Consider the following 112,038-nt stretch of genomic DNA (forward strand, 5'->3'; position numbering starts at 1 on the left):
TCGGGTACATCCCACCCGCAGAGGCTGAGGCAAACTACTACCGGCAACTCGCCAGTCAGACTGCCTTGACGGAAGCCTGACTTAACCCAACGGGCCTCCATGAAACCCGGGGCGCTTCAAATTGGCTCAGGACCGCTCCGCTGACGTAACTTGCGATCTGAAGGTCACGAGGCCGAATGGAACCGAGTCCTTGAACCAGCGCGACGTGCCATGTTTCAGAGGGCGGATTGCGGGAGATCCATTCAACATGTACTTGTCTGGCCCAGTGATTGGCTTCATAGGGGAACCAGGAGATCCGGCCGGGACGTGGGCTGTAGAGGTGCAACTGAAAGACAACCTTCGAAAGGTTGTCTTGCCACTCAAGACATCGTTCGACTTGGAGTAGCTTGGTGGCGCTTATGAACAACGCAAGTTTCAGGCTGCCTGGGTCGTGCGCAACGGCGATGGCTAACTTGTCGCTCGAGCCGACTCGCGTCGGCAAGCCGCCGCTCGCGGCTCAGCTTCAACGTTAGCCGTCATGCAAGCACCGCTACCCGTCGATCGCCTAGTTGAAGAATGGCTCTTATGGGCGACCTGGCAGCGTGACCCACAGAACCATGGTAGGCACAACGATGACCTGATCGGATTCGATGAGTTCGATTGGGTTGTGCGAAAGCACCCTGAACACGCATGGCAGTCCATCGTAGCGACCGTGTCGGATCCGAGAGCCGAGCCATTTCTTGGAGTTTTGGCTGCAGGCCCAATGGAAGATCTGCTTGGCTATCACGGCCCATCGTTTATCGAACGAGTCGAAGTGGAGGCTCGCCGGAACCCACAGTTCGCGTGGATGCTTGGCGGTGTTTGGCAGTGTCAAATGTCGGACGAAATCTGGGCGCGCGTGCAGAAGGTCTGGGATCGTCGCGGGTGGGATGGAATTCCGAAATGACGGCTAACCGGTCGCTCGAGTGGACCGCAACCGGCTGGCCGCACTCCGCTCAGCAGTTGATCATCGCTTCGCGCGGCCAGCTGGTTCCGGCCCCTAAGCTTCAACTACAAGGGCTTCCCCGTCCGTCAAGCAAAAGCTACCCCTCAGGCCCGCACAGCGGGCCTGTTTGTTTTGTACTGCGGTTCAAGCAACCACTTGGTTTCGGCCCAGGCGGTGGTGAGGACAAGAGGTGCGGACTGGTCAAACTACAAACGGTCATTCGTGTGGCGTGTTGATGGCCACGGACCCTGATGAAGGACGCACGCGGGGGACCCATTCGTTAGCCGGCAAACCATTGGCCGCCCTTGAGTTAAACGGTCACTCCCCGCGCAGGTCCAAACCTGTTGTCATCAACGCCTGCCGTCACGCGGCGGTCGAATTCGGTGCTCCTGGTGCTGTGGGTTTGATTGATGCCGAACGCTGGCTTCAGGCTGGCATGGCGAAGGCCTCGCCCTTGCGCAGCACCGCCCAGGCCATGCGCGCGTTCTTCGCCGCAATGGCCACCACAGCCTTCCAATAGCCGCGTCTCTCTGCCAGGGCTACGGCCCATTTGCTGACGCTGTCGGTCTTGTTCTTGGCCGCAGCCAACAGGGCGCGAGCACCCAGCACTAACAAGCTGCGCAGGTAGGCATCACCGGCCTTGGTAATACGGCCCAACCGGGTCTTGCCTCCTGAGCTGTATTGGCCCGGTGCCAGACCCAGCCACGCAGCGAACTGCCGGCCGCAATCAAAGTCATGCCCGTTGCCGATCATCGCCAGCAAGCAGGTGGCGGTGGTTTCGCCAACGCCGCTGAGCTGCATCAGGCGCTTGGCCCGCTCGTCATCCCTCGCCATCGCCTTGATGTGCTGGTCGTACTGCGCGACGCGTTCATCGAGCCGCGTGACCTCGCTGAGCAGATCACCGATCACGGTGTTGGCGTAGCCAGGCAAATCTTCCAGGCACTCGCAGGCTTTGCGACGCACAGTGGCCGCCTTCAGTGGCAGCACGATGCCGAACTCACTGAGCAGGCCGCGGATGCGGTTGAGGGTGGCCGTGCGCTGCTCGACGAACCCTTGTCGGGCCCGGTGGACCATCAGTCGAGATTGCTGCTCCAGGCTCTTGGCCGGCACGAACCGCATGTGGGGCCGCTGCACGGCTTCGCAGATCGCAGCAGCATCCGCTGCATCGTTCTTTCCCCGCTTGCCGCTCATGCGGTAAGGCGTGACGAACTTCGGCGCGATCAGCCGCACGGTGTGCCCCAGCGCTTCAAACTGCCTGGCCCAGTGATGCGCGCCTGAGCAAGCCTCCATGCCGATCACGCACGGCGGTAATGCTGCAATCAACTCGCCCAGTTTGTCGCGCGCCACATTGGGTTTGACGAGCTCGGGTTTGCCGGCCTCGTTGATACCGTGCACTGCAAAAACGTTCTTGGCGAGATCGATGCCAACGGTCAGAATCGTCATGGACTTCCCCTTCCGAATGAGTTGATGAGAGATCGCACCCCCCATCGTGGCACTCAGTTGCCGTTTGCCGCATCGCGGCTAGTTCGGGACGGGGAAGTCCCTTTCATTCGTTGAGGCTGTGCAAAAACCTGCCCTGATGCGGTAAGCCCGACTGGTGGGATCCGGCAGGCGACGAGAACATTGCGGGCATCGCTGAGCCACGAGGACCGCTGATGCCGCGCTACAAGCCTGTTGACCGCAGCCCCCGATTTCTTCCGGTGGTGTTGGCCGAGCAGATTCAGCCCGGCACGTTCGAGTTTGCGCTGGACCACTTGGTGGACAACGAACTTGACCTGAGCATGCTGGACGCGAGGTTCCGCAACGACGAAGTCGGCGCGAGTGCCTACGACCCACGGGTCATGCTCAAGATTGTTCTGCTGGCTTACAGCCGTGGTTTGGTGAGCAGCCGCAGCATTGCGCATGCCTGTCTGCATCACGTTCAGTTCATGGCCATCAGCGGCGACAGCCAACCCAGCTACACGCACATCGCCAAGTTCGTGCGCGAGTTGAAGGATCAGATCCAGCCGCTGTTCGTACAGGTGCTGATGACGTGTGACCGCCTGGGCTTGATCGGGCGGCAGATGTTTGCCATCGACGGTGTGAAGCTGCCCTGCAATGCCAGCAAGGAGCGCAGCGGCACGATGGATGAGCTGGCGCATCGCGCCGCACGGCTGGACAAGGCCGCTGACAAGATCCTCGCCCTGCATCAAGCGCAGGATGCAGGTGGCGAGAGCCCGACAGCGTTGGACGCCGCGCGCCAGGCCCGCATCGACGAGTTGCGTCGAGAGGCTCGCGCCACTCGCGCCTTCGTTGCGGGACGCAAGCCACGGCTGAGTGAGCGGGGTCAGGAGCTCAAGAGCAACATCACTGATCCCGACAGCGCCAAGATGGCGACCGGCAAGGGCGTGATTCAGGGCTACGCGGCACAGGCCGCGGTGGACAGCGCACACCAGGTCATCGTGGCCGCCGAGGTGACGGGCTCCGGCTCGGAGCAGAACATGTTGCTGCCGATGATCGAGGCGGCGGCTCCGGTGCGGGCCGCTCACACGCTGATCACCGCAGACGCCGGCTACCACTCCAGCGAGAACGTCAACGCCCTGTGCGAGGCAGGTATCCCTGCACTGTTGGCAGACAACCAGATGCGCCAGCGCGACGAGCGCTACGCCGAGCAGGCCAGACACAAAGCCAAGGCAGAGGTACTGCACGACAAGCGCAAGCCGGCAGCCAGCCCGAACCCGAAGGTCAAGGGGTACTTCAGCGTGGCCGACTTCGTATTTGACGGCGCAAACACCTGCACCTGCCCGGCCGGCTGCACGCTGCGCAGCAGCGGCGCGCTGTACAACGCAGGGCGCTATCAGCGACAGGAGTTCAAGGCACGGGCCAGCGACTGCCAGGCCTGCGCACTGCGGCCGCAGTGCATCCGCAAGCCAGAGACAGCGCAGCGCAAGATCGCCGTGCATCTGCGCATGCCAGATGACCCGAACGAGCCCATCCACCGCATGCGCGCGACCATCGACAGCGCACACGGCCGTCAGCTTTACAGCCAGCGTATCGCCACCGTGGAGCCAGTGTTCGGCAACCTGCGGCACAACAAGCGACTGAGCAGGTTCACGGTTCGGGGCAAGGACAAGGTCGGCACGCAGTGGCGCTTGTTCTGCCTGGTGCACAACATCGAGAAGGTCGCCAACCGGGGCGTTTGGGCGTGAATCAGAGGGACAAGTGCCATCCCTCGCAGATCACGTTGGCAAGGCTGAAAATTCGATCAGAATGGATCAATCGGCTCGGATCAATCAGCCCGGTTTCGCAATGAAGAATCCATCTTCCTCACCATTCAACCGTCACTGCGCAGCACCCGAAAATCGGGTTATTGCCCAGCGTCGTTAGGCCGCACGCAGATGGTCCTCGGCGAACTGGCGCCCGCTCTCCGCAAGGTGTCGTCAGACCCGGCGGTTCTTGGCCTCATTGAGTTGCTCGAAGAGTGGCCAGAGAACTCCAGTACCGCTGAAGATCTGCGTCAATCCGTGGAGAGGTACATCGGCAACACCTGGATCGCCAGCCCCCAGGAGCACGAGACCGTGTACTCGCTCTGGTCGGCATTTCGAGACCACTGCATCGTGGGTCGTAGCGGCATGACTCTGAATGAGCGCCTGTACTGTTTCAATTTGCTTGCTGCCTGGGATGGCGCCTCCAATGAGCAGGTCCGCGTTCTGCTCCGACAAAAGGTCGATTTCCCAAGTCCGTCTTCGTCATGAACCACGCTTCTAGGCCAAGCATGTCGAACGCGGTGGCAACGCGAGTCCGGCCTAACCAGTCGCGCGAGTGGACCTGCGCCAGCTGGCCGCGCTTCGCTCGGCAGTTGATCATCGCTGCGCGCGGCCAGTTGGCATCGGCCCCGCAGCTCAAAAGTTAGGTTGCTCCAGGAATGCCGTTCTTCAGGGTACTGCTCGAAGGCAACGGCCTTTGCATTGAGTCGTCCGATGAGGCGCCATCAATCGCAGGCTTCTTCACAACCAAGGTTGTCTGGGCCAATGCGCCGGAAATCGCTGGCCTCATCGCAATCGAGGTGGTGTCGCGGGAGTGGAGCGCCCAGCCTTACGCGTCGCAGCCTGGAGCCAAGTCTCTGTCTCTCGTTGCTGCCGAGTGCCATCAACTTGGGTTCGTCCGTGGGGTGCTTGAGCGGCCTTCTGGGTTTACCTTCTTTGCCGCCGAAGCATGAACGAGCAACCTAAACATTCGCTCGAGCCGACTGACGTCGGCCAGTCGCCGCTCGCGGCTCAGCTTCAACGTTAGACCGCACAAATGCTCTCGCACAATCTCGGACAAGCATTTCTTAATCGGGATGTCATCCCGGGGGTCTTTTTCTTCCACAACGACTTTGTTCGCGTGGTCGCTGGCCCGTATAAGGGCGGTGCAGGCTCACTCGTCACGGTCCTGCAGGTCAAGCCGGAGCCGCACTATCTCCTTGAGCTCGAATCCGGATATGACGTTGAAGTTGCGCAGTCAGAGATCGAGAATGCCGACGTCTAACCTTCCGCTCGCTTGAGCCTCCACCAGCTGGCCGCGCTACGATCGGCAGTTGATCGTCGCTGCGCGTGGCCAGTCGGTTTCGGCCCCTTAGCTTCAACCTTAGCCACATCACAAGGCGCACCTCAATGACTCGAACATTGCTGACAGCCGTCTTCGTGGCGTCATCGCTGCTTGCCACGACGGCCCTCGCGCAGTCTGGCAGTTCGCAGACCTACAAGCTGAAGCAGGATGCACCCTCCACAGGCACGTCCATCGTCAGGACGCTTGTGACATCTTCGCTTCCGCTCGACAGACCCTATGCTGAGCTCAGCGAGGAACACAAGGCCAGCTTGCGTTCCTTGTACGTGGACATGCCCCGAGATGACCAGCCACCGTTCCCTCTCAAAGGGCTTGGCGTTCTGTACGACAACATCCGCAAGGGTGCAGGCGCATTCCGCGCGACTGGCCAACTCTCACTGCTGGTCCTGGTGGGAGCCGACGGTGAAGCCAGTCAGGTTGAAATCCTGCTGGCCCCAGACCCGGATTTTGGTCGCTTCGCCGCCTCCATCGCCATGCTCACCAAGTACAAACCGGGCGTTTGCTCGGGCCAACCATGTGCGATGGAGTTCCCGGTGCGCGGGGAGTTCGGCAAGAGGTAGCACGCGCCCTCGCAGGCAGAAAAGCTCAAACACCAGGTTCCATGAATGCGCCTCCAGCCCTTGCTGGATGGCTGGCTCACTGCACACGTGGGCGTGTTGTGCCGGAAGGCTCACCCGAGTAGGCCGAAGCAGGCAGGGGTGAAGAGCGGCGCCCCCCCTAACACCTTGGTTTGAGCGCAGCGCCGCCGGCAGTCCACCTCGTCCGCGTGCTGCCCTGGTTTATCCTGCACCGCGCGCGCTTGGCCGTCTGCCGTAGTCGCCCGCTTGCCTCGAACCTCAGGCCGCACATGCAATCCACCGCCGCACCAGTCACCACGCTACGGGAGATCACCGCTGACACCGTACGCGCAGTGATGAAGCTTGCCGTCACCGAACATCAAACCCGGTTCGTGGCACCGAACGCCTGGTCACTTGGGCAGGCGCTGTTTGCGCCCGACGCCTGGTTCAGGGCCATCTACCTCGGGGATGAGCCGGTCGGCTTCGTCATGCTCTCCGACCAGTCGTTGCTCGACCAGGTACCCGAGAGCCCCGAAGTGGAGGTGTGGCGGCTCATGGTCGACGCCAGGCATCAGCGCAAGGGCATCGGCCGTGCAGCGATGCTGCAGGTCATCGAGCATGTCCGCAGCAAGGGCCTGTTCAAGAAGCTCTCCATCTCGTATGTGCCGGATGAGGGGGGCCCTGAGGCGCTCTACCTGTCGCTGGGTTTCAAGCCAACAGGCGAGGTGGACGAGGGCGAGGTTGTCATGGAGTTGGCTCTTGATGCGGCCTGACGTGTTGTTCAACCGTGGCGCCGACGGCATGCCATCAGCCCCATGCAGCAGGTCGGATGTTGCCCGCTCAGCGCGACGTTGAGCGCGACGTTGATTGCAAAGGAGACACCCATGCACTTGTCAGTTCTTGCGCTTCAAGGCTTGCTTCAGGCAGCAACAGCGATGCCGACCAAAGTGGTGGACGTCGCAACGGATCGGATGGCATCTGACGCCGTTTGCATCTGGGCTTGGCGGGTTGATGAAGAGAGAACTCTTCAACAAGTCCGAACCGGCGTCGATCGAGCGACTGAGTTGCCAGGCTTGAGGGTCAGTTGCCTCGTCTTTGCACCGAATCTGGAGCTGCTTCAAGTGGCAAGGGTCGCTGCGATTCGAAGCCCGGTCGTCGTCCGTGATGACCAGCGAGTTCTGATCCACAGTGATCCGTTGGACAGCGGTCTTCTCCTGAACCTCTTTCTCGCGGCAAGGATGCAGCCTTGTCCGTGCCTCAGTTTTGTGTTGAGTGCGAGTGCGGCATAACCCGTCGGTCGAGCGGGCCTGTAGCTGCTGGGGCAGCTGGTTCCGGCCTCCCCATTTCAAAGTCAGACGTCAAACAATGACCAATCGCCATCGACGGCTCGTGATGACGCGCTTCGTGCCCGCCGCTGTGTTGTCGCTCCTCAACCTGTCCGCGAAGGGCGAAGTCGCCAAGGGCGCCGACAGATTGCCCACGCCGCTTTCGCCCATGGGCGATCTGGGTCTTGTGCATGAACTGCTTGTCGTCATTGCCAGAACGAGAAGCTTCAACGAGGTCACAAGGCACCTGGATGAACACGCCACTCGACCCCGGCGGACTGAATTGGCTGATTGGGGCGCTGCCTACCAGATTCAGCAAGGTGCTGTCTCGGAGATCCTGATCCGCAGCGAGCGCTCCGCGCCGGGTCAACGAAGAGCGGATTCCAATCGAGTGGTCGCGATCGAGGCCATCTTCCAGCCCAACAAAGTTCGCCTCAGTGATCTCGAAGTCAAGTTCGGCCATTGGTACCGTGACCCGCCCGACGGGCAGAAGGTGTCGCTGGCGTCGGCGTACTTCAATGCAAAGCTGATCGACCCCAAAGCCAGCTACTTTCTTCTGGCGACCACCGGGGCTGCTTACGAAGAGGCTCTCTCGGCGTCCGAGCATGCACAGACGCTGGCTGCGACCTGGTCTGACGACCGATACTCGTCAAGAGGCAGGCCTTGGTAGCGCATGGGTTTTTCGCATGGACGACTGGCCCTACGCTCAGCGCCGAATCTGATTTTTCGCAGCATGTATCGGCACGAGCCCAGAGGCAACATGCGTTGCTCGCCAAGTCAAACGTCAGTCGTCACAGGGTGGTCTGCCGCCTGAAGGGTCGCTCGAGCATTCCTCTGCCAAGCGGCGCATTTCGCCCGACCAGCGAAACTCTCATCAGCATTCAGAACCTCAGCATGACCCATTCAATCGGCAAACTCACCAGCTTCCTCATCGCCCTTGCGTCGCTGTGTTCGGCACCTGAAGCGTTGGGTGCAGAGGTTTACAAGTGGGTCGACAAAGACGGCCGGGTGCATTACTCCGAACGCAAGCCTGCGGAAGCCAACGAGAAGGCCGTCGACTTGAAGGTCTCGACCCCACCGCCGCAAGCTGTTCGACCGGGGGCGACAACTTCGAGCATTCCCGCGGCGACATTTGGTGCGTCGCCAGGCACCAAGGGCAGGGAAGAGCCGAGAGAGCGCGCTTCGAGCCGTCCCGCCAAATCTTTGTCCGGCGGCCGGAGTGATGACAGCAATGAGTCCAAGTGCAACCTGGCCCGCGACGTGCTCAGCGGTGCGGTCAGGCATGGCAATGGCGCATCGACGGATGCCTACGATCGGCAGGTCGCGGAGAACGATGTTCGTCTGTTCTGCAAGTGAGACTGAAGCCTGGCGCTCCAGTCGGCCGCACAGCTCAAACCTCAGGCACCAGACATGAAGCCCCGCAATCGTTCAATTGCGTTGGTGCGCACACGCGGTGGGCCTTTCAATCGTCGGGCCTCATGAAGCACGCTGTTGCAGCCCTGGCTGCCTTGCTCCTCCACCCATCGATCAGCGGTGCAGACGACAGCTGGCGGATCACGACGCGCGGATACGGCCCGATTCGTGCTGGCATGACACCGGCCGAAGCCGCCCGACTGATGGGCACACGCCTGAAGACGTTCGAGGACAGGCCCATGGATGCGTTTTGCGATGACCTGATTCCGGAGAAGGGGTTCGAGGGCGTGAGCCTGATGGTCCAGAACGGCAGGATCACGCGACTCGTGATTTCGAAGCCAACTGTCCGGACGCTCTCCGGCATCCAGGTTGGAGACTCGACGGACCGACTCAAACAGGTGTTCGGTTCACGGCTCGAGATACAGCCGCACAAGTACGATGACGACGGCTTCTACTACTTCGTCTGGGAACAGGGGAAGCGCTTTGGCGTGAAGTTCGAGATCGGTGGGAACCGCGTCACGGAAATCTACGCTGGGGATGAGAGCATCCGGTACGTGGAAGGGTGCTCTTGATCCTCCGAGGGCGCACGCGTGGCTCCAATGCCGTGCTCCCCCCTCAGAGGCAGCCCCGACCCTCACCGCCGCAATTGAAAACGAGGAACACCAATGCCCGCAGATACGGATCCCGAGTTCTATAGCCGCGCCGACGCGCACATCAACCTGTCCAATGGCCAGATTTCAAAGAGCACTCGCGGCAAGGTGAGCGCATCCATGCTCTTCGGCACGAGCAGATTCAATGCGTGGCTGAGCGCAACTGGCTTCGACAGCGCCGAGGAGATGAGACAGGGCCGCGAGGACACGATCAAGTTCTTCGTTGCAGAGTACGAAAAGATGCTGGCCGAAAATCTGGACGACTACATCCAGAACTTCGACAGGTACATGAAGCCCGCGAAATAACGATGGGTGCGACTGGCGTGACCTTGCATTTGGCAAGCGTCGACGCCTTTGAATACATCCATCTCGCTTGCTTTGCCCGTTCGCCTCCATGTGCTCGCATCAAATCCCGCTCGCGGGTTTTACGAGAGACTGGATTCACCGTGACGCGGTCGACAGCCGCAGTGAACTACATGGACTACACGCCGCAGACGCGCTCCCGCGCTGCCTGAGCCCGCGCCTGCCCCGCCGCAGCCTGCCGGTAGACGACAATCACCGCCTCGACGGCCCCTGGTCGGCCCGGCAGTCTGTGCCTGGCTACAGCTGGTGCCGTCAGACCGCTCATGACCAACGCTCAATACACGACCCTGCCGCAGTGGCCCAACGCCTATCCGGCCAGCGGCGCCACTGCCACGCTGAAACTCCTCAACGAGGATTTCATCGTGACCGAACTGCCGCTGCAACTGCCCTCCGGTGAGGGCGAACACATCTGGCTGGACATCGAGAAGAACGGTGCCAATACCGCCTTCGTCGCCCAGCAACTGGCCGCTGCTGCCGGCGTGGACGAGCGCGACGTGGGCTATGCCGGTCTGAAGGACCGCTACGCCATCACCCGCCAGTGGTTCAGCATTTACTTGCCGAAGGGCGAGACGCCCGACCTGACCCAGCTGCAGCACCCGGAGTTCAAGGTGCTGAGCCAGAGCCGCCATGTGAAGAAGCTGCGCCCGGGTGATCTGCTGGGCAACCACTTCCGCATCGTGTTGCGTGAGGTGACGGGCGATCGCGACGCCATCGAGGCCAATCTCAAGGCCGTGGCGGCACATGGTGTGCCCAACTACTTCGGTGCCCAGCGTTTCGGCCATGACGGCGGCAACGTCGAGCAGGGCCGGGCCATGCTGGCGCGTGAGATCCGTGTGCGCAATCCGAAGAAGAAGGGCATCTACCTGTCTGCGGTGCGCTCCTTCATCTTCAATGAAGTGCTGGCGCTGCGCATGCAGCAAGGGCTCTGGGTCAAGACCCTGCCCGGCGACGTGATGGACGAGGTTGGCCGCCCCACCGGGCCGCTGTGGGGCCGTGGCCGGGTGAGCACCACTGAAGACGCGCAGGCGCTGGAAAACGGCGTGGCCGAACGCAACGCCGTGCTGTGCGACGGCATGGAGCACGCGGGCCTCGACCAGCAGCGCCGCTCGCTGGTGGCGAGCCCGCAAGACATGTCCTGGGAATGGCTGCAAGCCGACCAGCTGGTGATCACGTTCGCGCTGCCCGCCGGGAATTACGCGACGTCGCTGCTGAACGAAATTCTCCACACCACCGAGCCTGACCGCTACACCGAGAGCGAGCCTGCGCCTGTTGAATGACGCTGTGCTCGCCCTAAAGCCGCGGTGCTGACGCGGCTGGCGGCTCGGCCTCGATCACATTGCTGGCCGAGGCCTGCAGCATCTGTCCGTGTCGCTCATGGGCGGTTTGCGTCAGCTCGGTGATGAGGCTGGCCTCGGGCAGGTTGTGCCAGTACTTGCGCGGCATTTCCTTGCGCATCATGTTGAGCTTCAGCCGGGCCGGGTTGAAGGTGTTGCGGTAGTAGGCCAGCCACAGCGCCTCGCCGGCGTCGGCATCGGGCGCATCCGCCTTGCTGGCGCCCGGGCTGATCTGCAATTGGCGGTCTTGCCAGTGCAGGCAGCAGCGCGGCGTGAGGATGGCCCAGTCCATGTTGCTAAAGCGGCGTGAGAAGAAGCCGGCCATGGCCTCGACGATGTGGTGTTCGGGCTCGAACCAGGCCATGTGCACGATGCGGCTCAGGCGAGCTTCTTCATCTACCCAGGCAGTCACGGGCCGGAAGCGCACAAACGCCTTCATCTTGTGCTGGTCACGGCCCACCTGTCGGGCCATCTGGTTCAGGCGCTGCCGGTCGGGGTCGAGTGCGTCGTGGCGCAATCCGGGTTCACGCTGCAGACGCCACAACAGGCGATAGGCGAGGGCGTAGCGCTCGGGGTCCGAGTGGCGGCAGGCCATCTGCAGCAGCTCCGCCACCCAGGCGGGCACACGGATGGGCGGGGCGGTGTGGCTCACGGCGGTTGGGCTGGTCTCGGGTGGCTCGTTGGCTGAGCCTGCGCCTGCGCCCGTGTCGTGTTCGTCAGCAGCAAACAGGTCACCACTGAGCGCATCGGCGCCCGCAGCCTCACCACGCACCTGCCAGCGCACGGCGCCCGGTGGGCAACCGGCGGCCAGCAAGGCCCGGGCCGCCAGCTTGAAGCCCGCCAGGTCGGTCGGGCCGGCCAGCTCGATGTGGCGGTCTGCCGCGTTCTCGCTCATGGGCCGATGAGGGCGGGCTGCACCGGCTGGGCCAGTGGCAGCGGGGCAGCGGCTACCACGGGGGCCGCAACAGCACCCTGGGCCGGTAGGCCACCAAACATGTCTGCGAACAGATCACCTTGTACCGGCACCTCCGGCCGCAGCGCACGGGCCACCGCGCGGTTGTCTCCCGGCGTGGTGGGCACGTGGTCTTGCAGCTGCACAAAGGGCAGCACCTTGGCTTCGGGCACCTTCAGCGCGCGCAGGTCAGCCCGGCGCAGGCGTCGCACGCGCCGGCTGCTGAGGATGCGCTGCACGGAGGTGACGCCCAGGCCCGGCACACGCAGCAGCCGTTCCTTCGGCGCGCGGTTCAGGTCGACCGGGAAAAACTCTGGGTGGCCCAGCGCCCATGCCAGTTTGGGGTCCACGTCCAGCGCCAGTTGGCCGTCCTGCGACGGCGGCACGATCTCGTCGTGGGTGAAGCCGTAGAAGCGCATCAGCCAGTCGGCCTGGTAGAGCCGGTGTTCGCGCACCAGCGGCGGCGCCTTCAGCGGCAGGGCGCCGGCGGCATCAGGGATCGGGCTGAAGGCCGAGTAATACACGCGCTTGAGGCGGTAGTCGCCATACAGGCTGGCGCTGGTGGCCAGGATGGTGCTGTCGGTGGTGGCATCAGCGCCCACGATCATCTGCGTGCTCTGGCCGCCCGGCGCAAAGCGCGGCGGCTTGGCCCGGCGGGTGCCCGACACCGGCAGCGCGATCGGGGTGGCGCGCGCTTCCTTGGCTTCGGCAATGTGCACCGACAAGCGGCCCATGCTGCGCTGGATGGCGTCGACGTCCTTCTCGGGCGCGAGCGCCTTCAGGCCTTCGGGCGTGGGCAGCTCGATGTTGATGCTCAGGCGGTCGGCATACAGGCCGGCCCGGGCCAGCAGCTCAGGGCTGGCATCGGGGATGGTCTTCAGGTGGATGTAGCCGCGGAAGTCGTGTTCCTCACGCAGCACCCGGGCCACCTCCACCACGCGCTCCATCGTGTAGTCGGGGCTCTGGATGATGCCGGAGCTGAGGAACAGGCCTTCGATGCAGTTGCGCCGATAAAAATCGAGCGTCAGGTTCACCACTTCCTGCACCGTGAACCGGGCCCGCGGCACGTTCGAGCTGATGCGGTTGATGCAGTAGAGGCAGTCGTAGACGCAGTAGTTCGTCAGCAGGATTTTCAGCAGCGAGATGCAGCGGCCATCCGGCGTGTAGCTGTGGCAGATGCCCGCGCCGTCGGTGGAGCCGATGCCGCGGCCGCCCTTTGAATCGCGGCTGTTGGTGCCGCTGGACGCGCACGACGCGTCGTATTTGGCCGCATCGGCCAGCACCCCCAACTTGCGAATCAACTCCATCACGCCACCTGCAAAACTGTATGTTCATTCAGTTCATGGGCACTGACAAGCCGTGCATCATCTTCAGGGGTAAAGCGCGTCAATTTGGCAACAGGTGGCCATTCGTGAGAAATGACCTTCAGCCGCGACCGCCCGCAGCCGAATACGCATGACGACAGAGCCATTCCGCTCTCCATGCCCACCGGAAAGAACAATGCAGTACTTTCTTCGACAGATGTCCATCCGCTGGCGGCTTGCTGCCCTGGCGGGGCTGGCCGTGATGGCCGTGATCGTGTGCACCAGCCTCACGGTCTGGTTGGGCAATCGGCTGACGGACGTGAGTCAACGGGTTTTCGTTTCCAAGGACGTGGTGGCCGACATCCTGCCGCCGCCGCTGTACCTGGTGGAAATGCGCCTGGTGGTGTCGCGGCTGGTGGAGGGCACGTTGACGCCCGAAGCCGCCGACGCCGAGGTGCAGCGCCTGGCCAAGGAATACCAGGACCGCGTCGACTACTGGCGCGCCAACCCCCCGGGCGAGTTGCAAGCCACCTTGCTGGGTGAGCAACACCAGCAGGGCGAAAAGTTCATCGCCGCGGCCCGTGCCGCCACCGCCCAGGCGCGCTCTGGCGGGGTCGATGCCGTGAAGGGCTCCCTCGCCGACATGCACCGTCTGTATGAGGCGCACCGCGCCGGCGTGGACGCCACCGTGAAAGCCGGCACCCAGCGTGCCGGAGAAGACATGGCCTTGTTCGATGCGGTGGTGGCTGCGGCCCGGTGGCAAGCAGCCGCCAGTGCGCTGGTGGTGTCGCTGGTGATGGTGTGGCTGATCGTGGCGGTGAGCCGCAGCATCTGCCGGCCATTGGCCCGCTCCGTGAAGGCCCTGAAGCGGGTGGCTGAGGGTGACCTGAGCGCGTCCGAGCCGCCGCGCGGCAACGACGAGCTGGCCGCGTTGGCCGGCACCATCGCTCACATGATCAACAGTTTGTCGAAGCTGGTGACCGACGTGCGCTCACATGCCAATGGCGTGGCCGTGGCCAGTGACCAGATCGCCCAGGGCAACCAGGACCTGGCCTCGCGCACTGAGAACCAGAGTGCCGCGCTGCAGCAAACCTCCAACACCATGGGTGAGCTGGGCAGTGCCGCCAACCAGAACGCCGACCATGCCGCCACCGCCAACCAGCTGGCCGTGGATGCCGCCAGCCTGGCTGTGAAGGGCGGTGACGTGGTGGGCGCGGTGGTGGGCACGATGCAGGAGATCAATACCTCGTCGCGCAAGATCAGCGACATCATCGGCGTGATCGACGGCATTGCCTTCCAGACCAACATCCTGGCCCTGAACGCGGCAGTGGAAGCCGCCCGCGCCGGCGAGCAAGGCCGCGGCTTTGCCGTGGTCGCGTCCGAGGTGCGCAGCCTGGCCGGGCGCAGTGCATCGGCCGCTCGGGAGATCAAGACCCTGATCACCGCCAGCGTCGAGCGGGTGGACCATGGCACGCGCCAGGTCGACGACGCCGGCCGTGCGATGCAGGACATCGTGGCGGCCATCCAGCGCGTCAGCCACATCATCAGCGAGATCAACCACGCCAGCATCGAGCAGCGCACCGGCGTGTCGGTCGTGGGCCGTGCGGTGGAGCACCTCGACCAGACCACGCACCAGAACGCCTCGCTGGTGGATGAAGCTGCCGCGGCGGCCGGGAGCCTGCGCGATCAGGCGCAGGCGCTCGTGAACGTGGTGTCGCGGTTCAACCTGCCGCAGCACGCCTGAAGTCCCGCGGCGTCTGGCCGGTGCGTTGCCGGAACTGCCGGTTGAAGTGCGACAGGGTGTCGAAGCCGCACTCGCGGGCGATCAAGGCCACTGGCCGCTCGCTCAGCCGCAGCCGCAACCCGGCCTCGCTGCAGCGCACGTCGTTGATGTAAGCCGTGAAGCCCTTGCCGACCTCGCGGCGGAAGAAGCGGCTGAACGCGGCGGGTGTGACATGCACCAGCGCCGCCGCGTCGTCCACGGTCAGCGGTTGATCGAGGTGGCGATGGATCCAGTCGATCACCCGATCGACGCGGCCGGGCTCGGCGCTGCGGCTGCCAGCTGCGCGCGGCGCCACGGCAGCAGCAATGGGTACCAGGCAGTGCGGGTGCTGCAGCAGCAGGCCCAGCACGGTGAACAGGTCGGCCAGGCGCAGCAGGTCAGAGTGCTGCGGCATGCGGCGCAGCACGGGCACCAGCGCGTCGCGTGCGGCGCCCTCAATGCGCAGACCTTGCGCCGCGCGTGCCACCAGCGGCCCGAGCGCGGCCAACTCCGGCAGGCCCGTTTGCTCGATCAGCTCTGGTGCGAACTGCAGCACGGTGACCTGGTGCGGCTCGCCGGCCCGCTCGGCTGCGCTGACCCAGGTGTGCGGCACGTCCGGCCCCAGCAGCACCAGATCGCCTGATTCAAACGGGGCCACGTCATTGCCCACGAAGCGCAGGCCCGTGCCTTGCTCGATCCACGTCAGCTCCATCTGCCGATGGCTGTGGTGCTGTGCCTGAAAGGCCCCGAGTGTCAGCCGCATGAAGCGGAAGCTCTGGTGGGCGTGGGTGACATGCTCCTTCTTCACTCTCATGCACCGATTCTGGCGCCTTGAGGGTCATAAAACAGTCAGTACTGGTGCTGAGACGCCCACATCGCCGCGGTGGGCGTCGAGATACTGCAGCGTGAGCCTGAATCACCTCCGCCATGACACCGACCTTATCCCGCACCCTTTTTCACGCCACGCGCCAGCCGTTGCGCACAGCCCTGCATGCGCTGGGAGCCACGTTGATGATCCTCACCTCCGCCACCCTGTCAGCCACCGCCGCTGAAACGCCCGTCGTGGCCAGCGCGCCTCTGCCCAACGTGGCAGTGGGCCGCCTGGAGCGGCTGGCCAACTTCCCCTCGAAGTTCGTGGATGCCCGCCATGTGGATGTGTGGCTGCCAGCGGGTTACCGGGCCGACCGGCCGCATGCCGTGCTCTACATGCACGATGGCCAGATGCTGTTCGATGCCCGCACCACCTGGAACAGGCAAGCCTGGAACGTGCACGAGGCGGTGCAGCGGCTCATCAACGACGGCCGCTTGACCGACACCATCGTGGTGGGTGTGTGGAACAACGGCCCGTACCGCCACAGTGAGTACTTCCCGCAGAAATTCCTGCCGCTGATGCCTGCAGCGCGGCGTGAGCAGCACGTGGCACAAAGCCTGAAAGGCAAGCCGCAGAGCGATGCTTATCTGCGCTTTCTGGTGGAAGAGCTGAAGCCGGCCATCGATGCGCGCTACGCCACGCGGCGCGACGCGGCCAGCACCGTGCTGATGGGCTCGAGCATGGGCGGGCTGATCTCGGTCTACGCGATGAACGAATACCCGCAGGTGTTTGGCGGCGCGGCCGGCTTGTCGACGCATTGGGTGGGCATGCACAAGGCCAATGCCGCCATTCCACTGGCCGCCTTCAACTACCTGCGCGACCACCTGGCAGACCCCGCCACCCACCGCCTCTATCAAGACCACGGCACCACCGAGCTCGATGCGCTGTATGCGCCCTACCAATCGGTGGTGGACGACCTGGCGCGTGAGCGCGGCTATGTGGACGGCGTGAACTTCGATACCCGCGTGTTTGCAGGCACCGGCCACAACGAAAAGGCCTGGGCCGACCGGCTTGAAACGCCGCTGTTGTTCCTGCTGGGCAAGCGCTGAGCTCGTGCCTCACCAGGCCACCGTTCTTCTTGATCAAGGATGCCCATGCGATTCATGTCTTGCTTGACGCTGCTGGCGCTGGGGGCGTTGACGGGGGTGAGCGCCAGCACGTCCGCAAAGACATCCACAACCGCGCCCACAACAGCGCCCACAACAGCGCCCACAACGTCAGCGCCCTTCGTCTCCACCCAACCCGCCGCGCGGGTTGAGCATTGGCAGAAGCGCCAGGCCGCCATCGAGCAGCAGATGCAGGATGGCCCGGCCATGGCGGCCACCCGGCTGGTGTTCGTGGGGGACTCCATCACCGATTTCTGGTTGCTGGACGATGACCCCTGGGTGCCCGGCCGGAAGTTCGGGCAGCAGGTGTGGAACGCCACGTTTGGCAGCCAGGCGCAGCCGGCCAACCGCGCCTTCAACATCGGCATCTCGGGCGACCGGATCGAGCATGTGCTGCACCGGCTGCAGCCCCGCGCACAGGGCGGGCGCGGCCAACTTGATGCGCCCGGGCTGAAGCCACAGTTCATCGTGCTGATGCTGGGCATCAACAACTCCTGGGCGGCCGAGAGCCCGGTGGTGCCGAGCATCGTGATGGGGGTGCGCGAGGTGCTGCGCAGCGTGCACCAGCGGCAGCCGCAAGCGCGCATCGTGCTGCAGTCATTGCTGCCCACCAGTGAGCCGGCGCGGCAGGCTGATGTGGTGCTGCCGGTGAATGCACAGTTGATGGCGATGGCCGCGTCGCCCGAGTTCGCGCCGTACACCGTGTACCTCGATCTGCAGCCTGGGTTTGTGGACGCCCAGGGCCGTCAACTCGGTGGTTTGTTCACCGACGGCCTGCACCCCAATCTGGCGGGCTACACCGTATGGCGCGACCAACTGCTGCCTTTCCTTGACCGCCAGCGGGTTGAGCGCCGGCCTTGAGCGACGCGGCTCACACGAGACGCGTCGCGAGGCAGGTGCGATCTGCGCAGCGCTCAGGGAAGCTTGACCACGCTGGGCACCACCACGAGGCTGGTGCGCGTGCCGCGCGCAGCGTCTACGTTCTCGATCAAGCCGGGTTCGTCCAGGGGCATCAACATCACCGGTCGTGAGACGACCGCCAGCGGGCGCCCCTCCCACATCACCGCATCGATGCGCACCCGGCCGGGCGCCACCACGTGCGCGGTCAGGTCCAGTGCCATGGGGGGATTGGCGTCACTGCCGTCACCGGGGTGGTCGAGGTGCATGGTTTGGCCGTCGCGGCCGGCCAGCGCCAGTTGCAGGCGGTTGACCCGCTCGCCAACTTGCTGAGAGATCACCAGGCTGAGCTTCAGCTCCGGGCCTGCCGGGTTCGACAGCGAGGCCGCCTGGCTCGTCCAGCACAGGCCCGCACAGGCGGCCAGGCCAGCGGCCATCAGGGATTTGCGGGTGCGGCTGGAGGCCGGGGTGTGTTTCAGCATGGCAATCCTGTCGACGAGGGGATGTGCGCTGGCCCAGCGGCTGGCCACCGGCGCGGTGTGGGTAGGGAGGTGATGCGCCGCCAGCAGCGCCTGAACGTACACGGGCAGGCGCTCTGGCATGGCGCCTACAACGGCCTGGTCGCAGGCCAGTTCCTGATCGGCCTGCAGGCGGCGCGCCGCCCACCAGGCCAGCGGGTTCCACCAGTGCATGGCCAGCAGCACGGCGCTGATGAGGTTCCACAGGTTGTCCAGGCGTGCCTGGTGCACGGCTTCATGTACCAGGATCAGCTCGCGCTCCTCGCGACTGAAGCGGCTGTCGAAGTCAGCGGGCAGTGCCAGCCGCGGCCGCAGCAGGCCGATCAGTGCCGGGCTGCTGCCTGCCGGCAAGGTTGTCCCCAGCCTTGCCACTCGCCATTGCCGCAACGCCTGCACCAGCAGCGCCGTGGCCGTGCCAACCAGCCACACCAGCATCCACCACCGGTGGTGTTGGGCATCGTCCGCCGGTAAAGGGGCCTGCGGCAGGCCATCCTGGCCGGCCAGGCTGGCGAGTGGACCGAGTACATCGACACTGAACCGGGTCACCACTGCGTTGGCCGGTTGCGGCAGGAGCGGCGTCAACAGCATCGCGGGCACCAGCCACCAGGCGGCATAAGTGAAACCGGGGCCTTGCCGCAGCAGCATTGGCCGTGCAGCGCGCAGCAGGATGATGGCGATGCTCAGCAGCAGTGCCTGGCGAAGTGCCAGGGTCCAGAGTGCGTCAATCATGGCCTTGCTCCTTCAGCAGCGCCTTCAGGGCCGCCACATCGGCCTTCGACAACTTGCGCTGCGAGGCGAACTGGGCGACCAGCGGCGCCAGCCCGCCGCCAAACAGGCGGTCGATCAGCGAGATGCTCTGGCTGCCGAGCCATGCCTGGCGCTCGACCAGAGGCGAGTAGAGAAAGCGGCGGCCGTCGCGTTCAGCTGAAACTGCCCCCTTCTGCAGCAGCCGGTTCAGCAGCGTCTTCACGGTGCTGGGTTGCCAGCCCTGGCTGGCACCGAGCGTGGCGGCCAGGTCTTCCGCAGCTTGCGGAGCGGACTGCCAGAGCTGCTCCATCACATGGCTCTCGGCGTCGCTGATGGGAGGGAGTGTTTTCATGATTGATTACATGTGTAGACGGTTTATTGTTTACGTCCGTAATCGCTTCTGTCAAGTCGGTTGATGCGAGGGTTTGCATCAAGGGGTCACGAGTGCGCAGAGAATGCTTCCACCAGATCTGAGCTGAGGAGTGATCGATGGAGTTGAAGTCTGTGCGCCCGGCTGCGCGTCGGTGGTCGGCCTGCTTGCTGGGTGTCATGGCCGCATCGGCACAGGCGGTGACGGGTGTAGACGCCGCCGCACTCTGCGTGCAGGAGGCCGATGCCGCCCTGCGCCTCGCCTGCTATGACCGCCTTCATGGGCGAGACGCCGCAGCGAGTGCCCCGGCGACGGCCTCGGCCATGATCACCGCCTCATCGGCACCAACTGCTTCAAGCGCCATCACCGCGCCGTTGGTAGTCGGCAAGGCACCGGTGCCGCAAGACACGCACCTCTCGCAGCGCTGGGACCTGGCTGGGCAATCGTCCACCTTGTTTGCACCGCGTGTGCACAAGCCGGTCTACCTGCTGCCGGCCACCTGGACGAACAAGGTGAACCTGCAGCCATCGTCGCCTTCGCCCAACCACTCGGTGTCGTCCGACCTCGACCTCAGCGCGGTGGAAGCCAAGTACCAGCTCAGCTTCAAGTCGAAGCTCGATGACCAGGTGCTCGGCACGCCGGTGTCGCTGTGGGCTGCCTACACGCAGTCGTCGCGCTGGCAGGTCTACAACGGCGCGGCGTCGCGGCCGTTCCGCGAAACCAATTACGAGCCCGAGATCATCCTGGCCGTGCCGATGAATGTGCCAGTGGTGGGTTGGAACCTGCGGGTGGCGTCGCTCTCGCTGAACCACCAGTCCAACGGCCGCTCGCTGCCGCTGTCGCGCAGCTGGAACCGGGTGATTGGCTCACTGGCGGCCGAGCGGGGGGAGTGGGTGGCCGAGTTCCGCCCCTGGCTGCGCCTGCGTGAAAAGCCTGCCGACGACGACAACCCGGATGTGCAGGACTACATCGGCCGCGGCGAGCTGCTGATCAGCCGTTACTGGGGCGACCACGCCATCACCTTGCAGGCCCGCCACAGCCTGAAGGGTGGCGAGCGCTCACGCGGCTCGGCCCAGCTGGAATGGGTGTTCCCGATGGACGGCGCGCTGCATGGCTTCTTCCAGGTGTTCAGCGGTTATGGCGAAAGCCTGGTCGACTACAACCTGCGCCAGACCAAGGTTGGCCTGGGCGTGACGATCGCTGGTTGGCGCTGAAGCCTCAGTAGTGGCTCACGCGGTGAACCACCAGCTGCCAGCTGGCTTCACCGCGTTCCAGCCGGTAGCTGATCTGCCGCATGCCGCCGCCGGGCGCCTCCAGCGCATCACCGGCGCGGTACACCGGAAAGCGGCGCTCCAGGCGGCTTTCCACCACCGCAAATTCGTCGCGGCCGCGGTAGCCCGTCTGCAGCTCGGGCAAGTTCCCCAAGGCGGGCAGGTAAATGCCGCTGAGTGACTTCCTGTTGTTCGCGGCGAAGGCCAGCAACTGCCCGGGGGCCTCGGGCGTTCTGCCGCGCAGGTAAACGTACACCTCGGGGGAGCCGTCCACATCCAGGTCAGCCACCTCGGCATTCACCACGTCGGCATTCACGCTGAGGGTTTGCGCCGCGTTGGTGATGGCCAGACCGCTGGGCTGGATGCGGACTTGCGTTGCTCCAGAACCTGCACGCACAGCCGTGACGTGAAAGCTCACGCCTTGCAGCGTCAGTGTCTGATCAAACACCACGGCGGCCTTCGGCGCCGGGCTGCCGGCGGGCGCCTTCCAGCGCACCTCGATGGTCTGGTCCTGCAGCTTGTAGATCTGGCCCTGGCTGCCCAGCCCGCGCTGCCGCGTGGCGAGTCGGCCTTGAGCATCTTTGTAGACGCCGGCACGTTGTTCGTCAGGGGTCAGCTCGATGCGGGTGCCGTTGGCCAGCTCGATGCTGACAAAGCCCTGGCGCTGCGAAAAGCTGCATTCCCCTGCGGTGGCTTGCGCCGGCTGGCCCTTCGGGATGACGCGGCAGTGCGCGGTGGTGGTGTCGGCGTGGGCCGGTACGGCGGTGGCCAGCAGTGCGCAGGTGCCGATCAGGCCGATCAGGCCGAGCAGCCGGCTGACGCGGGCAGGGCGTAGCGGCGCGTTTCGAGTTTGCATGGTGTGGATCTTCCTCCTGAGAGCGCAACGATATCGCGTCCGTTGCGCGGCAGTTTGGAGAACGTCAACCAGCGCAGGCTGGCCGGAGAGGCCTCAGTGGGTCACCGCCACGCGGAACACCGCCATCGACTGAACCAGCGCCTGGGCCTGGCTGCGCAGTGACTCGGCTGCGGCGGCACTTTCCTCCACCAGCGCCGCGTTCTGCTGGGTGGATTGGTCCATCTGCGCCACCGTCTCGCCCACCTGGCTGACGCCCGAGCTCTGCTCGGCACTGGCGGCACTGATTTCGGTGACGATGTCCGTCACGCGGCGGATCGAGGCCACGATCTCGTTCATCGTGCCGCCGGCCTGGCCGACCAGCGTCGTGCCCTGCTCAACGCGCTCGACGCTGTCGCTGACCAGCTTCTTCACCTCACGCGCGGCAGCGGCACTGCGCTGGGCCAGGCTGCGCACTTCACTCGCAACCACCGCAAATCCGCGGCCCTGTTCCCCCGCCCGAGCGGCTTCCACCGCCGCGTTCAGCGCCAGGATGTTGGTCTGGAAGGCGATGCCGTCAATGGTGCCGATGATGTCGGAGATGCGGCGCGCACTGTCATTGATGCCGGCCATGGTCTGCACCACCTGGCCCATCACCGTGCCACCTTGCACCGCCACGCCGGAGGCGGCGCTGGCCAGCTGGCTGGCCTGGCGGGCGTTGTCGGCGTTGTTGCGCACGGTGCTGCCCAGTTGTTCCATCGTTGATGCGGTCTGCTGCAGTGAGCCCGCCTGCACCTCGGTGCGGTTCGACAGATCCTGGTTGCCCTGGGCGATCTGATCACTGGCCTCGGCCACCTGGCGCGCATTGCGCTGCACCGCCTGCACCGTGGCCGACAAACTGTCTTGCATGCGCTTCATGGCTTGCAGCAGCAATTGGGTTTCGTCGTTGCCCTCGGGGCGGATGGCGCCCGTCAGGTCGCCTGCCGCAAGGCGCTCGGCGGCCTTCACGGCGGCCACCATGGGTTGCGTCATGCGCTGGGCCAGCCACAGCGCGCCCAGCACCACCGCCACTACCGTGGCCAGCAAGGCGGCGCCAATGGCCATGGCGGTGGCCCGCACATTGGCCTGGCCCTCGGCATTGATGGCTTCGCTGTGCTGCTCGATGGCCTCCGACAGCGCCGCCATCTTGACTTCCAGGTTGGTGAAGGCCTTCTGCAAGCCGCTCGAAGCCTCGCGTGCGGCATCGGCACTCGTCATTGCGGCGCTCACCGTCCGATCGGCTTCAGCGAGGTAGGCCTTCACCAGCGGCTGCACCTCGGCCAGCGCTGTGCGTCCGGCCTCGTCCAGCACGTCGGGCGTGAGTTTGGCCAATGAGGTGCGGAAGGTCTCCGCGTGGGTCTTCAGGTCTTCGGTGGCCTCGGTGATCTTGGCCTTGTCCTGCTCCATCGCACCCAGCAGGGCGAGCTGGGCGTCACCCCGAACGGCGTCGTGCATCATGTCCGCCGACTGGCTGGCCTGCAGCGCCGAGGCCCCCTGTACGGACGCATCCAGGCTCTGGCCCAGCCGGGACGAGGCCATCAGGCCGATGCCTCCCACGACCGCCGCGCCCACGGCGCCCGCGAGGCCAAAAGCGATGATTTGAGTGCGCAGCTTCATGGTGATCAATGCCGGTTGGGGTCAAGGGCGGTATCGCCGGCGACCGTGTCGGGCCGCTCGCTCCTGCTTTGATGCAGGTCAACCACGTCATCGGCAGTGATCGCGCTGCCTGTAGCTGAAATTTCAGGTAACCGTACCGTTGTTGGCGGTTGTGCTCAGCCTCGGGTAGAGCAACGCCGGGCGCATCGCCGGGAGAAGTGCATTGACCAAGTCTGCTGGGGCCGAAGGTGGCATGACGCCGCAGAACCGATGCCGGTCTGTTCGGCCGATTGATCGATGATCAACGGGGGGCGCCTTGCATGGCCCGCGCCAGCTCCCCATGCCCGCGTGAGGCCAGCATCTCGGCGGCTGACTGCTGGTCACGCAATTCCTTGTTCTGGCTGAGCTTGGCCTTGCCCACCAGCGACGTCACTGCGATCTCGATGCCGACGATCTTGCCCAGCATTTCGTTGATGAAGGCAGGCTCGGAGTCGCCCATCTTCCATGGCTTGGGCTCGGCCGCTTCGTGGTGGCGGGTGAGCCGGCCGACGAGGCCGCGCACGAAGCGCTCGTCATCGTGGATCGTCAAGGTGCCGTGGGCGTGCACGACCTCGTAGTTCCAGGTGGGCACCTGGCGGTGCGCTTCATGTTTGCTGGGGTACCAGTTCGGCGAGATGTAAGCCTCGGCGCCCCTGAAGACCACCATCACCGGCGTACCCGTGGGGCAGCGTTGCCACAGCGTGTTGGCCCGCGCCACATGGGCCGTCAGCGCGCCCAGCGCACCTTTGGCCGGGTCGAATTCGAAGGGAATGTGGTCGGCGTCCAGGCCCGACTCGCCATGCGTGACCAGCATGCCCAGCGGGTGGGCCTGGACTATGCGGTGCAACTCGGCGGGCTCGGTGATGGCGAAGTGCGCGGGGATGTACATGGGCGGCAGCCGGTGGCGGTGGTCAATGGCGAGGCGCCAACTATCGACGGCAACCGGCACATTGACAAGATCCGGCGCTTGTCTTTTTGGACGCCTCGGTGGATGCCATTGCCCCGGGGCGCAGCTGCCCAGCACTCACCCCCTCAACACCACATGCTGCTGGCCGGGCAGCATGCGCTGCACCAGCGGGTGCTGCACCTTCTTCTCCGTGTCCACCGCCCAGAAGTGCTCGCGCACGCCCTCGCACGCGCCGACGCGCTTGACCTGGTAGCGCTCGATCAGCTCGGCTTCCACCAGCTCGGTGGCCGGGAATACGCCCATGCCGCCCGCACCGAAGGTTTTCAGCAGTGCGCTGTCTTCAAATTCACCCACCACATTGGGGCGGATGCCGCGCTGCTCGAACCAGTGGTCGAGCCGCCCACGCACCGCCGCGCTGGCCGTGGGCAGCAACACCGGCACTTCTGCCAGCGATTCCGGAAAACCCTTTGCGGCTTGTTTGGCCAGCGCTGGCGGGCCGTACCAGGCCACGGCCGAATCGCCCAGGGAATGGCTGTAGAGCTTCAGGCTGGGGTTGGGCGGGGCAGGGCGGTCGGTCAGCACCACGTCCAGGCGGTGCAGGGCCAGGTCGGCCAGCATGTCTTCCACGCCGTCTTCGCGGCAAATCAGGCGCAGGTTGGGCGTGGCCAGCACTGGCAGCATCAGGGTGCGCACCACCAGCTTGGGCAGACGGTCTGAAATGCCCACGGCCAGGCGCACGCCGGGGTCGCTGGCGGCGGTCTGGACGATGTCTTCCAGCTGCTCGCCCAGCGCAAATATCTGGTCGGCCTGCCGAACCGCGGCTTGCCCCGCCTCGGTGAGCACCAGCCCGCGGCCGGCCGGCTTGAGTAGGGCGTGGCCGAGTGAGCGTTCCAGCTCACGCACCTGCGCGCTCACGGTTTGCACGGCCATGCCCAGGCGATCGGCGGCGCGCGCCATGCCGCCTTCCTTGGCCACCACCCAGAAGTAATACAGGTGCCGGTAGTTGAAGTTGAGGCTCATGTTCCCGTTTTTACGAACAAAGACTCAATGATTGTCTTATTTTTTAGTTGGTTACGCACAGGCATTCTTGCGGCGTGTCATCAATTGCTGGTGACCGCATCCGAAGGAGATCTGCCATGCAAGTACTCGTTGAATCCCGCTCTGCTGAAGCCACGGCGCCCTGGCGCGAGCTGGCTGTGCGCCGCGCGCAGTTCGTGCTGCGCCGTCTGGTTGGCCAGGTGCCGATGACCCGCGTGCACCTGGCTGACGTGAACGGCCCGCGTGGTGGCATCGACAAGGAGTGCCAGGTGGCCCTGCACACCGACGGCCACGGCACGATCGTCATCCATGCCCGCGCCAGCAACTGGCGCAGTGCGCTGGACAGTGCCCTGGCCCGCGCCGTTCGCACGCTGCAGGCCCTGCTGGGCCGCCGCCGCGCTCACCCGCGCAGCACCCCCCGCCGTCAACCCGAACAACTTGCCTGAAAGGACCCCTCATCATGAACCCGCTTCACAACTCGACCAACGCACCCGCGCATGCCATGGTGGCCATGCCCGGCACGGCGCCCGCCACGGGCCGCAGCGCAGAGAGCCTGCGCGTGCTGCGCAATACCTGGGCCCTGCTGGCTATGACGCTGATGTTCAGCGCTGGCGTGGCCACTGTCGTCACCGCGTGGAAGCTGCCGGCCCCCGGCCTGCTGCTGACGCTGGGTGGCTACTTCGGCCTGCTGTTCGCCATCCACAAGTTGCAGAACAGTGGCTGGGCGGTGGGCCTGGTGTTCGCGCTCACCGGCTTCATGGGCTGGACGCTGGGCCCGATGCTGCAAGCCACGCTGGCGCTGCCCGGCGGTGCGCAGTCGATCGCACTGGCTCTGGGTGCCACCGGTCTGACGTTTCTAGGCTTGTCGTCGTGGGTGCTGACCACCCGGCGTGACTTCAGCTTCCTCGGCGGCTTCCTGTTCGCCGGCATGCTGGTGGCGCTGCTGGCTGGCCTGGCCGCGATGTTCTTCCAGATGCCTGCCCTGAGCCTGGCCGTGAGCGCTGCCGTGGCTCTGCTGTCAGCCGGTCTGATCCTGTTTGAAACGAGCCGCATCGTGAATGGCGGCGAGACCAACTACGTGCTGGCCACCGTCAGCCTGTTTGTCTCGATCTTCAACCTGTTCACCAGCCTGCTGAGCCTGTTCGGCTTCGGCAGCAACGAGGAGTGATGAGCCATGCGACGTTATCTGCCTGACAGCCCGCAAGCCGCGGCGCGTGTGGTGGCCCTGGCCTTGCTGGCCGATGGCCACTACTCGCGGGAAGAGCTGGAAATGCTTGACCGCCTGGACGCGGCCGGCCAGCTGGGCCTGAGCCGGGCCGAGCTCCACGAAGTGGTGCACGGCCTGTGCGAAGACCTGCTCTACAGCCGGCAGCTGACCTGGGCCGAGGCCTGCCAGCTCGACCGCGCCACGCTGCTGACGGTGCTTGATGAACTGCAGGATCCCTTCCTGCGTGAGCAAGTGCTGCAGCTGTGTGTGGACGTGGTGGCTGCCGACCGGCATGTGGCCGATGGCGAATCGCTGGTGCTGTGCACCGCGATGGACCACTGGCACCTGCCGCGCCAGCGCCCCCTCAACCAGCGATTGCTGATGAGCGCCTGTTGACAGGCACGGCCTGAAATCTGAAAACCTGATCTGAACTGAACGACGAGGAGCACCCGGTGGACAACATGATGAACCTGCTGCACAGCCCCTGGCTGGGAACGGCGCTCTGGCTGTGGCTGGTATTTGCCGCCGTGGTGCTGACCTTGCTGGCCCTGGACCTGGGCCTGCTGAACCGCGGTGACCGCGAGATAGGCGTGAAGCGCAGCCTCGTGCTGTCTGCCGGTTACATCAGCGTGGCCTTGTTGTTCGGCGGCTGGGTGTGGTGGATGCTGGGCGCACAAAGCGCCACCGAATACATCACCGGCTTCCTGATCGAGAAATCGCTGTCACTCGACAACGTCTTCGTCATCGCGCTGATCTTCAGCACGCTGGGCATTCCGCGCCAGTACCAGCACCGCGTGCTGTTCTGGGGCATCCTCGGCGTGATCGTGCTGCGTGCGCTGATGATCGGCCTGGGCGCTGCCCTGATCCACGAATTCGCCGGCATCCTCTACGTGTTTGGCGCCTTCCTGGTGTTCACCGGTGTGCGCATGTGGATGGCCGCCGACCACGAGCCCGACATGAACGACAGCGTGCTGCTGAAGTTCCTGCGCAAGCACCTGCGCATCACGCCACAGCTGGAGGGCAACGCCTTCGTGGTGACGCGCCCCGACCCTGCCACCGGTGCCCCGGTGCGCTGGTTCACCCCGCTGTTCATCGCGCTGTGCATGGTCGAGCTGATTGACCTGGTGTTCGCTGTTGATTCCGTGCCGGCCATCTTCGCCATCACCGACAACCCGTTCATCGTCTACACCAGCAACATCTTCGCCATCCTGGGCCTGCGCGCGCTGTACTTCGCACTGGCCGCGATGATCCACCGCTTCGCCTACCTGAAGTACGCCCTGGCCCTGATCCTGGTGTTCATCGGCAGCAAGATCTTCCTGGTCAACATCATCGGCAAGATCCCGCCGGCGCTCTCGCTGTCGGTGACGGCGGCCCTGCTGGTTGGTGGCATCGTGGTGTCGCTGTGGAAGACACGTGGCTCAACGCCTGAGCCTTCCGGTGAATCTCCGGCCACCCCGGTGCGGGGTTGAGGGCGGCATCGATGCAAAGTTTTCTCGACCCCGCGATCCTGTTTTTCCTGTTCGGCATCGGGGCCGGGCTGCTGAAATCGAACCTCGAGATTCCGCAGCCCATCTCCCGGTTCCTCTCGCTGTACCTGCTGATGGCGCTGGGCCTGAAGGGCGGCTTTGCCCTGGCGGCCTCGGGCCTGACGCTGGACATCGGCCTGAGCCTGGGCGCCGCCATGCTGCTGGCGGTGGTGGTGCCGGCACTGGGCTACCTGGTGCTGCGCCGCCTGCTCAACCGCTTTGATGCGGCGGCGCTGGCGGCCACCTATGGCTCGGTCAGCGCCGTCACCTTCATCACCACGGTGCAGGCGCTCGACGAACACGGCATTGCCTACGGTGGCCACATGGCTGCGGCGCTGGCCCTGATGGAGTCGCCCGCCATCATCATGGCCGTGTTGCTGGCCAACCGGGCGCGCAGGCTCTCAGGCAGCAATGCCGCACCCACGTCCACAAAGGCGTTGCTGCATGAATCACTCACCGATGGTGCACAGCTGCTGCTGCTGGGCGCGATGGTGGTGGGCATGCTCAGCGGCGTGGCCGGGCAGAAGGCCATGGCCCCCTTCGCCGTTGATTTGTTCAAGGGCATGCTGGCCTTCTTCCTGCTGGACATGGGCTTGATGGCCTCGCGCCACATCGGTGGCCTGCGCGGCCAGTCACCCTGGCTGCTGGTCTATGCGCTGGGCGCACCGCTGCTGCATGGCGGCCTGGCGCTGGGCCTGGCCTGGCTGCTGGGCATGGGGCCGGGCAATGGCGCGCTGCTCATCATGTTGGCGGCCAGTGCCTCGTACATCGCCGTGCCAGCGGTGGTTCGCCACGCCATCCCCGAAGCCAGCCCCTCGCTCTACTTCGGCATGTCGCTCGGGCTGACCTTCCCGTTCAACATCGTGCTGGGCATTCCGCTGTGGACAGGGGTGGCGCAGCGGGTGCTGGGATGAGGCCAAGCGCGGCGCCGCATCAGGCGCTCTCGCGGGCCATCAGCGTGCAGCTCAGCTCGTGCACACGCTTGGGCGGCTTCCCGGTGGCGTCGTCGCGGTGGGTGAGTGCCTTGATGAGCTGCGCTGCGGTGGCGCCGATGGCTTGCGCCGGTGGCCGAATGGTGCTGAGGCTGGGCAACAGCTTGTCGGCGAAAGCGTAGTCACCGAAGCCGAAGATGGCCAGGTCCTGCGGCAGTTGCAGGCCTTGCCGTCGGCCGGCCAGCACGGCACCGCAGGCCAGGTTGTCGTTGGCGAAGATCAGTGCATGCGGGCGTTGCCTCTTCCGGGCCATCAGGGTGCTCAAAGCCTGGGCGCCCGCGTCCATCGGGTCGGTGGCGGTGGGAGCATGGCCCCAGGCTTCCAGCCCGTGCGCCTGCATTACTTCGGCATAACCTTCGAAGCGCTCCTGCGCGCTGAAATCGCCGGTGGCGATGTTGTGCACGAAGCCGATGCGGCGATGCCCCTTGTCGATCAGGTAGCTGGCCGCATCCCGGCCCACCTGCCGGTGCGAGAAGCCGATCTGGAAGGCGCGCCTGCGCGGCGCCAGATCCCAGGTTTCGATAACCGGGTGGCCGGCCGAGGCGATGAGCCGTTCGGTGGCGGGGCTGTGGAAGCGGCTGGTCAATACGAGCGCGGCCGGGTTCCAGCCCATGAAGGCCCGCACCGCACGCTCCTCGGCCTCGCTTGAAAAGTAGCTGGAGGCCAGCAGCAACTGCAAGCCCTGCTCGGCCAGGCCATCGGACAAGGCCTGCAGTGTGGGCGCGAAGATCGGCCCGGATATGTTCGGCACCACCATTGCCACCACGCGGCTGCGCGCCGAGGCCAGCCCGCCTGCCGTCAGGTTGGGCACGTAGTTCAGTGCCTCCACGGCGGCGCGGATGCGCGCCGAGGCCTCAGCCCCCACTCGCGTGGGTTCGTTGAAAAAGCGCGAGGCCGTGATCGGCGATACGCCCGCCATCGCGGCCACATCAGACAGCGTGGCCCGCTCGCTGCGCTGGCGGCTCATGCGGCACTCCGCAGGCAACAACGATTTTCGAGGAAGCAAAGCCACATTTGTTGTTTGTGCTCAGGGCAGTTGATCTTCAAGATGTCGGTAATGGTAGCGCTGTCATCCAGCCACCGTTTCTCATTTTTGGAGCAAGTAGTGAACAAGAACGCGTATCAAGGTCGTTGCGCTGCCGGCGCTGTCCGTCATCAAATCCCGGCGGGTCTGAGCGCGCTGGCGCTGGCCGTCCTCGCCCTCAGCCCTTCGGCACAGGCCCAGGAAGCCGCAGCCACCGAGGCCGTGCAGCTGGCCCCGGTCACCGTCACCGCCACGCGCCGTGCTGAGTCGTTGCAGAAGGTGCCAGTGTCGGTGTCGGTGATCACGGGAGAGCAGCTTGAGCAGGCTAATCGCAATACGCTCGGTGCGCTGGTCAGCCAGCTGCCCAGCGTCAATTTCCGCACCGGTGCGTCGAACAAGGACACCTCGCTGTTCGTGCGCGGTGTGGGCACCATCTCGACCTCGCCCGGTGTGGAGCCGACGGTTTCCACCGTGATCGACGGCGTGGTGCTGGCACGCCCGGGTCAAGCATCGCTGGACCTGCTCGACGTGCAACGCGTGGAAGTGCTGCGCGGCAGCCAGGGCACGCTGTTCGGCAAGAACTCGTCGGCGGGCGTAATCAACATCATCAGCAACCCGCCGTCGCAGCGCACCGAAGGCTACATCGATGCCTCGCACTTCACCGGTGGCAATGAGAACCGCCTGCGCGCCGGTATCAGCGGGCAGCTGGCCGAAGGCCTGCGAGGGTCGCTCACCGCCCTGGCGGCCGGCTACGACGGCAACGTGACCAATGTCTTCAACGGCGAGAAGGTCAACGGTTACGAGAAGAAGGGCTTGCGGGCCAAGCTGGAATGGCAGGCCGACCAGGCGTTGAAATTCACGCTCGCTGCCGATGTGCTGAACTCGCATGACGACATCCCGACCGGTGTTGTCACCCGCACCCAGCTGGTGGCCTTCCCCAGCGGCACCGTCTCCACCTTCCCGGCCTTTGCTGCTGCCCTGGCGCCCGTGGTGGCCAGCGACAGCAACCGCCAGATCAACTCGAACCTCAAGACCGAGGTGCAAGACCGTAACCGGGGCGTGTCGCTGACCGGCGAAGCGCGCTTGGGCTCGCACACGCTCACCAGCATCACCGCCTGGCGCGCCTGGGACAACACCCAGGTGCAGGACGGCGACCGCCTGGCCGCACCGGCCACGGGTCTGCCCCAGTCGCATGACCGCGGCACGGTTGATTTCGACCAGTGGTCGCAAGAGCTGCGTCTGGCCTCACCGCGCGACGGCAACTTTGACTACGTCGGCGGCCTGTTCTACCTGCACACCACCGACAGCGAGACCTATCGCCGCGACGTGCGTCGGGTGGGCACCGGCGGGGCGCTGTATGACGACAACGGCGTCGCCAACTTCGGCTCCGATTCCACCAGTACCGCGGTGTACGGTGAAGGCCGCTGGCACTTCAATCCTGAGCTGCGCGCCATCCTCGGCCTGCGCTGGACGGAGGACAAACTGAGCTTTGACCACCAGCGCACCCGCTCGGTCCCCGATGCCCAGTTCAATGGCGCGGTGCCCGGCGTGAATGCCGACATCGCGCAGAGCGGCGACACCCGCAAGACCGGCGTGTCAGGCCGCACAGGCCTGCAGTGGGACATCGCCCCTGATGCCACTACCTACCTGACGTATTCGCGTGGCTACAAGGGCCCGGCCTACAACGTGTTTTTCAACATGCAGGCGCGCGACAACCTGGCGCTCAACCCGGAGACCTCCAACTCGGTGGAAGCCGGCTTGAAGACCGAACTGCTGGACCGCAGCCTGCGTCTGAACCTGTCGGCCTTCAGCACCAAGTACCAGAACTACCAGGCCAACTTCTTTGACCTGGTGTCGGGCTCGGTGGTGACCCGCCTGATCAATGCGGGCGATGTGTCGTCCCGCGGTATCGAGCTGGATGCCAACTGGCGTGCCACCTCGCAGTTGAGCTTCGGCGCAGCGCTGGCCTACACCCGCGCCCGCATCGATCACTTCAATTGCCCGGTGGGTGCTGCCACCAGCTGCCAGGTGGACGGCAAGCCGCTGCCATTCGCCCCGGATTGGAAGGGCTCGCTGCAGGCCAACTACCGCTTCGCGGTGGGTGGCGGCTGGCAGGCCGACGTAGGCACCGACTACAACTGGCAGAGCAAGACGCAGTACGACATCGGCCAGTTCGAGGACACCGTTCAGGGTGCCTATGGCATCTGGAACGCGTCTATCGCCTTCTCGCAGCCGGCGTCGGGCTGGCGCGTGGCGCTGCTGGCAAAGAACCTGACCGACCGCTCGTATGCCTCGTTCCTGGGCCGTGGTGGTTCGTACGTGAACCGCTGGGTGCCACGTGACGACCAGCGCTATTTCGGCATCAACGTGCGCAAGGACTTCTGAGCATGACGCGCCAACTGCACCTGGGCGCCTTCTTGCTGGAGTCAGGCCACCATGTGGCGGCCTGGCGCTCGCCGGATGTGCCTGACCGCGCCGGGCTGGACTTCGGCCTCTACCGCCGCCTGGCGCAGACGGCCGAGCAGGCGCTGTTCGATGCGGTGTTCGTGGCCGACAGCGTGGCGGTGGAAGAGGGGCCGGGCGCAGAGCGCATCTCGCGCTCAGCCCGCTTCGAGCCGCTGACGCTGATGTCGGCACTGGCCGCTGTCACCGAACGCATTGGCCTGGTGGCCACCGTCACTGCCACCTACAACGAGCCGTATCACGTCGCCCGCAAGTTCGCGTCACTCGATCATCTGTCTGGCGGCCGCTCGGGCTGGAATCTGGTGACGTCTGACAACGCGGCCGAGGCCGGCAACTTCGGTCGGGCCGAGCACATCGCCCATGCCGACCGCTATGCCCGCGCCGAGGAGTTCCTCCTGGTGGTGCAGGGCCTGTGGGACAGCTGGGAGGACGACGCCTTCATCAATGACCGTGACAGTGGCGTGTACTACCGCCCCGACGGGCGCCATGTGCTGGACCATGACGGCGCGCACTTCAAGGTGCGCGGCCCCTTGAATGTGGCGCGCTCGCCGCAGGGGCAGCCTGTGATCGTGCAGGCTGGCTCGTCGGAAGCCGGTCGCCAGCTTGCAGCCCGAAGTGCGGAGGTGGTGTTCACGGCCCAGTCCAATCTGGCCGCCGCCCAGGCCTTTTATGGGGACATGAAGCGGCGTACCGCCGAGGCTGGGCGCTCGCCCGAATCGCTGAAGATCATGCCCGGCGTTTTTGTGGTGGTGGGCCGCAGCCGGGCCGAGGCCGAAGACAAGCAGGCCGCCTTGCAGGCCCTGGTCGACCCGGTGGCTGCGGTCGGGCTGGTTTCCCGGATGATCGGCAACTTCGACCTCAGTGGCTACCCGCTGGACGAACCCCTGCCCGAGCTGCCGCTGACCGAATCCGGCCAGCGCAGCCGCCAGCAGTTGCTGAGCAGCCTGGCTCGTGACGGTCAGCTGACGCTGCGCCAGCTTGCGCTGAAGGTGGCTGGTGGGCGGGGCCATCTGAACGTGGTGGGTACCGCGGCCGATGTGGCCGATGTGCTGCAGACCTGGTTCGAGCAGGGGGCCGCCGATGGCTTCAACGTGATGCCGCCGACACTGCCCGCAGGCCTCGACGATTTCGCCACTTTGGTGGTGCCTGAATTGCAGCGTCGCGGCTTGTTTCGCACGCGTTATGAAGGCCGCACGTTGCGCGAGCACCTGGGGCTGGCCCGACCGGCCGTGGGCGCTGCCGCCGGCTTTCATTTGAAGGAGGGCGTGTGATGCGCCATGCGTTTGATCGCCGTGCGGCGCTGGCCGCGCTGGTGGCTGCGGCTGCCGCCACCACCCCATTCGCCGCCGCGGCCCAGGCCGGCCCGGTGCGCCTGCGCATCGGCTTCCAGAAGGGCGGGCTGCTGCTGCTGGTGAAGTTGCGCGGCACGCTCGACCAGGCGCTGCCTGGCGCACAGATCGAGTGGAAGGAGTTTCCGGCGGGCCCGCAGCTGCTGGAGGCGCTGGATGCCGGGGCCATCGATTTTGGTGTGACTGGCGCACCACCGCCCGTGTTTGCGCAATCGGCGGGTCGTGATTTCGTCATCGTGGGCGCTGAGCCCGGACAGCCACACAGCGAGGCCATCCTGGTGCCAGCCGACAGTCCGGTGAAAACCGTGCGTGATCTGCGGGGCCGCCGGGTGGCGCTGGCGCGTGGCTCCAGCTCGCACTTCCTGCTGCTGGGGGCGCTGGCTCAGCAGGGGCTGCGCATCTCCGATGTGCAGCCCGTGTTCCTTGGCCCGGCCGATGCCCGTGCGGCATTCGAGACCGGCGCGGTCGATGCCTGGGTGGTGTGGGACCCTTACCTCAGCATCGCCGAAGCTGCCCGACCATTGCGGGTGCTGGCGAACTTTGCGACGCTGCTTCCGGCCGTGTCCACGCCCTGGAGCTTCTACGAGGCCCGGCGCGAGTTCGTGCAGGCCAACCCGGCGCTGGTGCGGCAGCTGGTGGCGGCGCTGGCCCGTGAAGGCGCGTGGGCAGCCGACCATGCGGTGGAGGTGGCCAAGCTGCTGGCGCCGGTGCTGGGCATTGGCCTGGAGACAGTGCTGCGCATGCAGCGCCGGGTGCGTTACGGGGCCGTGCCTGCCAGTGCAGCCATCGCGGCCGACCAGCAGAAGGTGGCCGATGCGTTTGCGGCTCAGGGCTTGATCCCGAAGGCCGTGTCCGTCAAGGACGTGTTCTGGTTGCCTCGCTGAGCGCCAGCGGCCATGTGGCCGTCATGAAAAATGGAGCGGCCCGAAAGCCGCCCCTTTTTTGCGTTGCGATCAGACCGCTGCCAGAGCGTGCTCCAGATCGGCGGTGAGGTCGGTGATGTGCTCAATGCCGATCGACAGTCGCACCGTGTCCTCCGACACCCCGGCCTTGAGCAGCTCGGCGGGCGAGAGCTGCCGGTGCGTGGTGGATGCCGGGTGCGTGGCCAGCGAGCGCACGTCGCCGATATTCACCAGTCGGGTGAACAGTTGCAGGGCGTCGAGGAAGCGCGCGCCGCGTTCGCGGCCACCGCCGGCCTCGCCCTTCAGGCCGAAGGTGACGATGCCCGAGGCCTTGCCTGACAGGTACTTCTGCACCAGCGCATGGTCGGGGTGGTCTTCCAGTCCGGCGTAATTCACCCACGCCACCTTGGGATGCTGTTTCAGGGAGCGTGCGAGCGCCAGCGCGTTCTCGCTGATGCGGTCGACACGCAGGGCCAGGGTTTCAATGCCCTGCAGGATAAGGAAGGCATTGAACGGCGACAGCGCAGCACCCGTGTTGCGCAGCGGCACCACTCGGGCACGGCCGATGTAGGCCGCAGCGCCCAGCGCTTCGGTGTAGACCACGCCGTGGTAGCTGGGGTCGGGCTCATTGAGTCGCTTGAAGCGTTCTTTGTGGTCTGCCCAAGGGAACTTGCCCGAGTCGACGATGGCGCCACCGATGCTGGTGCCGTGGCCACCGAGGTACTTCGTGAGCGAGTGCACCACGATGTCCGCGCCATGCTCGAACGGGCGGCTCAGGTAGGGCGAGGGCACGGTGTTGTCGACGATCAGCGGTACGCCGTGGGCATGGGCGATCCTGGCGATCTGCTCGATGTCGGTGACATTGCCCTGCGGGTTGCCGAGCGACTCGACAAAGATCGCCTTCGTCTTGTCATTGATCAGGGCGGCGAACGAGGCCGGATCGCGGTAGTCCGCGAACTGCGCGGTCACGCCGTATTGCGGCAGGGTGTGGGCCAGCAGGTTGTAGGTGCCGCCGTACAGCGCACTGGAGGCCACGATGTTGTCGCCGGCTTCAGTGATCGTCAGGATGGCATAGGTGACTGCGGCCTGGCCCGAGGCCACTGCCAGTGCGCCGATGCCGCCCTCCAGTGCAGCGAGGCGCTTTTCCAGCACATCGTTGGTCGGGTTCATGATGCGGCTGTAGATGTTGCCCGGCACCTTCAGGTCGAACAGGTCGGCGCCATGCTGTGCGCTGTCGAAGGCAAAGGCGGCCGTCTGGTAAATCGGCACCGCAACGGCCTTGGTGGTGGGGTCGGGCGAGTAGCCGCCGTGCACCGACAGGGTTTCAAATCGCCAGCTGTCGCGGACGTTTTTCTCGGACATGCTCAGTCTCCTCGTGATGTAGATCCGCGAGGATAGAAGCGTGTCAGCCGCGGGTGAACTGCGCTTTGCGCATGAGCTCATGCGGTGAGCCGGTGCGGTTGTCAGGTCGGCTGGCGCCCTGGCTGGGGCCGGCTCGCGCTGGGCCGGTATCCCTTCAGATAGGTCAGGTGCAGCCGCTGATAGACGGGTGAGCTCTTGACGATGTCGAGAGCGCGTTGCCATTCGGCTGGAACCCGCGGGTCCGTCTGGCGTGAAAACACCAGATGCAGCGACGACTGATAGAGCGGCTCGCCCACCGCGGCAAAGTCCGCAGGGTTCAGCCCGGCTTGTGTGGCCAGCTCCGGCATCACCACGGCACTCATCGGCGCCGCATCCACGCGGCCTGAGGCCAGCATTTTCAGGGCCTGTGTCTGGTCGGTGGTGAGCTGCAGGTTCCTGAATCCCAAGCGGATCAGGAAGGCGTGATCTGCATTGCCTCTGGCCACGGCGATGGCCTTCAGGCCCCTCAGCTCATCGAGCGTGCGCGCCCCGCCGCCGCTGTCCTTGCGGGCGAAGAACAAGACATCGCTCTCGAACAGCGGACCGACAAAGTGGAATTGCGCCTCGCGCTCAGGCCGCCGGGCCACGACGAAGAACGCGGTATCGGCATGCTGCTCGGCCTCCACCAAGCCTCTGGCGAAGGGCACCATGGTCGGCGCCTCGATGGGACGGCTGGTGTGAAGCGCCAGCTCTCGCACCAGATCCACCGCGAATCCCGTCACCCGCCCGCCCTGCTCGTAGCAGAACGGGGCCAGCGAATGCGTCAGCAGGCGAATGGGCCGGGCCGTGGCCTCCGACAGGGGCGCTGGCCGTATGGCGACGGCGGGTGCCGCGACCACCCCCAATGCGGTCAGCAAGGCAGAACGACGTCGCAGCGGGGTGGGCATCTAGGTACTGCAGGGATGCTGTTGGATGAGGCCTGAACGATAACAAATGCCTGTAAATGAGGGGTGACAGTCGCGATTTGGCAACAGCTGTCGCGGTTGATCTCAGCCCCGAATGGTCTCGTCCTGGTCCGGCACCACCGCCGTCACTTCAATTTCCACCTTGGCCCGGTCTTCGATCAAGGCCACCACCTGCACGGCGGTCATCGCGATGTCGTAGTGGCCGATCAGTTCGCGGAAGGCCTGGCCGATGGCTGGGCCGGCGGCCAGGTATTCGCGCTTGTCGGTGACATACCAGGTCATGCGGGTGATGTGCTGCGGCTTGGCGCCGCCGGCTTCCAGCACGGCCACGATGTTGGCCAGCGCCTGGCGGGCCTGGCCGGCGAAATCGTCGGTGTGGAACTGGCTGTTGTGGTCCCAGCCGATCATGCCGGCCACGAAGATCTGGCGGCCGTGTGCGGCCACGCCGTTTGCATAGCCCTTGGGCCGGGGCCAGCCTGCTGGCAAGAGGGCGCTCATGGGTGTCTCCTTCGGTGTTGTGGTGGCGGTGTTGCGGTGTTGTCGCGGTGCTGTGTCAACAGCTTCAGCCGACGTTCACCGGGTGCGCAAACGCTTCAAGCGCACTGCGCAGGTCGGGCGGCATGGTGATGGCGCGGTGGCTGTTGAGGCTGGTGCAGACGATGACCTGTTGTGCGCTCATGCGCAGCTCGCCGTCAGCGCCGCGGCAGTCCATCGCCACGGTGAGTGAGCGGGTGCCCAGGTGGGCCAGCTCCAGCCCCAGCGTCACGTCGTCGCCCATGCGGCTGACGGACTTGAAATCACTGCTCAGGCTGACGGTGGGCAGGCCGATGCGGCGCGGCCCCAGCAGCTCGGCATAAGACACGCCCAGCCCCTCGGTGACCCAGTCTTCCACAAGCCCGTTGAGCATGATGAAGTACTGCGGAAAGAAGACGATGCCGGCGGGGTCGCAATGGCCGAAGCGGATGCGCAGCGGGCGCTCGAAGCGCTGGCGGGTGTTGGCGGCAATTTCAGGGTGGGTCATGCGGTGTCACACGCCGATGTAGCGGTGCCAGAGTTCGGGTTGGGCGGCCAGGCTGGGGGAGTCACCCTGCCAGACGACGCGGCCGCGTTCGATCACGGTGTGCTGGTTGGCCAGCTTCACCAGCCGTTGCACGTACTTGTCGATCACGAGGATGGACTGGCCCGCCGCGCGCAGCGTGTCCAGGCATTGCCAGATGTCTTCGCGGATCAGCGGGGCCAGGCCTTCGGTGGCTTCATCGAGGATGAGCAGGTGCGGGTTGGTCATCAGCGCGCGGCCGATGGCCAGCATCTGCTGCTCACCGCCCGAGAGCTGGTTGCCCATGTTGCGCCGCCGCTCCAGCAGCCGCGGGAACATGGCCCACACGCGGTCCAGCGTCCAGGGCTCGCTCAGGCCATTGCGCCGTGCAGCAAAGGCTTTCAGGTTGTCTTCCACGCTGAGGTTCGGAAAGATCTGCCGGCCCTCGGGCACCACGGCCAGGCCCATGCGGGCGATCCGGTCTGGCGCCAGGCCATCAACCCGCTCACCGAGAAAGCGCACGCTGCCGCCCTGAGGCCGCGTCAGGCCGAGGATGGAGCGCACGGTGGTGGTCTTGCCCATGCCGTTGCGGCCGAGCAGCGTGGCCACGTCACCGCTGCGCATGTGCAGCTGCATGCCGAACAGCACCTGGCTGCTGCCGTAGGCGGTTTGCAGGTCACTCACTTCGAGCAGGGCGGTGCTCATGCGGCGTGCTCCATGTCGTCTCCCAGATAGGCGCGGCGCACGTCGGCGTTCTGCCGGATCTGCGCCGGCGTGCCACTAGCCACCACGCGGCCGAAGACCAGCGCAGAGATGGTGTCGGCCAGCCGGAACACCGCGTCCATGTCGTGCTCCACCAGCAGCAGCGTCATGTCGCCGCGCAAGCCCAGCAGCAGGTTCACCATGCGCTCGGATTCATCCGGCCCCATGCCGGCCATCGGCTCATCAAGCAGCAACAGCCGCGGCTGCGTGGCCAGCGCCAGGCCCACTTCCAGCTGGCGCTGCTCGCCGTGCGACAAGCCGCCGGCGGTGCGGCCCAGCAGCGGGCCCAGGCCCACGCGCTGCGCCACCTCGGCGGCTTCTGCATAGCGCTGTGCTTCAGCCCGGGCACGTGCCCAGAAGCGCAGGCTGCTGCCGCTGCGGGCCTGCACCGCCAGAGCGAGGTTGTCGAGCACGCTCAGGCGCTTGAAGATGCTGGTGATCTGGTACGAGCGCACCAGCCCGCGGTGCACCCGTGCATGCATGGGCAAGGCGATGAGCGACTGGCCATCGAAGACGATGTCGCCGGTATCCGGGGCGAGCGTGCCTGAGAGCTGGTGAATCAGCGTGGTCTTGCCGGCGCCGTTGGGGCCGATGAGCGCATGGATCTCACCGGGCATCACGTCGAGCGTGGCGTGGTCGGTGGCGGTCAGGCCGCCGAAGCGCTTGACCAGCGCCTTCACCTGCAGCAGCGGGGTGGACGTTGAGGACGTTGTGCTCATGGCGCCTCCTTCGTGCGGCCCGAGGCCTTCAGCCACGTTGGCCGCTTCATCAGGCTCATCAGCCCGTTGGAGGCCACCAGCACCACCGCCAGCAGCGCGGCACCGAGGAAGAAGGGCCAGTGCATCGTGTAGTGGCCCAGCACCTCTTCGAGCAGCAGGAACACCACCGCGCCGATCACGCCGCCCCACAGGTGGCCCACGCCGCCCAGGATGACCATGATCATCAACATGCCTGACTGCTGCCACTGCATCAGCGCCGGGCTGACAAAGCCCGACTGGTTGGCCAGCAGCGCGCCGGCCAGGCCCGCCACACCACCCGCCAGCGTGAAGGCGATGTGCTGGTAGCGGCGGGTGTGGAAGCCGACGGCGGCCATGCGGGTGTCGTTGTCGCGGATGGCCTGCAGCGTGTGGCCGAAGCGCGCGTTCAGCAGGCGCCACAGCAGCACCATGGCCCCGGCGCACACGGCCAGCACCACGTAGTAGAAGGTGGTGTCGTTGGCCAGGTCCAGCCCCGGCAGTGGTGCCAGGCTGGAGCGGCCGGGCAGCGACAGGCCGTCGTCACCGCCCCAGGTCTTGAGCGAGACGGCGAGGTAATACAGCATCTGCGCAAAGGCCAGCGTGATCATGATGAAGTACACGCCGCGGGTGCGCAGGCTCACCGCGCCCACCAGCCAGGCAGCCAGCGCCGCCACGCCAAACGCAGCGGGCCAGGCCACCCAGGCTGACATCACGCCGTGCGTCATCAGCACACCCACCGTGTAGGCGCCCAGGCCGACAAAAGCCGCATGGCCGAAGCTGACCATGCCGCCAAAACCCAGGATCAGGTTCAGGCTGGTGGCGGCCAGCGCGAAGATGAGGATGCGGCTGGCCAGGCCGATGTAGAAATCAGCGCCCAGCCAGTTGGCCAGCGGCGGCAGCGCAACCAGGGCCAGCAGCAGCGCCACGGCGCGTGCGCCTTGCAGGCGGTGGTCCAGCGGGCTGGGGCCGTCTTGATGCTGGGTTTGGAGGTGAGGGGTGCTCATGTCGCGGGGCTTTCAACCATGGGCCGGGAACAGGCCCTGGGGCTTCCAGAACAGCACTGCGGCCATCAGCACGTAGATCAGGATGGAGGCCACGGCCGGGCCGGCACTGGCGGCCAGGTCCAGCGGCATCAACTGCTCGAACAGCAGCGGGATGAGCGTGCGGCCGGCGGTGTCGACCACGCCCACCAGCAGCGCACCGACCAGCGCGCCGCGGATCGAGCCGATGCCGCCAATGACGATGACCACGAACGCCAGGATGAGGATGCTTTCGCCCATGCCCACCTGCACCGCCAGCAGCGGGCCCATCAGCCCGCCGGCCACCGCGCACAGCGCAGCACCCAGGCCGAACACGGCGCTGAACAGGCGCTGCACGTTCACGCCCATGGCCTGCGCCATCTCGCGGTTCGAGGCGCCGGCCCGCACCTGCATGCCCAGCCGCGTGCGGGTGACAAGCAGCCACAGCAGCACCGCCACCGCCAGGCCCGCGCCGATGATGAGCAGCCGGTAGGCCGGGTAGAAGAAGCCGGGCAGCAACTCCACCGGCCCGCTGAGCGCCGCCGGCGCGCTGGCCCCGATGGGCTGCGAGCCCCACACGAAGCGCACCGCCTCGTTGCACATCAGCAGGATGGCGAAGGTGCCCAGCACCTGCGAGAGGTGATCGCGCTGGTAGAGGCGCCGCAGCACCACCACTTCCAGCAGCAGGCCGAATGCGGCCGCGCCCACCACGCCGGCCAGCAGGCCGAGCGCAAATGAGCCGCTGGCCGCCGTGGCCGAGGCTACGAGGTAGGCCCCCACCATGTAGAGCGAGCCGTGGGCCAGGTTGATCATGTCCATGATGCCGAACACCAGCGTCAGGCCGGCGGCCAGCAGGAACAGCATCAGGCCGAACTGCAGGCCGTTCAAGGCCTGCTCGAGGATCAGGATGGTCATGGCGCGTTTGGCCTGCTTGCTGCTGGTTCAAAGCGCCTTCACAGCGCCGGCATCTTGCAGCTGGCGGCGTAGGCGTCGGTGTGGTTGGAGAACACCTTGCCCAGCGTGCGGTTGGTGACGCGGCCCTTGCTGTCGCGGGTGATGACGCGCAGGTAGTAGTCCTGGATCGGGTACTGGTTGGTGTTGAACTTGAACGCACCACGCACCGAGTCGAACTTGGCCGCGGCCAGCGCCTTGCGCACCGCGGCCTTGTCGTCGAGCTTGCCCTTCACGTCGCGCACGGCCGCATCAATCATGCGGGCTGCGTCATAGCCCTGCGAGGCATACAGCGAAGGCAGGCGGCCATAGGCCTTCTCGAACTCGGCGACAAACACCTTGTTGGCGGCGTTGTCCATGTCGTGCGCCCACTGCGAGCTGTTGAACATGCCCAGCATCGGGTCACCCACGGCCTTGATGACGTCTTCGTCGGCCGAGAAGCCCGGGCCGAACAGCGTCATGTCCTTCGACAGGCCGGCGCCCACGAACTGCTTGATGAAGTTGATGCCCAGGCCACCCGGCAGGAAGATGTAGACCGCATCGGGCTTGGCCGCACGCAGCTTCGAGATCTCGGCGCCGTAGTCCAGCTGGTTGAGCTGGGTGTAGGTTTCCGAGGCCACTTCGCCCTTGTAGAAGCGCTTGAAGCCGGCCAGCGCGTCCTTGCCGGCGGGGTAGTTCGGCGCGATCAGCGCGACCTTCTTGAAGCCCTTTTCCGTCACCGTCTTGCCCACCGCTTCGTGCAGGTTGTCGTTCTGCCAGGCCACGTTGAAAAAGTACGGGTTGCACTGCTCACCGGCGTATTGCGACGGGCCGGCATTGGCGCTGACGTAGAACGTCTTGGCGGCGAAGGTGGGCGCACCCACGGCCAGCATCACGTTCGAAAAGACCACGCCGGTCATGAAATCGACCTTGTCGCGCTTGACCAGACGGTCCGCCGTCTGGCGGCCCACATCGGGGCTGGCCTGGTCATCGGCCACCACCACCTCAGCGGGCAAGCCGCCGAGCTTGCCGCCGTTGAGCTTCACCGCCAGCTGGAAGCCGTCGCGGATGTCCACGCCCAGGCCGGCCCCCGGGCCCGACAGCGTCGAGAGCAGGCCGATCTTCACGTTGTCTGCGGCCAGTGCCGGGGCGCTGGCGAGTGCAGCTGTGGCGGCCAGTGCCAGCAGGGCTGGCGAAACGATGCGGGAAGTGGGGGAGGTGCGCATGGTTCGTTCCTGTGAGTGAGGGAAGGGGCTGAGGGGCAAAAGACGTCAGGGCATCAAGCCTGCTTCAGGCGGAAGCGTTGCAGCTTGCCGCTCTGGGTGCGGGGCAGGGCATCGGCAAACACCACCGAGCGCGGGTACTTGTAGGGCGCCACGGTGGTCTTGACGAAGTCCTGGAGCATTTTGCGGGTCGCATCGTTGGGCACGTGGCCGGGGCGCAACACCACATGCGCCTCAACGATCTGGCCACGCTCTTCGTCAGGCACGCCGATCACCGCGCACTCGGCCACGGCCGGGTGGGCCAGCAGGGCGTCTTCCACCTCGGGCGCGGCGATGTTGTAGCCGGACGAGATGATCATGTCGTCGGTGCGCGCGTGGTAATGGAAGTAGCCGTCTGCGTCTTGCCAGTACGCGTCGCCGGTGTAGTTCCAGCCGCCCTTCACATAGGCTGCCTGGCGCTTGTCGTTCAGGTAGCGGCAGCCGGTGGGGCCCTGCACGCGCAGGCGGCCCACCTGGCCGGTGGGTGCGGGCTGGTCGTGTTCGTCCACCACCTCGGCGCGGTAGCCCGGCACGGCCACGCCGGTGGCGCCGGCGCGGGCATGGGCCTCGTCGGCCGAGATGAAGATGTGCAGCAGCTCGGTGGCCCCGATGCCGTCGATCAGCGTCAGGCCGGTGGCCTCTTGCCAGAGCGCGCGGGTGGCGGCCGGCAGCGCCTCACCAGCCGAGACGCACTTGCGCAGGGTGCCGCCGCGCAGCTGCTCGCCATGCATGGCCAGCGCGCGGTACGAGGTGGGCGCGGTGAAGACCACGGTGGCGCCGAAATCGAGGATGCCCTGCAGCAGCTGTGGCGGGCTGGCTTTTTCCAGCAGCACCGCGCTGGCACCCACGGCCATCGGGAACAGCAGCAGGCCGCCCAGGCCGAAGGTGAAAGCCAGCGGCGGGCTGCCGATGAACACGTCGTCGGGTGTGGGCCGCAGCACATGCGGCGGCCAGCAGGCGCAGATGGCCATCACGTCGCGGTGAAAGTGCATCGTCGCCTTGGGCACGCCCGTGGTGCCCGAGGTGAAGCCGAGCAGGCAGGTGTCGTCGGCAGCGGTGTCCACGTTGGTCCAGTCGCCGCTCTGCGCGGCCATCGCGGCCTCCAGGCCGGCGCTGGTGGTGTCATGGAAGCAGCGCACGGCCTGCAACATCGGGTGCGCGGCCTGCGCCTGCAGCAGTTCATCAGCCAGCGCGGCATCACACAGCGCATGGCTGATCTGGCCGATGTCGATGATGGCGCCGAGCTCTTTGGCGCGCAGCAGTGGCATGGTGGCCACGGCAATGCCGCCCGCCTTGATCACGCCGAACCAGCAGGCCGCCAGCATCGGGTTGTTCGGGCCGCGCAGCAGCACACGCTGGCCCGGCACCAGGCCCAGGTCGTGCACCAGCACCTGGGCGATGCGGTTGGCCTTGTCCTGCAGTTCGCGGTAGCTCCAGCTCAAGCCCGGCGCGCGCAGGCAGACGCGCTCACCCCGGCCCTCGGCCACATGGCGGTCCAGCAGCTCGGTGGCGCAATTGAGCTGCGCCGGGAACTGCAGCTCGGGCAGCTCGAAGCGGTAGACCGGTTGCTGCTCGGGCGGCGGCAGGTGGCGTTGCGCGAACGTGTCGACATGGGCACTGGGCATGGCGGACCTCGGGTCGGGCGGAGAAGGCGGGGTGGGGCGAGCGGGTGGCGCGTTGTTGCGCGTCGTGGTGCTGTCGGCTCAGGTCGCCACGGCTTTCAGCAACTCGCGGGCGATGATGAGCTGCTGCACTTCGGTGGCCCCTTCGTAGATGCGCAGGGCGCGGATCTCCCGGTAGAGTTTTTCCACTGGCACCTCGCTCACCACGCCCAGACCACCCCACAGCTGCACCGCGGCGTCGATCACCTGCTGCGCGCCTTCGGTGGCCACCATCTTGGCCATGGCTGCTTCCTTGGTCACGGAGCGGCCCTGGTCGCGTTGCCAGGCGGCGCGGTAGGTGAGCAGGGCGGCGCTGTCGATGGTGGTGGCCATCTGGGCCAGCTTGGCCTGGGTGAGCTGGAAGTCTGCCAGCACGCCGCCGAACATCTTGCGGCTGGTGCTGCGTGCCAGGGCTTCGTCCATGGCGCGGCGGGCAAAGCCCAGCGCGGCTGCGGCCACCGAGGTGCGGAATACATCCAGCGTGCGCATCGCCACCTTGAAGCCTTCACCGCCCTCGCCGATGCGCTGGCTGGCCGGCACGCGGCATTGGTTGAAGCGCAGCCGGGCCAGCGGGTGCGGTGCCATCACATTGATGCGCTCGGCGATTTCCAGGCCCGGGGTGTTGGCGTCGACGATGAAGGCCGAGATGCCGCGGGCGCCGGGTGCTTCGCCGCTGCGCGCGAACACCACGTAGAAGTCGGCGATGCCGCCGTTGGAAATCCAGGTCTTTTCGCCGTTCAGCACCCAGTGGCCGCCGTGCTCGCCCGGCTCGTGGGTGGCGCTGCAGCGCATCGCGGCGACGTCAGAGCCGGCCTCGGGCTCTGACAGCGCAAACGCTGCCAGCGCTTCACCGCGGGCCACGCGCGGCAGGTAAGCGGCCTGCTGCTGCGGCGTGCCGGCCAGGCTGATGGCGCCCGAGCCCAGGCCCTGCATCGCAAACGCGAAATCAGCGAGGCCATGGTGGCGCGCCAGGGTTTCGCGGATCAGGCACAGCGTGCGGGTGTCCAGCACGTCAGACGCGCCGCCGTGCGCCACACCGGCCACCGCGTGGCGCAGCCAGCCGGCGTCGCCCATGGCGCGCACCAGGGTGCGGCACTCGGCGTCCACATCGGTGTGGGCATGGTCGTGCAGGTGCTCGCCCGCCCATTGGCTCAAGGCATGAGCCAGCTCATGGTGGGGCTGGTCGAAGAAGGGCCAGTCCAGGCCTTCGGGTGGGCGGTAGGTCATCAGTGCCTCCTGGCGGTGTTCAGTTGCCTTGGAAAACCGGTTTGCTGCGGGCCACGAAGGCCTCGTAGGCGCGGCGGAAGTCCTGTGTCAGCATGCACAGCGCCTGCGCCTGTGCTTCGGCTTCGATCGCCTGGTCCACCGTCATGGCCCATTCCTGGTGCAGCATGGTCTTGGTGATGCCGTTGGCAAAGGTAGGGCCGGCGGCCAGATCGGCGGCCAGGCTGGCGGCGGTGGCTTCCAGCGCTTCAGGGGCCACCAAGCGGTTGAAGAAGCCCCAGCGCTCAGCTTCTTCACCCCCCAGCGATCGGCCGGTGTAGAGCAGCTCACTCGCCCTGCCCTGGCCGATGAGGCGCGGCAGGATGGCGCAGGCGCCCATGTCGCAGCCGGCCAGGCCAACGCGGTTGAACAGGAAGGCGGTCTTGCTGCGGGCGGTGCCCACACGCAGGTCGCTGGCCATGGCGATGATGGCGCCGGCGCCGGCACACACGCCGTCGACAGCGGCGATCAGCGGCTGCGGGCAGCCCCGCATCGCGTTCACCAGGTCGCCCGTCATGCGGGTGAACATCAGCAGCTCGGGCGCCGGCAGGTTGATCAGCGGGCCGATGATCTCGTGCACGTCACCGCCCGAGCAGAAATTGCCGCCAGCGCCCTGCAGCACCACCACATGCACATCGGTGGCGTATTTCAGGGCACGGAACAGGTCACGCAGCTCGGCGTAGGCGTCGAAGGTCAGCGGGTTCTTGCGTTCTGGCCGGTTCAGGGTGATGGTGGCCACGCCGGCCTCGCAGTGCCACAGGAAGTGCTGGGCGGCGTAGCCGGCCAGGCTGCGGCGGTTGCCGGCCACCAGGGCGGGGTCGATGGCCGTGGTGGTGGGCTGATGGGATGTGGTCATGGGGTGTCCTCCGGGGCAGGGCGGGCCAGGTGCACGCGCAGGTGGCCCAGCAGTTCGTAGAGCAGGTCCTTGTTCTGGCTGTCGAAGCCGCTGAACATCTGCGTCAGCCAGGCTTCGTGGTCGGCCGCCATGCGCAGGAATTGCACGCGGCCTTCGGGCGTCAGGCGCACGGTCTGGGAGCGGCGGTCCTGCAGGTCGGCCACCCGCTCCACCCAGCCTTCGGCCACCAGCTGGTCGGTCAGGCCGGTCACATTGCCGCCGGTCACCATCAGGAAGCGCGACAGCGCATTCATGCGCAGGCCGTCGGGGTGGCGTTCCAGCTGGGCCAGATAGTCGAAGCGCGACAGCGTGGTGCCGTGCTGCAGGCGCAGCTGGGTGCGGATGACCTGCTCGATCTGCGTGCTGCACGACAGCAGCCGCAGCCACAGCCGCACATCGAGGTGGTCGCTGGCGTTGGCGCGGCCTTCGCGGCCGATGGCGTCGTCGCCCAGCACTTGCACCAGCTTGAAGTTGCGTGCGCGGCCCATCACATCACCTCGCCGCCACTGACCGACACGTCTTGCCCGGTGATGCTGGCGGCGGCCGGCGTGCACAGCCAGGCCACGGCATCGGCCACTTCCTCGGGTTGCACCAGCCGGCCCTGCGGGTTGGGGCGGGTGAACTCGGCCAACGCCTCGGCGGGGCTGCGGCCGGTCTTGGCCACCACGTTGGCAATGCTGTGGGCCAGCAGATCGGTATCGGTGTAGCCGGGGCACACGGCATTCACGGTGATGCCTTTGCGGGCCAGCTCCAGCGCCATCGCGCGGGTCAGGCCGATGACGCCGTGCTTGGCCGCCACATAGGCGCTGACATAGGCATAACCACGTTGCCCCGCCGTGCTGGCCACGTTCACGATGCGGCCCCAGCCAGTGGCCAGCATGCCCGGCACGGCGGCGCGGCTGCACTGGAAGGTGCCGGTCAGATTGACGGCCAGCATCTGCTGCCAGAGCGCGTCGGTGGTGTGCTGCACCGGGGCGCTCTGGGCCTGGCCGGCGTTGTTGATCAAGATGTGCACCGGGCCGAAGCCGGCGGCCGCCTGCTCGAAGCAGTGCTGCACGGCGGCGGCGTCGGTCACGTCGCAGGGCAGCACCTGGGGGCGCGGGGCCTCGGGGTGTTGCTCGGCGATGGTCTGGGCCAGCGCCTGCAGCGTGTTGGCCTGGCGGCCCACCAGCGTGAGCTGGGCGCCGTCAGCGGCCAGCCGGTGGGCAATGGCGGCGCCGATGCCGCGGCCGGCGCCGGTGATCAGCGCATGACGGCCGTGCAGCGGCTGTGCCTGTGTGGTTGAAGTGTCGGGGTTGCTCATGGGTGCTTGATCGGGGGGCGGCGCCTGCGAGGCCGTTGGCCTCAGCCCCGTGCGCGGGCAAAACCCGCTTCGAGTTGCTGCTTGCCCGAGCGGTAAGGCGCTGGCCAGGCGACGGCGGTGTAGCCGATGCGAGCGGCTTCGGTCAGTGTCCAGGCCGGGTTGGCCAGGTGCGGGCGGGCCACGGCGCACAGGTCGGCACGGCCGGCGCTGATGATGGTGTTGACGTGGTCGGCTTCGCTGATGGCGCCGACGGCCATCGTGGCGATGCCGGCTTCCTGGCGGATGCGGTCGGCAAACGGCGTCTGGAACATGCGCCCAAAGGTGACCTTCTCTCGCTTGCTGACCTGGCCCGACGAGCAGTCGATCAGATCAGCGCCCGCGGCCTTGAAGGCGCGGGCAATCTCCACCGCATCGGCCGGGGTGATGCCGCCTTCCACCCAGTCGTGGGCGGAGATGCGCACCGACATCGGTAGGTGCTCAGGCCAGGCCGTGCGTACCGCCGCAAACACTTCCAGCGGAAAGCGCAGGCGGTTGAGCAGCGAGCCGCCATAGGCATCGGCGCGGTGGTTGGTGAGTGGCGAGATGAAGCTCGACAGCAGGTAGCCGTGCGCGCAGTGCAGCTCCAGCCAATCAAAGCCGGCTTCCGCAGCACGGCGCGTGGCGGCCACGAACTGGTCACGCACCTCGTCCATCTGCGCGCGGGTCATTTCGCTGCTGGTCTGGCTCACGCCTGCCAGGTATTGCTGCGGTGAGGCACTCACCAGCGGCCACGGTGCTTCCGGGTGGCCGGCAGACAGCGTGGCATCAAGGGGTTGGTCGATGCCGTCCCAGCCGCGGCGCGTGGCGCCCTTGGCGCCGGCATGGCCCAGCTGCAGGCCGATCTTCGCGCTGCTGTGCTGGTGCACCCAGTCGACGATGTGAGCCCAGGCGTCGCGCTGCTCGTCGTTCCACAGGCCCGGGCAGCCCGGGGTGATGCGGGCTTCGGGGCTGGTGCAGGTCATCTCGGCCATCACCAGTGCGGCGCCGCCCATGGCGCGGGCACCCAGGTGCACCAGGTGGTGATCGCCGGGCACACCATCCACCGCGCTGTACTGCGCCATCGGTGACACCACCACCCGGTTTTTCAGGGTGACGGAGCGCACGGTGTACGGCGTGAACATCGGCGGCACGGGGGGCAGCGCCGGGTTGGCGGGCAGGCCAGCCTGCTCGGCGAACCAGCGCTCATAGCCTTCGAGCCAGGCGCGGTCGCGCAGGCGCAGATTTTCATGGCTGATGCGCTGGCTGCGCGTCAGCATCGAATACATGAATTGCTCAGGGGGCAGCTGGTCGCAATAGCGATCACCGCACACCTCGAACCATTCCATCGCGTTCCACGCGGCGTTCTGCAGACGCAGGGTTTCGATGCGCCGGGCTTCCTGGTAGTCGTGCAGCACGGCGCCGATGTGCTCGGCGCTGTCACCGTGGCGCTTGAACTGGCGCACCAGCTCGATCGCATCTTCAATCGCCAGCTTGGTGCCCGAGCCAATCGCGAAGTGGGCCGTGTGCACCGCGTCGCCCATCAGCACCACATGGCTGCCGTGGCTGTTTTTCAGCCACCACTGCTCGCACACCACGCGCTGGAAGTTCAGCCAGGCGGAGCCGCGCAGGTGGCGCGCATTGCTCATCAGCGGGTGGCCGTCGAGGGTCTCGGCGAAGAGCTTTTCGCAGAAGGCCACGGATTGCGCGGGGTCGGCCTGATCCAGCCCGTGGGCCTGCCAGACGTGCTCCGGGCATTCGATGATGAAGGTGGTGGTGGTGTCGTCGAACTTGTAGATGTGGGCCTGGAACCAGCCGTGTTCGGTGCGACGGAAGTCAAAGGTGAAGGCGTCGAACAGCTTGTGCGTGCCCAGCCAGATGTAGCGGTTCGGGCGCACCACGATGTCGGGCTTGAACACCCCGGCGTGGCGGGTGCGCAAGCGTGAGTTGATGCCGTCGCTGGCGATGATGAGGTCGGCGTCGGCGTAATCGTCGTCGCTGTCAGCTTCCTGCTCGAACACCAGGCGCACGCCAAGCGCTTCGCAGCGGGCCTGCAGGATGTTCAGCAGCTTCTTGCGGCCGATGCCGACAAAGCCGTGGCCGCCCGAGCGGATGCGGTGGCCCTTGAAGAGCAGCTCGATGTCGTCCCAGTGGTTGAAGGCCTGCTGGATGCTGAGGGCGGTGGTGGGGTCCCACTCGCGCATGTTGTCCATCGTGGCGTCGGAGAACACCACGCCCCAGCCGAAGGTGTCGTAGGGCTTGTTGCGCTCGACCACGGTGATGTCGTGGTTCGGGTTGAGCTGCTTCATCAGCAGGCCGAAATACAGGCCAGCCGGGCCACCCCCTATGCAGACGATCTTCATGTGCCGTGCTCCTTGGTTAATTTAGTTTAGAACTAAAGCAATCGGCTGCAAAGCGCTGCGCAACACCAATTCCTAGGGGTTTGCCTGTGCCCCGGGCTTGGTGGCTTGGTTGATTAAGCGATTAATTAAATTTCCCGAATAATCCTCGGTGCCGTGGGTGGATGGCCGCATTGCTTGTTGCGCCGCCGCAGCAAAATGGCCGTCGTTTGGGTGCAGGGCAGGGGTTTCACGGATGCCGAATTGGCAGCACGGGTTCATACTTCGTTTTAGATTAAACGCTTAACCCACTCCAGCAGGTGGCACTGATGTCACCATCGCCACCCGTCTGCCTGTACCGACTGAACCGTCCGCTGATCCGAATGACCGCAACCACCACCTCCACTGCTCGCACCTGGCTGCCCCGGCTGGCCGTGCTGATGGCCACCTGCACCGGCCTGATGGCCTGCGGCGGCTCGGCGGCGGCAGGGGGCAGCAGCGAGGCCGGCGCGCCGGCGGTTGTGCCAGCGCCCGGCGCGCCGGCTCAGCCCATTCCAGCCAATTTCATCCTGGGTGCCGATGTGTCCTCGCTGGATGAGGTGGAGCGCCTCGGTGGCCGGTTCACCACCGCCGATGGCCGCAGCGGCACGGCCCTGCAGATCCTGCGCGCCAGCGGCATCGGCTGGACCCGCCTGCGCCTATGGCACACGCCCGTGAACGACGCCGACGTGTTCGAAGGCAACCGCCTGGTCTCGCGCCGTGGTGACCCGGTGGGTGGCGGCGACAATGATCTGGCCGTGACGATTCGTCTGGCTCAGCGGGCCCGTGCGCAAGGCATGAAGGTGCTGCTCGACATCCACTACAGCGACTTCTGGGTCGACCCCGGCCAGCAGACCAAGCCGGCCGCCTGGACCAAGCTGCAGGGCGCCGAGCTGGGCCGCGCCGTGCGCAGCTACACCGAAGACGTGCTGCGCCGCATGCATGAAGCTGGCTGTGACCCGGACATGGTGCAGGTGGGCAACGAGGTGAACGGTGGCATGCTGTGGCCTGACGGCAAGACTTGGCAGGAAAAGCCGGGTGAAGTGATTGGCGGCGACGCTGGCTTCGTGGCCCTGCTGCGCGAAGGCATTGCCGGCGTGCGCGCCACCGACGCCCTGCGTGGCGGCCAGCGCCTGCCCGTGATGCTGCATCTGGCCAAGGGCGGCGACAACGAACTCTTCCGCCGTGTGTTTGACCTGTTCACCCGTGAGCAGCTGGACTACGACATCATCGGCCTGAGCTGGTACCCGTATTTCCATGGCCCGATGAGCGGCCTGCGCGCCAACCTGAATGATCTGAGCACCCGCTACAACAAGCCACTCATCGTGGTGGAAACCGCCTACGGCTTCACGCTCGACAACGGTGACGCCGGCGCCAACATCTTCAACGACGAAGCCGCCAAGCTCTCGGGCTACGCCGCCACACCTGAAGGCCAGGCACAGCTGCTGACCGACCTCATCCGCACCGTGGCCGCCGTGCCCAACGGCGCAGGTGTGATGTATTGGGAGCCGGCCTGGCTGCCCGTGGCTGGCTCCGGCTGGCGCAACGGCGACGGCAACAGCTGGGACAACCAGGCCCTGTTCGATTTCAAGGGCCGTGCCCTGCCATCCCTCAATGTGTTCAAGCAGGTGCGGCAAGCCGCCGCCGCGCGCTGATGAGCCTCGATTTCACTGACCGCACAAACAATACGGAGACCCTGATGCAACGCCATCACCTTGCCCACCCTTTGAGTCTGAATGCCGTGGCCCTGGCCGCTGCCGCCGCCCTGAGCGGCCCCGCCTTTGCCCAGCAGGCGGCTGATGCCAATGCGCCGGCCACAACAGTGGTGGTGCAGGGCCAGCGCGCCAGCCTGATGAAGGCCCAGGACATCAAGCGCAGCGCTGAACAGGTGGTCGATTCGATCGTGGCCGACGACATCGGCAAGCTGCCGGACGCCAACGTGGCCGAAGCGCTGCAGCGCATCTCGGGCGTGCAGATCTCGCGCAACCGCGGCGAAGGCGACCGCGTGCAAGTGCGTGGTCTGCAGCAAACCCAGACGCTGCTGAACGGCCGCGTCATCTTCAGCGCCGGCAAGGAACGTGGCCTGTCCTTCCAGGACGTGCCTTCGGAACTGCTGGCGGGTGCTGATGTCTACAAGACGCCCACCGCTGACCAGGTGGAAGGTGGCATCGGTGGCGTGATCGACTTGCGCACCCGTCGCCCGTTCGACTTCGCCGGCTCGAAGCTGGCCGGCACCATCAAGGCCACCAACGCCGACCTGGCCGACAAGAGCAACCTCGAAGGCTCAGCCCTTTACAGCAACCGCTGGCGCCTGGACGGCGGCAGCGAGTTCGGCGCGCTGATCAGCGTGTCGACCCAGAAGCGCAACTACCGCTCTGACACCCAGGAGCTGGACGGCCCCGCGGCCCTGGCCGATGGCTCGGGCGTGTTCGCCCCCACCGGCGAATGGCTGGCCTATGAATACGGCTCGCGTGAGCGCAGCGCCGTCAGCGCCGCCCTGCAACTGCGCCCTGACGCGCGCAGTGAATACACGCTGGACCTGAACCACAGCCAGCTCAACAGCCGCACCAACATCCACGGCTTCTACGCATCGCCGTTCTGGGCCAACTGGTCAGACAGCGCGCAGCAGGGGGCCCTGTGGCCCAAGGGCACGATCACCAAGGACGCCAACGGCAACTTCCAGAAGGGCACCTTCTGGGGCGCCAGCATGAGCACGTCGGGCTCGGTGGCTGACGAAGACACGCGCATCGACCAGCTGGCACTGTCGGGCAAGTGGCGCTTCGACGGCTGGAACCTGCGCTCGGAAATCAGCCACACCGACAGCCGCTATGAGCGCATGTACAACGAAGTGCGCCTCGGCACCTTCGGCGACAGCCCGGCCTTCACCTACGACGTCACCACCAAGCTGCCTTCGGCCTACCCGGAAGGCGCTTCGCTGACCGACCCGGCGCACTACTGGGCTGACAAGACCGTGTACTTCAAGGTGAAGAACACCGGCAAGGAAACCACCGCCCGCAGCGACGCCACCTGGGACCTGAGCGAAGGCACGCTCAGCCGCGTGCGCGCCGGTGTGCGCCTGAGCGACCGCAAGGCCACCAGCGCCGAGATCAACACCATCGACAACATCTGGCGCGATTCCAGCACCGCCATCAGCGGCGCCGTGCCGGGCCTGATGTCGCAGATCGGCGTGATCGGCAACAACGACCTGCTGGCCAAGGCCGGCCAGGGCACGGTGCCCACGCAGTGGCTCAGCGTCAGCAGCTTCGACTGGCTGCGTGATGCGGCCGGCGTGCGCCAGCTGTTCGGCCTGACGGTGCCGGGCTTCGACCCAAGCCAGACCTTCGACTTCAGCGAGCGCAGTGGCGCGCTGTATGTCAGCGCCGACATGGACAGCACCCTGGCCGGCCTGCCGCTGTCGGGCAACATCGGCGTGCGTGCCGTGTCCACCGAAAGCAAGCGCAGCTATGTGCAGGACGTGTCGGGCACCTCGACGCGCTTCAACTCGAAGACGACCGACAACGACTTCCTGCCCAGCCTGAACCTGCGCCTGGAGCTGCAGCGTGACCTGCTGGCGCGCCTGTCGCTGTCCAAGGTGGTGACGCGTCCGAACTTCGACCAGCTGACCCCCAGCCTGAGCCTGAACGTCAACGACAAGACCGGCTTCATCGGCAACCCGAACCTCGGCGAGCTGACGGCCAACCAAGTGGACGCGACGCTGGAGTACTACCTGTCGAAGAGCGACCACGTGTATGGCGCCACCTTTTACAAGAAGGTCAAGGGCTTCATCCAGACCACCAGCTCGCAGGTCAACATCGGTGGCACCACCTACACGATGAGCACCCCGAGCAATGGCAGCGACGGCACCATCCAGGGTCTGGAACTCGGCTACCAGGGCTTCTTCAACCAGCTGCCGGGCGCCTTGCGCGGCCTGGGTCTGCAAGCCAACTACACCTATGTCGACAGCTCGGCCCCGAGCCCGATCAACGGCCAGAAGGCGCCGCTGGAAGGCTTGTCGCGCAACAGCTTCAACCTGGTGGGCATGTATGACCTGGACCAGTTCTCGGCCCGCCTGGCCTACAACTACCGCAGCAGCTATGCGGCCGGTTCGCGCCTGAGCTACCCGTCGAACAACGGCGTGACGGCGATGACCCCGGTGACGATGAAGGGCTACGGCGTGGTGGACGCCTACCTGAGCTATGCCATCACCCCGCAGGTGAAGGTGGCGCTTGAAGCCAACAACATCACCCGCACCGTGCGCCAGAGCGTCTACAGCGCCGTGGGCAACCTGCCGCGCGGCACGTATGTCGACGATCGCCGCTACGCCCTGAGCGTGCACGTGGACCTGTGAGGCCCTGAGACGGTGAGGCGTTGAGCCCGTGCCCTTAAACTCCGGGGCATGAGCGACACCTCACCTTCCAGGCCCACCTTCGGCCAAGCCGCAGCCTATTGGTTGCGGCTTGGCTTTGTCAGTTTTGGGGGGCCTGCAGGCCAGATTGCGCTGATGCACGAGGACCTCGTGGAGCGCAAGCGCTGGATCTCCGAGAAGCGCTATCTGCATGCGCTGAACTACTGCATGGTGCTGCCCGGGCCGGAGGCCCAGCAGCTCGCTACCTACATCGGCTGGTTGATGCACGGCCGCTGGGGTGGCCTGGTGGCGGGCGGCTTGTTCGTGCTGCCGTCGCTGTTGTTGCTCATCGCGCTGACCTGGGTGTACCTGGCCTTCGGGCAGGTGCCGGCGGTGGCGGGGGTGCTGTACGGCATCAAGCCGGCGGTGACGGCCATCGTGGTGTCGGCGGCGGTGCGCATCGGCTCACGCGCACTGAAGAACGCCTGGCTCTGGGGGCTGGCCGCGGCGGCCTTTGTGGCCATCTTCGCGCTCGGCCTGCCGTTCCCCCTGATCGTGCTGGCGGCCGCCGTGGTGGGCTACTTCGGTGGCCGCTTTGCGCCTGATAAATTCGCCGTGGGTGGCGGACACGGCAAGGCGGGCGATTCCAGCGCACCGGCCGTGATCGACGACGACACGCCCACGCCGCCGCATGCGCTGTTCACCTGGGCACGCTTTGCAGGCGTGCTGGGGGTGGGCCTGGGCCTGTGGGCGGTGGCGCTGGGCAGCTTGTGGGCCTGGCTGGGGGCAGACGCCGTGCTCACGCAGATGGGCTGGTTCTTCACCAAGGCGGCGCTCTTGACCTTTGGGGGCGCCTACGCGGTGCTGCCCTATGTGTACCAGGGCGCGGTGGAACACTTCCAGTGGCTGACCGCGCCGCAGATGATCGACGGCCTCGCTTTGGGCGAAACCACGCCCGGCCCGCTGATCATGGTGGTGGCCTTTGTCGGTTTTGTGGGCGGCTGGACGCGGGAGCTGTTCGGGCCGACCGCCCTGCCGCTGGCCGGTGCCGTGGCCGCCTGCGTGGTCACGTTCTTCACCTTCCTGCCCTCGTTCGTGTTCATCTTCCTGGGCGGGCCGTTCATCGAGTCCACCCACGGCAACCTGCGCTTCACCGCGCCGCTTACCGGCATCACGGCCGCCGTGGTGGGGGTCATCGTCAACCTCGCGGTGTTCTTCGCGTACCACGTACTGTGGCCGGCGGGCTGGGGCGGTGCGTTCGAGTGGCCTGCGGCCATCATCGGTGCGGCCGCCGCCTGGGCGCTGTTTCGTGCCAAGTGGAGCGTGATCCGGGTGGTGCTGGTGTCGGGCCTGCTGGGGCTGGCCTGGCAGCTGCTGCGCTGAGGGTTCAGCTGCGCACGCAGTTGCGGCCGGCGGCCTTGGCGTCATAGAGCCGGGCGTCGGCCTGAGCGATCAACGCCTCCAGCGTCTGCCCCGGCCTGAACGCCGCCACGCCCACCGAGGTGGTGATGCGCAGCAGCCCGCCTTCCACGGGGATGGGGGTGTCTGCCAGCGCAACCCGGATGCCTTCTGCCTTGGCCACGGCCGCGCTGAGGCTGGTGGCGGCCAGCATCAGCACGAATTCTTCGCCGCCCCAGCGCCCGGCCATGTCGGTGGCCCGCAGCTGCCCCTTGAACACCTCCGCAGCCACTTTCAGCACCGCGTCGCCAGCGGCGTGGCCGTGCTGGTCATTGACTGCCTTGAAGTGGTCGAGGTCGAGGAACACCACGCAGAACGGGGTGGCGTTGCGCCGCACGCGCGCGGCCTCGCGTTCCAGCTCGCGCATCATCGCGCGGCGGTTCAGGCAAGCCGTCAACGGGTCTATCGAGGCGGCCAGCTTGAGCTGGTGTGATAGCTGCTCCAGCCGGTGGTTGCTGTCGGCCAGTTGGCGGGCCACGTCCTTGCTGATGCGGTTCGACAGCAGGATGCTGCGCACCAGGCGCCCAGTGGTGGCGGCATAGAACTGGCAGAGCAGAAAGAGCGTCAGGCCGCACACGCCGATCTCGCGCGGAATGCTGTCCAGGCACAGCCAGCCCAGCACGCCGGGCAGCACCAGACCGCCGCTGAGGGCGGCGTAGCTCCAGCGGTCGGTGGAGAGGTTGTAGATGCCCAGCACCATGGCCAGTGCCAGTCCCATGCCGTGCAGCAGCATGGTCACCGGGTCAGCGGCTACGTGGGGCAACAGCAGCACGGTGCCCCAGGCGGAGCCGAGCAACAGCAGGTTGCAGCGAACCGCCAGTTTCAGGGGCGCCAGGCCAGGTGTGCGGATGGTGCGTCGCTGCAGGCGCCAGGCCATGGTGCCGTTCAGGCTTTCTATGGCGGCCAGTGTCAGCACCCATGCCAGCAGGATGGGCCCGGGCACCACGTCGCGCAACAGCCAGGCCTGCAAGCCGTACCCCAGGAACGATGTGGACGCCGCCATCAGCATGCGACGGCCGAGCACGCGGTCCAGATCACGGGCGATGGCGGGCAGGTAGTGGTCGAGGTCGGCGGTCTTTTCCGTGGTCAGCGGGTCGGTGCGCAGCAGGCGTTGAACATAGCTCATCAGGTGGGCATCCATGACCGTGGGCCTGACCGTTTCAGGGCCACGCGGTCGAGGTAGGACAGGAACTCGGCGTGGGGCAGGGCGCGGCTGTAGAGCCAGCCCTGGAAGTAATGGCAGCCCAGGCGGTGCAGCACATCGCGCTGGCCGGGGTATTCAACGTACTCGGCCAGCACTGTCACGCCGCGGCTCCGGCCCAGTTGCGCAACGGCGCGAACGATGTCCTGGTTGACGGGCTGGTGCTCGATGTCGCGCGTCAGGCAGCCGTCGAGCTTGATGGTGCGGATGCGGAAGCGCTGCATGTAGAGCAGCGAGGTGCAGCCCATGCCGAAATCGTCCATGGCCAGGTGGAAGCCTTCGCGCTCCAGCGCGGCCAGCGTGGCGTCTGCCTGGGGCGACGACGACACGCGCCGGCCCTCGGTGATCTCCAGTTCCAGATCACCCAGGGCCAGGCCGTGTTTCGCCAGGCTGGCCAGCACGATGCCCACCCAGGCCGGGTCTTCCAGCTGCACGGGCGACATGTTCACGCTGATGGGAAAGCGCAGGGACGAGTGCCGGCGCCACGCGGCCAGATCGGCGCAGGCCTGCTCCAGCACCGAAGCGCCAAGCTGGTGGATCAGATCGCACTCTTCCGCCAGCCGCACGATCACGTCAGGCGGTACCGGCCCGCACAAGGGGTGGTCCCAGCGCAGCAGGGCTTCGGCGCCGATCAGCTGGCCGTCGATGTCGTGTTGCGGCTGGTAGACCACGGTCAGCCGGTTCTGCCCAAGGTGCCGGCGGAAATCAGCTACCAGCGCCCGCGACAGGGTGCCGATCTCGTCGGTTCTTTCCAGAAAGCCGCTGCCCGTGTCGGTGGCGCTGGCCAGGGTGCTGAGGTGAGACTTGATGGCGGCGCGCTGGCGGGCATTGCGTGCGTCCACCAGCCGGCGCACATGGGGGATGTAGATGAGCGTGGAGATGCCCATGCACAGCAGCTGGATGCCCGCGCCCCACCAGCTGCCTGTCATCGCATAGCCCGAGATGAACACCGGGGTGCTCCACACCACGGTGCTGCTGTCGAGCGAGAGTCCCAGCAGGTTCAGCAGGGCTTGCGAGACCACCACGTTCACCACCGGTGCCAGCACGAAGGGCAGCAGCATCAACTGGCTGAAGATGAGCGGCATGCCGAACAGCAGCAACTCGTTCACGTTCAGCAGGGCCGGTGCGATGGAGGCCAGCGCCAGTTGGCGCAGCGGCAGGTCACGCGCTGCCAGCAGGCACGCGAAGATCAGGCCCCAGGTGGCGCCCGCACCGCCGAGGTGGGCAAAGGCATTCACGAAGGCCGGGTTGGCGCGTTCACCGATGTTGGTTTCGCCGGTGGCTGCCACCAGGGCATTGCCCGAATGCTGCGCAAATTCCAGCAACACCTGCCCGCCGTTCAAGCCGCATACCCACATCAGCTGGTTGATCAACGCCAGCGCCACATCCAGCACGGTGCCGGGCGGCCGGTGCGCTTCGATCAGCGCCATCAACGGCCCGCCGAACTGACCGACACCCCACTGCCAGAGCCAGCCACTGAGCTCGAACACGACGTAGATCAGTGGCAGGGCCATGGCAGCAAATTGCGACATGCGCAGCGCGGGCCGCAGTGGCAGGCCGAGCACGGCGAATGTGCTGAGGCGGTCGTGCAGCGGCATCCACCTCGCCGACCAGATGAACAGTTCGGCCGTGCCCACGCCCACCAGAATGCCTTGCAGGATTCGCCCGTAGCCCAGCTCGCGGAAATCCAGGCCGGTGCGGGGCATCACGGCGATGAGAAAGCCGGCGCCGGCAATGGCGGCGATGCTGCCGAGGTTGCGCGCATCGGCGTCCTGCTTGTCGCCGCGGATGGCCAGCACGCGCATGGCAATCACCATGGCCGACATCAGGCCCATGATGCCGGTGGTGGTGTTGAGCAGCGTGCGGGCGGCGGCCAGCATGTCGATGGCCAAGACATGGGTCAGCCAATCGGCGCCCCTGGGCAGGTTCGCCAGGGTGCTGGCCGCCGCGCCGAGCAAGGTCAGCGGCAGCAACGCCACGAAGCCCTCGCGGATGGCCATCAGCCACAGCTCGTGCCGCGGCTCGGGCGCCTCGTTCTGAGGGACTTGGGACACGCTGCCTCCTTCCTTCCGCGCCTGGGGGTGTGTCGACGTGCGCGGAATCAGCTCAAAGGCATCCTAGGGGCCGCTTGCCGGTTGTGCGGGCGCCTGCCAGGAGGCCTTGGGAAAGCATGGCCGACAAGCACGGCATCTGCACGCTGCGTGTGGCGTGTTTGGCGCGAAATGGGAATTTGGTTGCAGAGGAATGAGAGAAAAATATGCGCTCCGCGTCGGCTGCCGTCTTCTGTGCGCGCCTCGCCCTTCTTGCTGAGTTCTCCTCTCGCCATCATGGCCCGAACGAAACAACACCTCCCAATCAAGTTCCGCATTCGTCGTCTGACGTGCTGGACCGCAGCCACAGTGATCGTGGCTGCGGCATGGCCCGCCCCCGTGCAGGCCGCCAGCCTCTATTTGTGCAAGGACTACAGCGGCAATCAGTTCTGGTCGAATGGACATTGCAACCGCAACCGTGCTCACATCGAGCGCATCGTCAGCGTTCCGGACGGCATGCCGTTCGAGGATCAGGTCAGCGTGGCCCGGCGATCGGTGGCTGAGTTGACCCGGCCGCTGCCTGTGGCCAGCCCCGGCGGCATCATCGGCATCCAGAGTGGCCCGGTGCCCGGCAGTGAGCGCGAATGTGATGCACTGCTCGACCGCATCCGCACACTCGACTCGATGCGCCACGAGATCCGCCCACCGCTCTCGCTGGACGAAATCGCGCAGCGCAAGCAATGGGCCGAGGCCCGTCGCGCATCGCTGCGCTGTCGCTGAGCTGTCGCTGAGTCCGCTGCGCGGCAGCCATTCGACGAAGTGGATGTCTGCCACTGCACTGAACTGCTGTGACAAAAAATCCTGCGTCGCAAAGCCTGAAGCCTGCGAACGCGTCCTTAGAATCGACCCGCTTGCACCAGCACCTTCCGGGTGTTTGATGCGGGCATCCGCTGGGGGTGTTGGCCAGGCCGCAAGGTGTGCCGACTGAGAGAGTCCCTTTGAACCTGATTGAGGTAATCCTCGCGCAGGGAAGCACGCTCGAAGGCTCGCCGGCCATTTCTTTCTCGTGCCGGCATGGCAGCCCCGGGCGCTCGCCGACCTGTCATCTGCATGAATTGCACATGGCACATCCAACTTTTTCGCCACTGCGTCGCCTTCGGCGCTCCATCTTGTCTTTGGCCCTGCTGGCCGGCAGCACGGCGTGGGCGCAGCAAGCGCCTTCCGCGCCTGCTGCTCCTGCGGCGCCCAAGCCTGCGCCGGTATCCACCAGCCAGCACATGATCGCGGAGATCCAGGTCATTCCGCGGCCCGTGGGCACGCCTGAAGACCGCTACAAGTACGTCGATGCGGCCATCGCCATCATCCAGGCCTCGGGCCTGCGTTATGAGGTGCATGGCCTGGGCACCGTGGTGGAAGGCCCGGCCGACAAGGTCTGGCTGCTGCTGCAGGCGGTGCACCACGCCACGCTGGAAGCCGGCGCCGAGCGCACGCTGAGCATCATCAAGGTGTCCAGCGGCGCGCAGGCTGGCGGCCCGACGGTGCAGGAGCTGGTGCGCAAGTTCCGCCAGTAAGCGGGTGCGGCGGCGCTGGTCGTTGAGCCCAGCGCCGCCGGACGCGCGGCGCTTTCAGCGGCGACGTTTGTCAGCGGTTTAACATCGCTCGAGCGGTACATGGTGCAGTCAATAGCTTCGATGTGTGGCAATGGCCGCAAGCCCGATGAGCTTCCTCAACTTTTTCCTGTCGCTGCCTGAGCACCAGGTGGCGCCGTACCGGGAGGCGGCGGTTGCCGAGTTGCGAGCCGTTCAGGTGCACAGCTCAGTGGCCCGGTTGGCGTTGGATGCAGAGAAGGCCGAGGTCCTTGATCAATCGGAAACCGTGGCTCATGTCGATCGCCGCATTGAGGCGCTCTACCTGACCCAGATCGTGCGAACTCCGGCAGGCGAGTACTTCCTGCTGAAGACCACGGGCAAGCGTCCGTTCGTCAAACATCTGACGCATGCCATGGCACGCCACCTGCTGGGGCCGAGATATCGACAGCCTGAGGCCTAGCTGCTTGCCATATCCGCCAGATCTCACAGCGCCAATCCGCAGGCGCAGCCATGCTGCGCGAGAGTCAATCGACTCTTCGCAGCCACGCGGATGGATGAGGGCGGGCTAGGAACCAGCCGGCCTGACGTGGCGCTTGGGCGACGCGCAATGCCGCTGTCCATCGGGCTGCGCACTGCTGACCCGTACAGCACAGCACAGTACCGCACCGAACTTCGACCCGCACCACCCTTCAACAACATGGATACGCTCGTTCAGTCATTGCCCGTGGTTCTGGGCTTGCTTGCCTGGGTCTACAGCGGCGTCTGGGCCTATCTTGATGCGCGCAACCGCGGCAAGCCACCGCTTTTTGTGGCCCTGCTGGTGATGGTCGTGGCCTGGCCGCTGGGCATCGTCATCTGGATCGTGTTGCGGCCTGAAAAACGGCCACCGCCGTTCAACCTCGACGACTACCGGGTGCAGTGATTTGGCGCTGTGATCGGCCGCCTTGGCCGGTGGCATCATGCGCGCACCGCCACCCACCACCGAGTGCCTTCGTGAACCTTCGTCCAACCCTGTTGACCGCCGCTATCGCCGGCGTGGTGGCTGCCCTGGCCTGGCCCTTGGTGTGGGCCAGATTTGGTGGGCCGGGCGCTGCGGGCGGGGTGGAGCTCATCGTGGCCACCTTGCTGGTCATTGCATTGCCGGCCCACGCCTTCGTGGTGGGCTTTGTGCGCGCTGAGCCCGTGTCCGCCGGCACGATCGACACCGCGCTGCTCAAGCGCATCGGTGCGTGGCTGGCTGCTGCGGTGGTTGTCACCTCGCTGCGCGATCTGCTCGGGTTCTGACAGCTTCGCATCAACGCGGCGGCATCGCCCGATCCTCCGCAACCCACCCATGCAGCAAAATCCGCTGCATGAGCCAGCGCCCTTCCTTCATCATCTCCGCCGCCGATGTGGCGCCCTACACCCACGTCTATCCGCAAAGCGATGAGCCGATGGGGCCGTCCGTCAGCTTGGGGCGTGCGGCCGGTCTGGCCCGGCTGGGGGTGAACCTGCAGCGCTTGCCGCCGGGCAGCCGCTCGTCGTGGCCGCATGCCGAGTCGGACGAGGAAGAGTTTGTCTACGTGGTCAGCGGGCAGGTGGGCGCCTGGATCGACGGGCACCTGCACCCGATGGTGGCGGGCGATTTTGCGGCCTTCCCGGCGGGCACCGGCATCAGCCACTGCTTCATCAACAATTCAACCGAAGACGTGGTGTTGCTGGTGGGCGGCGAGGCCGCGAAAGCCACCAACCGCATCACCTACCCGCTGAACCCGTCGCGCCGTGCAGATCTGCGCCCGGAAGACTGGTGGGCCGATGCTCCGGCCGAGGCCCTCGGCCCGCACGACGGCCTACCTGATGCCCTGCGCGCTGCCTCGGCGGCTGTGGCGGCTGTGGCGAACAACCCCGACAAGGCCTGAGCCCCATGAACCGATTTGAGTCTGAACTGGCGCGCCTCTTCTTGCTGCCTTCGCCAGAGGGCGTCGCAGCAGTGCCGGCAGGTGCCGTGCGCGCTGCCTTGCTGGAGCTCTCAAGGCCGGCACGCTGGGGTGAGCTGGCGGCCGTGTGGCAAGGCGTGCAGGCTGATCTGGACTTGCCGGCACCGGCCATTGCCGTGTCGGGTGTTGACGGCATGCAGCTGTGGTTCTCGTTTGCCGAGCCCGTGGCGGCCTCGCAGGCCGTGGCCTTGCTCAAGGCGCTGCGCCAGCGCTACCTGGCCGATGTGGCCACCGACCGCGTTCGCATGGCGGTGTCGCCCGAGCACCTGCCCGTCAAAGAGGTGCGTGCGGGTTGCTGGTCGACTTTCGTGGCGCCTGACCTGGCCCCGATCTTCAGTGACGAGCCTTGGCTCGACACCCCGCCCAGCCCCGAGGGCCAAGCCGATGTGCTGGTGCGCCTGCGCAGCATCACGCCGCCAGCGTTCCGGGCTGCGCTGGCGCGGCTCGATGAGCACTTGAACCCGCCCGGCGCTGAAGCTGCGTTGCAGCCTGATCAGGCCAAGTCAGCGGGAGCGGCCGTGGCGGCATCAACTCATCAAGCTGCGGGTTCAACCGGGCTGGCTGGCGCTGCAGTGCACACCAGTGCCCGCGAGTTCTTGCTGGCGGTGATGAACGATGCGGGTGTCGACATGGCCCTGCGCATTGAGGCGGCCAAGGCCTTGTTGCCGGACGAGCGGTGAAACTCAGTGCTGGAACTCAGTGCTCAAAGTGAGCGCTGAAACAGCACCGCCCGAAGCGATCAGCAGCGGCCTGAGCGGCGGCTACGCGGTTGCAGCTTGTCCAGCTCGGCGAATTGCTGCTTGAGCAGCAGCAGCAGCGAGCGCGCGTCTTCCACCGACAAGCTGACATGGGTGGACGGCACCTTGTCTTCGCGCACAGGGCGGGGCAATACCAGGGCATCGATACCGATGTCGATCAGGCCGTTGTTGTGGCGCAGCGACTTCAGGCGTTGCACTTCGATGTCGTAGGTTTTCACGCGCGTTCTCCGGGGTAAGGCAACCCGCGATTATTGCGGCTTCAGGGACCTTGTTCCAGCGTGGCTGAAGCAAAGTGCTGAAACGGGCCGGTGTGATTTGGCGGATGCCGCCCGTTTGCGGTGGCCCCTTACGAGCTACTTTTTCAGGGCCAGCTCGGCGGTGCGCTTCGCAACCAGCTCATTGACCACCACGATCTGGCCGTCCTGCTCATCATTGATCTCCAGCAGCAAGGCGCGGCGACCATCGAGCCTGAAGTAGACCTTCTGCCCGCGCTCCAGCGTCACCCCGCTCTTGCCAGACATGGACCGCGAGAAAGTGTTCGATGAAGCCTCAAACCGCCTAAAAGCGCAAGTTGACGTAGAAGAGCGGAATCTCTTTTTTTTGCATTCGACGCATCGCGAGGACGGTGTAGCCGACCAGAACGGCCGACATCACATGCGGGTTCCCGCCGGCCAGCTCGTACTCATCGATGTCATTGCCCGCATAGCCACCCACCCCGCGAATCTTCGTGTAGTACTGCGTCACGTGCATCACGTTCGAGATCAGCGCCGTGCCCAGCACCGCCTGCGCATAGGGTGAGCGATGCAGGCCGGGGCGCTGCAGCACCAGCTCACCAGCCAGGTTGGCGGCGGCCAGGCCAGACACCGCTGCCAGTTGCCGCTCCCCTTGGGTGAGCGGTCGAGAAAACTTGCCCGAGGTCTGGCCGCTGAAGATCGTTCCTCGTCGCGGCACCTCGATGCTCACGTCAGACGCCCCCAGCGCCTGGTAGACCAGCGCGTGCCCGGCTTCGTGGATATAGATGCTGCTGTAGATGCCCCCCACCGATTCGACAGCGTTCAGCAGGTCACGCTCCAGGGCGCTGGCACTGACCGGCATCAGAAGCAGAGCGAGGAGCGCACTGCGCATCGGGCGGCTGGGTTTGCAGGGGAGATTCAAGAAGACCATTCAGGTGCCCAACGTTGGCGGTGAGACGGCGTCGGCGTCCCTGTCACTTTCATGTGCCCGTGGCAGGTGCCCATCTGGCTGGCCACAGTTGATCTCCCAGGTCACACCGAACCGATCGATCACCACGCCGAAGAGTGCCGCCCAGAACGTGGGCTGCAGCGGCATCTTGATGTGCCCTTGATCGGCGAGTTGCGCAAAGGCGTTTTGTGCCCGCAGCGGGTCGCTCAGGCTCAGGGTGATGGCAAAGCCCTGGTGGCCCGCCGCTTCATTCGGGAATGCATCGGACCCCAGCAGTTCTTGCCCTTCCAGGGACAGGGTGGCGTGCAGGATCTTGGTGGCCCAACTTTCAGGCACTTGCGCGGCCAGCGCCGAATCACCGAAGGTGAGCAGGGTCGTCAGCTCGCCGCCCAGGATCGACTGGTACGCACGGAATGCGTTTTCGCATTGGCCATCAAAGGTGAGGTGGCAACTGATGCGCATGGGCGTCCTTGAGTGGCGTGTGATTTGAGCGAGGGGTCAAGCCGCAACGCGTGAGCGTGCATCGATGTACCACCCGCACGCCACCACCCAGCCGAGCACAGCCACTTCAACGGCTCGCTGGCTGAGGCCGACGAGGCTCGACGTCGGCGAGAGGGTGAGCAGCCCCGCCAGCGCGATGAGTGCTGCGCTCGTCAACGAAGCCTTGGGCAGGGCGCGGTGCGCGAACCAGCAGAAGGCCAGGAGCGTGACGCCGGCAGGAAGAAAGCCGATGAGGCGGACCGGATATTCATGGGCCGCCTGCGATGCACCAAGCTCGCTGATGAACTGCGAAACATGGCTGTAGCCGGGGGTGAACAGGCCGCCGAGGAGCGTCAGCATGAAGATGCCGGCAGCTGCGGCCAATGCAGTTGAGAAGGCGGGGTGACGACGCATGGGGTTGGCGTTGGGTGTCTGGTTTGCCGGCTGGTTGCGCGAGGCAACGATCAGCTCACGCCTTGCCTTCGCGGTTGAGAATGGCCTTGGTGTCCTCGAACCCGATCGGGACGGACGTGTGTTCATGCACCACACGCAAGACATGGCCGCGTGACTTGAGCACCCAGGTGATGCGGTTCTGCATGGACCGAAGCTCTTCGCCTGCCGCCGAAAACGCCGCGTACCTCGCGACGGCGGTCATGGCGGCGAAGCTCGGCTCACCCGAGATCTTCACGTCGTCGAACGTGACGCGCACGGTCTCGGTGCCGAGCGATGAGAACCAGCCCTCCACCGCAACGCGCCATGCCGCAGCGCCTTCGTACGACCACACCCCCCAGGTGTCGAACACTCTGACATCTGTGTCGTACAGGTGCATGAACGTTTCAGCGTTCTTGGCCAGCACTGCCGACTTGTAGGTGTCGAGCGCCTTGAGTACCTGCTTCTCGGGGTCATTCATGGTGAGTTTCCCTGTGCTGATTGAGTGGGCGTGGGCTGAGCCGCACGCGTTGGTTCATTTTGCGCCCTGAGCCCATCCTTCCCGTCGCCGATACTTCACCGGTAGCACGATCCCACCTCTGACCCCGCACCTGCCGCCCTGCCCATGAGCCGTCTTCCCACTGGCACTGCACCAAACCCGCCCGCGCCGCCTGCTGCCAGCCCGCTGTTTCCGCTGCTGTTTGTGCTGCTCTGGAGCACCGGTTTCATCGGTGCGAAGTTTGGTTTGCCAGACGCCGGCCCGCTCACGTTCCTCTCGCTGCGCTATGTGCTGGTGCTGGTGTTGATGGGCGGCGTGGCCTTGTTCACCCGGGCACCGTGGCCGGCCACGCGGCAGGCGTGGTTGCACATTGGCGTGTCTGGCCTGCTGGTGCATGCGGTGTACCTGGGCGGCGTGTTCACGGCCATCAGCCACGGTTTGCCGGCCGGCGTGACGGCGCTGGTGGTGGGCTTGCAGCCTGTGCTCACCGCACTGGGCGCCGGCACCTGGCTGGGTGAGCGCGTGAAGCCTGCGCAATGGGCTGGCCTGGGCCTGGGCTTTGCTGGCGTGGCGCTGGTGGTGGCCCACAAGGTGGCCGCCACCGCCACGGGTGGCGCGCTGGTGGCCATGCTGCTGCCGGCTGTGGTGGCGCTGCTGGGCATCACGGCCGGCACGCTGTACCAGAAGAAGTTCTGCCCGGCGTTTGACTTGCGCACCGGTTCGGTCATCCAGTTCCTGCCGTGCCTGGTGGTGACAGCGCTGGTGGCTGGTGCCACCGAGACCATGCAGGTGCACTGGACGGCGCAGTTCGCCTTTGCACTCGGCTGGCTGGTGCTGGTGCTGTCGTTGGGCGCGGTGAGCCTGCTGAACGTGCTCATCCGTCGCGGCAGCGCCGTGAACGTGGCCAGCCTGTTCTACCTCACCCCGCCCACCACCGCGCTCATCGCCTGGGCGCTGTTTGGTGAAACCCTCACCGGGCTGGCGCTGGTGGGCATGGCCCTGTCGGTGTACGGCGTGTGGCTGGCCAGACGTTGAACCTGCATCAACCCATCACCTTGTGAACATGATCAAACCTGCTCTTGTTGCCCGGCTGGCAGCGCTGTGGATATCGACCGCGCTGATCGCCACCGCCACGGTGCCCGTGGCCGCCGCACCGGCCCCTGCGCCCATCAAGGCCGAGATCGACGCACTGATGGGCCGCCTGCAGGCCTCGGGTTGCCAGTTCGACCGCAACGGCAGCTGGTACACCGGCGCCGAGGCGGTCAGCCACATCCTGCGCAAGCTCGATTACATCGAGGGCCGCGGCACGCTGCAAAGCACCGAGCAGTTCATCGAGCAGGCCGCCAGCAAGAGCAGCTCATCAGGCAAGCCGTACCACGTGAAGTGCGGCGCCGAGCCCGTGGTGGACAGCCAGGTGTGGCTGCAGCGGCAACTCGGGCTGTTGCGTTCGGCGTCGGCCAGCAAGCCCAGGCCCTGACGCTCGGCTGCGGCGGGCGATTGCGGCCTCAGCTGCAGCCCGCACCGCCGCCATCGGCGACGCAGGCAGCGCTGCCGCCGTCAGCAACCACGGCACCTGCCGCCCCGTAATAGCCTTGGTTGGCGGCGCCACCGGCGTTGCCCGGCCGTGGCCCCGACGCTGCATGGCGGGCCGCCTTCAGGGCGCCCCAGACGATGACCACGAGTGCCATGGCGGCGATGGACAGGGCGATGGTCAAGCTCATGGGGACTCCTGGTTGAAGGCTGTGGTGGTCCCAGTCTATCGGCCTTCGCAGGCTTGCGTGCACGGTAATTGCTTGTAACCAGGGCCGTCCCGCCTTCCGAAGTCGTGTCCTGCGCAACGTTCTGCCCAATCAGGCCTTGGGTTGCCGAAAAAAGTGCCGAAGGAAGATGTTCCCCCCTGCAGTACACCGTATGCCGCGTCCTGATTTCAGCAAGTTGATCTCGCGCCTGAGCGTGGGCCGCAAGCTCATGCTGATCTACCTGCTGGACCTGACGGCGGTGATCTTCGTCAGCAGCATCCTGATCAGCGAAAAGTTCATCGCCATCGATTTCGCGCGCAAGGAAGTGCAGGGCAACGCCTATGTCACGGGCCTGCGCGATGGCCTGATCGACGCGGCGCGCTTCGGTGCGGGCCATGGTCCTGCGCAAGCCTCGCTGTCGGGGGCGTCAACCCAGGTGGCGGCTTCTGAACAGGCGCTGGGCCATGGCATGGGCAGTGCCGAGCTGGCGGCTGCGCTGCAATTGCGCCTGCTGCAGGCCAGCACCGCGCGCCGTGCCGACCCCGCTGTGGACCAGGTGCTGGTGGCCGGGCGTGATCTGCTGACCCGCGTGGCCAACCAGTCGAACCTGATTCTCGACCCGGACCTCGACAGCTACTACACGATGTCGCTGCTGGCGCTGCGTTTCCCTGAGCTGCTGGAGCAGATCCATGCGCTGGGCGCCACCGAGGCCAATACCCGCACCCGCTACCTGATTCTCGAAGGCCGGCTCGACGCCACCATGCAGGGCATCCGGGCCGACCATGCCGAGGCCTACGCCGCCGGCGACAACACCCTGCGTGCCGCGCTGGAGCCGCGTGAGCGTGCGCTGGTAAGGGCCATGGGCGCGTTCCGCCTGGCTGCCAGCCTGTCGGCCGAAGACCCCGGCAATGAGGAACGCCGCGATCTGGCACGCCAGAGCCAGCGTGAACTGCTGGGGGCGTTGCAGGCCCACTGGGCCGCAGCCGGTGAGGAAATGAGCCGCCTGCTCAACAAGCGCATCGACAGCCTCTACCACCGCATGTGGCTGCACCTGGGCACCGCGCTCACGCTGCTGCTGGCCATCCTCGGGCTCGTCACCTTCGTGGCGCGGCACATCGCCAACCCGCTGCGCCACCTCGCGGGCGTGGCCGACACGGTGCGCCGCACCGGCGATCACCGCCTGCGCGCGCAGTGGCACAGCAGCGACGAAATCGGCCGGCTGGTGATCGCCTTCAACGACATGCTGGCCCAGCTTGACCGCGAGCGCGAAGTGCAGAAGGAGCTGGCCGCCAGCGCCCGTGCGGCCGAGGTGGAACATGCGCTGGTGGAGGCCACGCCCATTCCCTTGATGGTCACGGCCGTGCCGGGCCACGAGGTGCTGCACCTGAACACGCCCGCCGAGGCCTGGCTGGGCGATGAGCGCAGCGACCCCTGGAAGCGCGGGCTGGAGCCGCAGGTGCGCGCCCGCTTCTTCCAGCAGCTGCAGGACCGCGGCGCAGTGGATGAGTTCGAGGTGCGCTGGACGGCGGGCGGCGAGCCAGCCTGGGCGGTGCTCTCGGCGCGCTGCCTGCAGTACCAGGGCCGCGATGCGGTGGTGACGGCCTTTGCGCCCATCAACCACCTGAAGCTGATGGAGCGCCGGCTGCAGCTGTGGGCCAAGGTGTTCGAGGCCTCCAGCGAAGGCATCGTCATCATCGATGCCGACCACCGCACGCTCACCGTCAACCAGGCCTTCAGCCGCCAGACCGGCCTGGAGCTGCAGGACGTGGTGGGCGAGCGACCCGAGGCGCTGCACTTTCCTGACGTGGCCTGGCCCACGGTGCAGCTGCGCGGCACCTGGCAGGGCGAAGGCGCGGTGCGCCGCCGCAATGGCACCGATTACACCGCCTGGCTGATGGTGAGCGCCGTGCGGCAGGGCACCAGCGCCGGTCGCCCGGGGCTGGGCGAGGTCTCGCACTACATCATCACCAGCATCGACATCACCGACCGCAAGCGCAGCGAAGCCCGCATCCGCTTCCTCGCCGAGCACGACGTGCTGACCGAGCTGCCCAACCGCAGCCTGTGCACCGAGCGCCTGCGCATGGCCGTGCAGCAGGCCCATCGGCACAGCCGCAAGGTGGCGGTGCTGTTCCTGGATCTAGACGGCTTCAAGGACATCAACGATTCGCTCGGCCACCACATCGGTGACGGCCTGCTGCGATCGGTGGCCAAGCGCCTGCTGGAGGCCGTGCGTGCCGGTGACACTGTCAGCCGCCTCGGGGGCGACGAGTTCGTGGTGATCCTGGCCGATGTGGCCGACACCGACGAGGTGATGCAGGTGGTGCATGAGCGGCTGATTCCGCTCATCCGCGCGCCGCACCAGGTGGAGGGCACCGAGCTGCATGTCTCGTGCAGCGTGGGCGTGGCCATCTTCCCGGACGACGCGTTTGACCTCGATGAGCTGATGCGGCATGCCGACACCGCCATGTACCAGGCCAAGGCCAGCGGCAAGGACAACGCCCAGTTCTTCACCGCCACCATGACCGAGCGGGCCCAGGCGCGCCTGCAGCTGATGGGCCACCTGCGCAACGCGCTGGAGCACCAGCAGTTCCAGCTGCACTGGCAGCCGCGCATGGACGCCCGGACGGGTCAGCTCGCGGGTGTGGAAGGCCTGCTGCGCTGGCACCACCCCGAGCTGGGCATGGTGCCGCCCAACCAGTTCATTCCGCTGGCCGAAGACTCCGGCCTGATCGTGCCGATCGGGCAGTGGGTGGTCGAGGCGGCCTGTGCGCAGATCAGCGCGTGGCGGGCCGAGGGCGAGCCGCCGATGTGTGTGTCCATCAACCTGTCGGCGCGGCAGTTGCAGCATGACGAGCTGGTGGACGAGGTGCGTGACAGCCTGCTGCGCCACGCCGTGCCAGCCGGCCTGCTGGAGCTGGAGCTGACCGAATCGATGGTGATGCTGGACGCCGAGGCCAACCTGCGCCGGCTGCATGCCTTGCGGCGCCTGGGCGTGACGCTGTCGATCGACGACTTCGGCACCGGCTATTCCAGCCTGGCCTACCTGAACCGCTTCCCGATCGACAAGCTGAAGATCGACCGCAGCTTCGTGCACGACATGCTCGACGATCCGGTCGACAGCGCCATCACGCTGGCCATCATCAGCCTGGGCCACACCCTGGGCCTGAAGGTGGTGGCCGAGGGTGTGGAGCTGGAAAGCGAGGCGCGGGTGCTGCGCGACGCCGGCTGCGACGAGTTGCAGGGCTTCCTGTATTCGCCCGCCTTGCCGGCGCCGGCGCTGGCGGCCTGGCGCGCCGCGCGGGATCAGTACGGGTCGAGCGCCGCGGTGAACCGCCCCGAGCCGTCGAGCGCGCCCCAGGTGTAGCCCTTCCAGCCCGGCGAGGCCTGGGGCTCCCAGTAGAAGACGCCGACGCCGTTGGTGCCCAGTGCCTGCACCTTCTTCAGCAGGTCGGTCATCATGGCTTTCGACGCGGTGGCCTGTTGCCAGTCCATGCCGGTTTCAGCGACCACCACCGGCTTGCCGTAGCGGCTGATCATGTCCTTCATGTTGGTGTTGAGTTGGCTGTTCAGGCTCGACCAGTTGCTGGCGGTGGGGTAATGGCTCAGGCCGATCACGTCGTACTTGGCACCACCGGCCTTCATGCCGTCGAAGAACCAGCGCGACACGGTGTTGTCGTAGCCATTGGCCAGGTGCAGCACCACCTGCGCATTCGGGTAGACCGCCTTCACCGCGCTGTAGCCGCTGTTGATCAGCTGGATCAGGTTGCCGAAGCTGCTGCCGCTGGCACGTCCGTCGGGCCACAGCATGCCGCTGTTGATTTCGTTGCCCACCTGCACCCAGGTCACGGTGATGCCGTTGGTCTTCAGGTACGACAGCACGCCCTGCGTGTGGGCGTACACGTCCGTCACCAGCTGGCTGAAGCTGTGCGAGGCCCAGGCCGCGGGCTTGGTCTGCTGGCCGGGGTCGGCCCAGCTGTCGCTGTAGTGGAAGGTCAGCATGATGTTCTGACCCTGCGCCTTGGCCCGCTGTGCCTTGTAGAGCGTGTCGGCGGCGTTGCACCAGCCGGTGCTGGGGTTCACCCACACGCGCAGCCGGATGGCGTTGGTGCCGAGGTTCTTCAGCAGCACGAAGGGGTCGGTGGCCGTGCCGGCCGCGTTGTAGAAGCTGAAGCCGGCGGCCTCCTGCTCGTCCACCCAGCTCACGTCTGCGCCCTTGGCGAAGGTGGCTGCCGCCCCTGCCACCGGCAGCAGGCCGCCCAGCGCCAAGGTGGCTGCCCCACCCAGAAATCGCCGCCGTGCGGCACCTTGTTGCGTCTTCATCGATGTCTCCGTTTCTGCGTTGAAACCGGGCCGCGCGCCGTGGTGGCAGCGTCGGCCCGGCCTCCAGCCTGTGTGGCCGGATGGGGGAGAACCGCCGGGCGCTCAGGCGCCGGGCAGGTCGAATTCGTAGCGGATGTGGTGCTGCCAGGTCTGCCCCGGCATCAGCCAGCAGCTGGGCTGCGGCCATTCGGGGTGGTTGGGGCTGTCGGGCAGGTATTGCGGCTCGATGGCGACGCCGCGGAAGGGCGCCCAGGTGGTCGAGCAGCCGGCCGTGCAGGCCCCCAGAAACTCACCGGTGTACACCTGCAGCGCGGGCAGGCTGGTGTGCACGCGCAGGCGCAGCAGGCCGTCGGCGCTGGTCAGCTCCGCGGCTGGTTCAGCGGGTTCGGTGGCTGAAGCCGCAGACGACGCCGGGTTCAGCAGGAACGCGTTGTCCAGCGCCATGCCGATGGGCTTGGTGGTCTGGTAGTCGAGCGGTGTGCCGATCACGGCGGCGGGTGGCCCGGTGGGCACCAGGCGCTCATCCACCGGCAGGGCGGCGGCGGCGTTCAGCCACAGCTGGTGGCTGCGCACATCGGTGGGCTGGCCGTCGAGGTTGAAGTAGGCGTGGTTGGTCAGCCCGACGGGGCAGGGCGCATCCACGCTGGCCGTGAACTGCACTTCCACGCAGCTTGGGCTGCTCAAGCGGTAGCGCACCTCGCAGTGCAGCGTGCCCGGAAAGCCCTGGTCGCCGGCTGGCGACACCAGGCCCAGCCGCACTTCATCAGCGGCCGCGTGCAGCACGGTCCAGGTGCGTTGATCAAATCCTTCCGCGCCGCCGTGCAAGTGGTGCTCGCTGCCGGGGTGACGGCTGAGGTGCACCAGTTCGCCATCTGGCCCTGTGTAGGTGCCGTGGGCGATGCGGTTGGCCCAGCGGCCCACCGTGGCGCCCATGTAGGCCTGCTGGCGCTGGTAGTCGGTGTGTTGGTCAAAGCCCAGCACCACGCTGCGCTCAGCGCCGCCCGGCAGGGGCACGTGGCAGGCGGCCCAGGTGGCGCCGTGGGCCAGCACCCGGATGCGCACGCCGCCCTCGGCATGCTGCAGCGTGAAGCTGGTCTCGCTCATCCCTTCACCCCGCCGGCGGTCAGGCCCGACACCAGCCAGCGCTGCGTCACCACGAACAGCAGCGTCAGCGGCAGGCCGGCCAGGATGGCGGTGGCGGCAAAGTCGCCCCACAGGTAGCGCTGGTTGAACAGGAACAGCCGCGAGCCCACGGCCAGCGTCAGCTGTTGCTCGTCGTGCATCAGCACCGAGGCGATCGGGTATTCGATCATCGCGCCGAGGAAGGCCAGCACGAACACCACCACCAGGATGGGCCGGGACAGCGGCAGCAGCACATGGATGAAGGCCTGCAGGCGGCTGGCGCCGTCCACCGAGGCGGCTTCTTCCAGGTCCGGCGGCACGCTGTCGTAATAGCCCTTGATGAGCCAGATGTGCTGGGCCACCGCACCGGTGTAGGCCAGCGCCAGGCTCCAGTGGCTGTTCAGGCCGAGCGCGGGCACGAACTCGCCGATGCGGTCGAACAGCGCGTAGATGGCCACCAGGGCCAGCACCGACGGGAACATCTGCAGCAGCAGCATGCTGTTGAGCATCAAACCCCGGCCGGCGAAGCGCAGGCGGGCGAAGGCGTAGGCGCTCGTCACCGACAGCAGCAGCGACACCACCGCGCTGATCAGCGCCACCTTCACCGAGTTGAAGATCCACTGCAGCACCGGGAAGGGCGGCGGCACCAGCTGGCCGTTGGCGTCCATCACGGGCAGGCCCAGCGCCAGGCGCCAGTGCTCGAAGCTGATCTCCTTCGGGATCAGGCTGCCGCCGGCGAAGTTGCCCGGGCGCAGCGAGATCGACACGATCATCAACAGCGGCAGCAGGCTCAGGCCGACGAAGCAGATCAGGAACAGGTGCATGGCCAGCAGGCGCCAGCGCTGGGATTTCTTGATGACGATGGCCATGGTGGGGTCTCCGTTGCGGCCTTCAGCGGGCCGCGTCTTTCTGCTTGAACAGCCGCAGGTTGACGATGGCCAGACCGGCCACGATCAGGAACACCAGCGACGAGATGGCACAGGCCAGCGCGTAGTTCTGGCCGCCGTCCTGGAAGGCGATGCGGTAGGTGTAGCTCGCCAGAAGGTCGGTGGCGCCGGCGGGCACGTCGGTGTCGAGGAAGTCCGGCGCGCCCTCGGTCAGCAGCGCGATCAGCGTGAGGTTGTTGAAGTTCGCGGCGAACGAGGCCACCAGCAGCGGCGCAATCGGGCGGGCGATCAGCGGCAGCGTGATGCGGAAGAAGTTGGTCAGCGGGCCGGCGCCGGCCAGCGCCGAGGCTTCGTACAGCTCTTCCGGGATCGCCTTGATCAGGCCCATGGCCAGGATCATCATGTACGGATAACCCAGCCAGGTATTGACCACCAGCACCATCGAGCGTGCCAGCGTGGCGTCACTGAACCAGCCCGGGCGCACGCCGAACAGCATGTCGAGCACGAGGTTGATCTCGCCGAGGTTCTCGTTGAACAGGCCGCGGAACACGGGGATGGAGATGAACGCGGGCACGGCGTACGGCAGGAACAGGCCCAGCCGGTAGGCGCTGCGGCCCTTGAGTGCGTCCCAGTTCATCGCCACCGCCAGCACCAAGCCAAGCGCAAAGGTGAGCAGGGTGTTCAGGCCGGCGAAGGACACCGTCCAGGCGAACACGCGCAGGAAGGGCTGCAGGAACTTCTCGTCGCCGAAGATGCGGCGGTAGTTGTCCCAGCCCACGCTGCTGCGAAAGCCCGGCTCCAGCGCGCTGCCGTCGGCACGGCGCCAGAAGCCGGCGTCCATATCGGCGCTCAGCAGGCTGTTGTCGCGCATGTCGCGCAGCCGGCCGTCGGGCTCCTGCACGTACAGCCGCTTCTGGTCGATGAAGCGGTGCAGGCTGGCTTGCCGGTAGGTGCGGCCGTCGGCGCCGATCAGGGCGATGCCGGCCAGCAGGTCGCGCTCGGCCACCAGCTCGCGCGGGCCGGCCACCTGGCCCGGCGTCGCCCGGGCTTCTTCAGCCGTTTGGCGCAGCAGGGTCAGCGGCTCCGTGGGTGCAGCCGTGCCGAGCACGGGTGCCTTGAAGGGCGGGCTGACGAAGTGCTGGCCCTGGTCGTCCTGCAGCACCAGGCGGCGCTGGTCGCCCTCACGGCGCAGCTCGAAGGCCATGCCCAGGCCTTCGCTGTCGTAGCGCGCCAGCAGCACCTGGGTGGCTCGCTCGAAGGCCAGCAAGTGCGTGGAGCTGTAGTTGGTGAAGCTGATGGCCAGCGTGTAGGCCAGCGGCAGCACGATGAACACGGCCACGGCCAGCAGGCCGGGCAGCACATAGCGCCAGGCATACAGGCGGGGCGACAGATGGATGAGCACAGCCACGCACAGCGCGGCCAGCACGCCTGCGGCCCATGCCGTCTGATGGGCGGCCAGCAGCAGCGTGACCAGGCCCAGCACGGCAAGCACCGCCAGCAGCCCGAGGACGATCAGCACACGGGCCAGCCAGCTGCCGGGGCGCGCCACGTGGGTGGGGGAGGTGGTGGTGCTCATGCCGCACCCAGCACGCGGCGGGCCGCGCGTTCCAGGCCCTGGTCCACGTTCTCGCGGCCCTGGGTGATGTTTTGCACGGCGGCATTCATGGCCGTCCAGAAGCGGGCCATTTCGGGCAGGTTCGGCATCGTGTGGCCACGCAGCGCAGCGGCGCGGGCTCCGGCAATCAGGGGGTCGCCCTTGAGTTCTTCATACAGCGCCTTGTCGGCCGGCACGCCCAGCGGCACGTGCTGGTTCATGGCGCGCAAGCCTGGCAGGCTCATCAGGTAGTGCTCGATGAATTCGGTGGCCAGCACCGGCTGGCGGCTGCTGGCGCTGATCATCGCGCCCAGCACGCCCACCATCGGGCCACCGGGGGCGCCACCGGCCTTCAGGGCGGGCAGCTCGGCGGCGGTGAATTCAATGCCGCTCTTCTTGAGGTTGTTCCAGGCCCAGGGGCCGTTGATCGTCAGGGCCACGCGCCCTTCGTTCACCGCCGCTTCCGATTCGGCGTAGGTGGCGGTGCGCGGAATCATGCCCTCGTCGACCATGCGCTTGAGCACCGCCATGCCCTGGCGCGTGCCGGGGTGGTTCACGCCGGTGTCGCGGGGGTCGTAGCTGCCATCGGCACGGCGGGCGAAGGCGTAGCCGCCACCCGCCGAGATCAGCCCGTAGGTGTAGAAGAACTCGTTGTACGGCCACATGATGGCGCGCTGGCCTTGCGGGCGCAGACGGCGGTCCAGCGCCATCACCTCGTCCCAGGTGCGCGGCGGGGCGGCCACCAGCTGGCGGTTGCAGATGAGCGCCACGGCTTCGATGGCCAGCGGGTAGCCCCAGGTGCGGCCGTTCATCTGCCAGGCGTCCCAGGCCAGCGGCTCGATGCGCTGGCGCAAGGCGGGCGCAGGCGCCACCGGGCTGATCAGGCCCGAGCGGGCCCAGCTGCCGGCGCGGTCATGCGGCCAGATCCAGATGTCCGGGCCCTTGCCGGCGGCGGCCGCCTGCTCGAACTTGGAGACGCCGTTTTCCGGGTGCTCCACGCGCAGCGGCACACCGGTGTCGCGGGTGAACTGCTCGCCGATGCGGGCGATGCCCTCATAGCCCTTGTCGCCGTTGATCCATACCAGCAGGCCTTGGCCGGCGCTGGTGCTGGCGTGGGCCGGGCTGGCCAGCGTGGTTGCCAAGTTGCCAGCTACACCGCTGGCCACGCCACCCGCCAGCAGCCCCAGGGCCGTGCGGCGGTTGGGCTGCTTGTTGTCGTGAGCGCTCATCTCAGACACCTGCCGGAGCGCGCACCAGGGCGTCGCCTGCAGCGTCGAACAAGTGCGCGCGGCCGGCGGGCACGTTCAAGGTGATCGTGTCACCGATCTTCACCACTTCGTGCTCCTTCAGGCGCACCACCATCGGCGTGTTGCCCGGGCCGTGCACGTAGGCAAAGCTCTGGTCGCCCAGGTGTTCCAGCCACTGCACGCTGGCGCGGATGTGGTTGCCGTTGTTTTTGCTGTTGTCGTGGTGATCGGCGCCTGCTTCTGCAGGGCTGAGCGCCAGATGCTCGGCCCGGATGCCCAGGGTGGCGGCGCTGCCCACGGCCACCTCGCCGGGCCGCACGGCCACGCTCAGGTGCGTGCCGTCGGCCAGCTGAACCAGCACCGCACGATCGGCCAAGCTCACCACATGAGCCGGCAGGAAGTTCATGCGGGGCGAGCCGAGGAAACCGGCCACGAACAGGTTGCGCGGCGCGTTGTACAGCGTCATCGGCGGGCCGGATTGCGCCACGCTCGGCTGGCGCGAGCCGGGTGGCGCAGGTTGCAGCAGCACCATGCGGTCGGCCAGGGTCATGGCCTCCACCTGGTCGTGCGTCACGTACACGGTGGCGGCGCGGCCGTGGGCGCGGTGCAGGCGGGCAATCTCCAGGCGGGTCTGGGTGCGCAGGGCAGCATCCAGGTTCGACAGCGGTTCGTCAAACAGGAACACGCCGGGGTTGCGCACCAGGGCGCGGCCAATGGCCACGCGCTGGCGCTGGCCGCCTGACAAGTCTTTTGGCCGACGCTCCAGCAGGTGGTCGATCTGCAGCATGGTGGCCACCTCGCGCACCTGGGCATCGGCCTTGGCGCGCGGCACGCCGCTCATGCCCAGCCCGAAGCCGAGGTTCTGCGCCACGCTCATGTGCGGGTACAGCGCGTAGTTCTGGAACACCATCGCCACATTGCGCTCGGACGGCGCCAGGTCGTTCACCCGGCGGTCCCCGATCATCAGGTCGCCTTCGGTGATGTCTTCCAGGCCCGCGATCATGCGCAGCAGGGTCGACTTGCCGCAGCCGCTCGGGCCGACAAAGACGCAGAACTCGCCGTCGGCGATCTCGAGCGACACGTCGTTGACGACGCTGACGCCGCCGGGGTAGGTCTTGCCGACCTTGTTCAGGGTGAGACTGGCCATCGGGTGTCAGGCCACGCGGGCGGTTGAGGTCAGGGAAAGGGCTTGCACGGTGTCCGTGCGCCACAGGCGGGCGTCCAGGGCCAGCAGGTGTGCCGGGCGGTCCTGGGCCTGCAAGGCGGCGCGGGCGTTGTCTTCCAGGAAGATCGGCGCGTCTGCCCCGATGGGCAGCACGCTGATCTGGAAGGTGGGCCAGCTGCCGTCGGCGCGGGCATGGCGGTCCAGGCCGATCCACCAGGTGTCGCCGTCGTAAAAGTGGTCGTCCACCACCTCGCCGTCGGCCCACAGGCGGGCCACGTCGCCGAGGTAGTTCACGCCGAGCATCAGGCGGCCGTTGGCAGCTTTCACATCAGCGGCTGGCACATGGGCCGGCAGCTGCAGCGTCCAGATGGCGTCGTCCGGGCTCGCATCGGCCTGGGTGGCGGCCACCGGCACGCAAGGCACCGGGCCGTCGCGCCAGGGCACATGCGGGCCCCACACCACGGCGGGCGGCTGGCCTGCGGGCTGGTTTTCGATCGCGCTGATGCTGACGGGCGGGGTGCTCACCGGCGGCAGGTGCCACACGGCCCAGTGGCCATCGGCGGTGCGGTCACCGCTCAAGCCGGTGGCCGGGAAGATGCGCAGCGACGCGGCGGCGTCGGCCGGGCGGTGCACCCGCAATTCGCCAGCGTCGCCCTGCACGGTCGGGTGGCTGCCCAGCACGATGCGCTGCAGCCCGTCCATCTCCACGCACAGGCTGCTGGCGGCTTGCGCTGCGCTGAGCACCAGCACATGGTGGGGGCGGTCGGCCGCGTCGATCAGCTTGATCCAGCGCTCGGTGCCGTCGCTTTGGCCGGCACTTTGGCCGTTGACTTGTGCACTGCCCGGCAACACCACCTTCCAGCTGTCAGCACGTTCGGTCAGGCCGTGCGCCTCGATGTGTTGCAGGCCGGCGCGCTCGAACACCAGCTCGATCGCCTGGCCCGGGGTTTCAAAGCCCACCCACACGCCGCTGCCGTCGGCCAGGCTGAACTGGGTCAGCGGCTGCAGCGTGGCATGGCGCAGCCGGGCCTGGCCGAGCTGCACGCCCACGGGCCAGATGAAGGCCTGGCCTGGCTCCAGGTCGAAAGGCTGCTCGGGCAGCGTGTGGGTGCCGTGCGCGCTGCTGATCTGCAGCTGCAGGTTGCGGTGCGCGGGCAGGGGGTGGTGCCGCACATGGTGGTTGATGAACACGAAGCCGGCGTCGCCTGCGCCGCGCAGTGCCACGCGGGGGCGGGCGAGGTCATCTGCCTGCATGGGGGCGTCGTCGGGCAGCACGGCTTCGGTCGGGGCCAGCTGGGTGCCGAAGGACTGCATGAACTGGTGCAGCGTGCGCAGGCGGCCCCAGCTGCTGCGCACCTGGCCGTACTGGCCCAGCGGTGCATGGAAGTCGTAGCCCCACTGCGCCACGTCGTTCGGGTAGCCGCTGGCCTGGGTTTCGTTCAGCGGGCCGGTGGCGCACACCGGGTTCGTACCGCCGTGGTACATGTAATAGCCATACAGGTTGGCGCCCGAGCCCACCTGCACCAGCGTGGTGGCGAACACATCGTCGGTGCTCACCACCGGGCGGCGGTGGTAGGCCACATGCATGCCGCCGCCGGCCTCCGCCAGGATGAACGGGTAGTGGGTCTTGTCGATGCTGCCGCTGGCGGCGGTGCCATCCACATTGCCCATCTCGCCGATCACGCGGCGGGTATTGAAGAGGAACACGCCGGAGGGCGGCAGCGCACCACGCGCGCCATTCCAGAAGCCATCCGCATAGGCGCCGGACACCGGCAGCACATCGCGCTCCGGAATGTCCAGCGTGGGCCAGCCGGTGACGGTGTACAGCGGCACCGTCAGGCCGGCTTCGATGGCCAGGCGCTTGAGTTCGGTGATGTGCTCGGCGCCGCAATCCGGGCCGGTCAGGCCGTATTCGTTTTCCAGCTGCACACCGATCACCGGGCCGCCGTCGCACCACATGCGGCCGGGCAGCTGGGCGCCGATGGCGTTGAAGAAGCGCTGCACATGGCTCAGGTAGGTGGGGTGGTTGCAGCGCAGCGGGCCGGTGTCTGGCAGCCAGCGCGGGAAGCCGCCCAGCAGCACTTCCGCATGCGACCACGGACCCGGGCGCAGGTAGACCAGCAAGCCCACCTGGGCGGCCAGGTCGACAAAGGCGGCAAGGTCACGCTGGCCTTGCCAGTTGAACTCGCCGGGCCGGGCTTCGTGGTGGTTCCAGATCACGTAGCTGGCCACCACCTGCACACCACCGGCGCGGATCTTGCGCAGCTCGGCTTCCCACTCGGCGCGCGGATAGCGGCTGTAGTGGAACTCGCCCATCACGGGCATCCAGGGTTGGTCGTCCAGCACCAGATAACGGCTGTTGACCTGCAGCGAGCGGCCCGGGCGCTGGTAGTGGCCGAGGTTCAGGAAATTGGTCTCGACCGGCGGCGCGGTGGCGGGCAAGGTCAGGGAAATGAGCGAAGTCTGCATGGCGAGGGTGCGGGGTGACGCAGCATTGTGCCCTGTCTGCACCAGAAGGTTAAGCGTTTAAGTTAAAAAAGTAGACCAGCGACCGGCAAGCAAGGCAATCAGGGATTCTCCTTGGTTTTGGGTGTTGAGGGCTGATCTCACGAGATGCATCCCGGCGATCCTTCATAGGTAACCGAGATGGAATCAGGTGTCAGCCTCAGGACTTCGGGCAGTGCTGCAACGCCCCGCCGGAAGCGCACGGCGCTGTTGACAGTCCTCTGGCAGATTGCTGTAATGCGGTTAAACGCTTAATTCAATTTCTCTGCCGGTATCCCCGATGTCTGAACCCTCGATGCGCCTGGGCGTCTGCTACTACCCTGAACAATGGCCCCGTGAGCAATGGGCCTCTGATGCGCGTCGCATGCGCGAGCTGGGCATCCGTCTCGTGCGCATCGCCGAGTTCGCCTGGGCCCGCATGGAGCCCACGCCGGGCCAGTTCGAGTGGGCCTGGCTCGATGACGCCATCGCCACGCTGGCCGCCGAGGGTCTGAAGGTGGTGCTGGGCACGCCCACCGCCGCGCCGCCGGCCTGGCTGGTGCAACAGCACCCGGATGTGCTGCCGGTGGACGCGCACGGGCGCACCAAGGCCTTTGGCTCACGCCGCCACTACTGCTTCTCGAGCGAGGCGTTTCATGCGGCGTCCGAGCGCATCGTCACGGCCATGGCGCAGCGCTATGGCCAGCACCCGGCGGTGGTGGCCTGGCAGACGGACAACGAATACGGCTGCCACGACACCGTGCTGTCTTACTCGCCGGCGGCACTTGCCGGTTTCCGCCGCTGGCTGGCGCAGCGCTACGGCAGCATCCACGCGCTGAATGCCGCCTGGGGCACGGCTTTCTGGAGCCTGCAGGCCAACAGCTTCGATGACATCGGCTTCCCTGTCGGCCAGCCCACCGGTGCCTTGCCGACGCATGCGCTCGACTTCCGCCGCTTCGCGTCAGACGAAGTGCTGCGCTACAACCGCATGCAGGTGCGTGTGCTGCGTGAACATGCGCCGGGTCGCGACGTGCTGCACAACTTCATGGGCATGTTCGGCGAGTTCGATCACCACGCCATGGGCGCTGATCTGGATGTGGCCGCCTGGGACAACTACCCGCTCGGCTTCACTGACACCGCACCTTTCATCAGTGAGGCTGATCGTCTAAGCTGGGCCCGCACCGGCCACCCCGACATCAGCGCCTTCCACCATGACCTGTACCGCGGCATCTGCAAGGGCCGCTGGTGGGTGATGGAGCAGCAGGCCGGCCCGGTGAACTGGGCCCACTGGAACGCCATGCCGCTGCCCGGCATGGTGCGCACCTGGACCTGGGAGGCCTTTGCCCATGGCGCCGAGGTGGTGAGCTATTTCCGCTGGCGCCAGCTGCCCTACGCGCAGGAGCAGATGCATTCCGGCCTGCACACGCCGGATGACGTGCGCGACCTGGGCGGCGAGGAAGCTGCGCAGGTGGCCCGAGAGCTGGCGGCCTTGCCGGACGATGCGGTGCTGGCCTCCGCCACGGCCCCCGTGGCGCTGGTGTTTGACTACAGCGCCAAGTGGATGACCGACATCGTGCCGCAGGGCGCCGACATGAGCTACTTCGGCCAGGTGTTCGGCGCCTACAGCGCGCTGCGCCAGCTGGGCCTGGATGTGGACCTCGTCGGCCCTGACGCACCGCTCGATGCCTACCGCATGGTGGTGGTGACCGGCCTGACCCACCTCACGCCCGCCCTGAGCGCGCGCCTGCAGGCCTTGAGTGCCGTGGTGGTGCTGGGCCCGCGCACCGGCAGCAAGACCGAGCACCTGGGCTTGTCGTCGCAGCGTGCTGGCGCCGCGCCGCTGGGCTCGGCCATGCACTTGCCGATCACGGCAGTCGATTCGATGCGGCCGGGCCTGCAACTGCCGGTGGTGGGGGTGTCGGGCGATGAGCTTGGCCAGCCTCTGGGCCATGGCCACCAGTGGCGCGATCTGGCCCAACTGCCTGCCGACAGCGCCGCGCGCGTGCTGGCCCGTTACGAAGACGGCTACCCGGCCTGGGTGCAGCAAGGCCGCTGGTTCCGCCAGTGCGGCATGGTGGACGCCCCGCTGCAGGCCCGCTGGTTCACCGAGGCTGCCCGCCTGGCTGACCTGCCCGTGGTGAACCTGCCCGCCGGTTTGCGCCTGCGCCGCCGCGGTGACTGGTTGTTCGCTGTGCACCGCGGCCCCGACCATGTGCAGGTGCCGGCGCCGGCTGGCACGTCCTTCGTGCTGGGCGATGCGCGCATCGGCCCGGCCCAGGTGGCGATGTGGCATGCGCCGCTGAACGCCGCTGGGGCGGTCAGCAGGACGGCCGCGAACTTGGTGGCCACCACGGCCGAGGAGGCCAGCGCATGAGCCGCAAGGTACTCGTCACCGGGGGCGCCGGCTACATCGGCAGCATCACCTGCGTGCAACTGCTGGCGGCCGGATGGCAGCCGGTGGTGTTCGACAACTTCAGCAACAGCCAGCCCCGGGTGCTTGACCACATCGCCGCATTGACCGGCGTGCAGGTGCCCCTGGTGCAGGCCGATGTGCGTGATGCCGCCGCACTCGCGACGGTGTTCAGCCAGCATGACATTCATGCCGTGGTGCACCTGGCCGGTCTGAAGGCCGTGGGTGAATCCGTGCGTCAACCGCTGGCCTATCAAGACACCAACGTCACCGGCACCCAGCGCCTGGCCCAGGCCATGGCGGCTGCCGGTGTCAAGCGGCTGGTGTTCAGCTCCTCCGCCACGGTCTACGGCGAGCCTGAAGGCCTGCCGCTGGTGGAAGGCATGCGCTGCGCGCCGCAGAACCCCTACGGCCGCACCAAGTGGCACTGCGAGCAACTGCTGGCGGACGTGTGCGCGGCCGACGCTGATTGGGCCGTGACCTGCCTGCGCTACTTCAACCCGGTGGGCGCCCACCCCAGCGGTGAGCTGGGCGAAGACCCGCGCGGCGTGCCCAACAACCTGATGCCTTTCATGGCTCAGGTGGCCGTGGGTCGGCAGCCCCTGCTGCGCGTGTTCGGCAACGATTACCTCACACCTGACGGCACGGGTGTGCGCGACTACCTGCATGTGATGGATCTGGCCGACGGTCACGTGGCGGCCGTCACTGCGCTGGATGCGCAAAAGGGATTTGAGGTGTTCAATCTGGGCACCGGCACGGGGGTCAGCGTATTGCAGCTGAAAGCGTCGTTCGAGCAGGCTTGCGGGCAGACACTGCCCACGGTCTTCGCGGACCGCCGCCCCGGTGATGTGGCCGCGAACTGGGCCGACCCCAGTCGGGCCAGGAATGCGCTGGGCTGGCAGGCCCGCCGCAGCCTGCAAGACATGTGCGACGACACGTGGCGCTGGCAAAGCCGCTATCCCCAGGGCTTTGACACCGCCCACCCTGATTCGAGTGAGACCGCCTGATGTTTGATCCTGAAGACCATTCCCACCGCCGCTTCAACCCGCTCAACGGGCAATGGGTGCTGGTGTCGCCACACCGCAGCAAGCGGCCCTGGCTGGGCCAGCAGGAATCTGCTGAAGAGGCGCCCCGCCTGGCCCATGACGCCAGCTGCTACCTGTGCGCCGGCAACCGGCGTGTCACCGGCGAGGTCAACCCCGACTACCGCGGCCCCTTCGTCTTCGACAACGACTTCGCCGCGCTGCAGCCCGACGTCCCTGCCGAGGCTGCCGGTGCGGCCGTGGACGAGCTGTTCCAGCGCATGCCGGCCCGTGGCCAGAGCCGCGTCATCTGCTTCTCTGAAGATCATTCGCTGAGCCTGCCGGAGCTTTCGCCCGCAGGCGTCGAAGCCGTGGTCGACACCTGGTGCGCGCAAAGCGCCGAGCTGGGCCAGCGCTGGCCCTGGGTGCAGGTGTTCGAGAACAAGGGCGCGGCGATGGGCTGCTCCAACCCGCATCCGCACGGCCAGCTGTGGGCGAGCGACTTTCTGCCGCGCATCGCAGCCACCGAAGACGGCACCCAGCGCGCCTACTTCAACACCCACGGTGAGCCCATGCTGCTGGCCGTGGCCCGCCGCGAGGCCGAGCTGGCCGAGCGCGTGGTGGTGGCCAACGACGACTGGCTGGCCGTGGTGCCCTACTGGGCCGAGTGGCCGTTTGAAACCCTGGTGCTGCCGCGCTTTGCCGTGCAGCGCCTGCCTGAGCTGACCCCCGCCCAACGTGCCAGCCTGGCCGCGCTGGTGCAGGCCCTGACGGTGCGTTACGACAACCTGTTCCAGTGCAGCTTCCCGTATTCGATGGGCTGGCACGGCGCGCCGTTCACCGACGAGGCCGGCAGCCACTGGCAGCTGCATGCGCACTTCTATCCGCCGCTGCTGCGCTCGGCCACGGTGCGCAAGTTCATGGTCGGCTACGAAATGCTGGCCGAATCCCAGCGAGATCTCACCCCCGAGCAGGCCGCCGCGCGTTTGCGTGACCTGCCCGCCGTTCACTACCGCCGCGCCTGAACATGACGACCCTGGACATCACCCTCTGCCACACCGCCGCCAACGGCCACCATGACGTGTTTGGTGGCCTGGCCACTCACCTGGTGCAAGCACCCGGTCGCGTCAACCTGATCGGCGAGCACACCGACTACAACGACGGCTTCGTGCTGCCCTGCGCCATCAACCACGGCACGGTGGTGGCCTGCTCGCCCCGCACCGACTTGCTGGTGCGGGTGATCGCCATGGACTACCTGGCCGCCCCTGATGAATTCCGGCTCGACGGCACGCCCAAACATGTCACGGTGGCCGAGTGGCCGAACTATGTGCGCGGGGTGCTGTGGCTGCTGTGGTCGGAGGGTTACCCCATCCGCGGCGCAAACCTGGTCATCACTGGCGACGTGCCGCAGGGCGCGGGCTTGAGCTCGTCGGCGTCACTCGAGCTGGCGCTTCTGCAGGCCTTCAAGACCATGTACGGCCTGACCGACCTCGACCCCACCCGCATGGCCCAGCTTGCCCAGCGCGCCGAGAACGAGTTCGTGGGTTGCAAGTGCGGCATCATGGACCAGCTCATCTCGGCCCGTGGCCAGGCCGGCCATGCGGTGCAGATCGATTGCCGCTCACTCGAAACCCGCCCGGTGCCGATGCCTGCAGATACGGCCGTGCTGATCGCCCATTCGCGCGTGCGCCGCGGCCTGGTGGACAGCGCCTACAACGAGCGTCGCGAGCAGTGCGAACAGGCCGCCGCGCATTTCGGCGTGAAGGCCCTGCGTGACGTGACCCCGGAGCAGCTGGCGCGTGACGGCGCCGGCCTGCCGCCGCTGGTGTTGCGCCGTGCACGCCATGTGGTGACTGAAAACCAGCGCGTGCTGGACGCCAGCGCCGCGCTGCAAGCGGGCGACCTGCGCACGCTGGGCCAGCTGATGGCGCAGTCGCATGACTCGATGCGCGATGATTTCGAGATCACCGTGCCGGCCATCGACGAGCTGGTGGCCATCCTGCAGGAGGTCATCGGCGACGAGGGCGGTGCCCGCATGACCGGGGGCGGCTTTGGTGGCTGCGTGGTGGCGTTGCTGCCGCAGGCACGGGTGGCCGCTGCACAGCAGGCCCTGGTCAAGCGCTACCGTTCGCCCGAGGGTGAGCCCGCGCTGGTGTACCTGTGCAAGGCGAGCGACGGCGCAGGGCTGCTGGGGTGAGCCAGCCCTTCGCCAACTCCACCAGCGCCGCCAACGCCGCCAACACCACATGGCAGCCGGCACCCAACCGGTATGACGCGCAGAGCCTGCGCTACTGCGGCCGTTCCGGCCTGCAGCTGCCGGCCATTTCATTGGGCCTGTGGCACAACTTCGGCGGGGTGGATGACGCCGCGGCGGCGCACGCGCTGCTGCGCCATGCGTTTGACAGCGGCATCACCCACATCGACCTGGCCAACAACTACGGCCCGCCGCCAGGCAGCGCCGAAGTCTTGTTCGGTGAGTGGCTGCGCCGGGACATGCCGGGCGAGCTGCGCGATGAGCTGGTCATTTCCACCAAGGCCGGCTACCGCATGGGGCCGGGGCCGTATGGCGACGGGGGCTCGCGCAAGTACCTGTTCAACAGCCTGGACGCCAGCCTGCGCCGCATGGGCCTGGGCCACGTCGACATCTTCTATCACCACCGCCCCGACCCGAACACGCCACTGGCCGAAACCATGGCCGCACTGAGTGACGTGGTGCGCATGGGCAAGGCGCTGTATGTGGGCGTGTCGAACTACCCCGCGGCGCTGGCTCGCGAGGCGGCCGCGCTGCTGCGCGCGGCAGGCACGCCTTGCCTGATCCACCAGCCCCGCTACAACCTGCTGGAGCGCACGCCCGAGCAGGGCCTGCTGCAGACGCTGGTGGATGAAGGCGTGGGCTGCATTCCGTTTTCACCGCTGGCGCAAGGCCTGCTGAGCGACCGCTATTTGGATGGCGCCATTCCAGCCGATTCGCGCGCGGCCCAGCCCCACAGCTTCCTCAAGCCGGCCGCCATCACGCCACAGTTGCTCCAACGCCTGCGGGGCCTGGCGGCGGTGGCTGACGCCCGTGGCCAGCCGCTGGCCGGCATGGCGGTGCGCTGGCTGCTGCAGCGACCGGCGGTGTGCAGCGTGTTGATCGGCGCCAGCCGGCCCGCGCAGATTGACGCGGCCTGGGCGGCCGTGCGGGCACCCGCGCTCACCGATGAAGAATTGCGTGCGCTGGATGCGCTGTGTGCATGAGCGCCGCAGCTAACATCGCGGCATGACAACGCTTGCTGAAGTGGCGCAGGTGGCCGGGGTAACCGCGGCCACGGTGTCGAATGTGCTGAGAGGCCGTGGAAAGGTCGGGGCCGAAACGCGCCAGCGTGTGCTGGCGGCCGTTGAAGCCACCGGCTACCGGCCGAACCTGATGGCCCGTGCGCTGGTCGAGGGCAAGCCGTCGACGCTGGCCCTGATCGTCTCCAGCATCGCCAACCCGTTCTACCCCGAGTTCGCGCTGGAAGTGGAGCGCGCGGCGCGCCGTCTCGGTTACTTCCTGCTGGTGTGCAACACCAACGACGATCCCGCGCAGGAGCGTGCCTACCTGGATGCGGTTGGCGGCTCACTCGCCCAGGGCGTCATCGTGATGAACGCCGACTTCGTGCAGACCGACCAGCTGATCGCGTTGCGCCAGCGCGGTGTGCCGGTGGTGTTGTGCATGTGGGAACGCCCGCAGGAGCCACCGAACCTGCCGTGCGTGTCGGTTGATTTTTACCAGGCCGGTGTGCTGGCCGCCGAGCATCTGATCAAGCTGGGCCACCGCCGCCTGGGCGCCGTGGTTGCCAGTGACCCCACGGGCAACCACCGCTGGCGTTACCAGGGTTTCATCGACACGGTGCACCGCGCCGGTTTGCCCTGGACGGATGCGCAGGTGAACTTCGGCCACGACACCATCGACGATGGCCGCAATTCCGCCCACGGCCTGCTGGCCGCCTGCCCCGACCTGACGGGCCTGTTTGTCAGCAATGACCTGCCGGCCTTCGGTGTGCTGCAGGCCGCAGCCGAGCTGGGCATGGAGGTGCCGCGTGACCTGTCGGTCATCGGCGTCACCGACATTCAACTGGCTCACCAGATGCGCCCGGCGCTCAGCACCGTGGCGGTGCCCACGGCCGAGGCGGCGGGCCTGGCGGTGGACATGCTGATGTCGGTGATCCAGTCGCCGCCGTCGGCGCCGCCACCGATGGTCATCACCAGCCCGCCGCGGCTGGTGGTGCGGGCCTCGACGGCCAAGCCACGTCGCACGGCGAGCTGAGCGTAGCCCGGCACGCCAGACGAAACGGTCTGCTCAGTCGGCCGCCGGCCCGGCCACCACGCCGTCTGCCACCAGTTGCTGGATGGCCTCGGCGCCATAATCCAGTGAGTGCAGCAGCGCCGCGGTGTGCTCGCCCAGCGCAGGCGGGGCCTGGCGGATGGGCAGGCGTTCACCGTCCATCGAGATGGGCAACAGCGCCATGCGGGTGTCGAAGGCCTTGTGGGCGCCACTGGCGCTGGCCGGCACATGCACCGGCGCCAGCCCGCCCGTGGCCAGCAGGTGCGGGTCGTCAAACAGGTCTTGCGGGCGCGTGATGGGGGCATGCGGCAAGCCCACGCGCTCGAAGCGCTCAGCCAGCGTGGCTGCGGAGAAGGGCGCAAAGCGTTCACGCAGCAGCGGCAGCATCCAGCTGCGCGCCTGCACCCGCAGGTTGTTGCTGGCCAGTCGCGGGTCTTGGGCCAGGTCATCAAACCCGAATTCGCCGCACATCTGCTGCCACTGGCCGTCGCTCACGGCGGCCAGAAAGATCTGCCCGCCTTCGGCCACTTCAAACACGTCGTACACCGCCCAGGCGCTGATGCGGCTGGGCATCGGCGCGGCGGGCTGGCCTGTGACGGCGAACTGCATCATGTGTTGAGCCACCAGCAGCACGTTGTTCTCGAACAGCGCGCTCTGCACCTCCTGGCCCCGGCCGGTGCCGCTTTTGGCGTTGTCGCGCTGGTGCAGGGCGGCGAGTGCGCCGATTGCGCCGAACATGCCACCCATGATGTCGTTCACGCTGCTGCCTGCGCGCAGCGGCTGGCCCGGTGGCCCGGTCATGTAGGCAAGGCCGCCCATCATCTGCACCACTTCGTCCAGGGCCGTGCGGTGCTCATAAGGCCCCGGCAGAAAGCCCTTGTGCGAGATGTGAATCAGCCGCGGGTTGAGCTTGGCCAGCGCCTCCGGGCCGAAGCCCAGCCGGGCCATCGTGCCGGCCTTGAAGTTCTCGCTGAAGATGTCGGCACCGGCCACCAGCTTCAGCACGATCTCCTGCCCGCGCGGGTCTTTCACGTCCACCGCCAGGCTCTGCTTGTTGCGGTTGAACATGGCGAAGAAGCCGGCGCCCGAGCCCAGCAGTTGCCGGGTGTTGTCGCCGGTCAGCGGCTCGACCTTGATGACCTCGGCGCCCAGGTCGGCCAGGATCATTCCGCAGGTCGGGCCCATCACCATGTGGGTGAATTCAACCACTCGGATGCCGGCCAGCGGCAGGGGGGCGTTGGGTGTGCTCATGGGGTGGTCGATGGGTGATCGGGGCTCGCTGCTGCGGTGGCCACAAAGCCGCGCGGCAAGCCGGCTTCGGGCGTCATGCCGTACAGCGGCTCACCCGGCAGGCCGGCGGCCAGTGCTTGGCGGGCTTCAAACAGGCGTGGCAGGTTCACGCCGGTGTGAATGCCCATGGCCTCGAACATGAACACGAGGTCTTCCGTCACCACATTGCCCGAAGCGCCCGGGGCATAAGGGCAGCCACCCAGCCCGCCTTGGGACGCGTCGAAGGTGCGCACGCCGCTGTCATACGCCGCCAGGCAATTGGCCAGGCCCAGCCCGCGCGTGTTGTGCATGTGCGCCGCGCCGCTGTGGTGTCCGATGGCGTTTCGCAATTGGGTGAACAGCCGCCGCACCTGCGCCGGGTTGGCCATGCCGGTGGTGTCTGACAACCCCACCTCATCCACGCCTGCCGCCACCAGTTGCTCGGCCAGTTGCACCACGTCGTGCTCGCTCACCGCGCCTTGCAGCGTGCAGCCGAAGGCGGTGGAGATGCCCACTTCCAGGTGCACATGCGGCGCGTGCTCGGCGCGAAGCGCATGGATGCTGCGCATTTCCTCCAGCATCTGCGCACGCGTCTTGCGCACATTGGCCAGCGAGTGGGCTTCGCTGGCCGACACCGGCACGGTCAGCTTGTGAACGCCCGCTTGCACGGCGGCTTCAGCGCCGCGCCGGTTGGGCACCAGGGCCATCACCGTCAGTCCGGGCAGGGTGAGGGCGTGGCGCACCACCTCGGCCACATCGGCCATCTGCGGCAGCAGGTGGGCGGGCACGAAGGAGCCCACCTCGATTTCACGCAGGCCGGCGGCATGCAGCGCGGTGATCCAGGCCAGTTTGTGCGGCGTGGGCATGGTGGCGGCCACGCTTTGCAGCCCGTCGCGCGGGCCGACTTCGCTGATCAGGACGGTGCTGGGCGGCTGCAATGGCATGGGGTAGGGTGGATGAAATGTTGTTCTGTAAGAAGGAACAGTGTTCTGTCCTGAAATTTTGCCGGGCCAGGCCAGGGGTGTCAATCTGGCGCCCAGTCGATTGGCGGTGGGTTCGCTCATCGCCTGTCTGGTTCTCTGGTGAACTATTAATGGATTAAAGTTCGCTGAAGAACTACACTGCCCATCATGCCAGCCGCCCTTGCCAGCCACAGCCTGCCCGTTGAAGCCCCCTTGCCACCCGTGCACACGCCGGAAGTGGGCCGGCAGGTGCTGGCGGTGTTCTTTCGCCTGACGAATGAATGGCACCTGGGGGCTGCGGACGAGCAGGTGCTGCTGGGCGTGGGCAAAACCACGCTGTTCGCCTGGAAGGCGGGCAAGGTGCGCGCCGGCCTGGAGCCCGCCGTGCTGGAGCGCCTGAGTTATCTGCTGCGCATCTACGCCGCCCTGCAGATCTTGTTGCCCGAGCCTGAGCGGGCCGCAGCCTGGCTGCGCAAGCCCAATGCCGCACCGCTGTTTGGTGGTGGCACGGCGCTGCAGCGCCTTTTGGCCGGGCAGGTGGGTGATCTGCATGCGGTAGCCAACTACCTCGACGCACAACGCGGCGGTGACTTCGCATGAGCGTCACCCGCCTGACGGCAGCCGCGGTGCCGGCGGCCCACCAGCTGACCGAGCGCCGCCTGCCGCGCATCAAGCCGCTGGGGTGGGGCCCGGGCTATCGCCTGGTGCCGAGCCGCTTTCCACCCACCAGTCTGTTTGACCGCGTGGCCCGGCCCGATGAGCTGGAGGCGGTTGCAGCCGTTCAGGCCCTGACGCACCCGCGCCTGCGCAACGAGATCGGCGAGATCCAGCTGGTGCCGCCCGATGAACGGGTGAGCGGGCCTGGCAGCACGCCGGTGATGGCCGCGTTCTGCCACCTCAACCCCGAGGGCAGCCGGTTTTCAGACGGCAGCTGGGGCGTGTACTACGCGGCAGACAGCATGGCGGCGGCGGTGGCCGAAGTCAGTCACCACCGCGCGAAGTTTCTGGCGGCCACGAACGAGCCCGCCATCGAGCTCGACTTCCGTTGTTATGTGAGCCAGGTGCTGCAGCCACTGCACGACGTGCGCCCGGCCAGCTGGCAATTCCTGCACCAGCCCGACGATTACGGCCCCTCGCAAGCCTGGGCGCGGCGCCTGCGCGCTGCGGGCAGCTGGGGCCTGGCTTACCGCAGCGTGCGGCACCCCGGAGGGCAGTGCGTGGCGGTGTTCCGCCCCAAGGCCCTGGCGTTGCCGGTGGTGCAGGGCGCCCATGTGGCGCTGCAGTGGGACGGCCAGCGCATGGCGCACTGGTACACCAAGAGTGAGCTGCAACCGGTGGGCTGACGCCCGTGCTCAGCGGCAGGTCACCGCGCCCGTGCCGTTCAGCTTGAACACGCTCATCGACTGCATCAACGCTTCGGTCTGGTAGCGCAGGCTGTCGGCCGCAGAGGCCGTTTCTTCCACCATCGCCGCGTTCTGCTGGGTCACCTGGTCGAGCTGCTGCACCGCATCCCCCACCTGGGAGATGCCCTGTGACTGCTCCGATGATGCGGTGGTGAGTTCGCTGATCATCTGGCTCACGCGCTGAGCCTGAGCCACGATTTCCAGCATTGATGCGCCGGCGTCGTCGACCTGCTTGCTGCCGACCTCAACCCGCTCGACGCTGGCGCTGATCAGACTCTTGATCTCCTTGGCAGCGTCGGCACTGCGCTGGGCCAGGATGCGCACCTCGCCCGCCACCACCGCGAAGCCGCGACCTTGCTCACCCGCCCGCGCGGCTTCCACCGCGGCGTTCAGCGCAAGGATGTTCGTCTGGAAAGCGATGCCGTCGATCACGCCGATGATGTCGACGATCCTCTTCGACGAGCCCGAGATGCTCTGCATCGTCTCGACCACCTGGCCGACGCGGTCGCCGCCGATGCGGGCGGCCTCGGCGGCCTGCGAGGCCAGCTGGTTGGCCTCCAGCGCCACGTCGGCACTGGTCTTCACGGTGCTGGACAGCTCCTCCATCGACGCCGCCGTCTGCTCCAGATTGCTGGCTTGTTCCTCGGTCCGCTGGCTCAGGCTGGCGTTGGCCATGGCGATCTGGCTGGTGCCCGTGGCAATGCTCTCGCTGCTGTTGCGCACCTCGCCCACGATGCGCGCCAGGCTCTGCTGCATGTCGCCGAGCGAGGCCAGCACGCTGCCTCTGGCGGCCGTTGCGGCATCGGCCACCGGCGACAGGTCGCCGTCCGCCACGCGCTTGGCCACCTGGCCCAGCCGGGCCGGTTCGGCGCCCAGTGCGCGGGTCAGGCTGCGGGTGATGAGCACTCCTGCCAGCACTGCTGCTGCCAGCGCAGCCACGCAGCACAAGACCAGCGTGCGGCGGTGGGCTGCAAACGTTTCATCGGCGGTGGCCATGAGCGCCTCGGATCGCTGGCTGGTGTAGTCGCGGTAGTCTTGCGCTGCACCGATCAGCGCCGCCAGCAGGGGCCGGCACTCGGCGTTCATCTTGCTGATGGTCTCGTCGCGCTGGCCCTGTGCCGCCAGATCGACGATCTTCAGGGCCACCGGTGCGTAGCGTGACTCGATGTCGGCCAGCTTGGCGATCAAGCTGCGGGCCTTCTCGGACACGTCGGGTTGCGTGGCCATCTTCGTCAACGCGGCGATGTTCGCCTGAACGTCGGCATGTGCCTTGGTGACCTCGGCCTTGATGGTCTCGCGGTCTTGCGGGGTGGCGGCATTGACCAGGTCGCGTGCGGCGATGGCACGGCGCTCCACGGCGGTACGCACCTCGTAAGACATCAACAGCCGGGCGTTGATGCCCTGCACGTAGTGGTCGAAATCTTCGTTGGAGTCATCCAGGGCACTGAGCGCCACGCCGGCGACCAGCGCGATCAGGAAGACCAGCACGCCAAAGGCGGCGGTCAGCTTGGCTCGGACGGTCAGATTGTCAAAACGCATTCGTGCTCCGCAAGTATGGAGCCTGGCCCGCAAAGACGCAGACCGCTCGTGTCGATCCGTTTCGTCGTCGAAGGGCGTGAATTGAGTTCCAAGGTCGACGAGCGCGTGCCAAGTTGCCAACAACTCACGGGAATGCCGTGACGGCCGAGCCCGTGGCGGGGCGCGGTCGAGGCTTTTCAGCGCACATTGACAGTTTTCGGTGCCCCAATCAAAATAACAACCTACCGATTGGTAGGCGTCTGAGAAACCGAAATCGCGATTGCGATGCGTGGTTTCCCCGGACGATTTTTCTGTTTTTTTTGACAAAAGCACCAACCAACTAGTCGGCTTGTATTTGGCTCAGCCGTTTGATGAGCGGCCCCTGCCGGCGAGTGTCTGGGAGAAAAAATCCTCATGTCCCATCCCGTGGTGGTGGTTGGTGCAGGCCTGAGTGGCTTGCAGGCCAGCTGCTTGTTGCAGCAGGCCGGGCTGCGCGTGCTGCTCGTGGAGGCGGATGGCCGCGCCGGTGGCCGTGTGATGAGCGCGGGTGGCGGCGCAGGCGCGCACCGTGTCGATATGGGGCCGTCCTGGTTCTGGCCCGATATGAACCCGCGTGTCGAACGCCTCGTTCAGCAACTGCAGCTCGATCACTTCCCTCAGTTCACCGAAGGCGCGAGCCTGGTCGAAGCGCCCGATGGTCAGCTTTACAAGCGCATGGCCGGCTGGTCACAGGGCTCCCAGCGCATCCGGGGCGGTACCCAGGCGTTGGTGGAGGCGCTGCTGGCGCGCTTGACGGACCAGGTGCAGCTGAAGCTGGGGACACGGCTGCTGTCGATGGCCCTGCAGGCCGACGGGGTGGCGTTGACCCTCCAGGGCGTTGCGGGCACCTGGACGCAGCTGGCTGCGCAAGTCATCGTCACGCTGCCGCCGCGCCTGTTTGCACAAGACCTTGCATGCTCGCCGGCCTGGCCGGGCGAGTTGATGCAAGCCATGCACGCCACACCCACCTGGATGGCCGGCCATGCCAAGTTCGCTGCGGTGTATGCGCAGCCGTTCTGGCGCGAGGCGGGCCTCTCCGGCATGGCCATGAGCCAGCGCGGGCCGATGTCCGAGATCCATGATGCGTCCGACGAGCACGGCGCCACGGCGGCGTTGTTCGGCTTTGTTGGTGCCGCACCCGGCTACCGCGCCGGTGTGGGCCGCGAAGCGCTGATGCAGCAGTCGCTGGCGCAACTGGTGCGCTTGTTTGGCCCTCAAGCGGCCACACCGCTGTGGTGTGACCTGAAAGACTGGGCCCAGGCGCCGTTGACGGCAACGCCTGCCGACCATCGCCCCTTGAGCCACCACCCGGCGTATCAGCAGGCCGTGGTGCCAGAACCATGGAGGCAGCGCGTGTGGCTGGCCGGCACCGAGCGCTCGGCGCAGTTCGGTGGTTACCTCGAAGGTGCGCTCGACTCCGCAGAGCGGGCCGTGGAAGGCCTGCTGGCGCGGCGCCGCGTGGATGCGCTTGGCGAGCATGGCTTGCCGAACATGACGGAGTGAACATGATGACGCTGCATGCAGACATGAAGCAACGTGCCGTGGTGCACGCGGCCAGCCAGCCCTGGGTGGATTCGCCGATGCCCGGGGTGGCGCGCCGCGCGCTGCACCGGGTGGGCGACGAGGTGGCCCAGGCCACCTCGCTGGTGCGCTATGCGCCCGGCAGCCATTTCAGTGCGCACACCCATGCTGGCGGTGAAGAGTTCCTAGTCCTCAGCGGCACGTTTCAGGACGAGCATGGCGACTACCCGGCCGGCACTTACGTGCGCAACCCGATCGGGTCGCGACACATCCCGCGTTCGGACGAGGGCTGTGTCATCTTCGTGAAGCTCTGGCAATTCACCGAGGCCGATCATGTGCCGGTGGTGCTCAACGCTGAATCGGCGGCTCGGGCCACGAGCCCGGCGCGACCCGGTGTGACCACGTCGCTGCTGTACCAGAGTGCCACCGAGGAGGTGCGCTTGGAGCGCTGGGAGGCTGGCGGCACCCAGGTTGACATCGATCTGCCCGGCGGCGGCGAGTTCCTCGTGCTGCAAGGTGCGTTCGAGGAAGGCGGAGACACCTTCGCGCCCATGTCGTGGTTGCGTCTGCCGAGTGGCTCGCGCTTGCAGGCGCGCACTGCTGACCAGCCGGTGTTGGTGTGGATGAAGCTCGGCCATGTGCCACTGCTCGATGTTGGGGGCGCGCTGCATTGGGGCCCGTCTGCCCGCGACCAGTTTGACTTGCCCTTGACCTCTCCATCACCACGCTGACCCATGAAAAGCTTCGCTGGCCTCACCCCTTCCGCCGAGCGCATCGTGGACGCCACCGAGGGCCTGATCCAGACGCTGGGCTACAACGGCTTCTCCTACGAAGACGTGGCCAAGATCGTCGGTATCCGCAAGCCCAGCATCCACCACCACTTTCCATCGAAGATGGAGCTGGGCGCGGTGGTGGCGCAGCGTTACACACATCGCTTCCGGCAATCACTGCTGCACATCGAAGGCACCCTCAGCAAGGCCCCGGCGCGCTTGCTGGCGTATGCGGGCCTGTTCGAATCCACCTACGAGACGGACCGGCGCTTGTGCATCTGCGGCATGCTTGGCGCTGAAGCTGATGCCTTGCCCGACGAGATCAACCAGGAGGTCAAGCGCTTCTTCAGCATCAATCTCGATTGGCTGACGATGGTGTTTGCCGCAGGGCTGGACGCAGGCACCTTGCGGTCAACGGCCGCGGCGGCTGAGTTGGCCGAGGCGTATCTGTGCATGCTCGAAGGGGCCTTGATGGTGAGCCGTGGCCTGCCGCAAGCCCACGGCCCGAAGCGATCTGCCTCGGTGTTCCTCGCGTCCGTCTTGGTTTGAGCGTCGCCGGGCTGGGTGCCCGGCTCGTCGGGTCGGGGGGCCTCAGTCGCTCTCGCCAAGCGGCGTCTGCAAGCGCGGCAAGCGGATCTCGAACACCGCGCCGCCGTCCGGCCGGTTGTGGGCCACGATGCTGCCGGCATGGCTGTCCATGATCTTGCGGCAGATGGCCAGGCCCAGGCCGGTGCCGCCCGAGCCGTCCTTGGTGCGGGTGGACTGCACGAAGGCCTCGAAGATCGATTCGAGCTCGTCAGGCGGAATGCCGGGGCCGCGGTCGCTCACGGTGATGCGGTCGACGGCGTCATGCTCGAAGCGCCAGTCCACCTCGACGGCGGTGCCGGCGGGTGCAAAGCGGATGGCGTTGGCCAACACGTTGCGCAGCACCTGCTGCATGCGGATCGGGTCGGCCAGTGCGGGCAAGGGCTCGCCGTGGCCCTGCGACACCACCTCCACGTTGCGGCCGGCGGCCAGTGGCGCCAGCTCGTCGATCACGCTGACCAGCGCCGGCACCAGGTCGACCGGGCGGCGCTCAAAATCCCCCACCGCGGTGCTCACCCGCGACAGATCGAGCAGGTTGTTCACCAGGGCCAGCATGCGCACGCCGCCGCCGTGGATCGACGAGAACATGCGGTGCAGCTTGCTGTCGCCATTGGCGGTGCGGTCGACACCCAGCTCGGAGTAGCCCAGGATGCTTTGCAGCGGGGTGCGCAGCTCATGGCTCATGTTGGCGATGAATTCGCTCTTCGCCTGGTTGGATCGTTCGGCGGCGTTCTTCGCGTCCAGCGTGCGGCGCTCGGCCTCGCGGAACTCGGTCACGTCCAGCCAGCAGCTGATGACGCCACGCACGTTGTCGGCGGCGTCGCGGTAAGGCATCAGGCGCATCGCCACGTCGCGCAGCTGGCCACCGGCGTCGGTGATCTGCGCTTCATATTGCACCGGCTGGCCCAGCGCCATGGCCGATTGCTCCATGCCCATCAGGTGTTCGGCGTCGACCAGGCGCAGCATCAGGTCGTTGCTGCGGCCCAGCACGTCGCCCGCCTCCACGCCCAGAAACCGCGTCCAGGCACGGTTCACGCGCAGGTATCGGCCTTCACGGTCCTTCACCGACATGGGCACCGGGCTGGCCTCGAACAAGCCATCGGTGAACAGGCCCTGGTCGGCCAGCGTGCCCTTGGTCTGGGTCAGGGCGTTGTCGGTCAGCTCGCGGCTGCGCAGGCTGCGCCAGGCCAGCAGCGTCAGGGCGGCCACCACCAGCATCGTCATGCCGGCAGCGCTGGCCACCTGCAGGCCCAGCGCATAGAGGCGGTCGTTCACGCTGCTCACCGGCGTTTCCACCGCAATCACCAGCGGGTAGCGCCGGGTGGTGCGGAAGGCCGTGATGGCGGGTTCACCGTCGATGCCGGGGCCGGTGTAGCTGCCCAGTTCCAGTTTCGGCAGGAAGCGCTCGAAGACGGGCAGCTGCCGCACCATCTGGCCGCCGGGGGCTTCAATGCCTTCGGTGGCGGTGATGAGCTGGCCGGCATAGCTGAGCAGCGCAGCCCGCGAAGGCGAGTCGCTCAGCGTCAGCTGGTATTGGTTGGCGAAGAAATCGAGGTTCACCAGGGCCAGCAGGCGGCCATCAAGCTGGCGCGTGGGGCGTGCAAACGGCAGCACCACCACGCCGGGGGCGGTGGGCAGCAAGGCGCCGTCGGCGACCATCAGGTGCAGGTCCCGGCCGGGCGTGACCTTGCCCAGGCCGGTGTCGGGCAGGTCGATCAGCACGCGGGTATCCAGCCCCACATTGCGCGGGTTCGAGCTGGCCACCACCAGGCCACGGGTATCCAGCCAGTTCAGGCTGCGCACCATGGGCTGGCCGCGCACGGCCTCTTCGAGCATCTGGTTCAGGGCATCGGCACTCTTGCCGCTGGCGCCGCGGCCTTCCACCGTGGCTTCAGCGGTCTGAATGATCAGCTCGACGCTGCCCATGCTGCGGTTGGCGTGGTCTTCCAGCACGCGTGCATACAGCTCCGCGCGTGAGGTGGCTTCCTCGTTGATCTCGCCGCGCTCGAACACCAGGAAGGCCGCAGCGCCCGCGGCGATCACCAGCGACAGCACCAGGCCCACCCAGGGCACGCTGCGGCTTTGCAGCCACACTGGCACGCGGGGAGCGTCGTGCGGCGCAGCGCCGTCGGTGTCGGTGTCGGTGCGGGCGTGTTCTTCGCTTGGCGTCATTCGGGCAGTTCGTGCGGCGAACGTCTGGAGGAGGTGGCGGCGTGTGCCCGGCTCGGTCGTCAGCGGACGACGATTTCGGTCAGGCCGTTGTTGCGGGCGGCGGTGGCCAGGCGGCCGTCCTTGCGGATGCGGGCCACGAAGTCGTCGGCCTTCTGCAGCCAGGCCTCGTCACCCGGCTTCACGGCGTAGGCGTAGGGCAGGGTGTAAAACGTCTTGGTGGGGCTGATGAGACGCGCCCAGTCGGCGTTGTCCAGCAGGCGGCGGCTGTAAGGGAAGTCGGTCATGAACACATCCACCCGACCGGCTTCCAGCTCCTGCTCGCGGGTTTGCGGCGGCTTCACCACCACCAGCTTGGCCTGCTTCAGCGCGCCGGCCATCACCGGCTCCATGAAGGTGCCGGCCTGCACGGCCACCTGCACACCGGGCTTGTCGATGTCGTCCCAGGTTTTCAGGGTGCGGTTGCTGCGAGTAGTGATGCCGTAGATGTCGCTTTGCAGGTAAGGCTTGGTGAAGCGCAGCTTCTCGGCCCGGGCCGGCAGCACGCCCACGGCATGCATGGCGATGTCGCAGCGGTCGGTGACCAGGTCTTCGATCAGCTTGGGGAAGCTGGAATCGATGTACTGCACCTTCACGCCGAGGTCCTTGGCGAATTCGGCGGACAGCTCGATGTCGATGCCGCCCAGCTGGTTGGTGCGCGGATTGCGGAAGGTGATGCCGTAGTAATCAGGCCAGATGCACACCCGCACCGTGCCGCTGCTGGTCACTTTGTCGAGCACCGGGCCGGCGTGTGCCGGGGCGGTGGCGGTGAGCAGCGCACCGGCGAGGGTGGCGCCGGCCAGCAGGGAAGCGGGTGCAAGGCGGAACATCGACATGGCAAACCTTCGTTTTGAAGTAGGGACGCAGCCAGCCTGTGGTGCGGCTAGGTTACCGCAGCCGGAAACCGGTACTGCTCGGGGTTTATCGGCGTTTTATGGCGTTGATTGAGTGGCGCCATGCAGGCTCATCCCCTGAGCCCCGCTGCGGGCAGAGTGCGGGTTCGCTGTCATCATCGTGGTCTTGGCCCCTGGAGCTCGCTTTGCCCCGTTTCTTGCACACCGCCGATTGGCAAATTGGTCGTCAATTTGCAACATTCGACCCCGAACACGCCGTCATCCTTGCTGAAGCCCGCACAACGGCCGTGGAGCGCCTGGCGGCGCTGGCCACGGAGCACCAGGTGCAGGCCGTGCTGGTGGCAGGTGACGTGTTCGACACCCAGACCGTGTCCGACCGGGTGATTCGCCGGCTTTTCCAGGCCATGGCCGGTTTTGCCGGGCCGTGGCTGATGATCCCCGGCAACCATGACGCGGCCTTGACGGAGAGCGTCTGGACCCGCGCGCAGCGCCTGGGCGCCGTGCCGCCCAACGCCCACCTGCTGCTCGCGCCCGAGGTGCGGGTGTTTGCCGACCTGGGCTTTGCCGTGCTGCCCGCGCCCCTGACCCAGCGCCACACCCACGGTGATCTGACCGAGTGGTTTGACCTGGCGCCCACGCCCGACGGTCTGCTGCGCATCGGCCTGGGCCACGGCAGCGTGCAGGGCATCCTGGCGGAAGACATCGACAGCGCCAACCCCATCGCCCCTGATCGCCCCGAGCGTGCCCGCCTGGATTACCTGGCGCTGGGCGACTGGCACGGCGCCAAGGCCATCAGCCCGCGGCTCTGGTACAGCGGCACGCCCGAGCCCGACCGCTTCCGCAACAACGATGCCGGCCTGGCGCTGCTGGTGAACATTGACGCCCCCGGCGCCGAGCCCGTGGTGCAGCCGCTGCCGGTGGCGCAGTTCACCTGGCACAGCGTGACCGCGCAGCTGAGCGTGCCCACCGATGTGGACGCCGTGGTGGCGCAACTGGCCGCCTTCGGCCGCACCGACGTGGTGGACCTGCACCTGCAAGGCCATACCGACTGGCCCGGCCACCAGCGCCTGCAAGCCGCCATTGGCCAGGCCGATGCACAGACCCGCCACTTGCAGGCCGACCTGGGCGAGCTGCGCATGCTGCCCACCGACGACGACATGGCCGCGCTGCAAGCCGACGGCTACCTGGGCGAAGTGCTGGCCGAGCTGCGCCAGACCCTGGCCCAACCCGCAAGCGCTGACGACGCGCGCCTGGCCGAAGACGCGCTGGCGCTGCTGGCCACCCACCTGGCAGATTGATCCATGCACATCACCCGTTTGCGCGTCGAGCAGTTCCGCCAGTTCCGCCAGCCCTTCGAGCTGACGGCGCTGGAGCCGGGCCTGAACATCATCACCGGGCCGAACGAGGCCGGCAAATCCACGCTGGTGCGCGCCATTCGCGCGGCCTTTTTTGACCGGCACCGCTCCACCGTGGTGGACGACCTGCGCCCCTGGGGCGACAGCGCCGCCACGCCCACTGTCGAGCTTGATTTCCAGCTGCTCGGTGAGCCGGCCCACCTCGTCAAAACCTTTCTGGGCAAGAAGCGCTGCGCCTTGAAGCTGGGCGCCCGCAGCTTTGAAGGCGTGGACGCAGAAGACCATCTGGCCGACCTGCTGGGCTTCACCTTTGCGGGCAAGGGCGCGAGCAAAACCGAGCACTGGGGCATTCCAGGCCTGCTGTGGGTAGAGCAGGGCACCGGCCAGGTGCTGGAAGTGGCGCCAGCGCGTGACCACCTGCACAAGGCCTTGTCGAACCACCAGGCCCCCGCCGGTGCTGATGCTCAAGATGCGTCGAAGGGCACCCATGTGGCTGCCAACTTGGCCGCCAGCCGCGGCGACGCCGTGCTGGACGCCTTGCGTGCCCAGCGCGGTGAGCTGCTGAGCGGCACCGGCAAGCCGCGCGCTGCGTTGCTGCAGGCGATGGAGGACGTGGACCGCCTGACTGCCGAGCTGCGTGCGCTGGACGAGCAGATGGCGCTGTACAGCCAGCAGGTGGACCAGCTGGCCCTGCTGCGCCAGGCCCACCAGCACGATGACGCTGCCCAGCCCTGGGAGGCCTTGAAAGCCCAACTCGCCGAGGCCCAGGCCGTGCAGCAGGCGCTGGCGGCGCAGGAACATCAGCTTGCGCAAGACACCGCCCGCCTGCAGCAACTGCAGCAGAACCGCGACCTGCTGCAAGCCCAGTTGCAGGCCCATGCGCAGGCTGAAGCCGCGCTGGCCACCCGCCAGCAGGCCCTGGCCGCGCTGGCCTTGCGCCACGACGAAGGCGAGGCCTTGCTGGCCACCGCCCGCACCGCCGCTGAGCGGGCCCAGAGCCGCAGCGCCGCCGCCCGCGCCGCCTTGCAAGCCGCGCGCGCCGTGGCCCAGCGCCACAGCCTGCAAGCCCAGCAGACGGAAGCCACCGCCACGGCAGAGCGGCTGCACCACGCGCTGCAACGCGCCACCACCGAGCACGAGCGCCTGAGCACCCTGCGCGCCGAGGCCGCGGCCACCGCCATCACGCCGGCCCAGCTCGATGCCCTGCGCCAGCGCGACCGCGCCCTGCGTGACGCCACCCTGCAGCGCGAAGCCGTGGCCACCCGCCTGCAGGTGGATCTGTTGCCGGGCCAACATCTGACCCTGGATACCCACGGCCAGGTGCTCACCCTGCAAGGCCAAAGCACTCACCTGCTGGACGCGCCCGCCACGCTGGAGCTGCCCGGCGTGGGCCGCCTGAGCATCAGCCCCGGCGGTGCTGACCTGGCCGAGCTGGCGCGCGATCAAGCGCAGGCTGAGGCCGATCTGGCTGCCGCATTGAACAAGCTCGGGCTGCCAAATTTGGCCGCGGCCGAAGCCCGCCAAGCCCGCCACCAGACCCAGCAGAGCGAGCTGCGGCTGGCCGAGCAGGCGCTGGCGCTGGTGGCGCCGCAAGGGCTGGACGCGCTGCGTGCGGCGCTGGCCCAGGCGCAGGCCCGGGTGCAAGCGGCCACCACTGCCTTGCAGGCGCTGCCACCGCTGGCAGAGGCTACGTCTGATGCCGTCTCGGTGCCTGATGCCGAAGCGCTGCACGACACCGCCGAGCAAGCAGAGCGTCGCAGCCAGCAGGCGCTGTCGCAAGCCCAAAGCGCCCAGGCGGCGCTGCACAGCCAGCTTGCTGCCGCGCAGGCGGAAATCGCCGCCGCACAAGCGGCCTTGGCCGATGCCAGCCACCAGGCCCGCCATGCCGCGGCGCAGCAGCAATGGCTGAGCGCGCAAACCGAACACGCGGCCCTGGCCGCACGGGTGGAGCAGGCCGCAGGCGCCTTGCGTGCAGCGCGGCCCGACATCGTGGCGCAAGACATCCAGCGCCTGCAGCGCAGCGTGCAGCAGCTGCAGCAGGCCCACCAGCAGCGCCGCGACCAGATCATGCTGCTTGAGAACACCCTGCAGAACGCCAAGGCGGCGGGGCTGGGCGAGCTGCGCGAACAAGCCCACGGCGAGCTGGTGCGCGGCAGCCAGCGCCTGAGCCAGCTGCAGCGCCGGGCCGATGCCTTGAACTGGCTGTGCCAGCGCCTGGACGCCAAACGCCAGGCCGCGCTGACGCGCCTGCAAGCCCCGCTGCAGCAGCACATGCAGCGCTACCTGCAACTGCTGTTTCCGGGCGGCAGCGTGCAGATCGATGAACACCTGGCCCCCGGCAGCCTGACCCGCACGCGGGCCAACGGCGCGCTGGAAACCGGCGACGTGAGCGCCTTGAGCTTCGGCGCGCGCGAGCAACTCGGCCTGATCAGCCGCTTTGCCTACGCCGACCTGCTGCAAGCCGCCGGCCGGCCCACCTTGCTGATGCTGGACGATGCGCTGGTGCACAGTGACGACACCCGCCTGGCCCACATGAAGCGCGTGATCTTCGACGCCGCCCAGCGCCACCAGGTGCTGCTCTTCACCTGCCACCCCGCGCTGTGGCGCGACATGGGCGTGGCTGAACGGGCCTTGCCATGAGCATCTCAAAGACCATCTACCTCGCCGGCTTCGACGTTTTCCGCCCTGACGCCGTGGCCCACGGCCAGCGCCTGCAAGCGCTGTGCGCCGAGTTCGGCCACACGGGGCTGTTCCCGCTCGACAACCAGGCCCCCACCGACCTGCACGGTGAGGCGCTGGCCATGTGGATCTACCGCGCCAACATCGCGCTCATCCAGCGCTCGGACGTGGTGCTGGCCAACCTGGCCAATTTCCGCGGCCACGAGCCTGATTCGGGCACCGCGTTCGAGGTGGGCTACGCCGCAGCGCTGAACAAGGCGGTGTGGGGCTACACCGATGATTGCCGGCCGCTGGTGCAGCAGGTGCCGTGCACCGAATCGCCAGAGAGCCCGGGAAGCTGGGTGGATGCCCAAGGCTATTCGGTCGAAGACTTCGGCCTGCCGCGCAACCTGATGCTGCATGGCGCGGGGTGCATCGTGGTGGGTGGGCCGCGTGCGGCGCTGGAGGCGATGCAGCGCTGACGCGCATGGCCTGTGGCGCAGCGCCATGGGTGCCTGAAAGCCCCGCCCCGTTGAGGCCGTTCCGGGCCGCTATAGCGCCGCTTTTCCGCTGATCGCGCGGGCACCGATTCCCCACACTGGCAGCTCTTTCCCGAAGGAGCTCCGCCGTGTTGTCCCGGTACTTCGTTGCTGTCGCGTCGCTGCTCGGCGGCCTCAGCCTCTCGCCTGCCCACGCCGCCCTGAAACCCCTGACCGAAGCCGGCCTGCGTGCCGCCCACGCCCAGGCTGATCAGCCCGTGCCCGATGTGCTGGCCGCCTTGCAGCAGCTGTCGGCCAACAATGGCCTGGGCCGCTTGTTCCAGCTGGCCGGGGCCGTGCCCGAGGTGCAATCGGGCGCCGCGTTTGCGCAGGAATGGACGCGGCGCGCCGGGCAGCCTTTGCCGCTGGCGCTGCACGACGGCGTCAGCAGCGTCACGCGCCTGGGTTTCCAGGGGGCGCCGTTTGATGTGAGCCTCGATCTGTCGGAGCTTTTGCTGCCCTCGGCTGCCAATGGCGCCAACCGCCCGCACCTGGGCTGGGTCACGCTGCAGCAGGTCAACATGTCGCGCAGCGTGGTCTGGGTCTGGACGCACTGACGGCGCCAGCACCGGGAGGCCGCCCTCCATCCCCCCCATCCCCCTTGACCCTGCACTGGCGTTTTGCGCCGTCGGGCAGACAATGCGGGCATGACGATGCCTTTGCTTTCGCCCCGCGCCGCTGGTGTTTCCCGACCGGTGCGCCTCTCGGCCGCTGCCGCTGCTGTCTTGACGTTCGTTTCCGTGCTTGCGCTGTCTGGCTGCGCCTCCGGCCCACCCAACCCGCCGCTGCCCACCGTAGCGCAGGTGGATCTGCCGGGCTACCTCGGCACCTGGTACCAGGTGGCGCTGGTGCCGAACCGCTTCCAGGCCCAGTGCGTGGGCGACACCGAAGCCAGGTACAGCCTGAAGGATGGTCAGAACAGTGGCCAGGCCACCGGACAACCCAGCACCCTGGTCGTTGAAAACCGCTGCCGCACCGCTTCCGGCGCCGTGGATGTGGCCACGGGTGTGGCCGAGGTGGTGCCCGGCAGTGGCAATGCCAAGTTGCGGGTGAGCTTCTTCCGGCCGTTTTATGGCGATTACTGGGTGCTGGCCCAGGGCGCAGGCCAGCAGTGGACACTGGTCGGCGAGCCGAGCCGCCAATTCGGCTGGGTGCTGTCCCGCACACCTCAGTTGCCGGAGGCCGAACTGGCGCTGGCGCTGGACCGGGCGGTGGCGCTGGGCTACCAGCGCTCGGCCTTCGTGGCCTCGCCTCAAAGTGCGCGCTGAACCGATGAAGGTCGATCCAGCAGACACCGCATCGCCCGTGCCCATGGCCCGCCGTGGTGCGCTGCTCACCGGCCTGGCCGCGGGCGTGGGCGCTGCCGGGTTCAGCCTCGCATGGCCCGGCGCGGCTGTCGCCCAGTTGCTCAGCCCGCCGCCGTCGCAGGGGCAAGAGGCCGCGCTGGGTGCATCAACCACCAGCCCCCGTGAGGCCGCAGCCGCAGATTCGCTCGCCGCTCTGTGCAACGGGCTGGAATCGCAGCACGGTGGTCGCATCGGCGTGTGCCTGATGGAAACGCGCACCGGGCGCCTCTGGCAATACCGGGCCGATGAACGCTTCGCCATGTGCTCCACCTTCAAGCTGCTGCTGGCCGCGGCTGTGTTGACGCAGGTGGATGCCGGCCGACTCAGCCTGCAGCAAACCGTGGCCGTGCGCAAAGCCGATCTGGTGCCCTATGCCCCGGTGATGGAAGGCTTGCTGGGCACGCGTGCGGCGGTGCAGGTGCCGCTGGGCATGCTGTGCGAAGCCACGGTGGGCGTCAGCGACAACGCGGCGGCCAATGTGCTGCTGCCCTGGGTGGGCGGCCCCGCCGGGCTGACGCGCTTGCTGCGCGCCTGGGGCGACGCCGTGACGCGGCTCGACCGCAACGAGCCCGAACTGAATTCGAACCTGCCGGGCGATGCGCGCGACACCACGTCGCCCGCGGCTTTCGCCCGCACGGTGGCCAGCGTGGTGCACGGCTCGACGCTCTCCAGCCATTCGCGCCAGCAGTTGCAGCTGTGGCTGCGTGGCGCCAGCACCGGCATGAACCGCTTGCGCGCGCCGTGGCCAGCCGACTGGCAGGCCGGCGACAAGACCGGCACCGGCCCGCGCGGCGCGGTGAATGACGTGGCCGTGGCCTGGCCGCCGGGGCAGCCGCCGCTGGTGCTGGCCGTGTTCATGGGCGGCAGCACCGCCACCTCGGACAACCTGAATGCCGCCCATGCGGCGGTGGCCCGGTGGGCCATGGGCGCGCTGGTGGCGCCTGCTGCGTAAAACTGCCCACATTTACCGGGGCAAGACCCTTGATCTTTGACGCTGAAGGCCGAAAAAGCGCGAAACGGCCTTCAGGGGTCGTCAAACGCCAAGAAGGTCTACGCGATGATCAATGTCCGGAATTTCAGGATCGGGGTGCGCCTCGGCGCCTCATTTGCGCTGATGCTGCTGCTGACACTCGCCATTGCGGTGGCCGGTGGCTGGAGCCTGGGGCGGGTGCACGACGGCTTGAAGACGGTGTACGAGGACCGCACCGTGCCCATGGGCCAGCTGGCCGAGATCGACCACCTGCTGCTCGACAGCCGGTCGCTCGTGCTGGAGGCCCTGGCCCACGCCGACCCTGCGCTTGGCCAGGGCAATGACGCGCAGGTGCAGCGGCACCTGGCCCGCATCGACGAGGTGTGGAAGGCCTACATGGCCACCTACCTGACCGAGCAAGAAAAGGTGCTGGCCGCCAGTTTTGATGCCGCCCGCCGCACCTACCTGACCGACGGTCTGCTGCCGCTGGTGGCCGCCATGAAGGCGGGCAATTTCGACGAAGCCCGCAAGATCGACCAGAGCAAGCTCAAGCCGCTGGGCCATGCCGTGAACGAGGCCAACGGCAAGCTGGTGCAACTGCAGCTCACGGTGGCTGAACAGGAGTACCGCGCTGCTGACGTGCTGCAGGACAAGCTCATCTTCTGGCTCAGCGTGGCCGTGCTGGCCACGCTGGTGATCGGTGCTGCGCAGGCCTGGCTCATCACCCGCTCGGTGACCGGCCCGGTGCAGTGGGCGGTGCACATGGCTCAACGCATTGCCGAAGGGGATCTGACCACCACGGCCAGTGCCCGCAGCAAGGACGAGCTGGGCGACCTGCTGCGCTCGCTCAACCAGATGAACGACCAGCTCTCGGCAGTGGTGACCACCGTGCGCGACAGCTCCGAGAGCATCGCCACCGGCAGCGCCCAGATTGCGGTGGGCAATGCCGACCTGAGCCAGCGAACCGAGGAGCAGGCTTCCAGCCTGCAGCAAACCGCGGCGACGATGGAAGAGCTGAACGACACCGTGCAGAGCAGCGCCCACAACGCGCGCCAGGCGGCCGACATGGCAGCCCATGCCCGTGAAGCCGCGGCACACGGCGGCTCGCTGGTCAGCCAGGTAGTCAGCACCATGGACGCCATCCATGACAGCAGCCGCAAGGTGGTCGACATCATCGGCGTGATCGACGGCATCGCCTTCCAGACCAACATCCTGGCGCTGAATGCCGCGGTGGAAGCCGCCCGGGCCGGTGAGCAGGGCCGAGGCTTTGCGGTGGTGGCGGGTGAGGTGCGTGTGCTGGCCCAGCGCTCGGCCGAGGCCGCCCGCGAGATCAAGCGCCTGATCGGCAACAGCAGTGAGCGCGTGGAAGCCGGCGCCCGGGAAGTGGCTGCGGCCGGCACGGCGGTGAGCGGCATCGTGGCGCAGGTCAGCTCGGTTTCGCAGCTGATCGTGGAAATCAGCACCGCCGCGCAGGAGCAGACGCTGGGTCTGGGCCAGGTGAACGATGCCGTGACCCAGCTGGACCATGTCACCCAGCAGAACGCGGCGCTGGTCGAAGAAAGTGCAGCGGCCTCGGAGAGCCTGAAGCAGCAGGCCGACCGTCTGGTGCAGGCCGTGGGGGCGTTCAAGCTCAAGCCGAGCGCGGTGTAAACCCGCCCCGACTCAACAAAGTGATAAAAATGACGATAGCCGTCTCACAAGGAGTGAGACATGGCCATACACATACTCGCGGGCACCACCCGCATCGGTGTCGGGGTGTTCTGGCGTGACTGCGTGCACGTGAACGGCTGGCGGGTGCAGCACAACGGCACCCTGCGGCCGGGCGAGGCCCTGCAGCCGTACCGCCTGGTCGGCCCCGACCATTGCCTGTGGGCGAGCGCCGATGCGCTGAGTGATTTCGATGCCGTGCTGGGTGCGCTGGCCTATCACGGCGAGGCGCCGACCACGACCAAGGAGATCCAGCGCTGGCTGGCTGAGTCGGTGACATCGGCCCATTGAACGCAGTGGGCGCGCAAGCTGGGACAATGGCAGGTTGTCATTCGCCCCAGCGCAAGGAAAGCCCTGATGTCCATCCAATGGTTCCCCGGTCACATGCACGCCACGCGCAAGGCCATCACCGAGCGCATGAAGCTGGGCATCGACGTGGTGATCGAGCTGCTGGATGCGCGCCTGCCGGGCTCCAGCGCCAACCCGCTGCTGGCTGAGCTGACCGGCGGCAAGCCCGGCCTGAAGGTGCTGAACAAGCAGGACACGGCCGATGCCGGGCGCACCGCGCTCTGGCTGGCCCACTACAACGCCCAGCCCGGCACCCGCGCCATTCCGCTGGATGCGAGCGAGCCCGCTCCGGCCGCCCGCCTGGCCGCCGCCTGCTGCGAGCTGGCCCCGCACCGCAACGGCATGGACAAGCCGCTGCGCATCCTGATCTGCGGCGTACCCAACGTGGGCAAGTCCACGCTGATCAACACGCTGGTCGGCAAGAAGGCCACCAAGACGGGCGACGAAGCCGGCATCACCAAGACCGAGCAGCGCATCACGCTGGCCAAGGACGTCTACCTTTACGACACGCCGGGCATGCTGTGGCCGAAGATCATCGTGCCGGAGAGCGGTTTTCACCTGGCCGCTGCCGGCTCTGTGGGCAAGAACGCCTACGACGAGGAAGAGGTGGCGCTGGAGCTGCTGGAAACCCTGCAAGTGGCCTACGCCGACCGCATCGCCGCGCGCTACAAGCAGGAGAAGGTGGCCGACGTGCCGGCCGAAGACCTGCTGGCCGCCATCGGCCGCCAGCGTGGTGCGGTGCAAAGCGGTGGCCGCATCAACATGCAGAAGGCCGCCGAGCTGGTCATCACCGATTTCCGCACCGGGCATCTGGGGCGCATCACCCTGGAAACGCCGGAGGAATTTCTGGCCTGGCGTGCGGCGGGTGAGGTGATCGAGGCCGAGCGCCAGATCAAGAAGGCCCAGCGTGGCAAGAAGCCGCCGCCGCAGCGCGGCCTGCCGGACTGAGTGGTGCCCTGCCAGACCGGCCCGTTCGTCAGCACCGGTTGATCAACGGGTGTTGCTGGTTCGCTGAGCCACCAGGCGCAGGCCCTGCGCCGACTGTTGCCAGCCCAGCGGCCCGCCCGCAGCCAAGCCGGCCGGCAGGTGGCTGCGCACGGTGTTGCGGCCAGCTGCCTTGGCCCCATAACAAGCCTGGTCGGCGTCGGCCAGCCACTGGGCTGCGTCGGTGTAATCGGCGGTCAATGGCGCCAGGCCAATGCTCACGCCCACCCGCAGGCTGCGGCCTTCCCAGGGCATGGCCAGCTCGCTGATGGCATCGCGTATGGCCACCGCCACGCGCTGCGCGGCATCAGCCGGGCAGTGCTCCAGCAGCACCCCGAATTCGTCACCGCCGATGCGGGCCAGCAGGTCCACCGAGCGCACCTGCGTGGCAGCGGCCTGCGACACGGCGCGCAGCATGGCGTCACCCGCGGCATGGCCGAACTCGTCGTTGATCGGCTTGAAGTGGTCGAGGTCGAACATCAGCACGCAGGCGGGCATCGAGCCCGGCCGCTGGCTCACGGCGCGAGCCAGCCGCTCTTCCAGCACCGTGCGGTTGGCCAGGCCCGTCAGGCTGTCATGGGTGGCTGACCATTCCAGCGCCGTGCGCGAGGCCACTTCCCGGGTGATGTCCTGCAGCGTCCAGATGATGCCGTCGGCGGGTGCATGCGGGTTCACCGGCTGGGCCGAGAGCCGCGCCCAGAAAGGCTGGCCGCCCCGGCGCAGCAGCTGCCATTCGGCCGCATAGGGTTGCGACACCTTGAACGACGCCGCCAGCTGCGGCGCCATCGCGAAGTAGTCTTCGTTGGATGCAAACACCAGCTGCATGGGCTGGCCGAGCAGGTCGTCCTGCGGCGTGTCCAGCAGCTGGCACAGGTGGGCGCTCACCAGCTCGAACTGGTCGGCACGTGTCACGGCAATGCCCACGGGCGCTGCCGCCAGCACCGAGCTGAGTTGCTGCAGCACCTGGTTGTTGCGCTCTTCGATCAAGGCGCGCTCACGCACGCTGCGGCGCAGCACGCGTTGCAACTGGCCGACCTCGCCGGTGGCGGCTGGCCAGCCTTCGTCGGGGGCGATGTCGCTGTCGAACAGTCGGTCCGCGCGCTTTTCCAGCCGGTACAGAGGCCGAAGCAGCCAGCGCAGCATGATCGCCAGGCCCACGGCCAGCACCACCACCACGCCGGCGGCCACGCGGGTGGCTTCAGTGCGGCCGTCACGCAGCGGCGCCAGCAGGCCCGCCACGTCCTGGCTGCGCCAGACCAGCCAGTCGGTGCCGGGCACGGCGGCCACGCCGGTCAGGTGCTCTCGATCGCTGATGTCGATGCCGCTGAGCTCGGCCGGGCTGCCGGCTTCCTGCCAGCGTTTGAAGGCGCCGTGCAGGAAGGGGTCGGCCTCGATCGAATGGCCGCGCATGTCGGCCGTGGGGTGGGCGATGATCTTGCCGGCGGCATCGGTGATGATCACCAGCGCCGGGTGCTCGGTATTGGTCGGGTCGACCACGGTGGCCAGCAGGTCACGGCGCTGCAGGGTGATGGCACCCACCAGCACGCCCGAGACCGCGCCCGCATGCACCATCGGCCAGGTGAGCAGCACCACCTGGTTGCCGGTGACGCGGCTGGTCACCGGCTCGGAAATGATGCCTCGACGCTCTTCGAGCGTGCGGATGAAATAGGGGCGGTCGGCCACGTCGAGCGACATCGGGCGGGTGCCGGCGTCGTCGCGGAACATCAGCATCCGGCCCTTGGCATCGACGATGAACAGCGCATCGAACAGGGTGCTCAACACGTGTTCACCGGCCAGGCGCGCTTGCAGCACGTCGGGCCTGGCCAGGTCGGGCGGGTGGAACTGGCCGGCGGCTGCACCCAGGGCGCGCTGCTGACCCACCACGTGGCGCGACAGCGTCAGGGCATCGTGCGAGGCTTCTTCCAGCACCATCCGGCGCTGCGCGTCCAGGGTTTCGCCTTCGGCGCGCAGCATCAGCACGGTGGCTGTCACCCCGATGCCCAGCGCCAGCGCCAGCACCCCGGCGACGGTCACCTTGAATTTCAATGAATCAAACCACCGCCACCAAGGCATTGCTCGCCTGCCTGATCCTGGTTGTTGCTGCCGCACATGCGGGCCGCCACGCTCGAGGTGGCGTGGTCTGACTGTCATCGGCCTGAGCATGCCCCAACTTGAGGCACGTTGCGAGCGCGGCAGGCGGTCAGTCGGGCTTGATCCAGCCGAGCCGACCCTGGCCGCCGTCCTCCAGCGCCTTCACCAGGGCATCGGCATCGCTGTCGGGCAGGCT

106 protein-coding genes and 1 riboswitch (1 of these 107 only partly in view) are annotated in these 112,038 nt (G+C 67.0%); of the genes, 56 read left to right on the forward strand and 50 right to left on the reverse strand.

Annotated features, from left to right (window positions below; all coding sequences use genetic code 11):
* The first annotated feature begins 517 nt into the window (after positions 1–517).
* Positions 518–925 carry a DUF6869 domain-containing protein gene (locus AACH00_RS19880; protein ID WP_423221938.1) on the forward strand — a complete coding sequence of 136 codons (408 nt, stop codon included), beginning with the start codon at positions 518–520 and terminating at the stop codon, positions 923–925.
* A 465-nt stretch (positions 926–1,390) separates the two neighbouring features.
* Here the strand turns inward: AACH00_RS19880 and AACH00_RS13600 are convergent, their stop codons facing one another.
* Positions 1,391–2,407: an IS110 family RNA-guided transposase gene (locus tag AACH00_RS13600; RefSeq protein ID WP_341399699.1), complete on the reverse strand. Its 1,017-nt coding sequence runs from the start codon at positions 2,405–2,407 to the stop codon at positions 1,391–1,393.
* A 212-nt stretch (positions 2,408–2,619) separates the two neighbouring features.
* Here AACH00_RS13600 and AACH00_RS13605 point away from each other — a divergent pair, with 212 nt between their 5' ends.
* The 10 genes from AACH00_RS13605 to truD all read left to right on the forward strand — a co-directional run bounded on the left by AACH00_RS13605 (position 2,620) and on the right by truD (position 11,136).
* Positions 2,620–4,152, forward strand: a complete 1,533-nt coding sequence (locus tag AACH00_RS13605) for an IS1182 family transposase (RefSeq protein ID WP_341399700.1) — start codon at positions 2,620–2,622, stop codon at positions 4,150–4,152.
* 716 nt (positions 4,153–4,868) lie between these two features.
* Complete coding sequence (locus AACH00_RS13610; protein ID WP_341399701.1) at positions 4,869–5,162, forward strand: hypothetical protein; 294 nt, start codon at positions 4,869–4,871, stop codon at positions 5,160–5,162.
* A gap of 83 nt (positions 5,163–5,245) precedes the next feature.
* The gene (locus AACH00_RS13615; RefSeq protein ID WP_341399702.1) at positions 5,246–5,473 is read left to right on the forward strand and encodes a hypothetical protein; all 228 of its coding nucleotides are present in this window, start codon (positions 5,246–5,248) and stop codon (positions 5,471–5,473) included.
* A gap of 125 nt (positions 5,474–5,598) precedes the next feature.
* Positions 5,599–6,111 carry an energy transducer TonB gene (locus AACH00_RS13620; protein WP_341399703.1) on the forward strand — a complete coding sequence of 171 codons (513 nt, stop codon included), beginning with the start codon at positions 5,599–5,601 and terminating at the stop codon, positions 6,109–6,111.
* A 287-nt stretch (positions 6,112–6,398) separates the two neighbouring features.
* Complete coding sequence (locus AACH00_RS13625; RefSeq protein ID WP_341399704.1) at positions 6,399–6,881, forward strand: GNAT family N-acetyltransferase; 483 nt, start codon at positions 6,399–6,401, stop codon at positions 6,879–6,881.
* Between the two features lie 592 nt (positions 6,882–7,473).
* On the forward strand, positions 7,474–8,103 hold the full coding sequence (locus tag AACH00_RS13630) for a hypothetical protein (RefSeq protein WP_341399705.1): 630 nt from the start codon (positions 7,474–7,476) through the stop codon (positions 8,101–8,103).
* Between the two features lie 224 nt (positions 8,104–8,327).
* Positions 8,328–8,789, forward strand: a complete 462-nt coding sequence (locus AACH00_RS13635; RefSeq protein WP_341399706.1) for a DUF4124 domain-containing protein — start codon at positions 8,328–8,330, stop codon at positions 8,787–8,789.
* Between the two features lie 122 nt (positions 8,790–8,911).
* Positions 8,912–9,418, forward strand: a complete 507-nt coding sequence (locus AACH00_RS13640) for a hypothetical protein (protein WP_341399707.1) — start codon at positions 8,912–8,914, stop codon at positions 9,416–9,418.
* Positions 9,419–9,511: 93 nt separating this feature from the next.
* Positions 9,512–9,802, forward strand: coding sequence for a DUF3144 domain-containing protein (locus AACH00_RS13645; protein ID WP_341399709.1), 291 nt, complete (start codon positions 9,512–9,514; stop codon positions 9,800–9,802).
* Positions 9,803–10,122: 320 nt separating this feature from the next.
* Complete coding sequence (gene truD / locus AACH00_RS13650) at positions 10,123–11,136, forward strand: tRNA pseudouridine(13) synthase TruD (protein ID WP_341399710.1); 1,014 nt, start codon at positions 10,123–10,125, stop codon at positions 11,134–11,136.
* A gap of 13 nt (positions 11,137–11,149) precedes the next feature.
* Here truD and AACH00_RS13655 read toward each other — a convergent pair whose 3' ends face one another.
* The 3 genes from AACH00_RS13655 to AACH00_RS13665 are packed head-to-tail and all read right to left on the reverse strand — an operon-like array spanning position 11,150 to position 13,616.
* Positions 11,150–12,088, reverse strand: a complete 939-nt coding sequence (locus AACH00_RS13655; RefSeq protein WP_341399711.1) for a TIGR03915 family putative DNA repair protein — start codon at positions 12,086–12,088, stop codon at positions 11,150–11,152.
* Positions 12,085–13,452, reverse strand: coding sequence for a putative DNA modification/repair radical SAM protein (locus AACH00_RS13660; RefSeq protein ID WP_341399712.1), 1,368 nt, complete (start codon positions 13,450–13,452; stop codon positions 12,085–12,087). The genes AACH00_RS13655 and AACH00_RS13660 overlap by 4 nt, the downstream gene beginning before the upstream one ends.
* Positions 13,452–13,616, reverse strand: a complete 165-nt coding sequence (locus tag AACH00_RS13665; protein WP_341399713.1) for a hypothetical protein — start codon at positions 13,614–13,616, stop codon at positions 13,452–13,454. The genes AACH00_RS13660 and AACH00_RS13665 overlap by 1 nt, the downstream gene beginning before the upstream one ends.
* Before the next feature lie 29 nt (positions 13,617–13,645).
* Here AACH00_RS13665 and AACH00_RS13670 point away from each other — a divergent pair, with 29 nt between their 5' ends.
* On the forward strand, positions 13,646–15,193 hold the full coding sequence (locus AACH00_RS13670; RefSeq protein ID WP_341399714.1) for a methyl-accepting chemotaxis protein: 1,548 nt from the start codon (positions 13,646–13,648) through the stop codon (positions 15,191–15,193).
* On the opposite strand, the gene AACH00_RS13675 is transcribed toward AACH00_RS13670, so the two are convergent.
* A complete protein-coding gene (locus tag AACH00_RS13675; RefSeq protein WP_341399715.1) occupies positions 15,171–16,025 on the reverse strand; it encodes a helix-turn-helix domain-containing protein in 855 nt (284 codons plus the stop codon). The two genes, AACH00_RS13670 and AACH00_RS13675, sit on opposite strands and share 23 nt — an antisense overlap.
* 197 nt (positions 16,026–16,222) lie before the next feature.
* Here AACH00_RS13675 and AACH00_RS13680 point away from each other — a divergent pair, with 197 nt between their 5' ends.
* Together AACH00_RS13680 and AACH00_RS13685 are read left to right on the forward strand one after the other, a co-directional pair.
* Positions 16,223–17,131: an alpha/beta hydrolase gene (locus tag AACH00_RS13680; protein ID WP_341399716.1), complete on the forward strand. Its 909-nt coding sequence runs from the start codon at positions 16,223–16,225 to the stop codon at positions 17,129–17,131.
* 45 nt (positions 17,132–17,176) lie between these two features.
* A complete protein-coding gene (locus tag AACH00_RS13685) occupies positions 17,177–18,049 on the forward strand; it encodes a GDSL-type esterase/lipase family protein (protein WP_341399717.1) in 873 nt (290 codons plus the stop codon).
* A 53-nt stretch (positions 18,050–18,102) separates the two neighbouring features.
* On the opposite strand, the gene AACH00_RS13690 is transcribed toward AACH00_RS13685, so the two are convergent.
* Both AACH00_RS13690 and AACH00_RS13695 read right to left on the reverse strand, forming a co-directional pair.
* Positions 18,103–19,332: a M56 family metallopeptidase gene (locus AACH00_RS13690; protein WP_341399718.1), complete on the reverse strand. Its 1,230-nt coding sequence runs from the start codon at positions 19,330–19,332 to the stop codon at positions 18,103–18,105.
* Entirely contained in the window at positions 19,325–19,702 is a 378-nt protein-coding gene (locus tag AACH00_RS13695) for a BlaI/MecI/CopY family transcriptional regulator (RefSeq protein ID WP_341399719.1), read from the reverse strand. The genes AACH00_RS13690 and AACH00_RS13695 overlap by 8 nt, the downstream gene beginning before the upstream one ends.
* A 137-nt stretch (positions 19,703–19,839) precedes the next feature.
* Here AACH00_RS13695 and AACH00_RS13700 point away from each other — a divergent pair, with 137 nt between their 5' ends.
* Positions 19,840–20,934 (forward strand): phospholipase A, encoded by a 1,095-nt coding sequence (locus AACH00_RS13700; protein WP_341399720.1) that lies wholly within the window; start codon positions 19,840–19,842, stop codon positions 20,932–20,934.
* 4 nt (positions 20,935–20,938) lie between these two features.
* Here the strand turns inward: AACH00_RS13700 and AACH00_RS13705 are convergent, their stop codons facing one another.
* The 4 genes from AACH00_RS13705 to AACH00_RS13720 all read right to left on the reverse strand — a co-directional run bounded on the left by AACH00_RS13705 (position 20,939) and on the right by AACH00_RS13720 (position 25,424).
* Positions 20,939–21,847: a hypothetical protein gene (locus AACH00_RS13705; RefSeq protein ID WP_341399721.1), complete on the reverse strand. Its 909-nt coding sequence runs from the start codon at positions 21,845–21,847 to the stop codon at positions 20,939–20,941.
* A 93-nt stretch (positions 21,848–21,940) separates the two neighbouring features.
* Positions 21,941–23,479: a methyl-accepting chemotaxis protein gene (locus AACH00_RS13710; RefSeq protein WP_341399722.1), complete on the reverse strand. Its 1,539-nt coding sequence runs from the start codon at positions 23,477–23,479 to the stop codon at positions 21,941–21,943.
* 280 nt (positions 23,480–23,759) lie between these two features.
* A complete protein-coding gene (locus AACH00_RS13715; protein ID WP_341399723.1) occupies positions 23,760–24,386 on the reverse strand; it encodes an FMN-binding negative transcriptional regulator in 627 nt (208 codons plus the stop codon).
* 135 nt (positions 24,387–24,521) lie between these two features.
* Positions 24,522–25,424: a LysR family transcriptional regulator gene (locus AACH00_RS13720; protein ID WP_341399724.1), complete on the reverse strand. Its 903-nt coding sequence runs from the start codon at positions 25,422–25,424 to the stop codon at positions 24,522–24,524.
* Between the two features lie 116 nt (positions 25,425–25,540).
* Between AACH00_RS13720 and AACH00_RS13725 the strand changes: the two genes are divergently transcribed.
* From AACH00_RS13725 to AACH00_RS13745, 5 genes are all read left to right on the forward strand, one after another.
* Positions 25,541–25,888 (forward strand): HPF/RaiA family ribosome-associated protein, encoded by a 348-nt coding sequence (locus AACH00_RS13725; protein WP_341399725.1) that lies wholly within the window; start codon positions 25,541–25,543, stop codon positions 25,886–25,888.
* Between the two features lie 14 nt (positions 25,889–25,902).
* Entirely contained in the window at positions 25,903–26,610 is a 708-nt protein-coding gene (locus AACH00_RS13730; protein ID WP_341399726.1) for a Bax inhibitor-1/YccA family protein, read from the forward strand.
* 6 nt (positions 26,611–26,616) lie between these two features.
* On the forward strand, positions 26,617–27,045 hold the full coding sequence (locus AACH00_RS13735; RefSeq protein WP_341399727.1) for a tellurite resistance TerB family protein: 429 nt from the start codon (positions 26,617–26,619) through the stop codon (positions 27,043–27,045).
* Positions 27,046–27,110: 65 nt separating this feature from the next.
* Entirely contained in the window at positions 27,111–28,118 is a 1,008-nt protein-coding gene (locus tag AACH00_RS13740; RefSeq protein ID WP_341399871.1) for a TerC family protein, read from the forward strand.
* An 11-nt stretch (positions 28,119–28,129) separates the two neighbouring features.
* Entirely contained in the window at positions 28,130–29,089 is a 960-nt protein-coding gene (locus tag AACH00_RS13745) for a sodium-dependent bicarbonate transport family permease (RefSeq protein ID WP_341399728.1), read from the forward strand.
* Positions 29,090–29,108: 19 nt separating this feature from the next.
* On the opposite strand, the gene AACH00_RS13750 is transcribed toward AACH00_RS13745, so the two are convergent.
* Entirely contained in the window at positions 29,109–30,134 is a 1,026-nt protein-coding gene (locus AACH00_RS13750) for a LacI family DNA-binding transcriptional regulator (protein WP_341399729.1), read from the reverse strand.
* 138 nt (positions 30,135–30,272) lie between these two features.
* Between AACH00_RS13750 and AACH00_RS13755 the strand changes: the two genes are divergently transcribed.
* From AACH00_RS13755 to AACH00_RS13765, 3 genes are read left to right on the forward strand one after another with little or no spacing between them, the layout of a single operon-like run.
* On the forward strand, positions 30,273–32,576 hold the full coding sequence (locus AACH00_RS13755) for a TonB-dependent receptor (protein WP_341399730.1): 2,304 nt from the start codon (positions 30,273–30,275) through the stop codon (positions 32,574–32,576).
* A 2-nt stretch (positions 32,577–32,578) separates the two neighbouring features.
* Positions 32,579–33,925: an LLM class flavin-dependent oxidoreductase gene (locus tag AACH00_RS13760; protein WP_341399731.1), complete on the forward strand. Its 1,347-nt coding sequence runs from the start codon at positions 32,579–32,581 to the stop codon at positions 33,923–33,925.
* Positions 33,925–34,887, forward strand: a complete 963-nt coding sequence (locus AACH00_RS13765) for an aliphatic sulfonate ABC transporter substrate-binding protein (protein ID WP_341399732.1) — start codon at positions 33,925–33,927, stop codon at positions 34,885–34,887. The genes AACH00_RS13760 and AACH00_RS13765 overlap by 1 nt, the downstream gene beginning before the upstream one ends.
* Before the next feature lie 69 nt (positions 34,888–34,956).
* Here the strand turns inward: AACH00_RS13765 and AACH00_RS13770 are convergent, their stop codons facing one another.
* The 15 genes from AACH00_RS13770 to AACH00_RS13840 form a co-directional block, all read right to left on the reverse strand.
* Positions 34,957–36,267, reverse strand: coding sequence for an O-acetylhomoserine aminocarboxypropyltransferase/cysteine synthase family protein (locus AACH00_RS13770; RefSeq protein WP_341399733.1), 1,311 nt, complete (start codon positions 36,265–36,267; stop codon positions 34,957–34,959).
* 101 nt (positions 36,268–36,368) lie between these two features.
* Entirely contained in the window at positions 36,369–37,193 is an 825-nt protein-coding gene (locus AACH00_RS13775) for a substrate-binding periplasmic protein (protein ID WP_341399734.1), read from the reverse strand.
* A 102-nt stretch (positions 37,194–37,295) separates the two neighbouring features.
* Positions 37,296–37,709: a RidA family protein gene (locus tag AACH00_RS13780; RefSeq protein WP_341399735.1), complete on the reverse strand. Its 414-nt coding sequence runs from the start codon at positions 37,707–37,709 to the stop codon at positions 37,296–37,298.
* Positions 37,710–37,773: 64 nt separating this feature from the next.
* Positions 37,774–38,232 (reverse strand): acyl-CoA thioesterase, encoded by a 459-nt coding sequence (locus tag AACH00_RS13785; RefSeq protein ID WP_341399736.1) that lies wholly within the window; start codon positions 38,230–38,232, stop codon positions 37,774–37,776.
* A 6-nt stretch (positions 38,233–38,238) separates the two neighbouring features.
* On the reverse strand, positions 38,239–38,952 hold the full coding sequence (locus AACH00_RS13790) for an ABC transporter ATP-binding protein (protein WP_341399737.1): 714 nt from the start codon (positions 38,950–38,952) through the stop codon (positions 38,239–38,241).
* Entirely contained in the window at positions 38,949–39,728 is a 780-nt protein-coding gene (locus tag AACH00_RS13795; protein ID WP_341399738.1) for an ABC transporter ATP-binding protein, read from the reverse strand. Before AACH00_RS13795 ends, AACH00_RS13790 begins: the two co-directional genes overlap by 4 nt.
* Positions 39,725–40,750, reverse strand: a complete 1,026-nt coding sequence (locus tag AACH00_RS13800; RefSeq protein WP_341399739.1) for a branched-chain amino acid ABC transporter permease — start codon at positions 40,748–40,750, stop codon at positions 39,725–39,727. Before AACH00_RS13800 ends, AACH00_RS13795 begins: the two co-directional genes overlap by 4 nt.
* A 12-nt stretch (positions 40,751–40,762) precedes the next feature.
* A complete protein-coding gene (locus AACH00_RS13805) occupies positions 40,763–41,680 on the reverse strand; it encodes a branched-chain amino acid ABC transporter permease (RefSeq protein WP_341399740.1) in 918 nt (305 codons plus the stop codon).
* A 38-nt stretch (positions 41,681–41,718) separates the two neighbouring features.
* Positions 41,719–42,921 (reverse strand): ABC transporter substrate-binding protein, encoded by a 1,203-nt coding sequence (locus AACH00_RS13810; RefSeq protein ID WP_341399741.1) that lies wholly within the window; start codon positions 42,919–42,921, stop codon positions 41,719–41,721.
* Between the two features lie 53 nt (positions 42,922–42,974).
* Positions 42,975–44,582 (reverse strand): AMP-binding protein, encoded by a 1,608-nt coding sequence (locus AACH00_RS13815; RefSeq protein ID WP_341399742.1) that lies wholly within the window; start codon positions 44,580–44,582, stop codon positions 42,975–42,977.
* 78 nt (positions 44,583–44,660) lie between these two features.
* Positions 44,661–45,845 carry an acyl-CoA dehydrogenase family protein gene (locus AACH00_RS13820; protein ID WP_341399743.1) on the reverse strand — a complete coding sequence of 395 codons (1,185 nt, stop codon included), beginning with the start codon at positions 45,843–45,845 and terminating at the stop codon, positions 44,661–44,663.
* A gap of 19 nt (positions 45,846–45,864) precedes the next feature.
* Positions 45,865–46,737: an enoyl-CoA hydratase family protein gene (locus AACH00_RS13825; protein WP_341399744.1), complete on the reverse strand. Its 873-nt coding sequence runs from the start codon at positions 46,735–46,737 to the stop codon at positions 45,865–45,867.
* Positions 46,734–47,264, reverse strand: coding sequence for a MarR family winged helix-turn-helix transcriptional regulator (locus AACH00_RS13830; RefSeq protein ID WP_341399745.1), 531 nt, complete (start codon positions 47,262–47,264; stop codon positions 46,734–46,736). The genes AACH00_RS13825 and AACH00_RS13830 overlap by 4 nt, the downstream gene beginning before the upstream one ends.
* Complete coding sequence (locus AACH00_RS13835) at positions 47,264–48,079, reverse strand: SDR family NAD(P)-dependent oxidoreductase (RefSeq protein ID WP_341399746.1); 816 nt, start codon at positions 48,077–48,079, stop codon at positions 47,264–47,266. The genes AACH00_RS13830 and AACH00_RS13835 overlap by 1 nt, the downstream gene beginning before the upstream one ends.
* Before the next feature lie 41 nt (positions 48,080–48,120).
* Complete coding sequence (locus AACH00_RS13840; protein ID WP_341399747.1) at positions 48,121–50,457, reverse strand: bifunctional salicylyl-CoA 5-hydroxylase/oxidoreductase; 2,337 nt, start codon at positions 50,455–50,457, stop codon at positions 48,121–48,123.
* A gap of 359 nt (positions 50,458–50,816) precedes the next feature.
* Here AACH00_RS13840 and AACH00_RS13845 point away from each other — a divergent pair, with 359 nt between their 5' ends.
* The 3 genes from AACH00_RS13845 to chrA are packed head-to-tail and all read left to right on the forward strand — an operon-like array spanning position 50,817 to position 56,200.
* On the forward strand, positions 50,817–52,127 hold the full coding sequence (locus tag AACH00_RS13845; protein WP_341399748.1) for a glycoside hydrolase family 53 protein: 1,311 nt from the start codon (positions 50,817–50,819) through the stop codon (positions 52,125–52,127).
* Between the two features lie 44 nt (positions 52,128–52,171).
* Positions 52,172–54,820 (forward strand): TonB-dependent receptor, encoded by a 2,649-nt coding sequence (locus AACH00_RS13850; protein ID WP_341399749.1) that lies wholly within the window; start codon positions 52,172–52,174, stop codon positions 54,818–54,820.
* 48 nt (positions 54,821–54,868) lie between these two features.
* Complete coding sequence (gene chrA, locus AACH00_RS13855; protein ID WP_341399750.1) at positions 54,869–56,200, forward strand: chromate efflux transporter; 1,332 nt, start codon at positions 54,869–54,871, stop codon at positions 56,198–56,200.
* A 4-nt stretch (positions 56,201–56,204) separates the two neighbouring features.
* Here chrA and AACH00_RS13860 read toward each other — a convergent pair whose 3' ends face one another.
* Together AACH00_RS13860 and AACH00_RS13865 are read right to left on the reverse strand one after the other, a co-directional pair.
* Positions 56,205–57,401: a GGDEF domain-containing protein gene (locus tag AACH00_RS13860; RefSeq protein ID WP_341399751.1), complete on the reverse strand. Its 1,197-nt coding sequence runs from the start codon at positions 57,399–57,401 to the stop codon at positions 56,205–56,207.
* Positions 57,401–59,530 carry an EAL domain-containing protein gene (locus tag AACH00_RS13865; RefSeq protein WP_341399752.1) on the reverse strand — a complete coding sequence of 710 codons (2,130 nt, stop codon included), beginning with the start codon at positions 59,528–59,530 and terminating at the stop codon, positions 57,401–57,403. Before AACH00_RS13865 ends, AACH00_RS13860 begins: the two co-directional genes overlap by 1 nt.
* A gap of 351 nt (positions 59,531–59,881) precedes the next feature.
* Between AACH00_RS13865 and AACH00_RS13870 the strand changes: the two genes are divergently transcribed.
* The 7 genes from AACH00_RS13870 (at position 59,882) to AACH00_RS13900 (ending at position 63,751) form a co-directional block, all read left to right on the forward strand.
* Positions 59,882–60,286 (forward strand): hypothetical protein, encoded by a 405-nt coding sequence (locus AACH00_RS13870; protein ID WP_341399753.1) that lies wholly within the window; start codon positions 59,882–59,884, stop codon positions 60,284–60,286.
* A gap of 162 nt (positions 60,287–60,448) precedes the next feature.
* Positions 60,449–60,554: riboswitch (TPP riboswitch) on the forward strand.
* Between the two features lie 73 nt (positions 60,555–60,627).
* A complete protein-coding gene (locus AACH00_RS13875) occupies positions 60,628–61,077 on the forward strand; it encodes a thiamine-binding protein (RefSeq protein WP_341399754.1) in 450 nt (149 codons plus the stop codon).
* Positions 61,078–61,222: 145 nt separating this feature from the next.
* Positions 61,223–61,555 carry a hypothetical protein gene (locus AACH00_RS13880; protein WP_341399755.1) on the forward strand — a complete coding sequence of 111 codons (333 nt, stop codon included), beginning with the start codon at positions 61,223–61,225 and terminating at the stop codon, positions 61,553–61,555.
* A gap of 237 nt (positions 61,556–61,792) precedes the next feature.
* Positions 61,793–62,017 (forward strand): hypothetical protein, encoded by a 225-nt coding sequence (locus AACH00_RS13885; protein ID WP_341399756.1) that lies wholly within the window; start codon positions 61,793–61,795, stop codon positions 62,015–62,017.
* A 71-nt stretch (positions 62,018–62,088) separates the two neighbouring features.
* Positions 62,089–62,379 (forward strand): hypothetical protein, encoded by a 291-nt coding sequence (locus AACH00_RS13890; RefSeq protein ID WP_341399757.1) that lies wholly within the window; start codon positions 62,089–62,091, stop codon positions 62,377–62,379.
* A 68-nt stretch (positions 62,380–62,447) separates the two neighbouring features.
* A complete protein-coding gene (locus tag AACH00_RS13895) occupies positions 62,448–62,993 on the forward strand; it encodes a cupin domain-containing protein (RefSeq protein ID WP_341399758.1) in 546 nt (181 codons plus the stop codon).
* A gap of 5 nt (positions 62,994–62,998) precedes the next feature.
* Complete coding sequence (locus AACH00_RS13900; RefSeq protein ID WP_341399759.1) at positions 62,999–63,751, forward strand: hypothetical protein; 753 nt, start codon at positions 62,999–63,001, stop codon at positions 63,749–63,751.
* A gap of 59 nt (positions 63,752–63,810) precedes the next feature.
* On the opposite strand, the gene AACH00_RS13905 is transcribed toward AACH00_RS13900, so the two are convergent.
* The 6 genes from AACH00_RS13905 to AACH00_RS13930 all read right to left on the reverse strand — a co-directional run bounded on the left by AACH00_RS13905 (position 63,811) and on the right by AACH00_RS13930 (position 66,401).
* Positions 63,811–64,047: a hypothetical protein gene (locus AACH00_RS13905; RefSeq protein WP_341399760.1), complete on the reverse strand. Its 237-nt coding sequence runs from the start codon at positions 64,045–64,047 to the stop codon at positions 63,811–63,813.
* A gap of 135 nt (positions 64,048–64,182) precedes the next feature.
* Positions 64,183–64,350: a hypothetical protein gene (locus AACH00_RS13910; RefSeq protein WP_341399761.1), complete on the reverse strand. Its 168-nt coding sequence runs from the start codon at positions 64,348–64,350 to the stop codon at positions 64,183–64,185.
* A 37-nt stretch (positions 64,351–64,387) separates the two neighbouring features.
* The gene (locus AACH00_RS13915) at positions 64,388–64,993 is read right to left on the reverse strand and encodes a hypothetical protein (RefSeq protein WP_341399762.1); all 606 of its coding nucleotides are present in this window, start codon (positions 64,991–64,993) and stop codon (positions 64,388–64,390) included.
* Positions 64,994–65,473: a VOC family protein gene (locus tag AACH00_RS13920; RefSeq protein ID WP_341399763.1), complete on the reverse strand. Its 480-nt coding sequence runs from the start codon at positions 65,471–65,473 to the stop codon at positions 64,994–64,996.
* A 36-nt stretch (positions 65,474–65,509) separates the two neighbouring features.
* Positions 65,510–65,905: a DUF998 domain-containing protein gene (locus tag AACH00_RS13925; RefSeq protein ID WP_341399764.1), complete on the reverse strand. Its 396-nt coding sequence runs from the start codon at positions 65,903–65,905 to the stop codon at positions 65,510–65,512.
* Positions 65,906–65,960: 55 nt separating this feature from the next.
* A complete protein-coding gene (locus AACH00_RS13930) occupies positions 65,961–66,401 on the reverse strand; it encodes a YybH family protein (RefSeq protein WP_341399765.1) in 441 nt (146 codons plus the stop codon).
* A 144-nt stretch (positions 66,402–66,545) separates the two neighbouring features.
* On the opposite strand from AACH00_RS13930, the gene AACH00_RS13935 reads away from it, so the two are divergent.
* Both AACH00_RS13935 and AACH00_RS13940 read left to right on the forward strand, forming a co-directional pair.
* Complete coding sequence (locus tag AACH00_RS13935; RefSeq protein ID WP_341399766.1) at positions 66,546–67,454, forward strand: DMT family transporter; 909 nt, start codon at positions 66,546–66,548, stop codon at positions 67,452–67,454.
* A 28-nt stretch (positions 67,455–67,482) separates the two neighbouring features.
* On the forward strand, positions 67,483–67,896 hold the full coding sequence (locus tag AACH00_RS13940) for a DUF5329 family protein (RefSeq protein WP_341399767.1): 414 nt from the start codon (positions 67,483–67,485) through the stop codon (positions 67,894–67,896).
* A 28-nt stretch (positions 67,897–67,924) separates the two neighbouring features.
* Here the strand turns inward: AACH00_RS13940 and AACH00_RS13945 are convergent, their stop codons facing one another.
* Entirely contained in the window at positions 67,925–68,140 is a 216-nt protein-coding gene (locus AACH00_RS13945; protein WP_341399768.1) for a hypothetical protein, read from the reverse strand.
* Positions 68,141–68,330: 190 nt separating this feature from the next.
* Between AACH00_RS13945 and AACH00_RS13950 the strand changes: the two genes are divergently transcribed.
* Positions 68,331–71,522, forward strand: a complete 3,192-nt coding sequence (locus AACH00_RS13950; RefSeq protein ID WP_341399769.1) for an EAL domain-containing protein — start codon at positions 68,331–68,333, stop codon at positions 71,520–71,522.
* Here AACH00_RS13950 and AACH00_RS13955 read toward each other — a convergent pair.
* From AACH00_RS13955 to AACH00_RS13985, 7 genes are all read right to left on the reverse strand, one after another.
* Positions 71,462–72,478: a glycoside hydrolase family 53 protein gene (locus tag AACH00_RS13955; RefSeq protein WP_341399770.1), complete on the reverse strand. Its 1,017-nt coding sequence runs from the start codon at positions 72,476–72,478 to the stop codon at positions 71,462–71,464. The genes AACH00_RS13950 and AACH00_RS13955 overlap by 61 nt on opposite strands.
* A 102-nt stretch (positions 72,479–72,580) precedes the next feature.
* Positions 72,581–73,582, reverse strand: a complete 1,002-nt coding sequence (locus AACH00_RS13960) for a galactose-1-epimerase (protein WP_341399771.1) — start codon at positions 73,580–73,582, stop codon at positions 72,581–72,583.
* Positions 73,579–74,469: a maltose ABC transporter permease MalG gene (malG, locus tag AACH00_RS13965; protein ID WP_341399772.1), complete on the reverse strand. Its 891-nt coding sequence runs from the start codon at positions 74,467–74,469 to the stop codon at positions 73,579–73,581. The genes AACH00_RS13960 and malG overlap by 4 nt, the downstream gene beginning before the upstream one ends.
* 22 nt (positions 74,470–74,491) lie before the next feature.
* The gene (gene malF, locus AACH00_RS13970; protein ID WP_341399773.1) at positions 74,492–76,063 is read right to left on the reverse strand and encodes a maltose ABC transporter permease MalF; all 1,572 of its coding nucleotides are present in this window, start codon (positions 76,061–76,063) and stop codon (positions 74,492–74,494) included.
* A complete protein-coding gene (gene malE, locus AACH00_RS13975; protein ID WP_341399774.1) occupies positions 76,060–77,310 on the reverse strand; it encodes a maltose/maltodextrin ABC transporter substrate-binding protein MalE in 1,251 nt (416 codons plus the stop codon). The genes malF and malE overlap by 4 nt, the downstream gene beginning before the upstream one ends.
* 1 nt (position 77,311) lies before the next feature.
* Positions 77,312–78,475: an ABC transporter ATP-binding protein gene (locus tag AACH00_RS13980; RefSeq protein ID WP_341399775.1), complete on the reverse strand. Its 1,164-nt coding sequence runs from the start codon at positions 78,473–78,475 to the stop codon at positions 77,312–77,314.
* Between the two features lie 6 nt (positions 78,476–78,481).
* Positions 78,482–80,962, reverse strand: a complete 2,481-nt coding sequence (locus tag AACH00_RS13985; protein ID WP_341399776.1) for a beta-galactosidase — start codon at positions 80,960–80,962, stop codon at positions 78,482–78,484.
* Positions 80,963–81,293: 331 nt separating this feature from the next.
* Here AACH00_RS13985 and AACH00_RS13990 point away from each other — a divergent pair, with 331 nt between their 5' ends.
* From AACH00_RS13990 to AACH00_RS14015, 6 genes are read left to right on the forward strand one after another with little or no spacing between them, the layout of a single operon-like run.
* The gene (locus AACH00_RS13990) at positions 81,294–83,351 is read left to right on the forward strand and encodes a beta-galactosidase (RefSeq protein ID WP_341399872.1); all 2,058 of its coding nucleotides are present in this window, start codon (positions 81,294–81,296) and stop codon (positions 83,349–83,351) included.
* Positions 83,348–84,394 (forward strand): UDP-glucose 4-epimerase GalE, encoded by a 1,047-nt coding sequence (galE, locus tag AACH00_RS13995; protein WP_341399777.1) that lies wholly within the window; start codon positions 83,348–83,350, stop codon positions 84,392–84,394. Before AACH00_RS13990 ends, galE begins: the two co-directional genes overlap by 4 nt.
* Complete coding sequence (locus tag AACH00_RS14000) at positions 84,394–85,434, forward strand: UDP-glucose--hexose-1-phosphate uridylyltransferase (protein WP_341399778.1); 1,041 nt, start codon at positions 84,394–84,396, stop codon at positions 85,432–85,434. The genes galE and AACH00_RS14000 overlap by 1 nt, the downstream gene beginning before the upstream one ends.
* Before the next feature lie 2 nt (positions 85,435–85,436).
* Positions 85,437–86,606 (forward strand): galactokinase, encoded by a 1,170-nt coding sequence (gene galK / locus AACH00_RS14005; RefSeq protein WP_341399779.1) that lies wholly within the window; start codon positions 85,437–85,439, stop codon positions 86,604–86,606.
* Complete coding sequence (locus AACH00_RS14010) at positions 86,603–87,646, forward strand: aldo/keto reductase (RefSeq protein WP_341399780.1); 1,044 nt, start codon at positions 86,603–86,605, stop codon at positions 87,644–87,646. The genes galK and AACH00_RS14010 overlap by 4 nt, the downstream gene beginning before the upstream one ends.
* A 22-nt stretch (positions 87,647–87,668) precedes the next feature.
* Positions 87,669–88,697, forward strand: coding sequence for a LacI family DNA-binding transcriptional regulator (locus tag AACH00_RS14015; RefSeq protein ID WP_341399781.1), 1,029 nt, complete (start codon positions 87,669–87,671; stop codon positions 88,695–88,697).
* A gap of 33 nt (positions 88,698–88,730) precedes the next feature.
* Here AACH00_RS14015 and AACH00_RS14020 read toward each other — a convergent pair whose 3' ends face one another.
* Both AACH00_RS14020 and AACH00_RS14025 read right to left on the reverse strand, forming a co-directional pair.
* Positions 88,731–89,966 carry a CaiB/BaiF CoA transferase family protein gene (locus AACH00_RS14020; protein WP_341399782.1) on the reverse strand — a complete coding sequence of 412 codons (1,236 nt, stop codon included), beginning with the start codon at positions 89,964–89,966 and terminating at the stop codon, positions 88,731–88,733.
* Positions 89,963–90,928 carry a hydroxymethylglutaryl-CoA lyase gene (locus AACH00_RS14025; protein ID WP_341399783.1) on the reverse strand — a complete coding sequence of 322 codons (966 nt, stop codon included), beginning with the start codon at positions 90,926–90,928 and terminating at the stop codon, positions 89,963–89,965. The genes AACH00_RS14020 and AACH00_RS14025 overlap by 4 nt, the downstream gene beginning before the upstream one ends.
* A gap of 186 nt (positions 90,929–91,114) precedes the next feature.
* On the opposite strand from AACH00_RS14025, the gene AACH00_RS14030 reads away from it, so the two are divergent.
* Positions 91,115–91,546, forward strand: a complete 432-nt coding sequence (locus AACH00_RS14030) for an antitoxin Xre/MbcA/ParS toxin-binding domain-containing protein (protein ID WP_341399784.1) — start codon at positions 91,115–91,117, stop codon at positions 91,544–91,546.
* Positions 91,543–92,289 (forward strand): RES family NAD+ phosphorylase, encoded by a 747-nt coding sequence (locus AACH00_RS14035; RefSeq protein ID WP_341399785.1) that lies wholly within the window; start codon positions 91,543–91,545, stop codon positions 92,287–92,289. Before AACH00_RS14030 ends, AACH00_RS14035 begins: the two co-directional genes overlap by 4 nt.
* A 9-nt stretch (positions 92,290–92,298) precedes the next feature.
* Here the strand turns inward: AACH00_RS14035 and AACH00_RS14040 are convergent, their stop codons facing one another.
* Positions 92,299–93,888: a methyl-accepting chemotaxis protein gene (locus tag AACH00_RS14040; protein ID WP_341399786.1), complete on the reverse strand. Its 1,590-nt coding sequence runs from the start codon at positions 93,886–93,888 to the stop codon at positions 92,299–92,301.
* 393 nt (positions 93,889–94,281) lie between these two features.
* On the opposite strand from AACH00_RS14040, the gene AACH00_RS14045 reads away from it, so the two are divergent.
* The 3 genes from AACH00_RS14045 to AACH00_RS14055 are packed head-to-tail and all read left to right on the forward strand — an operon-like array spanning position 94,282 to position 96,746.
* Positions 94,282–95,409 carry a flavin monoamine oxidase family protein gene (locus AACH00_RS14045; RefSeq protein ID WP_341399787.1) on the forward strand — a complete coding sequence of 376 codons (1,128 nt, stop codon included), beginning with the start codon at positions 94,282–94,284 and terminating at the stop codon, positions 95,407–95,409.
* Positions 95,410–95,411: 2 nt separating this feature from the next.
* Positions 95,412–96,158 carry a cupin domain-containing protein gene (locus AACH00_RS14050; protein ID WP_341399788.1) on the forward strand — a complete coding sequence of 249 codons (747 nt, stop codon included), beginning with the start codon at positions 95,412–95,414 and terminating at the stop codon, positions 96,156–96,158.
* Between the two features lie 3 nt (positions 96,159–96,161).
* Positions 96,162–96,746, forward strand: coding sequence for a TetR/AcrR family transcriptional regulator (locus AACH00_RS14055; RefSeq protein ID WP_341399789.1), 585 nt, complete (start codon positions 96,162–96,164; stop codon positions 96,744–96,746).
* A gap of 42 nt (positions 96,747–96,788) precedes the next feature.
* On the opposite strand, the gene AACH00_RS14060 is transcribed toward AACH00_RS14055, so the two are convergent.
* The gene (locus AACH00_RS14060) at positions 96,789–98,954 is read right to left on the reverse strand and encodes a sensor histidine kinase (protein WP_341399790.1); all 2,166 of its coding nucleotides are present in this window, start codon (positions 98,952–98,954) and stop codon (positions 96,789–96,791) included.
* Between the two features lie 59 nt (positions 98,955–99,013).
* On the reverse strand, positions 99,014–99,820 hold the full coding sequence (locus tag AACH00_RS14065; protein ID WP_423221942.1) for an ABC transporter substrate-binding protein: 807 nt from the start codon (positions 99,818–99,820) through the stop codon (positions 99,014–99,016).
* A gap of 209 nt (positions 99,821–100,029) precedes the next feature.
* Between AACH00_RS14065 and AACH00_RS14070 the strand changes: the two genes are divergently transcribed.
* From AACH00_RS14070 to ylqF, 9 genes are all read left to right on the forward strand, one after another.
* A complete protein-coding gene (locus AACH00_RS14070) occupies positions 100,030–101,142 on the forward strand; it encodes a metallophosphoesterase family protein (RefSeq protein WP_341399792.1) in 1,113 nt (370 codons plus the stop codon).
* A 3-nt stretch (positions 101,143–101,145) separates the two neighbouring features.
* Positions 101,146–103,839, forward strand: coding sequence for an AAA family ATPase (locus AACH00_RS14075; protein ID WP_341399793.1), 2,694 nt, complete (start codon positions 101,146–101,148; stop codon positions 103,837–103,839).
* Positions 103,836–104,339, forward strand: coding sequence for a nucleoside 2-deoxyribosyltransferase (locus tag AACH00_RS14080; RefSeq protein WP_341399794.1), 504 nt, complete (start codon positions 103,836–103,838; stop codon positions 104,337–104,339). Before AACH00_RS14075 ends, AACH00_RS14080 begins: the two co-directional genes overlap by 4 nt.
* A gap of 146 nt (positions 104,340–104,485) precedes the next feature.
* Positions 104,486–104,953 (forward strand): hypothetical protein, encoded by a 468-nt coding sequence (locus AACH00_RS14085; RefSeq protein ID WP_341399795.1) that lies wholly within the window; start codon positions 104,486–104,488, stop codon positions 104,951–104,953.
* 90 nt (positions 104,954–105,043) lie between these two features.
* A complete protein-coding gene (locus AACH00_RS14090) occupies positions 105,044–105,664 on the forward strand; it encodes a lipocalin family protein (protein ID WP_341399796.1) in 621 nt (206 codons plus the stop codon).
* A gap of 4 nt (positions 105,665–105,668) precedes the next feature.
* On the forward strand, positions 105,669–106,694 hold the full coding sequence (gene bla / locus AACH00_RS14095) for a class A beta-lactamase (protein ID WP_341399797.1): 1,026 nt from the start codon (positions 105,669–105,671) through the stop codon (positions 106,692–106,694).
* A 105-nt stretch (positions 106,695–106,799) separates the two neighbouring features.
* Positions 106,800–108,362 carry a methyl-accepting chemotaxis protein gene (locus tag AACH00_RS14100; RefSeq protein WP_341399798.1) on the forward strand — a complete coding sequence of 521 codons (1,563 nt, stop codon included), beginning with the start codon at positions 106,800–106,802 and terminating at the stop codon, positions 108,360–108,362.
* A gap of 60 nt (positions 108,363–108,422) precedes the next feature.
* On the forward strand, positions 108,423–108,710 hold the full coding sequence (locus tag AACH00_RS14105; RefSeq protein WP_341399799.1) for a hypothetical protein: 288 nt from the start codon (positions 108,423–108,425) through the stop codon (positions 108,708–108,710).
* Between the two features lie 66 nt (positions 108,711–108,776).
* Positions 108,777–109,715: a ribosome biogenesis GTPase YlqF gene (gene ylqF, locus AACH00_RS14110; RefSeq protein WP_341399800.1), complete on the forward strand. Its 939-nt coding sequence runs from the start codon at positions 108,777–108,779 to the stop codon at positions 109,713–109,715.
* A 42-nt stretch (positions 109,716–109,757) separates the two neighbouring features.
* Here the strand turns inward: ylqF and AACH00_RS14115 are convergent, their stop codons facing one another.
* Both AACH00_RS14115 and AACH00_RS14120 read right to left on the reverse strand, forming a co-directional pair.
* Positions 109,758–111,785 (reverse strand): sensor domain-containing diguanylate cyclase, encoded by a 2,028-nt coding sequence (locus AACH00_RS14115; RefSeq protein ID WP_341399801.1) that lies wholly within the window; start codon positions 111,783–111,785, stop codon positions 109,758–109,760.
* Between the two features lie 166 nt (positions 111,786–111,951).
* A protein-coding gene (locus tag AACH00_RS14120; protein ID WP_341399802.1) for an IMPACT family protein crosses the window boundary here: on the reverse strand, positions 111,952–112,038 show its end. The gene runs 504 nt beyond the window's last position; 87 of the gene's 591 nt are visible here — the last part of the coding sequence; its start codon lies beyond the right edge, outside the window; it ends in the stop codon at positions 111,952–111,954.

Origin of the sequence: Ideonella margarita, from assembly GCF_038066635.1 — a bacterium.
Lineage (GTDB): Bacteria > Pseudomonadota > Gammaproteobacteria > Burkholderiales > Burkholderiaceae_C > Ideonella > Ideonella margarita.

Coding starts and splice junctions, on each gene's coding strand:
- AACH00_RS19880 (WP_423221938.1), top strand. CDS start 518: ATGCAAGCACCGCTACCCGTCGATCGCCTAGTTGAAGAATGGCTCTTA.
- AACH00_RS13600 (WP_341399699.1), bottom strand. CDS start 2,407: ATGACGATTCTGACCGTTGGCATCGATCTCGCCAAGAACGTTTTTGCA.
- AACH00_RS13605 (WP_341399700.1), top strand. CDS start 2,620: ATGCCGCGCTACAAGCCTGTTGACCGCAGCCCCCGATTTCTTCCGGTG.
- AACH00_RS13610 (WP_341399701.1), top strand. CDS start 4,869: ATGCCGTTCTTCAGGGTACTGCTCGAAGGCAACGGCCTTTGCATTGAG.
- AACH00_RS13615 (WP_341399702.1), top strand. CDS start 5,246: ATGCTCTCGCACAATCTCGGACAAGCATTTCTTAATCGGGATGTCATC.
- AACH00_RS13620 (WP_341399703.1), top strand. CDS start 5,599: ATGACTCGAACATTGCTGACAGCCGTCTTCGTGGCGTCATCGCTGCTT.
- AACH00_RS13625 (WP_341399704.1), top strand. CDS start 6,399: ATGCAATCCACCGCCGCACCAGTCACCACGCTACGGGAGATCACCGCT.
- AACH00_RS13630 (WP_341399705.1), top strand. CDS start 7,474: ATGACCAATCGCCATCGACGGCTCGTGATGACGCGCTTCGTGCCCGCC.
- AACH00_RS13635 (WP_341399706.1), top strand. CDS start 8,328: ATGACCCATTCAATCGGCAAACTCACCAGCTTCCTCATCGCCCTTGCG.
- AACH00_RS13640 (WP_341399707.1), top strand. CDS start 8,912: ATGAAGCACGCTGTTGCAGCCCTGGCTGCCTTGCTCCTCCACCCATCG.
- AACH00_RS13645 (WP_341399709.1), top strand. CDS start 9,512: ATGCCCGCAGATACGGATCCCGAGTTCTATAGCCGCGCCGACGCGCAC.
- truD (WP_341399710.1), top strand. CDS start 10,123: ATGACCAACGCTCAATACACGACCCTGCCGCAGTGGCCCAACGCCTAT.
- AACH00_RS13655 (WP_341399711.1), bottom strand. CDS start 12,088: ATGAGCGAGAACGCGGCAGACCGCCACATCGAGCTGGCCGGCCCGACC.
- AACH00_RS13660 (WP_341399712.1), bottom strand. CDS start 13,452: ATGGAGTTGATTCGCAAGTTGGGGGTGCTGGCCGATGCGGCCAAATAC.
- AACH00_RS13665 (WP_341399713.1), bottom strand. CDS start 13,616: ATGGCTCTGTCGTCATGCGTATTCGGCTGCGGGCGGTCGCGGCTGAAG.
- AACH00_RS13670 (WP_341399714.1), top strand. CDS start 13,646: ATGCAGTACTTTCTTCGACAGATGTCCATCCGCTGGCGGCTTGCTGCC.
- AACH00_RS13675 (WP_341399715.1), bottom strand. CDS start 16,025: ATGAGAGTGAAGAAGGAGCATGTCACCCACGCCCACCAGAGCTTCCGC.
- AACH00_RS13680 (WP_341399716.1), top strand. CDS start 16,223: ATGATCCTCACCTCCGCCACCCTGTCAGCCACCGCCGCTGAAACGCCC.
- AACH00_RS13685 (WP_341399717.1), top strand. CDS start 17,177: ATGCGATTCATGTCTTGCTTGACGCTGCTGGCGCTGGGGGCGTTGACG.
- AACH00_RS13690 (WP_341399718.1), bottom strand. CDS start 19,332: ATGATTGACGCACTCTGGACCCTGGCACTTCGCCAGGCACTGCTGCTG.
- AACH00_RS13695 (WP_341399719.1), bottom strand. CDS start 19,702: ATGAAAACACTCCCTCCCATCAGCGACGCCGAGAGCCATGTGATGGAG.
- AACH00_RS13700 (WP_341399720.1), top strand. CDS start 19,840: ATGGAGTTGAAGTCTGTGCGCCCGGCTGCGCGTCGGTGGTCGGCCTGC.
- AACH00_RS13705 (WP_341399721.1), bottom strand. CDS start 21,847: ATGCAAACTCGAAACGCGCCGCTACGCCCTGCCCGCGTCAGCCGGCTG.
- AACH00_RS13710 (WP_341399722.1), bottom strand. CDS start 23,479: ATGAAGCTGCGCACTCAAATCATCGCTTTTGGCCTCGCGGGCGCCGTG.
- AACH00_RS13715 (WP_341399723.1), bottom strand. CDS start 24,386: ATGTACATCCCCGCGCACTTCGCCATCACCGAGCCCGCCGAGTTGCAC.
- AACH00_RS13720 (WP_341399724.1), bottom strand. CDS start 25,424: ATGAGCCTCAACTTCAACTACCGGCACCTGTATTACTTCTGGGTGGTG.
- AACH00_RS13725 (WP_341399725.1), top strand. CDS start 25,541: ATGCAAGTACTCGTTGAATCCCGCTCTGCTGAAGCCACGGCGCCCTGG.
- AACH00_RS13730 (WP_341399726.1), top strand. CDS start 25,903: ATGAACCCGCTTCACAACTCGACCAACGCACCCGCGCATGCCATGGTG.
- AACH00_RS13735 (WP_341399727.1), top strand. CDS start 26,617: ATGCGACGTTATCTGCCTGACAGCCCGCAAGCCGCGGCGCGTGTGGTG.
- AACH00_RS13740 (WP_341399871.1), top strand. CDS start 27,111: ATGATGAACCTGCTGCACAGCCCCTGGCTGGGAACGGCGCTCTGGCTG.
- AACH00_RS13745 (WP_341399728.1), top strand. CDS start 28,130: ATGCAAAGTTTTCTCGACCCCGCGATCCTGTTTTTCCTGTTCGGCATC.
- AACH00_RS13750 (WP_341399729.1), bottom strand. CDS start 30,134: ATGAGCCGCCAGCGCAGCGAGCGGGCCACGCTGTCTGATGTGGCCGCG.
- AACH00_RS13760 (WP_341399731.1), top strand. CDS start 32,579: ATGACGCGCCAACTGCACCTGGGCGCCTTCTTGCTGGAGTCAGGCCAC.
- AACH00_RS13765 (WP_341399732.1), top strand. CDS start 33,925: ATGCGCCATGCGTTTGATCGCCGTGCGGCGCTGGCCGCGCTGGTGGCT.
- AACH00_RS13770 (WP_341399733.1), bottom strand. CDS start 36,267: ATGTCCGAGAAAAACGTCCGCGACAGCTGGCGATTTGAAACCCTGTCG.
- AACH00_RS13775 (WP_341399734.1), bottom strand. CDS start 37,193: ATGCCCACCCCGCTGCGACGTCGTTCTGCCTTGCTGACCGCATTGGGG.
- AACH00_RS13780 (WP_341399735.1), bottom strand. CDS start 37,709: ATGAGCGCCCTCTTGCCAGCAGGCTGGCCCCGGCCCAAGGGCTATGCA.
- AACH00_RS13785 (WP_341399736.1), bottom strand. CDS start 38,232: ATGACCCACCCTGAAATTGCCGCCAACACCCGCCAGCGCTTCGAGCGC.
- AACH00_RS13790 (WP_341399737.1), bottom strand. CDS start 38,952: ATGAGCACCGCCCTGCTCGAAGTGAGTGACCTGCAAACCGCCTACGGC.
- AACH00_RS13795 (WP_341399738.1), bottom strand. CDS start 39,728: ATGAGCACAACGTCCTCAACGTCCACCCCGCTGCTGCAGGTGAAGGCG.
- AACH00_RS13800 (WP_341399739.1), bottom strand. CDS start 40,750: ATGAGCACCCCTCACCTCCAAACCCAGCATCAAGACGGCCCCAGCCCG.
- AACH00_RS13805 (WP_341399740.1), bottom strand. CDS start 41,680: ATGACCATCCTGATCCTCGAGCAGGCCTTGAACGGCCTGCAGTTCGGC.
- AACH00_RS13810 (WP_341399741.1), bottom strand. CDS start 42,921: ATGCGCACCTCCCCCACTTCCCGCATCGTTTCGCCAGCCCTGCTGGCA.
- AACH00_RS13815 (WP_341399742.1), bottom strand. CDS start 44,582: ATGCCCAGTGCCCATGTCGACACGTTCGCGCAACGCCACCTGCCGCCG.
- AACH00_RS13820 (WP_341399743.1), bottom strand. CDS start 45,845: ATGACCTACCGCCCACCCGAAGGCCTGGACTGGCCCTTCTTCGACCAG.
- AACH00_RS13825 (WP_341399744.1), bottom strand. CDS start 46,737: ATGACCACATCCCATCAGCCCACCACCACGGCCATCGACCCCGCCCTG.
- AACH00_RS13830 (WP_341399745.1), bottom strand. CDS start 47,264: ATGGGCCGCGCACGCAACTTCAAGCTGGTGCAAGTGCTGGGCGACGAC.
- AACH00_RS13835 (WP_341399746.1), bottom strand. CDS start 48,079: ATGAGCAACCCCGACACTTCAACCACACAGGCACAGCCGCTGCACGGC.
- AACH00_RS13840 (WP_341399747.1), bottom strand. CDS start 50,457: ATGAAGATCGTCTGCATAGGGGGTGGCCCGGCTGGCCTGTATTTCGGC.
- AACH00_RS13845 (WP_341399748.1), top strand. CDS start 50,817: ATGACCGCAACCACCACCTCCACTGCTCGCACCTGGCTGCCCCGGCTG.
- AACH00_RS13850 (WP_341399749.1), top strand. CDS start 52,172: ATGCAACGCCATCACCTTGCCCACCCTTTGAGTCTGAATGCCGTGGCC.
- chrA (WP_341399750.1), top strand. CDS start 54,869: ATGAGCGACACCTCACCTTCCAGGCCCACCTTCGGCCAAGCCGCAGCC.
- AACH00_RS13860 (WP_341399751.1), bottom strand. CDS start 57,401: ATGAGCTATGTTCAACGCCTGCTGCGCACCGACCCGCTGACCACGGAA.
- AACH00_RS13875 (WP_341399754.1), top strand. CDS start 60,628: ATGGCACATCCAACTTTTTCGCCACTGCGTCGCCTTCGGCGCTCCATC.
- AACH00_RS13880 (WP_341399755.1), top strand. CDS start 61,223: ATGAGCTTCCTCAACTTTTTCCTGTCGCTGCCTGAGCACCAGGTGGCG.
- AACH00_RS13885 (WP_341399756.1), top strand. CDS start 61,793: ATGGATACGCTCGTTCAGTCATTGCCCGTGGTTCTGGGCTTGCTTGCC.
- AACH00_RS13895 (WP_341399758.1), top strand. CDS start 62,448: ATGAGCCAGCGCCCTTCCTTCATCATCTCCGCCGCCGATGTGGCGCCC.
- AACH00_RS13900 (WP_341399759.1), top strand. CDS start 62,999: ATGAACCGATTTGAGTCTGAACTGGCGCGCCTCTTCTTGCTGCCTTCG.
- AACH00_RS13910 (WP_341399761.1), bottom strand. CDS start 64,350: ATGTCTGGCAAGAGCGGGGTGACGCTGGAGCGCGGGCAGAAGGTCTAC.
- AACH00_RS13915 (WP_341399762.1), bottom strand. CDS start 64,993: ATGGTCTTCTTGAATCTCCCCTGCAAACCCAGCCGCCCGATGCGCAGT.
- AACH00_RS13920 (WP_341399763.1), bottom strand. CDS start 65,473: ATGCGCATCAGTTGCCACCTCACCTTTGATGGCCAATGCGAAAACGCA.
- AACH00_RS13925 (WP_341399764.1), bottom strand. CDS start 65,905: ATGCGTCGTCACCCCGCCTTCTCAACTGCATTGGCCGCAGCTGCCGGC.
- AACH00_RS13930 (WP_341399765.1), bottom strand. CDS start 66,401: ATGAATGACCCCGAGAAGCAGGTACTCAAGGCGCTCGACACCTACAAG.
- AACH00_RS13935 (WP_341399766.1), top strand. CDS start 66,546: ATGAGCCGTCTTCCCACTGGCACTGCACCAAACCCGCCCGCGCCGCCT.
- AACH00_RS13940 (WP_341399767.1), top strand. CDS start 67,483: ATGATCAAACCTGCTCTTGTTGCCCGGCTGGCAGCGCTGTGGATATCG.
- AACH00_RS13945 (WP_341399768.1), bottom strand. CDS start 68,140: ATGAGCTTGACCATCGCCCTGTCCATCGCCGCCATGGCACTCGTGGTC.
- AACH00_RS13950 (WP_341399769.1), top strand. CDS start 68,331: ATGCCGCGTCCTGATTTCAGCAAGTTGATCTCGCGCCTGAGCGTGGGC.
- AACH00_RS13955 (WP_341399770.1), bottom strand. CDS start 72,478: ATGAAGACGCAACAAGGTGCCGCACGGCGGCGATTTCTGGGTGGGGCA.
- AACH00_RS13960 (WP_341399771.1), bottom strand. CDS start 73,582: ATGAGCGAGACCAGCTTCACGCTGCAGCATGCCGAGGGCGGCGTGCGC.
- malG (WP_341399772.1), bottom strand. CDS start 74,469: ATGGCCATCGTCATCAAGAAATCCCAGCGCTGGCGCCTGCTGGCCATG.
- malF (WP_341399773.1), bottom strand. CDS start 76,063: ATGAGCACCACCACCTCCCCCACCCACGTGGCGCGCCCCGGCAGCTGG.
- malE (WP_341399774.1), bottom strand. CDS start 77,310: ATGAGCGCTCACGACAACAAGCAGCCCAACCGCCGCACGGCCCTGGGG.
- AACH00_RS13980 (WP_341399775.1), bottom strand. CDS start 78,475: ATGGCCAGTCTCACCCTGAACAAGGTCGGCAAGACCTACCCCGGCGGC.
- AACH00_RS13985 (WP_341399776.1), bottom strand. CDS start 80,962: ATGCAGACTTCGCTCATTTCCCTGACCTTGCCCGCCACCGCGCCGCCG.
- AACH00_RS13990 (WP_341399872.1), top strand. CDS start 81,294: ATGCGCCTGGGCGTCTGCTACTACCCTGAACAATGGCCCCGTGAGCAA.
- galE (WP_341399777.1), top strand. CDS start 83,348: ATGAGCCGCAAGGTACTCGTCACCGGGGGCGCCGGCTACATCGGCAGC.
- AACH00_RS14000 (WP_341399778.1), top strand. CDS start 84,394: ATGTTTGATCCTGAAGACCATTCCCACCGCCGCTTCAACCCGCTCAAC.
- galK (WP_341399779.1), top strand. CDS start 85,437: ATGACGACCCTGGACATCACCCTCTGCCACACCGCCGCCAACGGCCAC.
- AACH00_RS14015 (WP_341399781.1), top strand. CDS start 87,669: ATGACAACGCTTGCTGAAGTGGCGCAGGTGGCCGGGGTAACCGCGGCC.
- AACH00_RS14020 (WP_341399782.1), bottom strand. CDS start 89,966: ATGAGCACACCCAACGCCCCCCTGCCGCTGGCCGGCATCCGAGTGGTT.
- AACH00_RS14025 (WP_341399783.1), bottom strand. CDS start 90,928: ATGCCATTGCAGCCGCCCAGCACCGTCCTGATCAGCGAAGTCGGCCCG.
- AACH00_RS14030 (WP_341399784.1), top strand. CDS start 91,115: ATGCCAGCCGCCCTTGCCAGCCACAGCCTGCCCGTTGAAGCCCCCTTG.
- AACH00_RS14035 (WP_341399785.1), top strand. CDS start 91,543: ATGAGCGTCACCCGCCTGACGGCAGCCGCGGTGCCGGCGGCCCACCAG.
- AACH00_RS14040 (WP_341399786.1), bottom strand. CDS start 93,888: ATGCGTTTTGACAATCTGACCGTCCGAGCCAAGCTGACCGCCGCCTTT.
- AACH00_RS14045 (WP_341399787.1), top strand. CDS start 94,282: ATGTCCCATCCCGTGGTGGTGGTTGGTGCAGGCCTGAGTGGCTTGCAG.
- AACH00_RS14050 (WP_341399788.1), top strand. CDS start 95,412: ATGATGACGCTGCATGCAGACATGAAGCAACGTGCCGTGGTGCACGCG.
- AACH00_RS14055 (WP_341399789.1), top strand. CDS start 96,162: ATGAAAAGCTTCGCTGGCCTCACCCCTTCCGCCGAGCGCATCGTGGAC.
- AACH00_RS14060 (WP_341399790.1), bottom strand. CDS start 98,954: ATGACGCCAAGCGAAGAACACGCCCGCACCGACACCGACACCGACGGC.
- AACH00_RS14065 (WP_423221942.1), bottom strand. CDS start 99,820: ATGTTCCGCCTTGCACCCGCTTCCCTGCTGGCCGGCGCCACCCTCGCC.
- AACH00_RS14075 (WP_341399793.1), top strand. CDS start 101,146: ATGCACATCACCCGTTTGCGCGTCGAGCAGTTCCGCCAGTTCCGCCAG.
- AACH00_RS14080 (WP_341399794.1), top strand. CDS start 103,836: ATGAGCATCTCAAAGACCATCTACCTCGCCGGCTTCGACGTTTTCCGC.
- AACH00_RS14090 (WP_341399796.1), top strand. CDS start 105,044: ATGACGATGCCTTTGCTTTCGCCCCGCGCCGCTGGTGTTTCCCGACCG.
- bla (WP_341399797.1), top strand. CDS start 105,669: ATGAAGGTCGATCCAGCAGACACCGCATCGCCCGTGCCCATGGCCCGC.
- AACH00_RS14100 (WP_341399798.1), top strand. CDS start 106,800: ATGATCAATGTCCGGAATTTCAGGATCGGGGTGCGCCTCGGCGCCTCA.
- AACH00_RS14105 (WP_341399799.1), top strand. CDS start 108,423: ATGGCCATACACATACTCGCGGGCACCACCCGCATCGGTGTCGGGGTG.
- ylqF (WP_341399800.1), top strand. CDS start 108,777: ATGTCCATCCAATGGTTCCCCGGTCACATGCACGCCACGCGCAAGGCC.